Annotated in this window: 99 protein-coding genes, 1 tRNA gene and 1 pseudogene (1 of these 101 running past the window's edge); 41 read left to right on the top strand and 60 right to left on the bottom strand. The window is 62.9% G+C overall.

Annotation, left to right across the window (positions count from 1 at the left end):
• Positions 1-173: the 5' end (the start) of a 3'-5' exonuclease gene (locus tag AC3WJP_RS20455; RefSeq protein ID WP_493722415.1), read on the bottom strand. It extends 535 nt beyond the left edge of the window; 173 of the gene's 708 nt are visible here — the first part of the coding sequence; the start codon lies at positions 171-173; its stop codon lies beyond the left edge, outside the window.
• Positions 170-2110: a DUF294 nucleotidyltransferase-like domain-containing protein gene (locus AC3WJP_RS20450; protein WP_493722414.1), complete on the bottom strand. Its 1941-nt coding sequence runs from the start codon at positions 2108-2110 to the stop codon at positions 170-172. The genes AC3WJP_RS20455 and AC3WJP_RS20450 overlap by 4 nt, the downstream gene beginning before the upstream one ends.
• Positions 2111-2327: 217 nt before the next feature.
• On the opposite strand from AC3WJP_RS20450, the gene AC3WJP_RS20445 reads away from it, so the two are divergent.
• The 5 genes from AC3WJP_RS20445 (at position 2328) to AC3WJP_RS20425 (ending at position 6381) form a co-directional block, all read left to right on the top strand.
• Positions 2328-2771 carry a response regulator gene (locus AC3WJP_RS20445; RefSeq protein ID WP_493722413.1) on the top strand — a complete coding sequence of 148 codons (444 nt, stop codon included), beginning with the start codon at positions 2328-2330 and terminating at the stop codon, positions 2769-2771.
• Positions 2772-2988: 217 nt separating this feature from the next.
• Entirely contained in the window at positions 2989-3687 is a 699-nt protein-coding gene (locus AC3WJP_RS20440) for a GntR family transcriptional regulator (RefSeq protein WP_493722412.1), read from the top strand.
• A 31-nt stretch (positions 3688-3718) separates the two neighbouring features.
• On the top strand, positions 3719-4507 hold the full coding sequence (locus AC3WJP_RS20435) for a phytanoyl-CoA dioxygenase family protein (protein ID WP_493722411.1): 789 nt from the start codon (positions 3719-3721) through the stop codon (positions 4505-4507).
• The gene (locus AC3WJP_RS20430) at positions 4507-5304 is read left to right on the top strand and encodes an SDR family NAD(P)-dependent oxidoreductase (protein WP_493722410.1); all 798 of its coding nucleotides are present in this window, start codon (positions 4507-4509) and stop codon (positions 5302-5304) included. Before AC3WJP_RS20435 ends, AC3WJP_RS20430 begins: the two co-directional genes overlap by 1 nt.
• A gap of 138 nt (positions 5305-5442) precedes the next feature.
• Complete coding sequence (locus tag AC3WJP_RS20425) at positions 5443-6381, top strand: AEC family transporter (protein ID WP_493722409.1); 939 nt, start codon at positions 5443-5445, stop codon at positions 6379-6381.
• Between the two features lie 175 nt (positions 6382-6556).
• Here the strand turns inward: AC3WJP_RS20425 and AC3WJP_RS20420 are convergent, their stop codons facing one another.
• Entirely contained in the window at positions 6557-7684 is a 1128-nt protein-coding gene (locus AC3WJP_RS20420) for a sigma-54-dependent Fis family transcriptional regulator (protein ID WP_493722408.1), read from the bottom strand.
• A gap of 158 nt (positions 7685-7842) precedes the next feature.
• Here AC3WJP_RS20420 and AC3WJP_RS20415 point away from each other — a divergent pair, with 158 nt between their 5' ends.
• Positions 7843-8754 carry a LysR family transcriptional regulator gene (locus AC3WJP_RS20415; protein ID WP_493722407.1) on the top strand — a complete coding sequence of 304 codons (912 nt, stop codon included), beginning with the start codon at positions 7843-7845 and terminating at the stop codon, positions 8752-8754.
• Between the two features lie 161 nt (positions 8755-8915).
• Here the strand turns inward: AC3WJP_RS20415 and AC3WJP_RS20410 are convergent, their stop codons facing one another.
• The 3 genes from AC3WJP_RS20410 to AC3WJP_RS20400 all read right to left on the bottom strand — a co-directional run bounded on the left by AC3WJP_RS20410 (position 8916) and on the right by AC3WJP_RS20400 (position 12784).
• Positions 8916-9704: an SDR family NAD(P)-dependent oxidoreductase gene (locus tag AC3WJP_RS20410; RefSeq protein WP_493722406.1), complete on the bottom strand. Its 789-nt coding sequence runs from the start codon at positions 9702-9704 to the stop codon at positions 8916-8918.
• Positions 9705-9866: 162 nt separating this feature from the next.
• Positions 9867-11747, bottom strand: a complete 1881-nt coding sequence (locus AC3WJP_RS20405; RefSeq protein ID WP_493722405.1) for a TRAP transporter large permease — start codon at positions 11745-11747, stop codon at positions 9867-9869.
• Positions 11744-12784, bottom strand: coding sequence for a TRAP transporter substrate-binding protein (locus AC3WJP_RS20400; RefSeq protein ID WP_493722404.1), 1041 nt, complete (start codon positions 12782-12784; stop codon positions 11744-11746). Before AC3WJP_RS20400 ends, AC3WJP_RS20405 begins: the two co-directional genes overlap by 4 nt.
• Before the next feature lie 390 nt (positions 12785-13174).
• On the opposite strand from AC3WJP_RS20400, the gene AC3WJP_RS20395 reads away from it, so the two are divergent.
• From AC3WJP_RS20395 to AC3WJP_RS20380, 4 genes are read left to right on the top strand one after another with little or no spacing between them, the layout of a single operon-like run.
• Complete coding sequence (locus AC3WJP_RS20395) at positions 13175-14344, top strand: acetyl-CoA acetyltransferase (RefSeq protein WP_493722403.1); 1170 nt, start codon at positions 13175-13177, stop codon at positions 14342-14344.
• A complete protein-coding gene (locus tag AC3WJP_RS20390) occupies positions 14341-15930 on the top strand; it encodes an acyl-CoA synthetase (RefSeq protein WP_493722402.1) in 1590 nt (529 codons plus the stop codon). Before AC3WJP_RS20395 ends, AC3WJP_RS20390 begins: the two co-directional genes overlap by 4 nt.
• Positions 15931-16482 (top strand): PPC domain-containing DNA-binding protein, encoded by a 552-nt coding sequence (locus tag AC3WJP_RS20385; protein ID WP_493722401.1) that lies wholly within the window; start codon positions 15931-15933, stop codon positions 16480-16482.
• A complete protein-coding gene (locus AC3WJP_RS20380) occupies positions 16479-16871 on the top strand; it encodes a PPC domain-containing DNA-binding protein (protein WP_493722400.1) in 393 nt (130 codons plus the stop codon). The genes AC3WJP_RS20385 and AC3WJP_RS20380 overlap by 4 nt, the downstream gene beginning before the upstream one ends.
• Before the next feature lie 239 nt (positions 16872-17110).
• On the opposite strand, the gene AC3WJP_RS20375 is transcribed toward AC3WJP_RS20380, so the two are convergent.
• Entirely contained in the window at positions 17111-19288 is a 2178-nt protein-coding gene (locus tag AC3WJP_RS20375; RefSeq protein WP_493722399.1) for a malate synthase G, read from the bottom strand.
• Between the two features lie 351 nt (positions 19289-19639).
• On the opposite strand from AC3WJP_RS20375, the gene AC3WJP_RS20370 reads away from it, so the two are divergent.
• Positions 19640-20158, top strand: coding sequence for a glycine cleavage system transcriptional repressor (locus AC3WJP_RS20370; protein WP_493722398.1), 519 nt, complete (start codon positions 19640-19642; stop codon positions 20156-20158).
• A gap of 130 nt (positions 20159-20288) precedes the next feature.
• On the opposite strand, the gene AC3WJP_RS20365 is transcribed toward AC3WJP_RS20370, so the two are convergent.
• The 3 genes from AC3WJP_RS20365 to AC3WJP_RS20355 all read right to left on the bottom strand — a co-directional run bounded on the left by AC3WJP_RS20365 (position 20289) and on the right by AC3WJP_RS20355 (position 22951).
• Complete coding sequence (locus AC3WJP_RS20365) at positions 20289-21263, bottom strand: serine/threonine protein kinase (protein WP_493722397.1); 975 nt, start codon at positions 21261-21263, stop codon at positions 20289-20291.
• Between the two features lie 111 nt (positions 21264-21374).
• On the bottom strand, positions 21375-22133 hold the full coding sequence (locus AC3WJP_RS20360) for a TOBE domain-containing protein (protein ID WP_493722396.1): 759 nt from the start codon (positions 22131-22133) through the stop codon (positions 21375-21377).
• 56 nt (positions 22134-22189) lie between these two features.
• Positions 22190-22951 (bottom strand): ComFC family protein, encoded by a 762-nt coding sequence (locus AC3WJP_RS20355; RefSeq protein WP_493722395.1) that lies wholly within the window; start codon positions 22949-22951, stop codon positions 22190-22192.
• Positions 22952-23043: 92 nt separating this feature from the next.
• On the opposite strand from AC3WJP_RS20355, the gene bioB reads away from it, so the two are divergent.
• The 9 genes from bioB to AC3WJP_RS20310 all read left to right on the top strand — a co-directional run bounded on the left by bioB (position 23044) and on the right by AC3WJP_RS20310 (position 33519).
• The gene (gene bioB / locus AC3WJP_RS20350) at positions 23044-24099 is read left to right on the top strand and encodes a biotin synthase BioB (protein ID WP_493722394.1); all 1056 of its coding nucleotides are present in this window, start codon (positions 23044-23046) and stop codon (positions 24097-24099) included.
• 128 nt (positions 24100-24227) lie between these two features.
• Positions 24228-25400, top strand: a complete 1173-nt coding sequence (gene bioF, locus AC3WJP_RS20345) for an 8-amino-7-oxononanoate synthase (protein WP_493722393.1) — start codon at positions 24228-24230, stop codon at positions 25398-25400.
• Positions 25393-26118, top strand: a complete 726-nt coding sequence (locus tag AC3WJP_RS20340) for an alpha/beta fold hydrolase (protein WP_493722392.1) — start codon at positions 25393-25395, stop codon at positions 26116-26118. The genes bioF and AC3WJP_RS20340 overlap by 8 nt, the downstream gene beginning before the upstream one ends.
• Positions 26111-26962 (top strand): malonyl-ACP O-methyltransferase BioC, encoded by an 852-nt coding sequence (gene bioC, locus AC3WJP_RS20335; protein ID WP_493722391.1) that lies wholly within the window; start codon positions 26111-26113, stop codon positions 26960-26962. The genes AC3WJP_RS20340 and bioC overlap by 8 nt, the downstream gene beginning before the upstream one ends.
• On the top strand, positions 26959-27642 hold the full coding sequence (bioD, locus tag AC3WJP_RS20330) for a dethiobiotin synthase (RefSeq protein ID WP_493722390.1): 684 nt from the start codon (positions 26959-26961) through the stop codon (positions 27640-27642). Before bioC ends, bioD begins: the two co-directional genes overlap by 4 nt.
• Positions 27643-27749: 107 nt before the next feature.
• Entirely contained in the window at positions 27750-28034 is a 285-nt protein-coding gene (locus AC3WJP_RS20325; RefSeq protein WP_493722389.1) for a pyrroloquinoline quinone biosynthesis protein PqqE, read from the top strand.
• Between the two features lie 280 nt (positions 28035-28314).
• Positions 28315-30120 (top strand): phenylacyl-CoA dehydrogenase, encoded by a 1806-nt coding sequence (locus AC3WJP_RS20320; RefSeq protein WP_493722388.1) that lies wholly within the window; start codon positions 28315-28317, stop codon positions 30118-30120.
• Positions 30121-30258: 138 nt separating this feature from the next.
• Positions 30259-31545, top strand: coding sequence for a GGDEF domain-containing protein (locus tag AC3WJP_RS20315; RefSeq protein WP_493722387.1), 1287 nt, complete (start codon positions 30259-30261; stop codon positions 31543-31545).
• A 195-nt stretch (positions 31546-31740) separates the two neighbouring features.
• Entirely contained in the window at positions 31741-33519 is a 1779-nt protein-coding gene (locus tag AC3WJP_RS20310; protein ID WP_493722386.1) for an acyl-CoA dehydrogenase C-terminal domain-containing protein, read from the top strand.
• 207 nt (positions 33520-33726) lie between these two features.
• Here AC3WJP_RS20310 and AC3WJP_RS20305 read toward each other — a convergent pair whose 3' ends face one another.
• The 4 genes from AC3WJP_RS20305 to AC3WJP_RS20290 form a co-directional block, all read right to left on the bottom strand.
• Positions 33727-34059, bottom strand: coding sequence for a helix-turn-helix domain-containing protein (locus AC3WJP_RS20305; protein WP_493722385.1), 333 nt, complete (start codon positions 34057-34059; stop codon positions 33727-33729).
• A gap of 3 nt (positions 34060-34062) precedes the next feature.
• Positions 34063-34401, bottom strand: coding sequence for a type II toxin-antitoxin system RelE/ParE family toxin (locus AC3WJP_RS20300; protein WP_493722384.1), 339 nt, complete (start codon positions 34399-34401; stop codon positions 34063-34065).
• A 202-nt stretch (positions 34402-34603) separates the two neighbouring features.
• The gene (locus AC3WJP_RS20295) at positions 34604-34762 is read right to left on the bottom strand and encodes a YqaE/Pmp3 family membrane protein (RefSeq protein WP_493722383.1); all 159 of its coding nucleotides are present in this window, start codon (positions 34760-34762) and stop codon (positions 34604-34606) included.
• Between the two features lie 207 nt (positions 34763-34969).
• Entirely contained in the window at positions 34970-35650 is a 681-nt protein-coding gene (locus AC3WJP_RS20290; RefSeq protein ID WP_493735687.1) for a hypothetical protein, read from the bottom strand.
• Positions 35651-35805: 155 nt separating this feature from the next.
• Here AC3WJP_RS20290 and AC3WJP_RS20285 point away from each other — a divergent pair, with 155 nt between their 5' ends.
• On the top strand, positions 35806-36693 hold the full coding sequence (locus AC3WJP_RS20285) for a LysR family transcriptional regulator (protein WP_493722381.1): 888 nt from the start codon (positions 35806-35808) through the stop codon (positions 36691-36693).
• A 90-nt stretch (positions 36694-36783) separates the two neighbouring features.
• On the opposite strand, the gene AC3WJP_RS20280 is transcribed toward AC3WJP_RS20285, so the two are convergent.
• The 24 genes from AC3WJP_RS20280 to AC3WJP_RS20165 all read right to left on the bottom strand — a co-directional run bounded on the left by AC3WJP_RS20280 (position 36784) and on the right by AC3WJP_RS20165 (position 64770).
• The gene (locus tag AC3WJP_RS20280) at positions 36784-38628 is read right to left on the bottom strand and encodes a S9 family peptidase (protein WP_493722380.1); all 1845 of its coding nucleotides are present in this window, start codon (positions 38626-38628) and stop codon (positions 36784-36786) included.
• A complete protein-coding gene (gene pqqE / locus AC3WJP_RS20275; RefSeq protein WP_493722379.1) occupies positions 38594-39778 on the bottom strand; it encodes a pyrroloquinoline quinone biosynthesis protein PqqE in 1185 nt (394 codons plus the stop codon). Before pqqE ends, AC3WJP_RS20280 begins: the two co-directional genes overlap by 35 nt.
• Positions 39750-40025 carry a pyrroloquinoline quinone biosynthesis peptide chaperone PqqD gene (pqqD, locus tag AC3WJP_RS20270; protein ID WP_493722378.1) on the bottom strand — a complete coding sequence of 92 codons (276 nt, stop codon included), beginning with the start codon at positions 40023-40025 and terminating at the stop codon, positions 39750-39752. The genes pqqE and pqqD overlap by 29 nt, the downstream gene beginning before the upstream one ends.
• Positions 40022-40774 carry a pyrroloquinoline-quinone synthase PqqC gene (pqqC, locus tag AC3WJP_RS20265; protein WP_493722377.1) on the bottom strand — a complete coding sequence of 251 codons (753 nt, stop codon included), beginning with the start codon at positions 40772-40774 and terminating at the stop codon, positions 40022-40024. The genes pqqD and pqqC overlap by 4 nt, the downstream gene beginning before the upstream one ends.
• Before the next feature lie 152 nt (positions 40775-40926).
• Entirely contained in the window at positions 40927-41838 is a 912-nt protein-coding gene (pqqB, locus tag AC3WJP_RS20260; protein ID WP_493722376.1) for a pyrroloquinoline quinone biosynthesis protein PqqB, read from the bottom strand.
• Positions 41839-41908: 70 nt separating this feature from the next.
• Positions 41909-41980 carry a pyrroloquinoline quinone precursor peptide PqqA gene (gene pqqA, locus AC3WJP_RS20255; protein ID WP_008365141.1) on the bottom strand — a complete coding sequence of 24 codons (72 nt, stop codon included), beginning with the start codon at positions 41978-41980 and terminating at the stop codon, positions 41909-41911.
• A gap of 320 nt (positions 41981-42300) precedes the next feature.
• Positions 42301-44802 carry a pyrroloquinoline quinone biosynthesis protein PqqF gene (pqqF, locus tag AC3WJP_RS20250; protein WP_493722375.1) on the bottom strand — a complete coding sequence of 834 codons (2502 nt, stop codon included), beginning with the start codon at positions 44800-44802 and terminating at the stop codon, positions 42301-42303.
• Between the two features lie 118 nt (positions 44803-44920).
• On the bottom strand, positions 44921-46000 hold the full coding sequence (locus AC3WJP_RS20245; RefSeq protein WP_493722374.1) for a polysaccharide biosynthesis/export family protein: 1080 nt from the start codon (positions 45998-46000) through the stop codon (positions 44921-44923).
• A gap of 81 nt (positions 46001-46081) precedes the next feature.
• Positions 46082-47284 (bottom strand): glycosyltransferase family 4 protein, encoded by a 1203-nt coding sequence (locus AC3WJP_RS20240; protein WP_493722373.1) that lies wholly within the window; start codon positions 47282-47284, stop codon positions 46082-46084.
• Positions 47262-48395, bottom strand: coding sequence for a glycosyltransferase family 4 protein (locus AC3WJP_RS20235; RefSeq protein WP_493722372.1), 1134 nt, complete (start codon positions 48393-48395; stop codon positions 47262-47264). Before AC3WJP_RS20235 ends, AC3WJP_RS20240 begins: the two co-directional genes overlap by 23 nt.
• 61 nt (positions 48396-48456) lie before the next feature.
• Complete coding sequence (locus tag AC3WJP_RS20230; protein ID WP_493722371.1) at positions 48457-49761, bottom strand: hypothetical protein; 1305 nt, start codon at positions 49759-49761, stop codon at positions 48457-48459.
• A gap of 321 nt (positions 49762-50082) precedes the next feature.
• Complete coding sequence (locus AC3WJP_RS20225; protein ID WP_493722370.1) at positions 50083-51327, bottom strand: glycosyltransferase family 4 protein; 1245 nt, start codon at positions 51325-51327, stop codon at positions 50083-50085.
• Positions 51324-52328 (bottom strand): glycosyltransferase, encoded by a 1005-nt coding sequence (locus AC3WJP_RS20220; protein ID WP_493722369.1) that lies wholly within the window; start codon positions 52326-52328, stop codon positions 51324-51326. The genes AC3WJP_RS20225 and AC3WJP_RS20220 overlap by 4 nt, the downstream gene beginning before the upstream one ends.
• Positions 52329-52367: 39 nt before the next feature.
• Entirely contained in the window at positions 52368-52883 is a 516-nt protein-coding gene (gene rfaH / locus AC3WJP_RS20215; RefSeq protein WP_493722368.1) for a transcription/translation regulatory transformer protein RfaH, read from the bottom strand.
• The gene (locus AC3WJP_RS20210; protein WP_493722367.1) at positions 52880-53662 is read right to left on the bottom strand and encodes a WbqC family protein; all 783 of its coding nucleotides are present in this window, start codon (positions 53660-53662) and stop codon (positions 52880-52882) included. Before AC3WJP_RS20210 ends, rfaH begins: the two co-directional genes overlap by 4 nt.
• A 34-nt stretch (positions 53663-53696) precedes the next feature.
• Positions 53697-55907, bottom strand: coding sequence for a polysaccharide biosynthesis tyrosine autokinase (locus AC3WJP_RS20205; RefSeq protein WP_493722366.1), 2211 nt, complete (start codon positions 55905-55907; stop codon positions 53697-53699).
• Positions 55904-56347: a low molecular weight protein-tyrosine-phosphatase gene (locus tag AC3WJP_RS20200; protein WP_493722365.1), complete on the bottom strand. Its 444-nt coding sequence runs from the start codon at positions 56345-56347 to the stop codon at positions 55904-55906. Before AC3WJP_RS20200 ends, AC3WJP_RS20205 begins: the two co-directional genes overlap by 4 nt.
• 5 nt (positions 56348-56352) lie before the next feature.
• Positions 56353-57282: a glycosyltransferase family 2 protein gene (locus tag AC3WJP_RS20195; RefSeq protein WP_493722364.1), complete on the bottom strand. Its 930-nt coding sequence runs from the start codon at positions 57280-57282 to the stop codon at positions 56353-56355.
• A complete protein-coding gene (locus AC3WJP_RS20190) occupies positions 57279-58802 on the bottom strand; it encodes a lipopolysaccharide biosynthesis protein (RefSeq protein WP_493722363.1) in 1524 nt (507 codons plus the stop codon). Before AC3WJP_RS20190 ends, AC3WJP_RS20195 begins: the two co-directional genes overlap by 4 nt.
• A 22-nt stretch (positions 58803-58824) precedes the next feature.
• Positions 58825-59937 (bottom strand): DegT/DnrJ/EryC1/StrS family aminotransferase, encoded by a 1113-nt coding sequence (locus AC3WJP_RS20185; protein ID WP_493722362.1) that lies wholly within the window; start codon positions 59935-59937, stop codon positions 58825-58827.
• Positions 59938-60000: 63 nt separating this feature from the next.
• Positions 60001-60771 carry a hypothetical protein gene (locus AC3WJP_RS20180; protein ID WP_493722361.1) on the bottom strand — a complete coding sequence of 257 codons (771 nt, stop codon included), beginning with the start codon at positions 60769-60771 and terminating at the stop codon, positions 60001-60003.
• Between the two features lie 689 nt (positions 60772-61460).
• A complete protein-coding gene (locus AC3WJP_RS20175; RefSeq protein WP_493722360.1) occupies positions 61461-62261 on the bottom strand; it encodes a carbon-nitrogen hydrolase family protein in 801 nt (266 codons plus the stop codon).
• A 138-nt stretch (positions 62262-62399) separates the two neighbouring features.
• Positions 62400-64082 carry a flavin monoamine oxidase family protein gene (locus AC3WJP_RS20170; protein WP_493722359.1) on the bottom strand — a complete coding sequence of 561 codons (1683 nt, stop codon included), beginning with the start codon at positions 64080-64082 and terminating at the stop codon, positions 62400-62402.
• 235 nt (positions 64083-64317) lie between these two features.
• Positions 64318-64770, bottom strand: a complete 453-nt coding sequence (locus tag AC3WJP_RS20165) for an Lrp/AsnC family transcriptional regulator (RefSeq protein WP_493722358.1) — start codon at positions 64768-64770, stop codon at positions 64318-64320.
• A gap of 282 nt (positions 64771-65052) precedes the next feature.
• On the opposite strand from AC3WJP_RS20165, the gene AC3WJP_RS20160 reads away from it, so the two are divergent.
• The 5 genes from AC3WJP_RS20160 to AC3WJP_RS20140 are packed head-to-tail and all read left to right on the top strand — an operon-like array spanning position 65053 to position 70996.
• Positions 65053-66504, top strand: coding sequence for a UbiA family prenyltransferase (locus AC3WJP_RS20160; protein ID WP_493722357.1), 1452 nt, complete (start codon positions 65053-65055; stop codon positions 66502-66504).
• Positions 66501-67817: an FAD-binding oxidoreductase gene (locus tag AC3WJP_RS20155; protein WP_493722356.1), complete on the top strand. Its 1317-nt coding sequence runs from the start codon at positions 66501-66503 to the stop codon at positions 67815-67817. The genes AC3WJP_RS20160 and AC3WJP_RS20155 overlap by 4 nt, the downstream gene beginning before the upstream one ends.
• A complete protein-coding gene (locus AC3WJP_RS20150) occupies positions 67814-68554 on the top strand; it encodes an SDR family oxidoreductase (protein WP_493722355.1) in 741 nt (246 codons plus the stop codon). Before AC3WJP_RS20155 ends, AC3WJP_RS20150 begins: the two co-directional genes overlap by 4 nt.
• On the top strand, positions 68551-69513 hold the full coding sequence (locus AC3WJP_RS20145) for a lysylphosphatidylglycerol synthase transmembrane domain-containing protein (protein ID WP_493722354.1): 963 nt from the start codon (positions 68551-68553) through the stop codon (positions 69511-69513). The genes AC3WJP_RS20150 and AC3WJP_RS20145 overlap by 4 nt, the downstream gene beginning before the upstream one ends.
• A 25-nt stretch (positions 69514-69538) precedes the next feature.
• Positions 69539-70996 carry a DUF2723 domain-containing protein gene (locus AC3WJP_RS20140; RefSeq protein WP_493722353.1) on the top strand — a complete coding sequence of 486 codons (1458 nt, stop codon included), beginning with the start codon at positions 69539-69541 and terminating at the stop codon, positions 70994-70996.
• On the opposite strand, the gene AC3WJP_RS20135 is transcribed toward AC3WJP_RS20140, so the two are convergent.
• From AC3WJP_RS20135 to rpsU, 8 genes and pseudogenes are all read right to left on the bottom strand, one after another.
• Positions 70993-72117, bottom strand: a complete 1125-nt coding sequence (locus AC3WJP_RS20135; RefSeq protein WP_493722352.1) for a Fic family protein — start codon at positions 72115-72117, stop codon at positions 70993-70995. The two genes, AC3WJP_RS20140 and AC3WJP_RS20135, sit on opposite strands and share 4 nt — an antisense overlap.
• Before the next feature lie 208 nt (positions 72118-72325).
• Positions 72326-72619, bottom strand: a complete 294-nt coding sequence (locus AC3WJP_RS20130) for a type II toxin-antitoxin system RelE/ParE family toxin (RefSeq protein ID WP_493722351.1) — start codon at positions 72617-72619, stop codon at positions 72326-72328.
• Positions 72591-72845, bottom strand: coding sequence for a CopG family ribbon-helix-helix protein (locus tag AC3WJP_RS20125; RefSeq protein ID WP_493722350.1), 255 nt, complete (start codon positions 72843-72845; stop codon positions 72591-72593). Before AC3WJP_RS20125 ends, AC3WJP_RS20130 begins: the two co-directional genes overlap by 29 nt.
• Positions 72846-73213: 368 nt before the next feature.
• A tRNA-Ile gene (locus AC3WJP_RS20120) sits at positions 73214-73290 on the bottom strand.
• A gap of 15 nt (positions 73291-73305) precedes the next feature.
• Positions 73306-76272: pseudogene (locus AC3WJP_RS20115) on the bottom strand (sensor domain-containing protein); the annotation flags it as partial.
• A 260-nt stretch (positions 76273-76532) separates the two neighbouring features.
• Positions 76533-78383, bottom strand: coding sequence for an RNA polymerase sigma factor RpoD (gene rpoD / locus AC3WJP_RS20110; protein WP_493722349.1), 1851 nt, complete (start codon positions 78381-78383; stop codon positions 76533-76535).
• Positions 78384-78450: 67 nt separating this feature from the next.
• The gene (gene dnaG / locus AC3WJP_RS20105; protein ID WP_493722348.1) at positions 78451-80475 is read right to left on the bottom strand and encodes a DNA primase; all 2025 of its coding nucleotides are present in this window, start codon (positions 80473-80475) and stop codon (positions 78451-78453) included.
• A gap of 381 nt (positions 80476-80856) precedes the next feature.
• Positions 80857-81072: a 30S ribosomal protein S21 gene (gene rpsU, locus AC3WJP_RS20100; RefSeq protein WP_002551877.1), complete on the bottom strand. Its 216-nt coding sequence runs from the start codon at positions 81070-81072 to the stop codon at positions 80857-80859.
• A 200-nt stretch (positions 81073-81272) separates the two neighbouring features.
• Between rpsU and tsaD the strand changes: the two genes are divergently transcribed.
• Positions 81273-82307, top strand: coding sequence for a tRNA (adenosine(37)-N6)-threonylcarbamoyltransferase complex transferase subunit TsaD (gene tsaD / locus AC3WJP_RS20095; RefSeq protein ID WP_493722347.1), 1035 nt, complete (start codon positions 81273-81275; stop codon positions 82305-82307).
• 113 nt (positions 82308-82420) lie between these two features.
• Here tsaD and plsY read toward each other — a convergent pair whose 3' ends face one another.
• Positions 82421-82990 carry a glycerol-3-phosphate 1-O-acyltransferase PlsY gene (plsY, locus tag AC3WJP_RS20090; protein WP_493722346.1) on the bottom strand — a complete coding sequence of 190 codons (570 nt, stop codon included), beginning with the start codon at positions 82988-82990 and terminating at the stop codon, positions 82421-82423.
• A gap of 74 nt (positions 82991-83064) precedes the next feature.
• Here plsY and folB point away from each other — a divergent pair, with 74 nt between their 5' ends.
• Together folB and folK are read left to right on the top strand one after the other, a co-directional pair.
• On the top strand, positions 83065-83418 hold the full coding sequence (gene folB, locus AC3WJP_RS20085) for a dihydroneopterin aldolase (RefSeq protein ID WP_493722345.1): 354 nt from the start codon (positions 83065-83067) through the stop codon (positions 83416-83418).
• Positions 83409-83918, top strand: a complete 510-nt coding sequence (gene folK, locus AC3WJP_RS20080; RefSeq protein ID WP_493722344.1) for a 2-amino-4-hydroxy-6-hydroxymethyldihydropteridine diphosphokinase — start codon at positions 83409-83411, stop codon at positions 83916-83918. Before folB ends, folK begins: the two co-directional genes overlap by 10 nt.
• Positions 83919-84008: 90 nt before the next feature.
• Here folK and AC3WJP_RS20075 read toward each other — a convergent pair whose 3' ends face one another.
• The 11 genes from AC3WJP_RS20075 to AC3WJP_RS20025 all read right to left on the bottom strand — a co-directional run bounded on the left by AC3WJP_RS20075 (position 84009) and on the right by AC3WJP_RS20025 (position 98033).
• Positions 84009-85157: a multifunctional CCA addition/repair protein gene (locus AC3WJP_RS20075; RefSeq protein WP_493722343.1), complete on the bottom strand. Its 1149-nt coding sequence runs from the start codon at positions 85155-85157 to the stop codon at positions 84009-84011.
• A gap of 75 nt (positions 85158-85232) precedes the next feature.
• A complete protein-coding gene (locus tag AC3WJP_RS20070) occupies positions 85233-86795 on the bottom strand; it encodes a SpoVR family protein (RefSeq protein ID WP_493722342.1) in 1563 nt (520 codons plus the stop codon).
• The gene (locus AC3WJP_RS20065) at positions 86792-88066 is read right to left on the bottom strand and encodes a YeaH/YhbH family protein (RefSeq protein WP_493722341.1); all 1275 of its coding nucleotides are present in this window, start codon (positions 88064-88066) and stop codon (positions 86792-86794) included. Before AC3WJP_RS20065 ends, AC3WJP_RS20070 begins: the two co-directional genes overlap by 4 nt.
• Before the next feature lie 131 nt (positions 88067-88197).
• Entirely contained in the window at positions 88198-90120 is a 1923-nt protein-coding gene (locus AC3WJP_RS20060) for a PrkA family serine protein kinase (protein WP_493722340.1), read from the bottom strand.
• Between the two features lie 294 nt (positions 90121-90414).
• Positions 90415-90732 (bottom strand): thiosulfate sulfurtransferase GlpE, encoded by a 318-nt coding sequence (glpE, locus tag AC3WJP_RS20055; RefSeq protein WP_493722339.1) that lies wholly within the window; start codon positions 90730-90732, stop codon positions 90415-90417.
• Positions 90733-90759: 27 nt separating this feature from the next.
• Positions 90760-91635 carry a symmetrical bis(5'-nucleosyl)-tetraphosphatase gene (locus tag AC3WJP_RS20050; protein WP_493722338.1) on the bottom strand — a complete coding sequence of 292 codons (876 nt, stop codon included), beginning with the start codon at positions 91633-91635 and terminating at the stop codon, positions 90760-90762.
• Complete coding sequence (apaG, locus tag AC3WJP_RS20045; protein WP_493722337.1) at positions 91635-92015, bottom strand: Co2+/Mg2+ efflux facilitator ApaG/CorD; 381 nt, start codon at positions 92013-92015, stop codon at positions 91635-91637. The genes AC3WJP_RS20050 and apaG overlap by 1 nt, the downstream gene beginning before the upstream one ends.
• Positions 92016-92193: 178 nt before the next feature.
• A complete protein-coding gene (gene rsmA / locus AC3WJP_RS20040; protein WP_493722336.1) occupies positions 92194-92997 on the bottom strand; it encodes a 16S rRNA (adenine(1518)-N(6)/adenine(1519)-N(6))-dimethyltransferase RsmA in 804 nt (267 codons plus the stop codon).
• Positions 92994-93983 carry a 4-hydroxythreonine-4-phosphate dehydrogenase PdxA gene (gene pdxA / locus AC3WJP_RS20035; RefSeq protein WP_493722335.1) on the bottom strand — a complete coding sequence of 330 codons (990 nt, stop codon included), beginning with the start codon at positions 93981-93983 and terminating at the stop codon, positions 92994-92996. The genes rsmA and pdxA overlap by 4 nt, the downstream gene beginning before the upstream one ends.
• Complete coding sequence (locus tag AC3WJP_RS20030; RefSeq protein ID WP_493722334.1) at positions 93980-95305, bottom strand: peptidylprolyl isomerase; 1326 nt, start codon at positions 95303-95305, stop codon at positions 93980-93982. Before AC3WJP_RS20030 ends, pdxA begins: the two co-directional genes overlap by 4 nt.
• Positions 95280-98033: an LPS-assembly protein LptD gene (locus AC3WJP_RS20025; RefSeq protein WP_493722333.1), complete on the bottom strand. Its 2754-nt coding sequence runs from the start codon at positions 98031-98033 to the stop codon at positions 95280-95282. The genes AC3WJP_RS20030 and AC3WJP_RS20025 overlap by 26 nt, the downstream gene beginning before the upstream one ends.
• Before the next feature lie 129 nt (positions 98034-98162).
• Between AC3WJP_RS20025 and AC3WJP_RS20020 the strand changes: the two genes are divergently transcribed.
• The 3 genes from AC3WJP_RS20020 to AC3WJP_RS20010 are packed head-to-tail and all read left to right on the top strand — an operon-like array spanning position 98163 to position 100628.
• Entirely contained in the window at positions 98163-99191 is a 1029-nt protein-coding gene (locus AC3WJP_RS20020; RefSeq protein ID WP_493722332.1) for an aminoglycoside phosphotransferase family protein, read from the top strand.
• Positions 99188-99859 carry an N-acetylmuramate alpha-1-phosphate uridylyltransferase MurU gene (gene murU, locus AC3WJP_RS20015; protein WP_493722331.1) on the top strand — a complete coding sequence of 224 codons (672 nt, stop codon included), beginning with the start codon at positions 99188-99190 and terminating at the stop codon, positions 99857-99859. Before AC3WJP_RS20020 ends, murU begins: the two co-directional genes overlap by 4 nt.
• Before the next feature lies 1 nt (position 99860).
• Positions 99861-100628, top strand: coding sequence for a TerB family tellurite resistance protein (locus AC3WJP_RS20010; RefSeq protein WP_493722330.1), 768 nt, complete (start codon positions 99861-99863; stop codon positions 100626-100628).
• A gap of 129 nt (positions 100629-100757) precedes the next feature.
• On the opposite strand, the gene AC3WJP_RS20005 is transcribed toward AC3WJP_RS20010, so the two are convergent.
• Positions 100758-101765, bottom strand: coding sequence for an alpha/beta hydrolase family protein (locus AC3WJP_RS20005; protein ID WP_493722329.1), 1008 nt, complete (start codon positions 101763-101765; stop codon positions 100758-100760).
• 96 nt (positions 101766-101861) lie between these two features.
• On the opposite strand from AC3WJP_RS20005, the gene AC3WJP_RS20000 reads away from it, so the two are divergent.
• Positions 101862-103877, top strand: coding sequence for a PAS domain-containing sensor histidine kinase (locus AC3WJP_RS20000; protein WP_493722328.1), 2016 nt, complete (start codon positions 101862-101864; stop codon positions 103875-103877).
• Positions 103878-104001: 124 nt separating this feature from the next.
• Positions 104002-104631 carry a response regulator gene (locus AC3WJP_RS19995; protein ID WP_493722327.1) on the top strand — a complete coding sequence of 210 codons (630 nt, stop codon included), beginning with the start codon at positions 104002-104004 and terminating at the stop codon, positions 104629-104631.
• A 90-nt stretch (positions 104632-104721) separates the two neighbouring features.
• On the opposite strand, the gene AC3WJP_RS19990 is transcribed toward AC3WJP_RS19995, so the two are convergent.
• Positions 104722-106272: a M28 family metallopeptidase gene (locus AC3WJP_RS19990; protein WP_493722326.1), complete on the bottom strand. Its 1551-nt coding sequence runs from the start codon at positions 106270-106272 to the stop codon at positions 104722-104724.
• A gap of 267 nt (positions 106273-106539) precedes the next feature.
• Between AC3WJP_RS19990 and AC3WJP_RS19985 the strand changes: the two genes are divergently transcribed.
• From AC3WJP_RS19985 to trpE, 7 genes are all read left to right on the top strand, one after another.
• Positions 106540-107664: an ABC transporter ATP-binding protein gene (locus AC3WJP_RS19985; protein ID WP_493722325.1), complete on the top strand. Its 1125-nt coding sequence runs from the start codon at positions 106540-106542 to the stop codon at positions 107662-107664.
• Positions 107665-107734: 70 nt separating this feature from the next.
• Positions 107735-108766 carry an ABC transporter substrate-binding protein gene (locus AC3WJP_RS19980; RefSeq protein ID WP_493722324.1) on the top strand — a complete coding sequence of 344 codons (1032 nt, stop codon included), beginning with the start codon at positions 107735-107737 and terminating at the stop codon, positions 108764-108766.
• A 72-nt stretch (positions 108767-108838) separates the two neighbouring features.
• Complete coding sequence (locus AC3WJP_RS19975) at positions 108839-110086, top strand: ABC transporter permease (protein ID WP_493722323.1); 1248 nt, start codon at positions 108839-108841, stop codon at positions 110084-110086.
• Between the two features lie 10 nt (positions 110087-110096).
• Positions 110097-110918, top strand: a complete 822-nt coding sequence (locus AC3WJP_RS19970; protein ID WP_493722322.1) for an ABC transporter permease — start codon at positions 110097-110099, stop codon at positions 110916-110918.
• A gap of 193 nt (positions 110919-111111) precedes the next feature.
• Positions 111112-111786: a ribulose-phosphate 3-epimerase gene (rpe, locus tag AC3WJP_RS19965; protein ID WP_493722321.1), complete on the top strand. Its 675-nt coding sequence runs from the start codon at positions 111112-111114 to the stop codon at positions 111784-111786.
• Complete coding sequence (locus AC3WJP_RS19960; RefSeq protein ID WP_493722320.1) at positions 111783-112601, top strand: phosphoglycolate phosphatase; 819 nt, start codon at positions 111783-111785, stop codon at positions 112599-112601. Before rpe ends, AC3WJP_RS19960 begins: the two co-directional genes overlap by 4 nt.
• A gap of 69 nt (positions 112602-112670) precedes the next feature.
• The gene (gene trpE, locus AC3WJP_RS19955) at positions 112671-114155 is read left to right on the top strand and encodes an anthranilate synthase component I (protein WP_493722319.1); all 1485 of its coding nucleotides are present in this window, start codon (positions 112671-112673) and stop codon (positions 114153-114155) included.
• Positions 114156-114245 lie beyond the last annotated feature (90 nt).

The raw sequence follows: 114245 nt of genomic DNA, 5'->3' as shown, positions 1-114245 counted from the left end.
AGGCAATCGCGGTTCAGGTCGAGGCCGGTGGTTTCAGTGTCCACCACCACCCAGCGCTGGCGGCGCAGGCTCTGTTCGGCCAGGGGCGCCGGGGCGGGCAGGGCGAGCAGGCGGGCTTGTTGCTCGGTGCTCAACTGCGGCGTGGCGCGGCGCAGCCAGCTCAACAGCCTCACAGCTGATACCTCAGGGCCAGGCTGCTTTGCAGGCGTTTGGCCTGGCGCAGGGATTCACGCAGGATGCGCCGGTCGAGGTCGTTGAGGCTGTCCGGATCCATGCGATTGGAGTACGGGCGGTTCTCCCGGGCCTGACGTTGGTGCTGTTGCATGCGGCTTTGCTGGATGAACTGATAGGCCTCTTCATAGGCCGCGCCGTCCAGCGAATCGATCACCTCCTTGAGCACCAGTTGGCGCAGGCGCTCCATGGTGTTGCTGGCGTCGATGCCGTTGGCCAGCGCCAGCAGGCGGGCACCCTCCACGAAAGGCGTCAGGCCGTCGGCCTTGAGGTCCAGGGTCGGCACCCGATCGGCGCCGCGACGCACCAGCACGAACTCGCGGAAACGCCCCACCGGCGGGCGCAGACGCAGGGCGGTCTCGGCCAGCATGCGCTGAAACAGCTTGTTGTCCGCCACCTGATCGAGCATGCCCTGGCGCAGGCGCGCGCAACCGGCGTCGTCGCCCCATACCGAGCGCAGGTCGAAATAGATGCTCGAGCCCAGCAGATGCTCCGGCGTCGCTTCGCGGATGAACCCGGCAAAGCGCCGCGCCCATTCCACCCGCGACAGGCATAGCTCGGGGTTGCCGGCCATGATGTTGCCGCGGCACAGGCTAAAGCCACACAGCGCCAGACGCTGGTTGATCTGCTGCGCCACCGGCAGCAGCAGGGCGCGCAAGGCCGCCGCCTCGGCATCGTCGCGAGCCTCGAAGAGGATGCCGTTGTCCTGATCGCTGTACAGCGTCTGCTCGCGCCGCGCTTCGCTGCCGAAACACAGCCAGGTAAAGGGCACCCCGGGGTCGCCCATCTCTTCCAGTGTCAGCTCGATGACCCGGCAGGTGGTGTGGTCGTTGAGCTGGGTGATGATGCGAGTGATCTGGGTCGAGGAAGCGCCGAACGCCAGCATGCGCTCGACCAGTTGGCTGATCTCGCTGCGGATCGCTATCAGCGCCTCGATGCGCGTGGCGTTGCGGATGGTGCGTGACAGATGCACCAGGTCGACGCGCTGCAGAGAGAAAAGGTCGCGCTCGGAAATCACCCCGCACAGCACCTGATCGCGCACCAGGCAGATATGCGCGATATGCCGCTCGGTCATGGCCATGGCGGCATCGAAGGCGCTGGCTTCGGGGCTGAGGTAGAACGGCTCGGGGATCATGTAGTCGGCGATCGGTCGGGTGAAGTCGCCGGTGCCATCGGCCACCACCTGGCGCAGGTCGCGCAGGGTGAAGATGCCCCGCGGGTAGCGCAGCTCGTCGACCACGGCGATGCTGCCGACCTGATGCTGGTTCATCAGTGCCACCGCATCGCGCAGCGCCAGCTCCGGGCCGCAGGTGACGGGGTGACGCATGGCCAGATCGCCCAGGCGGGTGTTGAGCGAGTACTGGGTGCCGAGGGTCTCCACGGCCTGACGCTGCACCTGCTGGTTGACCTGATCGAGCAGGCTGCTGACCCCGCGCAGGGCGAAATCGCGAAAGGTGCTGGAGAGCGCGAACAGTTTGACGAACGCCGCCTTGTTGAGCTGCAGGCAGAAGGTGTCCTCGGCGGCCAGATGCTCGGTGCGGGTCGCCCGCTCGCCCAGCAGCGCGGCCAGCGGGAAGCACTCGCCGGTGGTGATCTCGAAGGTGGTCTCGGTGCCGCGCCTGGCCGAATGCGGACGCTCGCCGACCACGCGGCCCTGCTTGACGATATAGAAGTATTCGACCGGGCCGTCGCTGGGCTTGATGATGCTTTCTTCGGCGGCATAGAAGCACAGCCGGCACTGCTCGACCAGGTAGGCGAGGTGCGCGTGTTCCATCTGATTGAAGGGCGCGAAGCGCTGCAGGAATTGCAACGTGCCATGGATGTTCTGCTGCACCGCGGTCTTGCCGGCCTTGCTGAAGGCCTCTTCGTCTTTGGTCATGACAGCGGTCGCCTGTGATGCTGGGGCAAGGGTCGCCAGGTGATGGCGTTTTTATAGTTGTACGACGACAGTCTAAAAAAAAAGCTTCTAGAACGCTACGATCCTCCGCATCATGCACCATCAGCGCGTCGATCCGACGAAAGTTAATAGCGATTCGATATTGCGCTGGTCTGAAACCAATGCAGTTTCCTTTGGCTTTCTGTTTGCCGAGAGATGTATGACCGATCACGACCCAGAGCTGCTGAGCGACGCCGAGCGCGAGGCACTGAGTGAAGCGATGCTCGCCCCGAGCCTGCCGCCGCAGCGCGCACTGGTAGTAGACGATGATGCCGATTCGCGGGAGCTGATGACGCAGATTCTCGAACTGCACGATGTCGCGTGCGTGTCCGCCAGCTGCGCCGAAGAGGCGTTGCGGCTGATCTGCGATCGCTCCATCGGCCTGCTGATCACCGACCTGCGCATGGGGCCCATGAATGGCCTGGAGCTGATCCGCCGGGTGCGCGAATCGGAGCGGGCGGCGTTGCCGATCATCATCATTTCCGGGGACGCCGGGGTAAAGGACGCGATCGCGGCCATGCACTTGAGCGTGGTGGATTTCCTGTTGAAGCCGATCGATGCGTTCAAATTGGTGGCGTTGGCGCGGCGGGAGTTGGGGTTGTAGGCAGTCTGCGAGGGTTGTGGCGATAGCAGCGGCCTCTTCGCGGGCAAGCCCTGCTCCCACAGATGTGTGCCGGGATTCCAGAAATATGTGCCGGATCTTGTGGGAGCCGGGCTTGCCCGCGAAGAGGCCCTGCGCCCCACATAGATCCATTTGACGGAAGCATAATGCCTTTGTAGTCTGTATACAGAACACCGTATCTACTCAGGTGCCCCGGCCCATGCACAAGATCCCTTCCCAAACCCAGTTGGTCGAGCAGGTCTACGAGTCGATCCTCGATGCCATCTGCCAAGGCACCTTGCAGCCCAACGAGCGCGTCACCCAGGAAGGTCTGGCCGAGCAACTGGGCGTGTCGCGCCAGCCGATCCTGCAAGCCTTCCAGCTGCTCAAGCGCCAGGGCTTCATCGAGGAGTCCGGGCGCAAGGGCGTGATCATCACCCCGCTGGACCCGCAGAAGCTGGTGCAGCTCTATCAGGTGCGCGCCGCCCTCGACGCGCTGGCGGCAAGGGGCGCGGCGCGGCGGGTCTACGAGTTCGGCCCGCAAAGCTGCGAGGCCGAGGGCGATGCCTTGATCGCCGCTGGGCGCCAGGCCGCCGCCGGCCATGACCTCAACGCCTTGCTGCGCCTGGACATGGCCTTCCACCAGTGGCTGTACCAGCTCTCGGGCAACCCCATGATCGCCGAGACCACGGCGCTGCACTGGCAGCACATTCGCCGCACCATGAGCTCGGTGCTCAAGCACGAAGTGCGCAGCTTCGACAGCGTCTGGGACGAGCACCAAGCCATTTTGCAAGCCGTGCTGATCGGTGACGAGGACCGTGCCGGGTTCCTTGCCCAGCAGCATGCCGAAAGTGCAGCCGAACACCTGGCGCGGATTCTGGAGGGCTCGGAACACGCGTCCAAACGCAAGCAGGCCTGATGACCTGCGCAACACTCCCCTGGAGACACTCATGAAGCTGACACAAGAACAAATCGAAGCTTATGAAACCGACGGCTACATCCTCCTCGAAGGGCTGTTCAGCCCCGATGAGGCGGCGTTGATGAAGTCCCGTCTGCCACGCTTGTACAAACTCGATCGCGATGAGGTGATCAAGGAAAAGAGCGGCGTGGTACGCACCGTGTTCGCCGCCCACACCTTTGACGATGTGTTCGCCCGCGTGGCCCGCCATCCACGGCTGATCGAGCCGGCGCGGCAACTGCTCGGCACTGACGTGTACATGCACCAGTTCAAGGTCAACGCCAAGGCCGCATTCAATGGCGACGTGTGGCAATGGCATCAGGATTTCGGCACCTGGCACCAGGACGACGGCATGCCCGAGGCACGGGCCATGAACGTTGCGGTGTTCCTCGACGAGGTCAACGAATTCAACGGCCCGCTGATGTTCATTCCGCGCTCGCACAAACGCGGGCGTATCGAGGCCAGCCATGACCGCAGCACCACCAGCTATCCGTTATGGACGCTGGACAACGACAAGGTCGCCGAACTGGTGGCCGAAGGCGGTATCGTCGCGCCCAAGGGCCGTGCCGGTACCGTGCTGATTTTCCAGAGCACCCTGGTGTACGCCTCGTCGCCCAATCTGTCGCCCTGGGACCGCAACACCCTGTACGTGACCACCAACGCGGTGGACAACGCCATCACCCGTTTCAAGCGTCCGGACTTCATCGCCCATCGCGACTTCACGCCGATCGAGATGCTGGACGATCACTGCCTCGACGGCTTCAACCAGGCGGTGGCCTGATGAGCCCGCGCATGCACGGCAAGACCGTGATCGTCACTGGCGCCGGGGCCATTGCCGACGGCATGAGCAATGGTCGCGCCGCTGCGTTGCTGTATGCCCGTGAAGGCGCGCGGGTGCTGGCGGTGGACCGCAACCTGGCCAGCGCCGAGCAGACCTGCGCGATGATCCGCGAGGAGGGCGGGCAGTGCGAGGCCCACGCTACAGATGTCGCGCAAAGCGCCGAAGTGCAGCGCATGGTGGCTGCGGCGATGGATCATTTCGGCCGCATCGATGTACTGCACAACAACGTCGGCATCGCCGAGACCGGCGGCCCGGTGGAGGCCAGCGAGGAGAGCTGGAATCGCCTGGTGGCGGTCAATCAGACCAGCCTGTTCCTGACCTGCAAGTTCGCCTTGCCGATCATGGAGCAACAGCGCAGCGGCGCGATTGTCAATATCGCTTCGGTGGCGGCGCAGCGTTGGCTGGGCTTCCCCTATGTGGCCTATACCGCGACCAAGGCGGCGGTGATCGCCCTGACTCAGAACGTCGCGGCGCAGTACGCCGCGGTGGGCATTCGCGCCAACTGCGTGTCGCCGGGGATGATGGACACGCCGATGGTGCGGGCGTCGCTGACGTCGAGTTACGGCGGCAATATCGAGCAGATGCTCGACACTCGCCATTCGCAGTGCCCGATGGGTTTCATGGGGGATGCCTGGGATGTGGCCAATGCGGCGCTGTTTCTGGCGTCGGATCAGGCGCGGTATATCACCGGGATCAATCTGGTGGTGGATGGAGGGCTGATGCTCAAGTGTGCCTGATGAATCTCCATTGATAGTGCTGGCGCTTTCGCAGGCAAGCCTTGCTCCCACAGGTGTACGACGCTGTGGGAGCAAGGCTTGCCTGCGAAGGCGTCAGTCCAAGCAATATCAAACTCACAGCAGTAAGGAACCCCTTGGATGCTGGCCATCTTCAACGTCGCTTTTCCCGTCTTCGGCCTGATCTTCGTCGGCTTCTTCTGTCGCAAGCGCAACATCCTGGGGCCGAACGCTTCCAGTGAACTGAACCGTTTCGTGATCTTCCTCGGCCTGCCGTCGCTGCTGTTCGAGTCGATGTCACGCCTGGCCTCGGTACAGGCTCTCAACCTGGGTTATGTCGCCGCGTTCGGCCTCGGCATGGCCGGGGTGTTTGTGCTGACCCTATGGACAAGATTGCGTGCCCAGGCGCACTTCATCGACGCCACCATCGATGCCCTGGGCGCTGCCTATCCGAACTCGGGCTTTCTGGGCATCCCGCTGTGCCTGTTGACGTTCGGCGACAAGAGCATGCCGCCAGCGGTGATCGGCACCCTGATGACCGCCTGCCTGCTGTTCGCGGTGGCGATCATCATGATCGAGAGCTATCGCCAGGCCGAGAAACACCTGGGCCGCACGCTGCTCAAGGTGGGTGGCTCGCTGCTGCGTAACCCGGTGATGCTGGCACCGATCTTCGGTGCGCTGGTGGCCGCCAGCGGCTGGCAGATGCCCAGTGGCCTGCGCCAGCTGTTCCAGTTTCTTGGCGCGGCGGCGGGGCCTTGCGCGTTGGTGTCGATCGGCTTGTTTCTGGCGGCGTCGAAACCGCAGCCGGGGGATGCCCGAACGGTGTTCCTGCTGGTGCTGTGCAAGCTCGTCCTGCAACCGCTGCTGACCGCCTGGCTGGCGTTCAAGGTATTCGACATGCCGCCGATGTGGGCGTGGGCCGCACTGCTGCTCAGTGCCCTGCCGATCGGCAATGGGCCCTTCATGCTGGCCGAGCTGTTCGGGCGGGAAGCCAACACCATGTCGCGCTCGATATTGATATCGACACTGCTGTCGCTGGTGACGGTGTCGATTATTCTGGCGATGATTCCTGCGGTGTAGGTGCCTGCGGTGTGCAGGATTGCCGGATCGAGAGTCGAACGCCTGTGGGGCAAGTCCATGTTTTTGGGCAAACCGTGCTGGCCCCTTCGCCAGCAAGCTGTGCTCCCACAGGTGTACGGCACAGGCCCGGTTTGCACTGTGGGAGCATGGCTTGCCCGCGAAGAGGCCCGCAGCTTCAACACAACAACCCTTCACCCTCCGCCAATTGCGAGCGTAGAGGCGCGATCTCCAACCGCCGCAGAATCCGGTACAGCGACGGCCGGCAGATCCCCAGTTCCCGGGCGGCGGCAGTCATGTTCCAGCGGCACAGCTTGAGCACCTGCAGCACGTTGTGGCGTTCCTCGGCGCTTTTGTCCACCGGCACCCGCTGACGCAGCGCAGTGACATTACCGAACCCTGTAGCGAGGGGGCTTGCCCCCGAAAAAGGCACCGCAGCGGCCGGAAGATGGTCGCAGGCAAGCCCCCGCGCCACAGGTTGCAGCAGGGGCGCGCCGACAAACTCCGCCGGCAGATCATGCCGCTGAATCCGCGACCCTTCCATCACCGCGCAGGCATAGCGAATAACCGCGCGCATCTGGCGCAGATTGCCGGGCCACGGATGGTTCAGCAGCAGGCCCCAGACGTCATCGGCAATCGCCTGACGCGGCTCGCAGTCGGGCAACTCGGCCGCCACCATGCTGCAGATCAGGTCGGCACGGTCGGTGCGCTCGCGCAGGGCCGGCAGACGTACCACCCCCGTGGCGATGCGATAAAACAGATCTTCACGAAATTCGCCGGCCTTGATGCGCGCGGACAGGTCCTGGTGAGTAGCGCAGATCAGCGCGAAGTCCACCGGGATCGACTGCTCGGCGCCCAGCGGCGTCACCTCCCGTTCCGCGATCACTCGCAGCAAGCGCGTCTGCTGCTCATAAGGCATGTCGCCGATCTCGTCGAGGAACAGCGTGCCACCGTCGGCCTGCAGCACCTTGCCCTTCTTGCCGCCTGGCAAGGCACCGGAGAATGCGCCGCGGGCATAGCCGAACAGCTCGCTTTCGATCAGGGTTTCGGGGATGGAACCGCAGTTGAGCGATATCAGATTGGCGCGGCGGGTCTGTTGGTTGTGCAGGTGCAGGGCCCGTGCGAGGACTTCCTTGCCGGTGCCGGTCTCGCCCTGAATCAGTACGGCGATGCCGCGCTCCATCAAGCGCAGTGCGCGGCGGAAGGCCTGGCGCACTTGCGGGTCGCGGTCGTTGGCAATATCACAATCGGCTAAAACGGTGTGCGGGGGTAGGGCACGCGTAGGTAGGGCGTGGTTTGCGGACATCAGCGGTCACCTTGTTGTTTTTATATAGCTTGTGACTATCGCGAGTCGACGCGCTTGTGGCGCAGCGGGCTCGGTGGCTTGCGCTTCCTACAATAGGTAGGCACACCGATCTTTTCCAATACATAATCGCGCATCCATTGATACCTTGCGGAGCAATGATGATCGAATTACGCCACCTCGAATACTTCCGCACCTTGGCCGAAACCCTGCATTTCGGCCGCGCGGCGGAGCGACTGCATATCTCCCAACCGCCCTTGTCGCGGCAGATCGCGCTGCTGGAAGAGGAGCTGGGAGTCAAGCTGTTCGATCGCTCCAGCCGCCGGGTCGAGCTGACCGACGCCGGCCAGCGCTTCTATCTGGACACCGGCACGGTGTTTGCGGCGTTCGAGCAGGCCAAGCGCAACGCCCTGGCGGCGGCACGGGGTGAGGCCGGTCAGCTGTCGGTGGGGTTCATGATGTCCACGGCTTACAGCGTCACCCCGGCCATCACCCGGCGTTACGCGGCGTTGTATCCGCAGGTGACCCTCAAGTTGACCGAGACCTTGCCCATGGATCTGGCGGCGGACATCAGCAGTGGGCAAAAGGACGTCGCCATCATGTACCGCCCCCAGGACTGCACCGGGCTGGAGACGGCCAGCGTTTATAGCGAGGAGATGATGCTGGTCCTGCCTCCGGGGCATCCCCTGCTCGCGTTCGAGGTGGTGGAGCCGATGCAGCTGGCTGGCGAGCCGTTCATCATCGTGCCCCGGCACATCGCGCCGGCGCTGCACGACATGATCGTCAACTACTGCCTGCAACATGGCGTAACGCCGACAGTCGCTATGGAAATCAACATGCAGCAGACCATCGTCAACCTGGTGGGCGAGGGCATGGGCGTGGCAATCGTGCCGCGCTCGATGCGCAACATGCGCCTGGCGACCACCACATTCCGGCCGCTGAAAAACGCACCGATGATCGAGGTGGTTGCGGTGTGGAAGCACGACAACCATAACCCTTGCATCAACTCGTTTATCGACAGTGCACTGGTGGCGGGGCGGGAGGCTGAGGTGAATCGGGCGGCTGAGGATTGAATGCGGTGTTGCGGCTTATCCTGTGGTGAGGGGGCTTGCTCCCGATGCGGTGTGTCAGCCAGTTAGCAGGTGGCTGACACCCCGTATCGGCAGCAAGCCCCCTCGCCACAGGGGTTTTGCGGTGCTGCTTGTGCAGGAGCGAAAGGCCCGCCCAGCCGCCATCAAATCTCCAGAATGCCGGAAGCCATGAACCCCCCATCCACCGGAATCACATGCCCGCTGATATAGGACGCATCATCCGAGGCCAGAAACGCTACCGCTCCGGCCATCTCCGCCGGCGTGCCGTAGCGCTTGAGCGGCACTGCGCGGGCATAGGACGCTCGCGTCTCGGGTGAGTGCAGGACTTGTGTCAACGGCGTGTCCACGGGCCCCGGGGCAATGCCGTTGACGGTGATGCCATACTCCGCCAACTCGATCGCCATCTGCTTGGTCAGGCCTATCACCGCTGCCTTCGAAGTGCCATAGGCGGTGCGCCCGGCGCTGGCGCGCATGCCGCTGATGGAGGCGACGTTGACGATCCGCCCCCAGCCGCTGCTGCGCATCAGCCGCGCCGCGTGTTGCCCGCACAGCAGGGTGCCGGTGAGGTTGATGTCGAGCACGCGCTGCCAGTTGTCCAGCGGGTAGTCGATAAAGGGCAGGGTCTTGGCGATGCCGGCGTTGTTGACCAGCACGTCGCAGCGGCCGTGGCTGCGTTCGAGGTCGGCGAAGACGCTGGCGATGGATTCCGGGTTGCCGACGTCGATGGCCATGGCCAGGGCTTCGATGCCGCTGGCGCGCAGGCCGGCGACCATCTCTTCGGCGGCGGCCAGGTTGATATCGGCCACCACCACGGTGTGGCCGTCCTCGCCGAGGCGCTGGGCGATGGCAGCGCCGATGCCCATGGCGGCGCCGGTCACCAAGGCAACGCGGCCAACGGCGGATTGACGATATTGCTGGGCTGCTTGAGTCATGAGGTTGCTCTCTTTTGTATTTATTCAGGGCGTAGCGATGCCGTCGGGGCTCGCGCCGCGATGCGGGAATCGGTATCGAATTCGTCGGGGGCAAGCCCCCTCGCTACAAGGTCAGCGGTTAATCATGTGGCTCGTCTGCGAAAAGAGTCCGGCCATCGCGGGCTACAAAAAGCCGATGGAAATCCATGGGAAGCACGCGACGATGATCAGCGCCACGATCAGCGCCGCCAGGTAACTCCAGACCTTGCGAATGACGTTGTCCGAGCTCACCTTGCTGATCGCGCAGGCAGCATAGAAACCCACCCCCAGCGGCGGCGCGAACAGGCCGATGCCCATGGCCAGGATCACCACCATGGCGTAATGCACCGGATGGATACCGAGCATCTCCGCCAGCGGGAACATCAAGGGCCCGAACAGCACGATGGCCGGGATGCCTTCGAGCACGCTGCCGAGGATCAGGAAGGTGACGATGGTCACCAGCATGAAGGTGATCTTGCCGCCCGGCAGGTCGGCGATGATGTCCACCAGGTTGGCCGAGAAGCCCGACTGGGTCAGCGCCCAGGCCATGGCCGAAGCCATGCCGATGATCAACAGGATCGACCCGGACAGCGCCGCCGCTTCGAGCATCATCGGGTACACGCGCTTGAATTCGATATGGCGCATGAACAGGTGCATCACCAGTCCGACCATCACCACATAGGCCACGCCGATGGTCGACACCTCGGTCGCCGTGGCCGCGCCTTCGAGCACGGCGATGCGGATCAGCAGCGGCAGGGCCAGGGCCGGCAGGGCGATGCAGAAGGTCTTGAACACGGTGCCCATGGGCGCGCGGGCGACGTCCGGCTTGGCCTCCTTGCGCGAGCGCCACCAGCACACCAGGGCGATGACCACGGTGCCGACCACGGCCGGCATCAGCCCGCCGATGAACAGGGCGGTGATCGACACGCTGCACACCGCGCCGATGGTGATCAGCACCAGGCTCGGCGGGATGGTCTCGGTCATCGCGCCGGTCGCCGCCAGCAGCGCGGCCAGCTCTTCAGGTTTGGAGCCGCGCTTTTTCATTTCCGGGAACAGCGCCGGGGCGACGGCGGCCATGTCGGCGACCTTGGAGCCGGAAATCCCCGACACCAGAAACATCGCCCCCAGCAGCACGTACTGCAAACCGCCGCGCACGTGGCCGAGCAGCGAGGCCATGAAATCGATCAGGGTCCTGGCCATGCCCGACAGCTGCAACACCACCCCGAGCATGACGAACAGCGGCACGGCCAGCAGCACCATGTGCGACATGCCTTCGTCCATGCGGCTGACGACGATGGACATCGGCGCATGGGTGACCAGCGCCAGGTAGGCCATGGTCGCGGTGCCGAACGCGAACGCGATAGGGATGCCGCCGAACACGCAAGCGCCCAGCAGCACCATGAAGAACACCACCAGGTTGAAATTGCCGATCTTTCCGAGCAACGGCTGGGCCAGCCACAAAACCCCTGCCACCGCGGCTATCAGCAGCAAACCGCCGGCGAACTGGCGCACCGTGGTGCAGCGCGCCATGCGCGCCACCGCGGCCAGCAGCATCAGCACCGCACCCACCGGCAACGCTGCCGCGCGCAAGCCGTCGGGAATGCCCAGGGCGGGTGTGGTGATGACCATCTGTTCGGTGGCGTGATGCATGGCCGGGGTGATGATCATCGCCACGAAAATGCACACGATCATCGCCGACAGTGTCTCGCTGAAGCCGCGCCAGTTGGCGGGCAGCTTGTTGACGATAGCCGACATGCGCATGTGCTCGCCGCGATCGAGGGCCAGCACCGCGCCGAACATCGCCAGCCAGATGAACAGCGAGGACGCCAGTTCATCCGACCACATCAACGGGCTGTGCAGCAGGTAGCGGGAAATCACGCCGGCCAGCAGCACACCGGTTTCGACCACCATCAGCACCACGGCCAGCAAGCCGACGATGCGCATCGCCCAACGGTTGAGGCAGATCAGCACCCGGGCCGGCAGGCGCGATGAAGCAACGGAGGCCGAAGCGACATGGGTGTTCATGCCAGCTTCCCGGAGTACTTCTCGAGAATGGCCCAGGCCTCGTCACCGAATTTTTCTTTCCATTCGCCGTAGTAGTTGGCCGCCGCCAGCTTGGCGCGGAACGGCTCCGGTGGCGCCTCGACGATTTCCAGGCCCTTGCCCTTGAGGGTGTCGCGGATGCTGCTTTGCAACTTGGCCAGATCGTCACGCTGGGCGAGGATGCCGGCGTTGATGTGCTTGGTGACGATCGCCTGTTGTTCGGCCGAGAGCTTGGAGAACTTCTCCTTGTTGCCGAGCATCCAGAAGCCGTCCCACACGTGATTGGTCAGCGAGCAGTACTTTTGCACCTCGTAGAGCTTGGCCGAGTCCACCAGGGTCAGCGGATTTTCCTGGCCTTCGACGATTTTGGTCTGCAGCGCCGAATAGACCTCGGCGAAGTTGATGGCAGTCGGCGCGGCGTCGAAAGCCTTGAACAGCGACGTGAGAATCGGACTGGGCGGCACGCGCAGCTTCATGTCCTTCAAGGCTTCTGGGGTGGCCACCGGGCGAGTGCTGGTGGTGGTCACGCGGTAGCCGTTGTCCCACATCTTTTCGAAGGCGAACAGCTTGCCGTCATCGACCTTGGCGATTTCACCGCGGACATAGGCGCCCAGGTCGCCGTCCATGGCCTGCCAGACGGTGTCGTAGTCCTTGAAGGCGAAGCCGATGGCGCTGATCTGGACCTTGGGCGCCAGGGTGCCAAGGATCACCGGCGACAACGAGAACAGATCGACTGCGCCGGAGCGGACCTGCGCCAGGGTGTCGGTATCGCTGCCCAGCTGGCTGCTGGGGAACACCTGCAGGATGACCTGACCGTCGGTCTCGTCCTTGATGGCCTTGGCCATCTTGCGCGCCTGCACGTTCATCGGGTGGGTCAGGGGCAGGTTGTTGGCGTACTTGAGGGTGATGACATCGGCGCCAAGGCTGCTCGAGCTGTACAGCCCGAGGCTTCCTGCCGCCGCAGCCGCCGAAGCGAGGGACGCGGTCTTGAGGAAGCTGCGGCGCGAGAAATCTGCCATGTGGGACTCTCCATTGTTTTTGTTGTTGTAGTGATCTGCCGATCGCGGCTGAACGATCCAGGTAATTGGGTATAGCAAATCAGATGCCAGTCGGGGCATGGCCAGTTGCCGGTAAGCGGCGATGCGCCGTCCCGGGGGCTAACTCGCTGTTAATTCAATGCTTTTAGAGTTTGTTGCTGTTTATGTCTGCGCTGTAGCGAAGGCCCGCAAGGCGACAGGTGTCTCCTTGAGTGTCACCGCTCAGGCCCTCAGGGAGACACTTGTCGGTGTCACCCCCAACCGCGGTGACACTGCTGTAACCCCCGTGCCATCGGGCTTCAGGCATAACGTGCGAGCTTGGCACCGCTCTTGCTATCGCCCTTGCAACAACTCTAACAAAGGGGCCACCCCATGCATTCGCCTGTTATCACCGGCTGGTATCACTCGCCGTTCGGCAAGTTCGATCAGATAGACCCCGAGCAGATGATGGCCGACGCCGCCATCGCCGCACTGCAGCATGCCGGCCTCGACGCCGAGCAGATCGACTCGGTACACGTCGGGCATTTCAACGCCGGGTTCCTCTATCAGGATTTTCCTTCGACGCTGCTCGCCAACCATATCCCGGCGCTGCGCTTCACCCCGGCGGTGCGGGTCGAGAACGCCTGTTCCACCGGCTCGGCGGCGATTCACTCGGCGCTGCAGTCGGTGCTCAGCGGCCAGGCCAGGCATGCCTTGGTGGTGGGCTTCGAGAAGATGAACACGCTGCCCACCGCCGAGGTCGGCAGGATCTTGCTCAAATGCTGCTACACCCGTGAAGAGGCCGAGATCGAAGGCGGCTTTGCCGGGGTGTTCGGGGTGATCGCTCAGGATTACTTCGACCGCTACGGCGACCAGTCCGATGCGCTGGCGATGATCGCCGCGAAGAACCACGCCAACGGCGCGCTGAATCCGTTCGCCCACATGCGCCGCGATTTCGGCTACGACTTCTGCCGCACGCCGTCGGAGAAAAACCCCTTCGTGGCCGGCCCGCTCAAGCGCACCGACTGCTCGTTGATCACCGATGGCGCTGCGGCGCTGGTGATCAGCCGTGAAGACCTGGCCGGTGAGCGGCCGCAGGCGATCCGCTTTCGCGCGGCGGTGCAGGTCAACGACTACATGCCGCTGTCGCGCCGCGACCCGACCTGGTTCGAAGGCGCCTCGCGGGCCTGGCAGCAGGCCCTGCAGGAAGCGCAGTTGAGCCTAGCTGACCTGTCGCTGGTCGAGACCCACGACTGCTTCACCATCGCCGAGCTGCTGGAGTACGAGGCCATGGGCCTGGCCGAGCGCGGCCAGGGCGCGCGGGTGATTCAGGAGGGCATCAGCCGCAAGGACGGGCGTCTGCCGATCAACCCCTCGGGCGGGCTCAAGTCCAAGGGCCACCCGATCGGTGCCACCGGGGTATCGATGCACGTCATGGCGGCCATGCAGCTCAGCGGCCAGGCCGGCGACATGCAGCTGCCGGTGGCCGACCGCGCCGGGGTGTTCAACATGGGCGGTGCGGCCGTGACCAACTACGTCAGCATCCTGGAGTCGATCAAGTGAGCCAGCTCAATACCGGTATCGATAACGTCATGAACCTGGGCGAGCTGCTGGCTCAGGTGGCGCGCCGCTACCCCGATGCGCCGGGGTTCATTCGCGGCGAGCAGCAGGTGTCGTGGTCACAGATCGCCGAGCGGGTCGACAGCGTCGCGGCGGCCTTGCGCGCGCGTGGGCTGGTCAAGGGCGACAAGCTGCTGGTGCACTCGCGCAATAACCTGGCGCTGTTCGAGAGCGCCTGGGTGGCGTTCCGCCTGGGCGTGGTGTGGGTGCCGACCAACGTGCGCATCACCCCGCCGGAGGCCGCTTACCTGGGCAGCTCCAGCGGTGCGGTGGCGATGCTCTACGACGACGGCTTCGCGCACTATGTCGAAGCCGTGCAGGCCGCGTCGCCGGCCTTGCAGCAGGTGATCGCCATCGGCCAGCCACGGCCCGGCGAGCTCAGTTACGACGGCTTGCTGGCAGAAGGCGCCAGCTTGCGCGCGGCGTTCCGCCCGGCCGAGGTCACCTATCACGACCCGCTGTGGTTCTTCTACACCTCGGGCACCACCGGCCACCCCAAGGCCGGCATCCTCACCCACGGCCAGATGGCCTTCGTCATCACCAACCACATCGCCGACTTGATGCCCGGGCTCAACCATCGCTCGCGCTCGCTGGTGGTGGCGCCGCTGTCCCATGGCGCTGGGATCCATGCCTTGGTCAACGTCGCCCGCGGCGCCGCCAGCGTGCTGCCGGCCGGCGATCGGCTGGACTGCGACGAGGCCTGGCGGCTGGTGCAGGAGCACCGCATCGACAACCTGTTCACCGTGCCGACCATCGTCAAGATGCTCACCGAATGCCCCGAGGTCGACCATTACGATCACAGCAGCCTCAAGTACGTGATCTACGCCGGGGCGCCGATGTACCGCGCCGACCAGCGCCGCGCCCTCAACAAGCTGGGCAAGGTGCTGGTGCAGTACTACGGGCTGGGTGAGGTCACCGGCAACATCACCGTGCTGCCGCCCGAATTCCACGAGGCCGAGGACGTACCCGGCGCCCGCATCGGCACCTGTGGCTTCCCACGTACCGGCATGCAAGTGGCGATTCTCGATGACGACGGCCAGCAGTTGGACCAGGGCCTCGATGGCGAAATCTGCGTGCGCGGGCCGGCGGTGTTCAGCGGCTACTACAACAACCCGCAGGCCAACGAGAAGACCTTCAAGCACGGCTGGTTCCACACCGGCGACCTGGGCCATCTCGATGAAGAAGGCTTTTTGTACATCACCGGGCGGGCGTCGGATATGTACATCTCGGGCGGCTCCAACGTCTATCCGCGGGAGATCGAGGAGGCCTTGCTGACCCATCCGGCGGTCAACGAGGTGGCGGTGCTCGGATTACCCGACGAGAAGTGGGGCGAGTGTGGCTGCGCGGTGATCGTCACTACCGGTGAGGTCAGCGACGCCGAGTTGCTGGCCCATCTGGAGCCGCGGATCGCCCGCTACAAGTGGCCCAAGCAGTTCGTGCGCTGGACCGAGATGCCCAAGTCGGGCTACGGCAAGATCGTCAAGAAGAACATTCGCGTGCTCCTCGAAGAGCGCAAGGAGCTAGCGTAAATGACCCCGCATTTCACTCAGCGTGGCGATGTCCGGACCTTCCATCACGAGGGCGCCCAGCAACTGCCGCGGGTGCTCGATTGCGAGGTGCCGCACAGCGAGGAACTGCGCATCGTGCTGCCACTGGCGACGGCGGTGGGGCCGGAGCTGATCCGGATTCTCTCCGGTCGGCGCTTCAGCAGCGCGGTCGGGCGCATTCTGTGCGGCGGCGCTTCGCACTTGAGCTATCACCGCATGGTCGAGACCGGCTCGGTGGCGCGGCCGTTCGATTACGGCGCGCCGGTGGTGCTGGACGGCTACATCACGTTCATCAGTGGCGCGCTGACGGTCGGCCGCGATCCGGCGGGCAAGCCGCTGCTGCATTGCCACGCCGGCTTTATCGACCGCGAAGGCAACCAGCATGGCGGGCATCTGGTGCTGGACAAGCTGGTGGTGGGCAGTGAGCCGCTGATCATTCGCCTGTGCCTGTTCGATCAGGTGGCGTACCAGCAGCAGCCTGATGACGAAACCCATTTCAATCTGCTTCACCCAGTGATTCAGGAGGCGTCATGAGTGCAGTGATCGAGGAGTCTTCGGTACAGAGCGGCAAGCTCGGGCGCCTGGTGGTGGCGCGGTTGAAGCCCAACGAGGACCTGGTCGAAAGCGCCGAGGCGCTGTGCGCGGCCCATGGCATTCACACGGCGGTTGTGCGAGGCGGGCTGGGCAGTCTGATCGACGCGCGCTTGCAGTATCTGGGGCGCAGCGGCATGAAGACGATTGAAGTGGCGGGCCCGGGGGTGGAGATCCTGAGCATCAGCGGTGAGGTACGCGCGGGGGAGACGCAGTTGCAGGCGGTGGTGGCGGATGCCGATGGCAAGCTGTATGCCGGGCGAATGGAGCGCGGGCATAACCTGTCGTTCATCACCATCGAACTGACGTTGCAGGAGTGGTTGCCGGATTGAGGTTTGCAGATCCACTGACACCACCCCAAATTGCGGTTCTGCAGGGGGGCGGATGATTTGCTGACTGTGGTGAGGGGGCTTGCTCCCGAGAGGCCGGTTCTGACACACCGCGCCCCGCAGGTTCGACCTATCGGGGGCAAGCCCCCTCACTACAGGGTCAAGCCCCCTCACTACAGGGTCAAGCCCCCTCACCACAGCGGAACAATGCCTGCACCGTATACCAGTGGGACCGAGGCCGGTTACAGCTGGCTACGCGCCTTGAACTCGCGACGCCGACGGTGCAGCACCGGCTCGGTATAGCCGTTAGGCTGCTTGGCGCCTTCGATCACCAGCTCCAGCGCCGCCTGGAAGGCGATGTTGCTGTCGAAATCCGGTGCCAGCGGCTTGTACAGCGGGTCGTCGGCGTTCTGCCGGTCGACCACCGGCGCCATGCGCTTGAGGCTCTCGACGATCTGCGCTTCGCTGGCCACGCCATGGCGCAACCAGTTGGCCAGCAGCTGGCTGGAAATCCGCAGCGTGGCGCGGTCTTCCATCAAGCCGATGTCGTTGATGTCCGGCACCTTGGAGCAGCCCACGCCTTGGTCGATCCAGCGCACCACATAGCCGAGGATGCCTTGCGAGTTGTTGTCCAGTTCGTTCTGGATCTCTTCGGCGCTCCAGTCGGTGTTCGGCGCCAGCGGCAGGGTCAGGATGTCGTCCACCGAGGCCGGGGTACGGCTTTTCAGCTCGGCCTGGCGGGCGAACACATCGACCTTGTGATAGTGCAGCGCATGCAGCGCCGCTGCGGTCGGCGAGGGCACCCAGGCGGTGTTGGCGCCGGACAGCGGGTGAGCGATCTTCTGCTCGAGCATGCCCGCCATCAGGTCCGGCATGGCCCACATGCCCTTGCCGATCTGCGCGCGGCCCTGCAGGCCGGTGGCCAGGCCGACGTCGACGTTGTTGTTCTCGTAGGCGCCGATCCATTTTTCCGCCTTCATGGCCGCCTTGCGCACCACCGCGCCGGCTTCCATGGAGGTGTGGATCTCGTCGCCGGTACGGTCGAGGAAACCGGTGTTGATGAACACCACGCGCTCGCGGGCGGCGCGGATGCAGGCCTTGAGGTTGACCGTGGTGCGGCGCTCCTCGTCCATGATCCCGACCTTCAAGGTGTTGCGCTTGAGGTGCAGCACTTCTTCGATGCGCTCGAACAGGGTGTTGGTGAAGGCGGCTTCTTCAGGGCCGTGCATCTTCGGCTTGACGATGTACACCGAGCCGGTGCGGCTGTTGCCGCGCAGCGATTTGCCGTTGAGGTCGTGGATGGCCGCGAGGCTGGTGATGATGCCGTCGAGGATGCCTTCGGGCACTTCATGGCCCTTGCTGTCGAGGATCGCATCGATGGTCATCAGGTGCCCGACGTTGCGGATGAACAGCAGCGAGCGGCCCGGCAGGATCACTTCGCCGCCGTACACGGTGTTGTAGCGCCGATCAGGGTTCATGGTGCGGGTGAAGGTGCTGCCGCCCTTGGTGACGTCTTCGCTCAGGTCGCCCTTCATCAGGCCCAGCCAGTTGCGGTAGATGATCACCTTGTCGTCGGCGTCGACGGCGGCGACCGAGTCTTCGCAGTCCATGATGGTGGTCAGGGCGGCTTCCATCAGCACGTCCTTGACCCCGGCGGCGTCGGTCTGGCCAATGGGGCTGGCGGCGTCGATCTGGATTTCGAAGTGCAGGCCGTGGTGCTTGAGCAGCACGGCGGTCGGCGCGCTGGCCTCACCATGGAAACCGATGAACTGCTTGTCGTCGGCCAGGCCGGTGTTGGAGCCGCCCTTGAGGCTGATCACCAGCTTGCCGTCGATAATCTTGTAGGCGGTGGAGTCGACGTGGGAGCCCGCCGCCAGTGGCGCGGCTTCGTCGAGGAAGGCGCGGGCGAAGGCGATGACCTTGTCGCCGCGGACCTTGTTGTAGCCCGGGCCCTTGCTGGCGCCGTCGGCCTCGCTGATGGCGTCGGTGCCATAGAGGGCGTCGTACAGCGAGCCCCAGCGGGCGTTGGAGGCGTTGAGCGCGAAGCGCGCGTTCATCACTGGCACCACCAGTTGCGGTCCGGCCAGGCGGGCGATCTCATCGTCGACGTTTTCGGTGGTGGCCTGGAAGTCATCCGCCGGCGGCAGCAGGTAGCCGATTTCCTTGAGGAACACCTTGTAGGCGAAGGCGTCATGGGGCTGGCCCCGACGTGCCTTGTGCCAGGTGTCGATCTGCGCCTGCAGCGTGTCGCGTTTGCCCAGCAGGGTGCGGTTCTTGGGAGCGAGGTCGTTGATGATGCTTTCGACGCCGGACCAGAAGTCGTTGGCGCTGAGGCCGGTGCCGGGGATGGCTTCTTCGTTGACGAAATCCAGCAGGACCTTGGCGACCTTAAGGCCACCGACTTGAACGTGTTCAGTCATTGCTTGCCTCACTCTGCGCGGCGTGCGCCGCTGCTTGTATTGACGTCGATCGATTGATGTAGTGCTCGCGTGGCGATACTACATGAACTTTTTGGCATTGGGAAAAAGGGTCTTTTACAGTCCGGATGTGACCGGTTGGTGCTGCTGATCGGGGGCAAGCCCCCTCGCTACAAGTGCACCGGTTTTCGCAATGTGATACGTAAATCCTGTAGCGAGGGGGCTCGCCCCCGAAAATCCTGAACGTCACCACGCGATCGAAAGATTGTTCCATAGATCAAAATAAACTGTATACAATTTTCTGCCCATCAGCCCTGCCTATACTCACCCTCTTCCAACAAGAGGACTGTGCCCATGGACCATCTAGTGTTGACCGTTCTGGCCGCCGACAAGGCCGGCCTGGTGGAAAAAGTCGCACAGTGCATCAGTGAACACAACGGCAACTGGCTCGAAAGCCGGATGGCGCGCATGGCCGGGCAGTTCGCCGGGATCTTGCGCGTGGCGGTACCGGCGCAGTCCTATGACGAACTGGTCAACGCCCTGCAGGCGCTCAAGAGCGACGAGATTCATGTGCAGATTGCAGGTGCGGGGATCGAGCAGTCGTGCACCTGGAAGCCGATCGCCATGGAGCTGGTGGGCAATGATCGGCCGGGCATCGTCCGGGATATCACTCGCCTGCTCAGCCAGCAGGGGGTGAACCTGGAGCGGCTGGTGACTGACGTGCGCCCGGCACCGATGAGCAGCGAGCCGTTGTTCTACGCCGAAGCGATGCTGGCGGTGCCGCTGACGCTGTCGCTGGATGCCTTGCAGGAGCAGTTGGAGACATTGGCGGATGATTTGATGGTGGAGCTGGTGTTGCGGGCCGAGGTTTGAGGGTGTCAGTACCGGCCCCTTCGCCGCCGAACGCGCAGCCCAGCTCCCACAGTGCCAGCAGGGCCGGAGCGTACATTTGTGGGAGCAAGGCTTGCCTGCGAAGGGGCCGGCCCAGTCAACACACTTCTACCTAGAACAACCGCAACGGCTCTTCCTGCAGCGCCGACAGTTGCTCGCGCAGTGCCAGGATCTGATCGCCCCAGTAACGCTCCTGGCCGAACCACGGGAAGCTGCGCGGGAACGCCGGATCGTCCCAGCGGCGCGCCAGCCAGGCGCTGTGGTGCATCAGGCGCAGGGCGCGCAGGGGCTCGATGAGCGCCAGTTCGCGCGGGTTGAAGTCGTGGAATTCACGGTAGCCGTCCATCAGTTCCGACAGCTGCCCCAGGCATTCCTGACGATCGCCGGCCAGCATCATCCACATGTCCTGGACCGCCGGCCCCATGCGGCAGTCATCGAGGTCGACGATATGGAACACCTCGTCGCGGCACATCATGTTGCCGGGGTGGCAATCGCCGTGCATGCGGATGGCCTGATAGGGCGTGTCGCGGTAGGCCTGTTCGACCCGCTTGAGCAGATCGCGGGCCACGGATTCATAGGCCGGCAGCAGGCTGCGTGGGATGAAATCGCCTTCGAGCAGCGTGGTCAACGAGTCATGGCCGAAGTTCTGCACCCCCAGCGCTTCGCGGTGCTCGAACGGTCGCGCGGCGCCCACGGCATGCAGGCGGCCCATCAACTGCCCGAGGCGGTAGAGCTGATCGAGGTTGCCTGGCTCCGGCGCGCGACCGCCACGGCGGGGGAACAACGTGAAGCGAAAGCCGGCGTGCTCGAACAGGGTCTTGCCGTCGTGGGTCATGGGCGCCACCACCGGCACTTCGCAGTCGGCGAGTTCGGCGGTGAAGCTGTGTTCTTCGAGGATGGCCTCGGTGGTCCAGCGGCCGGGCCGGTAGAACTTGGCGATCAGCGGCTCGCCGTCTTCGATACCGACCTGATAGACACGGTTCTCGTAACTGTTGAGGGCCAGAATGCGGGCGTCGCTGAGGAAACCGATGCTTTCGACGGCATCCAGGACCAGGTCGGGCGTGAGGGTATCGAAGGGGTGGGACATACTGACTCCTGCGCCGCGGGCAGGTGGCCGCGTCCGGCCGGTTATGTTAGCGCAGATGACCGGGTAAAGCTGCCGCTGTCGAGTAAGGGGCTCGGCCTGTCGGCCAGGGAGCTACAACTGCGTACCCAGCAGCACGTAGGAGGGGAGGAAGACCACCTTGAGGGTGACGCCTTGGCGTGCATCGATACTCACCAGATGCTGCGCCTCGCTCAAGGCACACAGCGTCTGGCCGTTGCTCAGGCCGATGCGCACTTCGCTGGGGCCTTGGGGATCATCGATGATCTGCTGGACGATCCCGGTCAGGCTGTTGTGGTCCTCCGGGCTCGGCTGGTCGGCAGCCAACAGTTGCAACCAACCGGCCTTGATCAGCGCGACCACCGGGCTGCCGATTTCCAGCGCCAGGCTCAGGGTGCTGTCGTGGGTGATCTGCGCGTCGAGATGCAGATCGCCGCCCAGCGCCAGGCGCACGATGTCGCTGCGCCCGCGGCAATCGATACGTTCCACTGTGCCCTGCAACTGATTGCGCGCGCTGGTGCGCAACATCAAACGGCCTAGCAGGTCGAGGTCGCTGGCCTCTTCGGCGGCTTCCAGCACCTGGGCCTGCAGGGCTTGCAGCTTCTGATACAGGCGCAGGACCCGTTCGCCGTCTGCCGACAAGCGAGCGCCGCCACCGCCTTTGCCACCGATGCTGCGTTCCACCAGCGGGGCCAGATTGTTCAGCTCGTCGATCGCGTCCCAGGCGCCCTTGTAACTCATGCCGGCGCTCTTCGCGGCGCGGGTGATCGAGCCCTGTTCGGCGATGTGCCGCAACAGCTCGATGCGCTGCGGGCGGCGGGCGAGGTACTGGGAGAGCAGGGTGGGCAGGGGCATGGCAGCGGGTCTTGGCAGCGAGAAAGTGCCGACGGTGCTCGCCCCGCAGTGGCAAGTCAAGGCCGTGGCGTGCCTTGGCTCGGCCGTTCCTCGGGCTTGGCCGTACGCGCCAGGCAATACACGTCGACCCGCACGGCGCCTGCGCGTCTCAACAGCAGCGCCAATGCCTGCGCCGTGGCACCGGTGGTCATCACATCATCGACGATCGCCACGTGCAGCCCGCGTACCAACGCCTTGTCGGCCAAGGCAAAGGCACTGTGCAGATTCTGCCGCCGCGCCGCCGCGTCCAGTTCCTGTTGCGCCCGAGTAGCATGGGGACGCAGCAGCAGGCGGTCGTCACAGCGGATCTGCAGCAACGGCGACAGCCAGTGAGCGAGCATCTGCGCCTGATTGAAACCACGTTTGCGCAGACGCTGGCGAGCCATGGGCACCGGCAACAAGCGCTGGGGACGCGGCAGCCCGTCGGCGAAGCCCTGCAGCAGCCAGCGCGCCAGGCCCTCGGCGAGCATGCGCCCGAGCGGCCACTGGGCGTTGTGCTTGAAGCGGGTGATCAAGGTATCGATCGGAAAGCCGTAAAACCACGGTGCCTCGACCCTGGCGAAGGCCGGAGCCTTGCGTCGGCACGGTCCGCACTCGAGGCCGGACATGGCCAGCGGCAGGGCGCAGATTTCGCAGCGTTCATCGAGCCAGGGCAGTTCTTGCTCGCACTCGCCGCAGAGTGGGTAGGGGTTGCTCGTCGCTTCATCGCAGAGCAAACAGGATTGGTTAATATTTGACCAGGTGTAAACCTTGTTGATCAGAGATGGTTGACAGTCCATGCGTCTTCCTTAACTATGCCGCTTATCCGTGTCATGGCTGTGGGTATTCCCTTCCCGCCGCCGTTCAGCCCAGCATAAACAAGGAATCGCCGATGAGCGCCAGCATCACTGCAACTACTCGTCACGACTGGTCTCTGGCCGAGGTCAAAGCACTGTTCGTCCAGCCCTTCAACGACTTGTTGTTCCAGGCGCAAACCGTTCACCGCGCGCATTTCGACGCCAATCGCGTGCAAGTCTCCACGCTGCTGTCGATCAAGACCGGCGCCTGCCCGGAAGATTGCAAATATTGTCCGCAGTCCGGCCACTACAACACCGGGCTCGAGAAAGAAAAGCTCATGGAAGTGCAGAAGGTCCTCGAAGAGGCCGCTCGTGCCAAGGCCATCGGCTCGACGCGCTTCTGCATGGGCGCCGCCTGGAAGCATCCTTCGGCCAAGGACATGCCCTACGTGCTGAAGATGGTTGCCGGGGTCAAGGCCATGGGCCTGGAAACCTGCATGACCCTGGGCAAGCTCGACCTGGAGCAGACCCAGGCATTGGCCGAGGCCGGGCTGGACTACTACAACCACAACCTCGACACCTCGCCGGAGTTCTACGGCAGCATCATCACCACCCGCACTTACGGTGAGCGCCTGCAGACCCTGGCCTACGTGCGCGACGCCGGCATGAAGATCTGCTCCGGCGGCATCCTCGGCATGGGCGAGTCGCTGGACGACCGCGCTGGCCTGCTGATTCAACTGGCCAACCTGCCAGAGCACCCGGAATCGGTGCCGATCAACATGCTGGTCAAGGTCAAGGGCACGCCGCTGGAAAACGCCGACGACGTCGATCCGTTCGACTTCATCCGCATGCTCGCGGTCGCGCGGATCATGATGCCGCAGTCCCACGTGCGCTTGTCCGCCGGCCGCGAAGCCATGAACGAGCAGATGCAGGCCCTGGCGTTCTTCGCTGGCGCCAATTCGATTTTCTACGGCGACAAGCTGCTGACCACCGCCAACCCGCAGGCAGACAAGGACATGCAACTGTTCGCGCGCCTGGGCATCCAGCCCGAAGCCGGTTATGAGCATGCCGACGAAGTGCACCAGGCGGCCATCGAGCAGGCGCTGGTGGAGCAAAAGAGCAGTGAGCTGTTCTATGACGCAGCGGTCTGAGCCACTACCCCTTACTCTGTAGTGAGGGGGCTTGCCCCCGAAAAGTGAATCAGCACCCTCAATGTGACTGACCCACCGCAGCCGGGGGCAAGCCCCCTCGCTACAGGATTCGATTTCAGAGACTGAACATGTCCTTGGATTTGCGCGCTCGCCTCGACGAGCGCCGCGCCGCCGATCTGTATCGCCAGCGCCCGCTCCTGCAGAGCCCGCAAGGGCCGCAGGTGGTGGTCGACGGCCAGGCGCTGATCGCCTTCTGCAACAACGACTACCTGGGCCTGGCCAATCACCCCGAGGTGATCAAGGCCTGGCAGGCCGGCGCCGAGCGCTGGGGCGTCGGCGGTGGCGCTTCGCATCTGGTGATCGGCCACAGCGGCCCCCATCACGCCCTCGAAGAAGCCCTGGCCGAACTCACCGGCCGGCCCCGCGCACTGCTGTTCACCACCGGCTACATGGCCAACCTGGGCACGGTCACCGCGCTGGTCGGGCAGGGCGACACCGTGCTGCAGGATCGCCTCAACCATGCCTCGTTGCTGGACGCCGGCCTGCTCAGCGGCGCGCGCTTCAGTCGCTATCTGCACAACGATGCACACAGCCTGAGTGCGCGGCTCGACAAAGCCGTGGGCGACACGCTGGTGGTCACCGACGGCGTGTTCAGCATGGATGGCGATGTCGCGGATCTGCCCGCGCTGGCCAAGGTCGCCAAGGCCCGTAGCGCCTGGTTGATGGTCGATGACGCCCATGGCTTCGGCACCCTGGGGGCCAATGGCGGCGGTGTGGTCGAGCATTTCGGTCTGACCCAGGACGATGTGCCGGTGCTGATCGGCACCCTCGGCAAGGGCTTCGGCACTGCGGGGGCCTTTGTGGCCGGCAGTGACGACTTGATCGAAGCGCTGGTGCAGTTCGCCCGTCCCTACATTTACACCACCAGCCAGCCGCCTGCGCTGGCCTGCGCAACGCTCAAGAGCCTCGAACTGCTGCGCACCGAGCATTGGCGCCGTGAGCATCTGGCGCGCTTGATCGCGCAGTTCCGCCAGGGCGCCGAGGCGCTCGGGCTGAGCCTGATGGACAGCTTCACGCCGATCCAGCCGATCATGATCGGCAGCAGCGCCCGCGCCCTGAAGCTGTCGAAGATGCTCCGCGAGCGCGGCCTGCTGGTCACCGCCATTCGCCCGCCGACCGTGCCCAACGGCAGCGCCCGCCTGCGCGTGACGCTGTCGGCGGCCCACAGCCAGGCCCAGGTGCAGCTATTGTTGAACGCATTGGCCGAGTGCTATCCGCTGCTGGAGCCCGACGATGCGTGACCGCTTGATTCTGTTGCCGGGCTGGGGCCTGGGTGTCGCGCCGCTGCAACCGCTGGCGGCGGCCTTGCAGGGGTTGGATGAGCACCTGCGCGTGGACATCGAGCCGTTGCCCAACCTGGAGTGCCATGACGTCGAGGAGTGGCTCGACGAGCTCGACGCGACGTTGCCGCTGGACACCTGGCTGGGTGGCTGGTCGCTGGGCGGCATGCTCGCCACCGAGCTGGCGGCGCGCCGTGGCGAACGCTGCTGCGGGCTGCTGACGCTGGCCAGCAACACCTGCTTCGTGGCGCGTGAGGACTGGCCACACGCCATGAGCCGCGAGCTGTTCGAGGCGTTCCTCGCCGGGTGCCAGGATTCGCCGCGGCAGACGCTCAAGCGCTTCAGCCTGCTGTGTGCGCAAGGCGCCGTGGAGGATCCGCGCGGCCTGTCGCGGCTGCTGAGTGCCGCAGCGCCGTCGACGGCCTTGGAACCGGGCCTGCAAGTCCTCGCCCGGCTGGACACTCGCGCCGCCCTGCAGGCGTATCGCGGGCCGCAATTGCACCTGTTCGCCGGCGCCGATGCGCTGGTGCCGGCCGAAGTCGCCGGCGAGCTGCTGGCCCTGTTGCCCGACGTCGAAATCGGTCTGATCGAACACGCCAGCCACGCCTTCCCGGTGGAAGACCCGCACGGTGTGGCGGGTGCTATTCAAGCTTTTCTACATGAGTCCGGTGATGACTGATTTGAGTGTGAGCGACGTCAATCGCGTGCAATTGCCCGAGCAGGTGAACAGCCTGCCAGACAAGCGCCAGGTGGCGGCGTCGTTTTCCCGTGCGGCGGCGAGCTATGACAGCGTCGCGCAATTGCAACGAGATGTCGGGCAGGCTTTGCTGGCGCGGTTGCCAGCGGATTGCAACCCGCAGCGGTGGGTCGATCTGGGCAGCGGTACCGGACATTTCAGCCGCGTGCTGGCCGAGCGTTTCCCGCAGGCCCAAGGCGTGGCGGTGGACATCGCCGAAGGCATGCTGCGCCATGCGCGCAGTCTCGGCGGTGCGCAGCAGTACATCGTCGGCGATGCCGAGCAATTGCCGTTGGCGGACGCCAGTTGCGACCTGCTGTTTTCGAGCCTGGCGGTGCAGTGGTGCGGTGACTTCGCCGCGGTGCTGGCCGAGGCCGGGCGGGTGCTGCGCCCGGGGGGCATCATGGCCTTCGCCAGCCTGTGCGACGGCACGCTGTTCGAGTTGCGTGACAGTTGGCGCGCGGTGGATTGCGGCGTGCACGTCAATCGCTTCCGACCGCTGGCGCGTTATGAGCAACTGTGTGCCGACAGTGCCCTGCGGGTGCTGGCCTTGGCGGCGGTACCCCACGTCTTGCATTACCCCGACGTGCGCGACCTGACCCACGAGCTCAAGGCCCTGGGCGCGCACAATATCAACCCCGGGCGCCCGGGTGGCCTGACCGGCCGCCAGCGCATCAAAGGGCTGATCGATGCCTATGAAACCCTGCGCCAGCCCGCCGGGCTGCCCGCGACCTATCAAGTGATCTATGGGGTGATGCACAAGCCTGCCTCGGGAGTTCGTACATGAGCGCCGCATTTTTCATCGCCGGTACCGATACCGATGTCGGCAAGACCACAGTCGCGGCCGGCCTGCTGCATGCCGCCAGGCTCAACGGCCACAGCACCCTGGGGGCCAAGCCTGTGGCCTCGGGCTGCGAGGTGACCCCCAAGGGCCTGCGCAACAGTGACGCCTTGGCGTTGATCGCTGAAAGCTCGATCCAATTGCCTTATGCACAGGTCAACCCATTCGCCTTCGAGCCGGCCATCGCCCCCCATCTGGCGGCGCGGGAAGCCGGCGTCGCGCTGAACGTGCAGGGGTTGCTGGCGCCGATGCGGCATATTCTCGCGCAGCAGGCGGACTTCACCTTGATCGAAGGCGCGGGCGGCTGGCGTGTGCCCCTGTCGGATCAGGCCAATCTGTCCGACCTGGCCATGGCGCTCAAGCTGCCGGTGATTCTGGTGGTGGGGGTGCGGCTGGGCTGTATCAGCCACGCGCTGCTGAGCGCCGAGGCCATCGCCCGTGACGGGCTGCAGCTGGCGGGGTGGGTGGCGAACGTCATCGACCCCAAGACCTCCCGGCTGGAGGAGAACCTCGCGACCCTGGCCGAGCGGCTGCCAGCACCGTGTCTGGGCCGGGTGCCGCATTTGAAGGGGGCATCGGCGCAGGCGGTGGCGGACTACATCCAGCTGGACCTTCTTGAGCTTTAATCGGATCTGCGCGCTGCGTCACAGACCGTCAGTCTTGTTGGCGGGATTTTACTGGGCCTAGGTGCTTTACTAGTGTCTATTAGCCATCCACCCAGTGGAGTCGCGCCATGAACATCAGCGCCAGTACTGCCTACAGCTCCGGCCTGTCTGCCATCCAGACGGGTATGACGCGCCTGGACCAGGCCTCCAGCGATATCGCCAACAGTGCGTCCGCCACCAGCCAATCGTCGAATTACCAGGCTGAGCGCCTGCGCGGTGTCGACCGCAGCCAGCTCGACCCTGCCAGCGCGGCGGTGGAAATGCTCCAGGCGCAGATCCAGGTGCAGGCCGGCACCAAGGTCGAAAAGGCCGCCGATCAAGCGCTCGGGTCGCTGATCGATATCTACGCTTGATTACAGCGCCCTTGCTCGGGGGCGTCGTTCATCTGCAAGCCCCTCGCTTCGCTTGCCGTCTGTCTGATCTCTGCCTTTGAATCGCTAACCGATGCTGCCCGCCAGCCGCTCTGCCGCGCCCGCGACAAAGTGCCTCTTGCCATCGGCCGCCGAGCGACGCTTGACAATCGGGGTGGCCGAAACGTATGTTTCAAACACCTGTTTGACCTGCGCGGAAATCCTTCCCCGTTCCGCAGCGGCTATTGACCCTCACCAAGTTCATCAGCAGAGGTTTATCGCTATGCCTGACTACAAGGCCCCCTTGCGTGACATTCGTTTCGTCCGTGACGAACTGCTCGGGTACGAAGCGCACTACCAGAGCCTGCCAGGCTGCGAAGAAGCCACCCCGGACATGGTCTCGGCCATCCTTGAGGAAGGCGCCAAGTTCTGTGAACAGGTGCTGGGCCCGCTGAACCGCGTGGGTGACACCGAAGGCTGCACCTGGAGCGAATCCGGGGTGAAGACGCCGACCGGCTTCAAACAGGCCTATCAACAGTTCGTCGAAGGCGGCTGGCCGAGCCTGGCCCATGACGTCGCCCACGGTGGCCAAGGGCTGCCGGAGTCCCTGGGCCTGGCGGTCAGTGAAATGGTCGGCGGCGCCAACTGGTCGTGGGGCATGTACCCTGGCCTGTCCCATGGCGCGATGAACACCATCTCCGCCCACGGCACCCCTGAACAGCAAGAGGCTTACCTGACCAAGCTGGTCACGGGTGAGTGGACCGGCACCATGTGCCTGACCGAATCCCACTGCGGCACCGACCTGGGCATGTTGCGCACCAAGGCCGAGCCGCAGGCCGATGGTTCCTACAAGATCACCGGTACCAAGATCTTCATCTCCGCCGGCGAACACGACATGGCCGAGAACATCGTCCACATCGTGCTGGCGCGCCTGCCCGATGCCCCGGCAGGCACCAAAGGCATCTCGCTGTTCATCGTGCCGAAATTCCTGCCGAGCATCGAAGGCAGCCTGGGCGAGCGCAACGCGGTCACCTGTGGTTCCATCGAGCACAAGATGGGCATTCACGGCAACGCCACCTGCGTGATGAACTTCGACGCCGCCACCGGCTTTTTGATCGGCCCGGCCAACAAGGGCCTGAACTGCATGTTCACCTTCATGAACACCGCGCGCCTGGGCACTGCGCTGCAAGGTCTGGCACACGCCGAAGTGGCCTTCCAGGGCGGCCTCGAGTACGCCCGCGACCGCCTGCAGATGCGCTCGCTGACCGGCCCCAAGACACCCGACAAGGCCGCCGACCCGATCATCGTGCACCCCGATGTCCGGCGCATGCTGCTGACCATGAAGGCCTTCGCCGAAGGTAACCGGGCGATGGTCTACTTCACCGCCAAGTTGGTGGACATCGTCAAGTTCAGCCAGGACGAAGAAGAGCGCAAGCGCGCCGATGGACTGCTGGCGTTCATGACCCCGATCGCCAAGGCGTTCATGACCGAGGTCGGTTTCGAGTCCGCCAACCACGGCGTGCAGATCTACGGCGGCCATGGCTTCATCGCCGAGTGGGGCATGGAGCAGAACGTGCGCGACAGCCGCATCTCGATGCTCTACGAGGGCACCACCGGCATCCAGGCGCTCGACCTGCTGGGCCGTAAAGTGCTGATGACCCAGGGCGAAGCGCTCAAGGGCTTCACCAAGATCGTCCACAAGTTCTGCCAGGCCAACGAAGGCGTCGAGGCGGTCAACGAGTTCGTCACGCCGCTGGCGCAGCTGAACAAGGAGTGGGGCGAGATCACCATGAAGGTCGGTATGGCGGCCATGAAAGACCGCGAAGAAGTCGGCGCCGCGTCGGTGGATTACCTGATGTATTCGGGTTATGCCTGCCTGGCGTACTTCTGGGCCGACATGGCACGCCTGGCGGCGGAAAAACTCGCCGCGGGTACCACCGAGGAGGCCTTCTACACCGCCAAGCTGCAGACCGCGCGCTTCTACTTCCAGCGCATTCTGCCGCGCACTCGCACACACGTGGCGGCCATGCTGTCCGGTGCGGGCAACCTGATGCAGATGGATGAAGAGGCCTTCGGCCTGTCGTACTGAGTCCACGTTCATGTAGCGAGGGGGCAAGCCCCCTCGCTACATGAGCGGTTTGGCGAAAAATCCTAAACCTTTCTGTTTTCCGGCCGATACACGTGCAGGCACAATGCCATGTATGTTTTGACGGCCGGAGTTTTGCCTTTGCCGCGTTTATCTGCTGCTCGAATCAGCCACTTCCTGCCCTCGCTGCTATTGCTGCTGGCCGGGCTGGCGGCGGCCTATGTGCGCGACCTGAACGTGTTCTTCACATCGCTGTTCAACGTCCTGCCAACCCTGGTGCTGCTGCTGGGTGGCGCCTATTGCGCGGTGTATCGCCGCCAGCGCGAGCTGTTCCTGATGGTCACGGTGTACATCGCCTACTATCTGCTCGATACCCAGACCGACTTCTACCGCGACAACGGCACACTGCGCACGGACGCGGCGGTGGTCTTCCATCTGGTCTGCCTGTTGCTGCCGATGCTCTATGGGCTGTTCGGCGCCTGGGCGGAGCGCACCCATCTGTTCCAGGACATCGTCGCGCGCTGCGCGGTGTTGCTGGCCGTGGGCGCGGTAGCGCTGGGGCTGGAGCAGAGCTTTCCGGTGGCGCTGCTGGACTGGCTCGCGGACATCCGCTGGCCATCGCTGCACGGCCAGTGGATGAGCTTGATCCAGTTGGCCTACCCGATGTTCTTCATCGCCTTCGTGGTGCTCACGGTGCAGTACCTGCGCTTCCCGCGGCCCTTGCATGCCGCGCAACTTGTGGGCCTGGTCGGGCTGTTCTGGGCGCTGCCGAAGACTTTCATCCTGCCCTTCACCCTGAACATTCTGTGCAGTCAGGTGATGCTGATGATCGCCGCCGCAGTGGCCCACGAGGCCTATCAGATGGCCTTCCGCGACGAGCTGACCGGCCTGCCGGGGCGTCGCGCGCTCAACGAACGCATGCAGCGCCTGGGGCGCAATTACGTGCTGGCGATGACCGACGTCGATCACTTCAAGAAATTCAACGACACCCACGGTCACGACGTCGGCGATCAGGTGCTGCGCCTGGTGGCCAGCAAGCTGTCGAAAGTCAGCGGCGGCGGCCGTGCCTACCGTTATGGCGGCGAGGAGTTCGCGCTGGTATTCGCCGGCAAGACCCTGGAGGAATGCCTGCCCCATCTGGAAGTGATACGTGGGGTGATCGCCGCCTACAACATCCAGCTGCGCAACCCCGATCGTCCGCAGGATGACCAGCAGGGTCGCCAGCGTCGGGCCGGATCGGCAGCGACCAGCGTGTCGGTAACGGTGAGTATCGGTGTGTGCGAGCGCATGCCCGAGCAGCGCACCCCCGAGGAAGTCCTCAAGGCCGCCGACCAGGCGCTGTATGCCGCCAAGGGTGCGGGCCGCAACTGCGTGATCAGCTATGGCCAGAATCGCCGTGGCGCGGTGCGTACCCCAGCCACCGCCTGACCGCCGCTCTGTAGCGAGGGGGCTTGCCCCCGATTCGGCCAGTCTTGAACATTGCTGATGCTGCGGCGATTTTCGGGGGCAAGCCCCCCCGCTACAGGTGACTGGGTGGTCACAAGTCGACGCTATGTCTCCGAAAAGTTGTTGGGCTACACTGCCCTGAATCGACTTTTCCAGCTCTGTTCTCTAGAGGTTGCCATGGCTGACTACAAAGCGCCGCTGCGCGATATGCGCTTCATCCTCAACGAAGTTTTCGACGTGTCCAGCCAGTGGGCGCAGTTGCCGGCCCTGGCTGACGTCGTGGATGCCGATACCGTCGAGGCGATTCTCGAGGAGGCGGGCAAGGTCACCAGCAAAGGCATCGCGCCGCTGAGCCGCGCCGCCGACGAGGAAGGCTGCCACTGGCACGAGGGCGCCGTCACCACGCCTGCCGGCTTCCTGCAGGCCTATCGCACCTATGCCGAAGGCGGCTGGGTGGGCGTGGGCGGCGACCCGCAGTTCGGCGGCATGGGCATGCCCAAGGTGGTGTCGGCCCAGGTCGAGGAAATGGTCAACTCCGCCAGCCTGTCGTTCGGCCTGTACCCGATGCTCACCGCCGGTGCCTGCCTGTCGATCCTCGCCCATGCCAGCGAAGCGCTCAAACAGGCTTATCTGCCCAATATGTACGCCGGTGTGTGGGCCGGTTCCATGTGCCTCACCGAGCCCCATGCGGGCACCGACCTGGGCATCATCCGCACCAAGGCCGAGCCCCAGGCCAACGGTACCTACAGGGTCAGCGGCACGAAGATCTTCATCACCGGCGGTGAACATGATCTGACCGAGAACATCATCCACCTGGTACTGGCCAAGCTGCCCGACGCGCCGGCTGGGCCGAAGGGCATCTCGCTGTTCCTGGTGCCCAAGTTCCTGGTCAACGACGACGGCAGCCTGGGCGAGCGCAACACGGTCACCTGTGGCTCCATCGAGCACAAGATGGGCATCCAGGCCTCGGCCACTTGCGTGATGAACTTCGACGGCGCCGAGGGCTATATAGTCGGCGAGCCGAACAGGGGCCTGGCGGCGATGTTCACCATGATGAACTATGAGCGCCTGGGCGTGGGTATTCAGGGCCTGGCCTCGGGCGAGCGCTCGTACCAGAACGCCGTGGAGTACGCCCGCGATCGCCTGCAAAGCCGTTCGCCTGCCGGCCCGCAAGCCAAGGACAAAGTTGCCGACCCGATCATCGTCCACCCCGATGTGCGCCGCATGTTGCTGACCATGAAGGCCAGCAACGAGGGCGGCCGGGCGTTTTCATCCTATGTGGCGCTGCAACTCGACCGGGCCAAGTTCTCCGAGGACGCTACCGAGCGCAAGCGTGCCGAGGACCTGGTGGCCTTGCTGACACCCGTGGCCAAGGCCTTCCTGACCGACCTGGGGCTGGAAACCACCGTGCACGGCCAGCAGATTTTCGGCGGTCACGGCTACATCCGCGAGTGGGGTCAGGAGCAGCTGGTGCGTGATGTGCGCATCACCCAGATCTACGAAGGCACCAATGGCATCCAGGCCCTCGACTTGATGGGCCGCAAGGTGGTGGGCAATGGCGGCGCCTCGTACAAGATCTTCGCCGAAGAGATTCGCTGGTTCGTCGCGCAAACCGGCGGCGAGATGGCCGAATTCACCAAGCCGCTGAGTGCTGCACTGGACAACCTCGACCAGCTCACCACCTGGGTCATCGAGCAGGCGCTGCACAATCCCCAGGAAATCGGCGCGGCCTCGGTGGAGTACCTGCAGGTGTTCGGCTACACCGCCTATGCCTATATGTGGGCCTTGATGGCGCAGGCAGCGCTGGGCAAGGAAGGCCAAGAGGCGTTCTACGCCAGCAAGCTGGGCACCGCACGGTTCTTCTTCGCCCGGTTGCTGCCACGGATCCATTCGCTGACCGCCTCGGTCAAGGCCGGTAGCGGGTCCCTGTACCTTCTGGACGCCGAGCAATTCTGAATGGTGTAAGTCATGGCTTACAACATGTGGTGCTGATCGCCTATTTCCACAATCAAGCCCACTGGGTATCTTTAACTCACGGATGTAGCGCAGGAAGCGCCAAGGAAATAAACGGAATCACCCGCCAGGACGGTGGGACAGAAAAGGATGTCTTGGGACACATACTGCAAAACCCCGCTCAGGCGGGGTTTTTCGTTTGGGCGGGTTTTACCCCACCGCGAGCGTTACCGGTTTGCCTATCCGCGCCAGCATCCCCACCAGCGTATCGAGGGTGAACTTCGCCGTTTTTTTGTTTATCACGTCCGAGACCCTCGGCCGGCTTACACGCAGAGCCAGTGCGGCGTCAGACTGCTTCAGATGATTGACCTGGATCCAGGTAGCCACCTCAGTCATGAGCTGTACCTTCAATCGACGGATATCTTCGATTTCATTCTGGGAAACGGCTTCCAGTTGCGCCGCTTCTTTTGCCGGGAAGCCAAGTTCCAAAAAGATATTGCTACCGATTTCAGTTATGTGACTGATCTTCACCTCATCGTCCATTTTTTATCCTCTGTTCATCCTGGCTACGGCGCCATACCGCCGAGAAATGATCTGCATGTCATGTTTGCACAGCGCTTGGGTCTTTTTTTGAAAGCAGTGAAGTACGTAAATTGCTTCCGGGAATTTGGCTACGAAGACGACCCTGAAAATCCCCTCGGCGCCGCTAAGCCGGATTTCAATGATCCCGGAGCCGATGCCGCTCAGGGCTTTCCAGTCTTCAGGGGATTCGCCCGATTCGACCTTTGCGAGCTGGAAACCAGCCTGCCTGCGAATAGGCGCAGGAAACTGCAGGATGTCTTCGAGGGTGGTATCCAGCCATAGGATACGCTTGGAATTCGTCATGCTGACCGCCGTGCGTATAAAATTTTATACGTTGCAGCGCTGCATGCAAGCGTCATCGCTGGAAAAAATGTAACAAAAGGATGGGGCGCCATCTTCATAGGCCTCTCCTGAGCGGAAAGGCCAAAGACTAAAGATCAAGCCCAGGCGCGAATGTCAGGAGCAGGCTTGATCTTTTGTAGGAAGGGTCTGCTTCTAGCCAGGCTCAACGCTTGGCGATGATATACACCGCATGGATGATGCCGGGGATGTAGCCGCACAGGGTCAGCAGGATGTTGAGCCAGAAGGCGCCGCCGAAGCCGACCTGCAGAAACACGCCGACAGGGGGCAGGATGATTGCGAAGATGATGCGAATAAGGTCCATGGTAGTGCTCCAAAGGTCGTTACTCTAATGACCTTTGGCGCGCGAGAAGATTCCGACGATCACCGGCAACCCGCTATTGCTCAATCACTTGCAGCACACAGCGTAGAAAAAACGCCCGAACCTAACCTGTCCGGCTCGGGACGTTGCGCGATAACGCAAGACGGTATTCGTGGACCTGATAAAGCGCTTAGGGTTTTGCGCCAACGCCTAGGATGATGCGGCAGGGCGTATCGCGGGCAGAGCCCGCTCCCACGGAGTGGGTTGATCTGTGTGGGAGCGGGCTCTGCCCGCGAAGCGCGCCAGGGCTTCAAGGCCATCGGTATGGGTGCGCACGACGAAGGCCGGCTGCCGGAAGCCATGACTGCGGTCCTGGTCGACAATGACGATATCGGCATGGACGTCCCAGCTACGTTCCAGCGCCAGTGGCGGGTGCTGAGGGCTGCCATCGATGATCAACAGAATATGCAGGGTGCGGCACAGGCTGGCTGCCGCGCGGCAATACTCGGCGGTCATCCCCCCGCAGCCAGTATCCAGAACGATGGCCGCGGTGTTGGCGTCCACGGTGGCATTGAGTGCAGGCAGGTCGTCAGCGCGCAGCTGCGACGGCTTATCACCCACATACAGAATCCCGCTATTGCGGCGCTTGCTCTGACCCCAGCGGCGCGCCAGATCGAGCGCTGCCTGGCGGGCCGACGCGAGGCTGGGTCGTGGCCAGATCAGCGTTGCCTGGTGGCCGGCGGTGCTTGCTTCGCGGGCAGAGCCCGCTCCCACAGGGGGGACCAGGTGCATGGGTGGGGTGAATTTGTCGGTGTAGAGGTTGTCAAGTTGGCGGGATGCCGCAGGGACCTCAAGATCCGCTGTAAAACGACGCAAACTGAATAGACTCATTCGCTCAGGCCTATCTAAATGCTAATCGGCAAAGGCGCAGTAAAATCGCTGCGCGGGGCGTTTATGTGTCTCAGCCCCTTTGATTGCCGATAGACTAGGCCGCTGCTGGCAACGGCTCCATTTCGATTTAGCAGTATTTTTGATAAGTGATGCTTATGGATTTCAAGCAGCTGCGGTATTTCGTCGCGGTCTATGAAGAGGGGCACGTTGGCCGCGCGGCCGAGCGTCTGGCGTTGTCGCAGCCGGCGCTCTCGCAACAGATTCGCCAGCTCGAACACAACCTCGATGTGAGCCTGTTCGAGCGCAGCAACAAGCGCCTGTTGCCGACCCTGGCCGCCCACACCCTGTACAACCACGCCGTGCCATTGCTCGATGGGCTGCAGCGAGCGCGCGAGGCGTTGGGCAACTTCAAGGGCCAGGCGGTGCGCACCCTGGCCATCGGCGTATTGCAAACCGTGCATCCGAGCCTGGTGCCGCAATTGCTCGAAGGCGTGCGCAAGGCGCAGCCCCATCTGGTGGTGCAGATCTACGAGCTGTCGGGGCTGGAGATCGAGCGGCGGCTGCTCAGCGGCGTGCTGGATATCGGCATTGGTTACCTGCCGCCGCGCCAGCCGGGTTTGCATGGCGTGCTGCTCTATGAGGACGAGTTGCAGGTGGTGATCCCCGAGGAGCATCCGCTGCGCGAGTTCAAGAAGGTCTCGCTGGCGCAGGCGGTGGACTTGCCGATGCTGCTGTTGGGCGAAGAATTTCAGCTGCGGCAGATCTGGCAGGGGCAACTGGCCAATCTGGGGCGGCGCCCGCAGGTGCAGGCCGAGCTCAACACCATGGCGGCGATCCTCGACAGCCTGCCCGGTACCGCACTGGCGACGGTGCTGCCGGGCCGCGCGCGGGTGGCGCAAGAGGATGCGGGGCTGCTGTGGAAGCCCCTGAGCGAGCCACGCGTGCCGCTCAAGGTCGGGCTGGTGTATCGCGATGCGCAGCGCCAGCAGGCGTCCGTACAGTTATTGCAACAGGTATTGGAATCGCGAGCCCCCCACCTGTAGCGGGGGGGCTTGCCCCCGAAAATTCTCAATCCAGTCGCTGAGTCGGAGTCGGGTTGGATTTTTCGGGGGCAAGCCCCCCCGCTACAGGGATCAAGCCATGATGCGGCAGTAAAACTTCCACTCCTCTTCCAGCGCATGGGCCAGGTTCGCCGCCTGGCGAAAGCCATGGCGCTCCTCGGGATAAAAATGCCCTTCAGCCGGCAAGCCGTTGCGCTGCAAGGCGTCGAGCATGCTGCGAGTCTGCTGGGGCACCACCACGGCATCCAGCTCGCCCTGAAAGAAGATCACCGGCACCTTGATGCGCTCGGCATGCAACAGCGGCGTGCGCGCCTCGTAACGTTCGCTATCAACCTCGGGATCGCCGATCAGCCAGTTCAGATAGTCACTCTCGAACTTGTGCGTATCCCGGGCCAGCGCCGCCGGGTCGCTCACCCCATACAGGCTGGCGCCGCCGCGAAACACATCGCGAAACGCCAGGGCGCATAACGTCGTATAACCGCCCGCACTGCTGCCGCGAATGAACGCCCGCCGCGCGTCGATCAACCCCAGCGCCGCCAGATGCTCGACCGCCGCGCAGGCATCCTCGACATCGCTGACGCCCCAGTTGCCCTGCAACGCCTGGCGATAGGCCCGGCCGTAGCAGGTGCTGCCGCGGTAGTTGATGTCGGCGACGGCAAAACCGCGCTGCGTCCAGTACTGGATACGCGGCTCGAACACCGGGTAGCAACTCGAAGTAGGCCCGCCATGAATGAACACCAGTAAAGGTGGCAGCGCTTGCGGGCTGGCCGGCGGATAGAAAAAACAGTGCGCCTGGCCATCGCCACTGGGATAGGCGTGCGGCTGCGGCACGCTGATGTGCTCGGCGGCCAGCGGCGCTTCGCCACCGGCCAGCACTTGCACCTCATGGCTGCGCCGATCGATGGCGATCACCGCAGAAGGACAGGTCGCCGAGGCAGCGATGGCATAGAAACACGCGTTGTCGGCCGCCAACTGACGGAAGCGGCTGAACTCGCCGGTGTAGTCGAGCGTCGAGCCGTCGGCGTCGTTGCACAGCCCGAGGCGGGCGAAGCCATTCTCGAACCAGCTGGCCAAGTAGGTGTGGTCGGCCAGCGGCAGCCAACTGCTGGCGCCCAGTTGCCAGGGCGCGCCGGCATGATCGGCGGCCTTGGCGGGCAGCGCATGCCAGCCGGCCGGGCTCTCCCGCCAGGGCTGCCAGAAGCCATTACGGTCGGACAGGCACTGCACCCGACCTTGCTCGTCGATGCGCGGCTGTTGCAGGGATTCGGCGTGCGCGCCGTCGCCCGCAAGGCAGTAGGGCTTGTGCCAGCCGCGACCGTCGAGGGTGCGTTCGGCGCACATCAGCCGCGTTGCAGTCCAGGGCTGCTCGGGGTGCGACCACTCGATCCAGGCCAGCCGCGAGCCATCCGGACACAGCACCGGGGCGGCGTAGAAATCGGCGCCCTCGGCCAGCACCTGACGCGCGCCTGCTTCGGCATCGATGGCCACCAGGCGATGGATCGGATAAGGCGCGCCGGGTTCCTCCTCGACCGCCAGCACCTGGCCGTCGGCGAAACTCAGGTCGCCGTAGCGGCGTATGTCATGGGTGAGGGGATGGGGCGCGCTGCCATCGAGGGCCTGGCGATAGAGCTGCTGATCGCGCTCGTTGACGAACACCAAGGCGTCTTCAGCCAGACAGAACGAGCCGCCGCCGTATTCATAGACGCGGCTGCGCACGCTGAAACCCTCGGGTGTCAGGCAGTGCGCCTGGTTGCCTTGCCATTGCCAGATACGGGTGGCGCCGTCGCTGGGGCGGTATTCGCTCCAGAACACCCCGGCCGCGCCGATACGCAGCTCGGCGAAATCGGTGGCGGCGGCGACGGCCTGTGCGGCGCTGAACAGCTCAGCTTTTGGCGATGAGACGGGAGTTTCGTTCATTGCGGAAGGCCAGTTGGTCGATAGTCGCAGTCGCGTGTTCGGCCTCCTCCCGCGCCCGCAGAATGATGCCGTGATCGACTGATTTGCTGCACACCGGGTCTGCATTGCTGGCATCGCCGGTAAGCATGAACGCCTGGCAGCGACAGCCGCCAAAGTCCTTTTCTTTTTCATCACAGGAGCGGCACGGCTCGGGCATCCAGTCATAGCCGCGAAAACGGTTGAAACCGAACGAATCGTACCAAATGTGCTGCATGCTGTGGTCACGCACATTGGGGAACTCGATCGGCATCTGCCGCGCGCTATGGCAAGGCAGGGCGGTGCCGTCGGGCGTCACGGTAAGGAACACGCTGCCCCAGCCGTTCATGCAGGCTTTGGGGCGTTCCTCATAGTAGTCCGGGGTGACGAAAATCAGCTTGCACGGATTGCCCGCCGCCGCCAGACGCTCGCGGTATTCGTTGGTGATGCGTTCGGCGCGCACCAGTTGGTCCTTGGTCGGCAGCAGCCCTACGCGGTTGAGTTCGGCCCAGCCGTAGAACTGGCAGGTGGCGAGCTCGACGAAGTCCGCCTCCAGGGCGATGCACAGCTCGATGATCTGGTCGATCTTGTCGATGTTGTGCCGGTGGGTGACGAAGTTGAGCACCATCGGATAACCGTGGGCCTTGACCGCCCGGGCCATCTCGAGCTTTTGCGCGAAGGCCTTTTTCGAGCCGGCGAGCATGTTGTTGACCTGCTCGTCGCTGGCCTGAAAGCTGATCTGGATGTGGTCCAGGCCGGCTTTCTTGAAGTCGCTGATCTTCTGCTCGGTGAGGCCGATGCCGGAAGTGATCAGGTTGGTGTAGTAGCCCAGCTGCCGGGCTTCGCCGATCAGTTCGGCGAGGTCCTGGCGCACCAGCGGTTCGCCGCCGGAGAAACCCAGCTGCGCGGCGCCCATTTCCCGTGCCTCGCGCATCACCTTGACCCACTGCTCGGTGCTCAGCTCCTTGCCCTGCCTGGCGAAATCCAGCGGGTTGGAGCAATACGGGCACTGCAACGGGCAGCGGTAGGTCAGCTCGGCGAGCAGCCACAGCGGCAGGCCGACGGGCGGGGTCGGTGGAATGTGGGGCTGATGGGGCAAGTGGGACTCAGCGAAGCTCGATCCAGTGCTCTGCACGAGCGACCTCCATGAATTGCTCGATGTCGTCGCCCAGTTCCGGAACATCCGGGAACTGCGCGGCCAACGTCGTGATGATGGCGGCAACGTCGCGCTGGCCGTCGATCAGACCGCCGATCAGGGCTGCGCTTTCGTTGAGTTTGATCATGCCTTCGGGGTAGAGCAGCACATGGCCTTTCTGCGCCGGTTCGTACTGGTAGCGGTAGCCTTGGCGCCAGTGCGGCGTCTTGCTGCGATCGAAGCTCATAGCGGGATTCCTTTGTGCCAGACGCGCTGGTCGGTGACGCTGTGATAGGGCGGGCGGTTCAGCTCGTAGGCCATGCTCATGGCGTCGAGCATGCTCCAGAGTATGTCCAGTTTGAACTGCAGGATTTCCAGCATGCGCTGCTGGCCGGCTGCGGTGGTGTAGTGCTCCAGGGTGATCGCCAGACCGTGCTCGACATCGCGGCGTGCCTGGCCCAGGCGCGTGCGGAAGTATTCGTAGCCGGCCGGGTCGATCCATGGGTAGTGCTGCGGCCAGCTGTCGAGGCGCGATTGGTGGATCTGCGGCGCGAACAGTTCGGTGAGCGAGCTGCTGGCGGCTTCCTGCCAACTGGCGCGGCGGGCGAAGTTGACGTAGGCGTCGACGGCGAAGCGCACGCCGGGCAGCACCAGCTCCTGGGAGCGCAGTTGGTCCGGGTCCAGACCCACGGCCTGGCCCAGACGCAGCCAGGCTTCGATGCCGCCGTCCTCGCCGGGGGCGCCGTCGTGGTCGAGCAGGCGCTGGATCCATTCGCGGCGGATCTCGCGGTCCGGGCAGTTGGCGAGGATGGCCGCGTCCTTCAGGGGGATGTTGACCTGATAGTAGAAGCGATTGGCGACCCAGCCCTGGATCTGTTCGCGGGTCGCGCGGCCTTCGTACATCGCCACGTGATAGGGGTGGTAGATGTGATAGAACGCGCCCTTGGCGCGCAGGGCCTGTTCGAACTCGGCCGGGGTCATGGGTGTGTCGGTCATGCTGTTCTCCCGCAGAAAACTGTCTTGATGGCTGCCCTGTAACCTGTAGCGAGGGGGCTTGCCCCCGATTGCGGTGTATCAGGCTCAACCCTGTCGCTGGCACGATTTTCGGGGGCGAGCCCCCTCGCTACAGTCGGGGGATCGCGATGGCATCAAAGCTCGATACTCATCCCGTCGAAGGCCACTTCCACACCGCGGCGGGTCAGTTCGGCGCGTTCGGCGGAGTCTTCGTCGAGGATCGGGTTGGTGTTGTTGATGTGGATCAGCACCTTGCGCGGTTTGCTCAGGCCGTCCAGCACCTCCAGCATGCCGCCGGGGCCGTTCTGCGCCAAATGGCCCATCTCGCGGCCGGTGCGGGTGCCGACGCCGCGGCGCTGCATTTCGTCGTCTTCCCACAGCGTGCCGTCCACCAGCAGGCAATCAGCGGCGCCCATGCGCTCCAGCAGTGGGCCGTCGACCTTGCCCAGGCCCGGCGCATAGAACAGCGTGCCGCCGGTGTTGAGGTCCTCGACGATCAGGCCGATGTTGTCTCCGGGGTGCGGATCGAAGCGGTGCGGCGAGTAGGGCGGCGCGGCGCTGCGCAGCGGGAAGGGCGTGAAGCGCAAGCCCGGGCAGGCGTCGATGACGAAGCTGCCGTCGAGCTCGATGCGCCGCCGATCCAGACCGCCGTTCCAGTGGGTGAGCATGTTGAACACCGGAAAGCCGGTGGTCAGGTCCTGGTGGACCATGTCGGTGCACCAGACTTGATGCGGGCAGCCTTCGCGCAGGCTCAGCAAGCCGGTGGTGTGGTCGATCTGACTGTCCAGCAGGATGATCGCGTCGATGCCGGTGTCGCGCAGGGCCCGGGCCGGTTGCAGCGCCGGGAAGCTTTGGAGCTGCGCACGGATGTCGGGCGAGGCGTTGCACAGGATCCAGTGCACGCCGTCATCGGACAGGGCAATGGACGACTGCGTGCGGGGCAGGGCGCGCAGGGTGCCATCGCGCAAGCCCTTGCAGTTCACGCAATTGCAGTTCCATTGTGGAAAACCACCGCCGGCGGCGGACCCGAGAATCTGGACGTACATGGCAACTCCATGGCGAAGGCCGAAAATGAAAACGCCCCGGCGAACCGAGGCGTGGTGCAGCGCTTGCTGATCAACGGCTAGCGAAATACATGGTGACTTCGAAGCCGATACGCAGGTCAGTGTATGCAGGTTTGGTCCACATGGGAGTACTCCTTCCGGGTTGTCAGAGCGGTCGCTCGTTACACTTTAGTCTGCCTGGGTGGGCGGACGTTCAGCGGCATAGGGTACATGTTACTGAATTTACCTTCGCGCAGATGCCCCCGATCCTGCGAAAGGCTTTTGCGCGACGTGTAATTATCTGGTCGGTACATTTTATTGGGCAAGTGACAGATGATGAATTCAGCCGGGCGGTGGTGACCTGTAGCGAGGGGGCTTGCCCCCGATCCGGAGTGTCAGTCACCACGGATGACACTGATGTATCTTTCGGGAGCAAGCCCCCTCGCCACAGGAAAGCGGAGAGTCTCACGACATCTGTGCATCCCGTGCCTCGTTCACATCGCGCCACTGCGGCCCGGGCGCGGCCTCGTTGGCCAGGCACAGCCAGCCGCCGGTCGCTTCCTGCAATTGGCGCACGGCATCGAGCAATTGCGCGGGCTGGATAAGCTGCAACGCCTGCTGCAACTGGCGCAGATAGCTGCCTGGGTAACCGCCCAGGTGGGCCTGCCAGAGCGTGTCGGCCAAGGCGCTGCTTTCCATCTCTTCCACACTCAAGCGCGCGCTCAGCGCCTGACACTGATGGTGCAGGCCCTGAGTGCCCTGGCTGGCGATCAGCTTGGGCAGGGTGTCGAGAAAGGCTTCGATGTGCTCCAGCAATTCGACGCAGCCGGTGGCCGGCGACTGTACGCCGAATACCAGCCCGGCGCGGCCGGCGATCTGCCGGAAGCTGCTGAACACCGCATAGCCCAACTGCAACTCGACCCGCAGGCGCTGATAGAACGGCATCTGGCACAGATGGGCGATCAGGCGCCAGAGCGCTTCGTCGGCCACGGTTTGCGTCGGCGTCGGGCAGAACAGCACCAGGGCGTGCTCGCTGGAGTCGGTGGGGACCTGGCTCCACAAGCGCTCGCGCAAGGGCACGATGGGTGTCGAAAGGGTCCGGTCCGGCGCCCCGGGCAGGCGATGCAGTGCGCCATTCAGTGCGCTGCGGGTGGCCTCGCCGATGCCCAGGCCCATGCCGTCCCAGCGCGCCTGGGACCAGAGCTTCTGCAATTTGAGCGGTTTGATGTCTTCATGGGCGAAGCGCACTTGCGTCTGGTAATGCCCAAGGCAGTGTTCGGGCAATCGCTTGAGCAGATGCCGAATGGGCATGGCCTGTGGCGCTGCCGCATCCCGGGGCAACCGCCAGATCTCCGGGGGCGGCGCGGTGAGGCACTCCAGGGCGTGCTCGAGAATCGCCGGCATCGGCTCTTCGACGCCACTCAGGCGCAGCTGCCAGTCATCGCCCAGGCTGCTGAAGTTGACCTTCACCCCGGCCTGCAGCGCCTCATCGGTCAGACGCCGCAGGCTGTGTTCGATCAGTGCCCACAGGCCGGTCTGGCGCGAGGCGTTGAGGCGCCAGCGCAGCGTGAGCACGGCGTCGAAGCCGCTCTGATCGGCGGTGCCGAGGTAGATCATCGAGCGCGGATCGGCGATGGCCTGGTCCGGGCGGCGGCTGGGGCGCAGGAAGCGGTTGCGCTGCGGCAGACGCCAATGCACCACCGGCGCGGCGCTGGTCTTCACCAGCAGGCTGGGCAGGGGATGCAGTTGCCTGTCCGGCTTGAGTTGCTCGAGCAACACGCGCAGGGCCCGCAGGCCGTCGTCCCCCAGGCCGTGAGCTTGACCGTCGGTGCAGGTGCTGTAGTGGCGGGCGAGGTCCAGCGCACCGTGGGACTGGCGCTGGCGTTTGTCCAGCAGCGCGTATTCTTCGCGCAGGCCGTGCCAGTCGTCATGCGCCGCGAAAAACTCCAGCCAGTCGAAGCACAGCTCGCGGATCAGTGCCGTGGCGTGCTGGCCGGCCTCGGTCAGCTTGAATTCGATATTGATCAGGGCCTGCTCGGCATGCCGGTAAAAGGCGCTCAGGCTCAGGCTGTCGACCAGCCCGCGGCGGCGCAGCTCCACCAGCAGGCCGCCCGGTTGACTGCTGGCGAACCAGGTGCCGAGGAAGGCCACGGCCTGGTCCACCTCAGGCGGCAACTGCTCGCAGGCGAACACCAGATTCAGCCGCTCGCCGGGGGGCTGGGCAACGATCGCCTGTTCATCGCCCAAGGCCGCGTCGGCGTCGGCCAGCAGCGCGGGTGGCACCGCCAGCGGCAAGCGACTGCCCCGGTGCAGGCATTGCCCGGCGCGCTGCGCGAGGTTGAGCATCTGCTCCGCGCTTTGTGGGCCGACCAGGCACAGGGTCATCTGTCCGGCGTTGTAATGCTTGCGATGGAAGTCCTGCAGACTTTGCTGAAACTCCGGGCGCGCCACCGGCAGGCTGTAGCGATTACCGGCATGAAAGGCCCGCAACGGGTGCTGCGCCGATAACGGGCTGACCATCCAGAACTCATGCTGCGCTTGCGGATCGCGGGACCAGGCGACGAATTCGGCGTGCAGCACCTCGCGTTCGCGGCGCTGGTTGGCGGGGCTCATGCGCGGCCGCGCGAGCATGTCGCACAGACGCTCTAGGCCACTGGACAGCGCCTGGGGCGGCACCTCGAAAAAATAATCGGTATGGCGTTCCGACGTACGGGCGTTGAGCTGCCCGCCTTGGCGCTGCACGTAAGCCATCAGCGTCTGGTCGTCGGCGAAGCGTTCGGTGCCCAGAAACAGCAAATGCTCGAGAAAATGCGCCAGCCCTGGCCAGGCGTTCGGCACGTCATGACTGCCCGCGTGGACACGCAGGAAGGCCGCGCTGCGCTTGAGCCGCGGGTCGTGCCAGGCGCTCACCGTGAGCCCGTTCTCGAGCACCCGCTGGTCACGGGGTGAAGAGATTGCATCTTCCATGGAGGGTTCCGCAGTGGTGGTCAGGACAAGGCCTAATCCTAGCGGATAAAGATCGACAGGCAAAAAGCAAAAAACCGCGCAGGGCGCGAGCCCTGCACGGTTTGTGTACAACGATCGATCAGTTCTTGAGCGCCGCCGAGGTGGTGACGATCCCCGCCGAGGGCAGCAACTGGCTGATGAAGCGGTTCCACCGGGTGATGTTGGCCGGCCCCACGAACACCACATCCGAGGCCTGCAGGTCGAACTGGCGGGCCAGAATGAACGCGGTGGGCTTCTTCGCATCGAGGTAGAACACCGTCGCGGGCTGCTTGACGGTGTTCTGCGCGCCGCGAATCACGTACACCGCCTCGGCATTGGCGGTGTCCTGATTCAGACCACCGGCATTGCCCAGCGCCTCCATCAGGTTGAAGGTGCTGGTGCCGTAGTTCATCACCTGCGGCGCCGCGACTTCACCCAGCACATAGATGCGATTGGCGCGGTTGTTGCCCAGGTGCAACTGGTCGCCTTCCTTGAGGTAGATCTGGTTGAGCACCGAGTCCTTGCGGTTCAGGCTGTCGATGTCCAGCTGGTATTCCTTGCCGTCGCGCTTGAGCAGCAGCCCGGCCAGGTTGGCGTCACCGGCATCGCCACCGGCACGGCTGATGGCATCGACCAGGGTCACCGGCACGTTGTTGAGCACCTGCGGCCCCGGCGTCTTGAACGCCCCCGAGAGAATCACCCGATGGCTGTTGAAGTCCTGCACCTTGACGTCCACCTGCACGCCGGTCAGGTATCTGGACAGCTTCTCGCGCAGCTCCTCGCGCAACTCGGTGGTGGTCTTGCCGCCCGCCTTGACCGAGTCGATATAGGGGTAATACAGCGTGCCGTCATCGCGCACGATGCGTGAACTGGCGCTGCCTGTGTCCTGATTGGCCGGCGAGTTGAGCTCCATGTGATCCCAGACGGTGATCAGCAGGCCATCCCCGGGCCCGATGCGGTATTCCTCCGGCACATAGTGGGTCAACTCGGCCGGCACCGGTGGCGCCTGGTAGATCACCCGTTGCTGGCTGACGGTCTGGTTGGTGATTTGCACCACGTTGACCGGCCCCACGACGTCATCGTTGCTGGCGTCCGAAGGGGTCATGTGTTGACCGGGGGCGAAAACACAACCCTGCAGTACGGCACTGGCGAGCAGGACAACAAATACATTTCGCTTCATCGCATTTCTTCCTTGGAGAATCGGACTTCTCACACGGCACAGGTTCATGAACAGGTTCTTTAGCGCGACCTTTGCAACCGGCTACAGCGAAGTCGCCGACACGGCGACAGCAACGTTGTCCGCGGCCAGCACCAACCGCGGGGTGGGATGGTTGGGCTCGCCGATATTGGCTTCGGCACAGCGCGCCTCGACGAACAGGCGCATTTGTCGCTCGAAATTCTTTTCCGAGAACTGCTCGGCATTCTCGCGGCAGGCGTGGGGGCTGATGCGATGCCGCTCGGTCTCGAACAACTGCACGGCAGCCACCAGCGCCTCGACGCTTTGCTCGTGATAGAACACCCCGGTCGGCGCGCTGTCATCCAGCCCGCGCACGGTCTCCAGGGTGCCGCCGCGGCCGAAGGCGATCACCGGCGTGCCGCAGGCCTGGGCCTCGACCGGGCTGATGCCGAAGTCCTCCTCGGCGGCGAACACGAAGGCGCGGGCGTTCTGCATGTGGCCGCGCAGCACCTCGAAACTCTGATAGCCCAGCAGCGTCACGTTGGGGCCGGCCAGGGCCTTGGCCTTTTCGAATTCCGGCCCTTCGCCGATGACCACCAGTTGCTTGTCCGGCATGGCGGTGAAGGCCTCGACGATCATCGGCATCTTCTTGTAAGGCACCATGCGCGAGGCGGTCAGGTAGTAGTCCTGCTTCTCGACCTGCAAGTTGAAGCCCTTGGTGTCCACCGGCGGATAGATGACCGTGGAGGGGCGGCGGTAGGCTTTCTCGATGCGCCGGGCAATGAAGTGCGAGTTGGCGACGAACTGATCGACCGCCGCCGCAGTGCGCTGATCCCACATGCGCATGTAGTGCAGGATCATCCGCGCCAATTTGCCCTTGAGGCCGAAGCGCATGCCGCTCTCGTTGAGGTACTGGTGCTGCAGGTCCCAGGCGTAGCGAATCGGTGAATGCACATAGCTGATGTGCAGGGTGTTGGGGCCGGTGAGCACGCCCTTGGCCACCGCGTGGCTGCTGGAGATCACCAGGTCGTAGGCCGACAGGTCCATCTGTTCGATGGCCAGCGGCATCAGCGGCAGGTATTTCTGGTAGCGGGTCCTGGCCTGGGGCAATCGCTGGATAAAGGTGGTCTGCGCTCGCTTGCCGCCCAACTTGGCGCGGTCTTCATCATTGAGGAAGTCGATCACGGAAAACAGGTCCGCCTGGGGCCAGATCTTCAGCAGGGCGGACAGCACGCGTTCGGCACCGGCGTAGGTCACGAGCCAGTCATGGACGATTGCGATTTTCATGGATGCTCCTTGGCGCGAGCGAGCGCGCGTGTGTTGTCGCTGACGTTGGTTTTTGTTGGAGGGTCAACGAATCAATGCGGTCGCTGATCAACTGGGCCGATTCCTCCCAGCTGAAGCGCGACACGTTTTGCAGACCGAGGGTGCGCAGGTGTTGCCGGATCGTCAGGTTGTTGAGGGCCAGAGACATGGCTCTGGAGATGTGTTCGATGTCCAGCGGGTCGAAATACAGCGCGCTGGATTGCAGCACTTCCGGAATCGACGCCGCGTTGGCCGCCAGTACCGGACACCCGCAGGCCTGAGCTTCCAGGGGCGGGATACCGAAGCCTTCATACAGCGAAGGAAACACGAACGCGGCCGCATTCTGGTACTGCTCGATCAATGCCTGATCGCTGAGGCGGCCGAGAAACTTGATGCGCGGATCACTGCTGGCCAGCTGCTCGAGGCTGGGGTCGGAGAAAATCGCGCCGCCGCCGCCGACGATGCGCAGCTCGACCTTGTCATGGCCCTTGAGCGCCAGAAACGCCTGGATCATGCGGCTGAAATTCTTGTGCGCGCTGGGTGACGACACCGCGAGCAGGTACTGGCGCTCGGCACGCAGGGGGGCACCGGGCTGGAACTCATCGCTCACGGCGTTGGGCACCACCAGCACCTGATCCGGGGGGAAGTCGTAAAAACTCGAGATCTCCCGTTTGGAAAACTGGCTGACGGTGATCAGGGTCTTGACGTGCTTGAGCAGCAGCGGGGTCATCACCCGGTAGGCGCTGCGAAACTTCCAGCTGTAGCTGTCGGGGTGGCGCACGTAGGTGATGTCGTGGTGCGTGGCGATCTGATTGTTGTAGAACAGCGGCGCGGTGGCGCCCAGCGACACCAGCAGCGGTTTGCCTTGGCTGCGCAGGTAGCGGGGCAGGTCCAGCTGCTCCCAGAGATGACCGCTGCGCTTGCCAATCGGGATGGCATCGAGCAAGCGCGCGGACTCATGCATCTTGATGTCGGTCGGACACACGAACTGCAGATCATTGCGCAACGTTTTTAGCGCCAGGCAAATCTGCTCGGCGAAGCGTTGTACGCCTCTCAGCTCCTGGGTCAGGAATCGCGCATTGAGGACAATCATCGAAACATCCTTGGCATGGCCTCAGGCGAGTGAATGACGCTGGCGTCATCGGGCGAGAAAATCACCGGATGAACAGCCAGTTGGGTTTGCCGAGCGAAATGATCTGCGGGAATTCGCTCAGGGTGATGACGGCGGTGCAGCGGTGTTCCTGGCAGACCCAATGGCTATCGCTGTCGAAGCGGCCGCGGCGCGGCTGTCGGGTATCGATCAATTGCACCGGGCCCTGCACATCGTTGCGGGTTTCGAGCTTGATCTGCCGCGCCTGGCCGATGGCCCAGGCGGCCAGTACATGGTCGTCGTCCGTGGTGAAGTCCATGAGGTACAGGTTGTTGCGGCCCAGGTCCGGGTTCGAGTCCGGGCTATAGCGGTAGCGGGTCACCAGCGGGGCGATGACCTTGAGCACGTCGTACGCCGGTTTTTCACTGAGGTCGCTGTGCAGCAGGCCCAGATGCTGCGGCCGCTGCGGTGCGCTGCTGTCGACCAGTTCGTACCACCACATGCCCTTGATGTCGGGCCGGGTGCGCGCCAGCAGAAAGCTGCGCGCCAGGAACGCCGCCTGGGTGTTTTCGCTGACGCCGCAGTTGTCCTGGCCACTGGGCCAGCCCATGGCCGTCAGGTACAACGGCACCGGACGGCCCGCCAACGCGGTGATGCGCTTGTCGAACTCGTCCAGCCAGCGTATCCAGCTCTCCGGGGTGGACCCCCCCATCGCCTTGCGGCACGCCACGAATGGTCGCAGCGACAGGCCGTCGATGCCGTCCAGCAAGCCGGCCTTGATCCACTGCTCGGCCGCTCCCTGATCCAGTGCCTCGCTGCCGATCGCGCCGGCCAGTATCTTCGCCAGCGGATCGTTGTGCCGCAGCCGCGCGGCGCTGTCCTTGACCCACCGTACGTAGGCGTCGCTGTTGCTGTCCTGGCGATCCCATTCGTTGCCCAGCTCGTAAAAGCTCACCTGCCCGCGGAATGTCTGGCTCAGGTAATCGATGTAGCGCGTGAAGGCCCGGTGCGCGTCATCGTTGCGGCTGTAGCCAGGGTTGTCGGCTCCCAGCAACAGCAGGCTCTGCAGGGACTTTTCCTGCAGGGCATCGAGGAAGCGCGGCCAGTCGGCGACGATCTGCAGTTCCCCGGGGCGGTCTTCGGCAATGCTCCACAGGGCCTGGTCGCGCACCGACCCGACACCGGCTTCGAGCATCAGGCGCAGCGGCCGTGCCAGCGGGCCGCCATCTTCGAGCACGTGGGTGGTGACGCCGACGATGAAGTCCTCATCCCCACGCGTTTGCGTGGCGCACAACAGGCTCAGCAACAGCACGACAAAACGCGGATAACGCGTGCACGTCAGCACAGCGATAGGCGGAGGAATCGTCAAGGATGATGCTCGCTTTGATCGGTTCAAGAATCTTTCGGGGGCAAGCCCCCTCGCTACAGGGTTAGCGGGGTAGCGGTGGCGGTGTAGCGATACGGACGTGTTACGTGGGCGGTGGCGGTGTGGCGATACGGACGTGTTACGTGGGCGGTGGCGGTGTGGCGATACGGACGTGTTACGTGGGCGGTGGCGGTGTAGCGATACGGACGTGTTACGTGGGCGGTGGCGGTATGGCGATCCGGAGTTGTTACGTGGGCGGCGGTGAGGCGATCCGGACATGTAGCGAGGGGGCTTGCCCCCGATGACGGTACGGCTGCAGAAGATCTAAGGGTGTTGCAGGAGGAAATCGTTGCCGCGTTGCCTGGTCTTCTGCGCCAGCACCTGGCTGAACAGTTGCTGGTAGCTGTCGAGCATGCGCTCCTGGTCCAGCAGGTGTTCGACGCTGACCCGAGTCTGCGCAGCCAGGCGTTCGCGCAGCCCGGTCTCGACATGGATGCGCTGCATGGCGCGGCCCAGCGAGGCAGGGTCGGCAGGGTCGCACAGCAGGCCGTTGACGCCGTCCTCGATGATTTCCGGCAGGCCGCCACGGTTGCTGGCGATCACCGGCACCGAGTGGGCGCAGGCCTCGACGGCGACCATGCCGAAGGGCTCGTTCCAGATGGACGGCACCACTGACACATCGATCTGCTGGTAGAAGCTCTCGGGCGACTGATAACCGACGAACTCGATGCGGGGCGAATTGGCGAACTGCTTGAGTTCGGCCTCATAGTCGGCCTGCCCGCGCCCGGCAATCTGCAACGTGGCCTCGAACGGCAGCGCCTTGAATTGCTCGATCAGCCAGCGCAGGCCCTTCTGATCCGAGAGCGTGCCGATGTAGCCGAAACGCAGCGGCTCGGGGCGCGACCAGGCGGCCTTGAAATAGCGCCCGTTGTTTTCTTCGACGTCCGGGCTGCTGTTGTAGATGACGTGGCTGCTGGCGTTGCGAAAGTATTTGGCCGAGGTCAGCTTGTCCAACAGAAAACGGCTTACGCCCACCACCGCATCGACCTGGGTCGAGCGTTCGGCATGGCCCTGGCGAAAATGCTTGCACAGGGTGCAGGGCGTCTTGCAGGCGGCGCCCTTCTTGAACATGTTGCTGCCGGGGCACAGCAGGTACATGTCGTGCAGCACCTGCACGATAGGGATCCCGGCCTGGGAAATTTCGTCCCATACCGCCGCCGACCAACCGCTGAGGTTGTGGCAGACCACCAGGTCGATTTTCTGCTGCTCGATCACTTCCTTGACGTACTGGCGCATGCCCGTGTTGTAGCGGTCACGCAGGTGCCAGCCCAACCGGGCCAGGGCGCCGGGGCGTTGTTCGCTGAAATGCCAATAGGTGTTGAGCAGCCCCGCGCGGTACACCTTGATGCCGCGTACCAGGCTGAAATTCAGCCCGGGCTGCGGGCCGGTGGTCAGCACGGTGACGTCTTCACCGCGCTGATGCAGGCCTTCGACCGTGCGTTGCAGGACGATCTCGGCGCCGCCACCGATATGGGGCGAGTACAGACTGTTGAGAAAAAGTAATTTCATAGGGGGTACGACTCATGGATGCCCAAGCGCCCGGATTCACCGTCGCGTATGGCCTGTTCGATCAGGCTCAGGCGCTGGCTGGAACCGCTTCGTCTGGCGACGTAGCGCAACAGCAGCAAGAACACCGAGCGATTCAAGTGGTACTGCCAGGCCGATTTGGCCCAGACGAATTTGTCGAACCAGGCCTGGTTGCGCGCCGTGTAATACGCGCGCAAGTCAGAGTTGCCGAGCAAGAAGCTCTCGTAGATGTTGTTGGTGCGTGACTTGATGTTCCAGGAGTCTTCCAGATCATCGAGCAGGGCTTCAGTGACCAGGAAAATCTGCCCGCCGGTAGCGGTGATTCGCCAGGTGTATTCGGTGTCATCGGCATACAGCAACAACTCCCCCAGCGGCAGACCGATACGTTCGTACAGGCTGCGATGGGCGAGCAGGCCGCCATAAGTGGTGAAGGGCAGCTTGACCAGCGGCTGCTTTTTGTTCGAACGCGGGCGCGGCTTGCCCCAAGGCAAGCGTCGCCAGAGTTTGTAGGGCAGTTGGGCGATATGAAAACCGAAGCAGCTGGAGCGCCACTGCACGGCGAAGCGCTCCGGCACACCGGCGGCCAGGTCGGCCTGGTGGCCGGGCCTGAAGCCGATCACCGCAGTCTTGCCGCGGCCCATCCGTTGCTCACACTCGGCCAGGCGCCGGTGCAGGGCATCGATGGCCCCCAGGGTCGGGGCGTTGTCGTCGTCCATGAGCCAGATGTACTCGGCACCACAGTTCAAGGCGGCCTCGATGCCGACCTTGTAACCGTTGGCCGAACCGGTGTTGCTGGGCAGGTCGATCAGTTCGATCTGTTGCGGCCAGGCGGCACGCAACGAATCGAGGTCAGCGGCGGAGGCATTATTGACGATGATTACCCGCTCGATCTGCTCGCTTGCCAGTGAGCGGTTGACCAGCGCCTTGAGGTAGCAGAGGCGATTGCCGTAGGTCAGGGTAACCAGTGTCGTTCTTGTGCTCATCGGACTCCCTCCTGTCATCCTTGAAGCCTGCCCGTGCTATCAGCAGGCGTGTGCGACCTCGCGCATAAGGCTGCTGCGTGGCAGCGTGACGCGTTGTTCGCGTTGCATCATGTTCAGCAGGATCACGGCACGCTCTTCGCCGTCGTTGCTGAGGAAAATCGCTTGCAGGTCGCTGTTGCCGGCCTTCACCAGCACGCGCTCGCCTTGCACGAAGGGGGTCAGGGTCGCGGCCACCGGCACGCGCACGCGCTGCTGGATCTGCTCGATCAGGGCGTCGGGCACCGGGCACGGCGTGTTGCCGAACGAGACGATGCGCGACACGCCGCGGGTCGAGCGAATCGGGTACCAGCTGTGGCTCAGGTCCATGCGAATGAACAGGTAGCCCGGAAACAGCGCCTCGTCGACCAGTCGCCGGGTCTTGCTGGCAGCCGGCTGTGGCTGCACCGGGCGGTAGCATTCGAACTGCTGGCGCAACAGGTGTTCTTCGGCACGCGCTTCTTGCCGCGGTTTGGTCTGAATCAGATACCAGGTGGCGTTGTCGGCGAAATCAGTCATGAGTACATCTCCATAAACGTAGGCTGGGCGGCAATAGGCGTGCTGACAGCTGTAACTGGGGTGACGTGTGGCAATTCACAGGCGAACAGGGGCAGCCACTGGCGCACTTGCTCCACTGGGTTGAACATCAACACGTCGATAATCGACAGGTTGGCCACGAACGGGCCCTTGAACTGCGGGTAGCTCAGTGCCGACATGCGGTGGAACCGCAGTTCGATACCGTTGCGCTTGAATAACGCGTCCTCATACAGATCGAGGCCGCCAATCGGGTTGAGGAAGCGCTCCCCACCCAGCTTTTTCATGGTCTTGATGACCCGGTCCTGTTTGTCCTCGACATCGCTGATGGCGAGGTCCGAAGCGCGCAGGATGGGCGTGTCTATTTTCAGGAAGGCGCACAGCTCGCGAATGGAAAACTCCAGGGCGCGGGCCAGATTGCGCTCCGGATGCAGCAGAATCTTTTCCAGTAGTGGCAACGTGACATCCGAGTGCGGCGCTCTGGAGTAGTTCAGTGCCAATGTCTTAAAAAGTTTACCGTTCGTCTGGGCGAAATCGTCGGCGATCTGGCGCTGATTGATATGCAGGCCATGTGCCGCCTTTTTCAGCGGCAGGCTGACCATACGGGGCTGTCCGGCGACCAGGATGCGATTGCGGTTGATCCAGCCATCCTTGATGTACTGCAGGTCGTCACCGAGCACGAAGGTGTCCGCGGCGGCGATCAGCTGGAAGTACCCCAGGTAGGGGAACCAGTACGGCTGCATCATGGCAATGGTCTTGGTCATCGGTTGCATCCTTGGCGTGCGCCGGTCGGTCGAGTCACTTCTTCGCAGGGCTGTAGTCGTAGCCGTAGGCTGCGCAGTCGTAGTCGGCGGTCGAGGCCTTGCGGATGGTGGCGTTGAAGATCGCGCCCTTGATCAGCACGCCGTTCTGCGCCAGGCGCCGCTTGGAGGTTTCGATCTCCTTGACCGAGCTCTGGCCGAAGCGCGCCACCAGCAGGGTGGTACCGGCCTGGCGACCGACCAGCGAGGCATCGGTCACGGCCATGATCGGCGGCGTGTCGATGATCACCAGGTCGTAGCCGGGTGTGAGTTCGCGCAGCAACTTGTTGAAGTTGTCGTGCATCAACAGCTCCGACGGGTTCGGCGCCGCGAAGCCGCAGGCGATCAGGTCGAGGTTGTCGACGCTGGTGGCGTTGATCACGTCCTGGGTGCTGACGCGGTTGGCCAGGGCATCGGACAGGCCATGGGCAGGCGCCAGGCCGAACGATTTGTGCAGGTAGCCTTTGCGCATGTCGGCGTCGATCAGCAGGACCTTCTTGCCGGTCTGGGCGATGATCACCGCCAGGTTGCCGCACACGAACGACTTGCCCACGCCCGGCGTCGGGCTGGTGATCATCAGGATGTTGTTGCGCGACTCGAGCATGGCGAAGTGCAGGCTGGTGCGCAGGCTGCGCAAGGCTTCGATGGCAAGCTCCGTAGGCGCGGCGACGCTGAGCATCTTCGATTCACCCGGGGCGCTCTTGCGGCCCTTTTTCAGCCGTTCCTGCAGGCGCGACAGTGGCAGCGAGGCGTACACCGGCATGCCCAGGTTCTCGATCACCTCGGGGTTCTCGACGCCGCGGTAGAACGCCTGGCGCAGGAAGATGATGGCGATGGCCAGCAAGCCACCGAGCAGCATGGCGATGGCGACGATCAGCGCGCGCATCGGCTTGACCGGCTCTTCGACGTTGACGTCGGCGTTGTCGATGATGCGCACGTTGCCGATGTTGCCGGCGCGGATGATGTCCTGCTCCTGGCTCTTGTTCAGCACCAGGGTGTAGGTCTGGCTGCTGACCTGCATGTCGCGGGTCAGGCGCAGCAGTTCCTGCTGGGTTTCCGGCAGGGCCTTGATCTTGTTCTGCAGCGCGGCCTTGAGGCTTTCGACCTGGCCGATCTGGTTGGACAGGGCGATCGACGCCGGATGCTGACGGGTGTACAGGCGATCGAGATCGGTACGCTTGAGGCGCAGTTCCGACAGCTGAGTGTCATACGCCACGGACTGGTCGAGCACGGCCTTGGTCTCGAGGCTCACGTCCACCGACTTGGTGCGCATCTGGAAGTCATGCAGAGCGTCTTCGGCCTTTTCCAGCTCCTTGCGCACCAGCGGCAGTTGCGAGCGCAGGAACTCCAGGCGCTGGGCCGCTTCGGCGGAACTGCGCTCGACGTTCTGGCGCACATAGCGGCGGCTGACTTCGTTGAGCACGCGCTTGGCCTGATCGGGGTCGGCGTCCTGGATGGCCAGGTAGATGATGCCCGAGTCCTTGCCGGCCTCGGACACCTTGAGGCGGTCCTGATAGTCCAGCGCGGTGGTCAGCTCGCGGTTGCGCGCCAGGCGGAACTCGGTGCCAGGCCGGGCCTGCAAGGCTGCGATCTGGATGGACACGCCGTTGCCGGTGCTGACCTCGCCGACCTTTCCTTGCAGCAGCTGGGCACCGGTGCTGTCGGCCAGGGTGTAGGCGCCATCGGCGCCGGCGGTCAGCACCAGGCGTTTGCCGAGCAGGGCGTCGGGCACGTCCAGCGAGTAGACATCGAGTTTCTCGCCGCCCCAGGCGAAGGCGCTCAGGCCGAACAGCGGCGCGGCCACGGTAGTGTCGCCGGTCGGTTTGAACTGGCGCGCCAGCCATTGGCCGAACACCGGGAAATACCGCGGACGTTCGATCACGTCGAGCTTGAGGTCGTTGACCACTTTGCCGAGCACGGTGCGCGACTTGATCAGCTCGATCTCGGTGACTGCTTCGGAGACCGACGTCGGTTTGCTGCTGACCTGCGGGGTCGCGTCCAAGCCGACTTTTTTCGGCTCGATCTGGATCATCGCGTTGGCCTGGTAGATCGGCTGCGCCAGCACGGCATACACCAGCCCCAGCACCGTGAACACCCCGACGATCGAGGCGATCATGCCTTTATGGTCGAACAGCGTGCGCAGGATGGTTGCCATGTCGACCTGGGTATCCTGGTAGTAGTCGACGTTCGAGCGGCTCATTGCTGTCATTTTTTATGTTCCTCGTGACTTAGATGCGGCAACCAGTCATCGACGCAGCGCGAGAGATGATCGTAGGTCTGTTGAAACGCCTTCCTGGGTCGCCGGTAGGGGTCGGCGATTTCCAGGCCTTGCCATTTGCCAATCAGAAAACTCTTGCCGCGCACCTCGGGGGCGATCTCGACCACCTTCTGCATTTGCCCCTGATCCATCAGCAGGATCAGTTCGGCCCAATGCAGCATGTCGGCGCTGACCTGGCGCGCGTGGTGCTTGCGGACCTCGACCTTGGCGTCATGCAGCACCGCCTGGGCGTGCGCGTCCATGTCCTGACCGATACAGGCGTGCAGCCCGGCCGACGCCACCTGCACCGTCGAGCGCTGACGCAGCAGCGCCGCCGCCATGGGGCTGCGGCAGATGTTGCCGATGCACAGGACCAAAACCTTGCTGAACATGGCGCTTAACCCCTCGAAGCCGACAAGTTCAGGCGCTTGAACAGATTGGCGCTGACGTTGCGGGCCACCAGCAGCAGCGCGTTGAGCTTCTGCAGGGGCGAGACCGCCGACAGCGACAGGCCGAAGACCTGCACCAGGAAGTACTCGTACAGCGCCTGATCACCCAGGCGCTGGTAGTAGTTGGCCAGACACGCGTAGGTCTGCAGCGACATGTGCAGCTTCTGCTTGCCGGCGCGCATCGAGAACATGCCGCCGTTGTGCACGCGGTAGGCGCCGGGGGCGATGTCGGCCATGTACTTGCCCTTGCCGTGGGCGCCGAGCAGCGACCACCAGCACACGTCCAGCAGCGGCGCCTGTTCCAGCTCGCGGGGCAGTTCGTGCAGGACGTTGCGAAAGCAGGTGGTCAGGGTCGAGATACGCCGACCGCGCAGCAGCTCCGTGCGGCTCGCGTCGCGTTGCCATTCAGCGCTCAGCTGCACGCCATGGGCGCCTGTGTCGTCGGTGATCAACGCGTCGTGGTAGGTGATCACGTAGTCCGGATTGGCCTCGAGAAAGTCCACCTGTTTTTGCAGCTTGAGCGGGTCGGTCCAGTAATCGTCGCCGTCGCAGTAGGCCAGGTACTTGCCCAGTGCACGGTTGAACAGGTCGGGGAAGAACAGCTTGCCCTGCTGGTACTGGTTCTGGGCATGCAGGATCGGGCGGATGATGTTCGGGTAGCGCTGCGCGTAGTCGGCGATGATCGCCGCGGTGCCGTCGGTGGAGGCATCGTCGTTGACCAGGATCTCGAACGCGAAGCGCGTCTGCTGGGCCAGGAAGCTGTCCAGCGTCTGGGCGATGTAGGCTTTCTGGTTGTAGGCCGGGCAGAGGATGCTCAACAGCGGCGTGGGGGTCGGCGCCCAGTGCTGGCGGATCTGTTGTTCGGTTCTGTTGCTCATTGTCCGATGCTCGGTTTGCTCAACATGAGAAGGATCTTGGCGGCCAGCGGCTTGTAGCTGCCGGCCACCAGCATCAGCGTCAGCAGGCCGCTGACGGCAAGGCCGACGAGGATGCTGATGCGGTCGTCGCCGGCGATGGCGTTGAACAGCGGTTGGGTGACGAGTACGCCGATGGCGGTCATCAGGCTGATGCGCAGGATGTCGTGCAGCCAGGTGCCGTGGATGTCGCGCGCCAGGTTGTGGTGAACGATCTGCGGCCAGATGGCGAACGACACCAGACGCAGCACGAACCAGGCGACCGCGGCGCCCAGCGCGCCCTTGGTCTGTACCGCGTAGAACATCACCGGCACGGTGATCACCGCCGAGGCCAGCGAGTACCAGACATGCAGGCGGAACTGGCCATGGGCGTACTGCAGGTGGTACTGGAAGGCACTGACCGACATGATCGCGGTGCCCAGCGCATACCAGAGCAGGATCGGCTGGCACCAGGCGGCGGCCGCGCGGTCACCGCTCCAGGCGTAGATCAGGTCGCCGGCGTGCAGGGCGATGATCGCCGCCAGCGGGAACAGAAAGGTGCAGGCCAGGCGGCTGGCGGCCAGGTACAACAGCTGCATGTCGTGCTCGCGCCCTTCGGCCATCAGCACCGTCATGCGCGGCAGCAGGGTCTGCACCATGGGGTTGATCAGCATCAGGATGCCGGTGGTCATCAGCGCCACCAGCGAGAAATAGCCGTACTCGGTGAGCAGCAGTTGCTCGGACAGCAGCATCTTGTCGAGCTGGGTAAGGATGATCCACAGAATCGAGGTGCCGCTGATGCTCAGTGCGAAGGGCACGATCGGCTTGACCAGTGCCCAGTTGAAGCCACTCAGCCATTGCGGTGCGGGCAGGCGCTGGTAGGCCTTGAAGGCGAAGATCAAGGTTTCGATCACTGCCACCAGCAGCTGGAACTCGAAGAACACCAGCGCGTTCTGCGAGACTTCGGCCACCAGAAACAAGCCACCGAAATAGCGCAGGGTAGCGATCACCACATTGGCGCCGTTGAGCCAGGCGTGCATCTCCAGGCCTTGCAGGCCGCTTTTGTACAGCGTGGCATAAAGGCGCAAGGCGACCATCACGCCCATCAGGGTGATGCATTGCACCAGGGTGGCGGTGTCCAGCGCCTGGGCGTTGAGCCAGTGCTCGGCGAGCCAGGGGCTGATCAACCATACCGCCAGGCAGGTGATCAGGGTCAGCGGCAAGAAGATCACTTCGAACGAGCGCATCAGCCAGCCGCCATCGCGCTGGCCTTCCTGCGCCTGGCTCTGGTGGTGAGCGATCTGGCGTACCAGCGAGGGCGACAGGCCCACATCCAACAGCATCAGCCAGGCTTGCAGCACCGCGTAGAAGCCGATCAGGCCATACACCTCGGCACCCAGATGGACGAGGTAGAAGGGCATGATCAAAATGCCGACCAGCAGCGTGTACGCCTGGCCGGCGTAGCTGAGCAGTGTGTTCTGGACGACTGAAAGCTTCTTGCTCATTGGCACTACCTGAGAACGTCCGTTAAACAACTTTGGCCAGGGTGGCGGTGGTACTGGCAGGCTCGCTTTCACTGAGCAGCGTTTCAACGATCCGGTCCTGGACTTCACGGGGCAGCCCCGGGTAGATCGGCAGGCACAGGATGCGTTGGCTGAGGCTTTGCGAATGGGGCTGCGGGGCTTGCGGTTGCAGGTAGTCGACGGTGTCGAGCGACGGATAGAAGTAGCGCCGCGGGTTGATGTCGTGGGCCTGCAAGGCGGCGCGGGCGCTGAGCATGTGGGCGTTGTCACGCAGCGCCACCGGGAAGTAGCTGTGGTTGACTTCGCTCAGCTCGCTGGCCTGCTGCAGGTCCATGTGGCCGCCCAGCGCCTGGGTGTAGCGGTGGGCAATGTCGGCGCGCTGTTCGAGGATGATGTCCATGTCATCGAGGATGCACAGGCCCATGGCCGCAGAGAATTCGTTGAGCTTGGCGTTGATGCCCAGGCCTTCGATGGTCTCGAAGTCGGCGATGCCGAAGTTGCCCAGCAGCCTGGCCCGCTCGGCCACATCGGCATCGTTGGTGACGATGGCGCCGCCTTCGATGGTGTGGAACAGCTTGGTGGCGTGAAAGCTCAGGGTGGTGGCGTCGCCCCAATTGAGCACCGAGTGCCCGGCGTGGCGGGCAGCGAAGGCATGGGCACCGTCGTAAACGACCTTGAGCTGATGCTGACGGGCGACCTGCTCGATGCGTTCCACCGCGCAGGGGTTGCCGAACACGTGGGTGGCGACGATGGCGCTGGTGTCGGCGCACAGGTTGCGGGCGATCTGCTCGGGGTCGAGGTTCCAGGTCAGCGGATCGATATCAGCGAACACCGGGCGGATGTTCTCCCATTGCAGGGTGCTGCTGGTGGCGATGAAGCTGAACGGCGTGGTGATCGCGCTGCCGCTCAGGCCCAGGGCGCGATAGGCGATCTGCAGTGCCAGGGTGCCGTTGTTGGTAAGGATGATGTGGCGCACGCCCAGGTAATCCTTGAGCCGCTCTTCGAGCTCGCAGCTCAGCGGGCCATGGTTGGTCAGCCACCGCGAGGCATAGATCGAGTCGACGTACGCCTTGAATTTCTTGATGTTGCCCATGTAGGACTTGGTGACGTTGATCATGCAACCTTCCTCGCGCAAGCCGTGCGCTGTGGTGAGCTTCACTGGGGGCCAGGGCCGTTCAGGTCAGGACACAGTGGTTTTGGTTCGGGCCACTGCCTTGCGCGCCCGGTGCTGGTTCAACTTCAAGATCAAACGGGTAGCCAGGCTGCCGGCGTGAGGGTCGCCGAAATGCATGAGGGCGGTAGCGCGGCAGAATTGCGGGCTGCAGGGCTCGTTGGCGTGCAGCGAGCGATAACCCCAGAACAGGTACACGTTGCCCGGCACGATGCGCAGGGTGGTGGGCTTGAGCCATTGATGGCGGATGCCCCAGGCCAGCAGACGGCGGGTGAATTTATTCTGCAGCAGGGCCTTCTCGACGATGTTGAACAGCACGCTGCCGCGCACTCGGCGCAGATTGGGGAACATCACCAGGTCACCGCGCTGCTCGCCTTCGGTTGGGGTAAAGATCGGGATCAGCACCGTGATCAGCGTGGCGTCGTAGTGGAAGGCGTTGGATTCCTTGAGGCCCGAGCCGCCTTGTACGCAGCGCAGCACCGGGAACACCTGGCGGCTGGCCGGGGCATGGCCGGTGGCCAACTGGTGCAGGCGGCCGAGGCTGGCGACGAAGTCCGGGGATTTGCCCAGGGCCGCCAAGGCGCTGCCTTCGAGTGCCTGGTAGCCGTGGTAGGCGAAATACTGGTTGTTGTGGCGGGCCGCCTGGGCGTCGACGTAGGCGCGCAACTCGGCCAGCGCCTCGCTGCTCAGGGCGCGTTCGATCATGCCGTGCCCTTGGGTGTTCATGTCGGCGACCAGGCGTTTGGCAGTAGCGTCGTCAATGTTCAACAAGTGCGACATGGCGGTAGAACTCTAGAGGTTAATTGAAGGATGTGACTCAGGTATTCCGTGACGCCAAGTTCAACTTTTCAATTGGCAAAGCTACCGCCCATTCCCAACTTTCTCGGGCTTGGAAAGTTGCCAGTTTTGGCAACTCTTTCGTACTTTGTATTACAACCACGCTACCGCCAGATTGCGCATTGATTATGGCAATCCGAATAACGGACATGACTCTCCCACACGCCCTGAATAACCGGGAATCGAATCGAGGGACGAGCAGTTCGCTACAAATGTTCTGTGTTGAGTACGACTTCAGCGATGCGCCGGATTCTGATGACTCGGCTGCAGCCACGTCGATTCCTCATCAAGGGTCGCCGTGGATGGGAGATATATCGTCCTCGCGGGGGTGGACTGTCAATCGCTTTCGTCAAAAAAAGTTTCAGGTGGGGGTGTTTGTGGCTGTTTTTTATATAACTCATTGATTTATATAGTGATTAAAACTTGACGCTGGCATTGTGCTGGTTTTTTGCAAGGGGTGGTGGCGTTTTAGTCGCTTTTTGCCTTCATTACGTCCTAAGCCCCAGTATTCAATGGGTTTAGCCCATTTTGGCGGGTTGCACGCGTGGATTTATCGCAGATCTGGTACGAAATTTACGTCGCCAAAAAAACGGCAGTGTCATTTTTAGAGGCGTTTCGTGGCGAAATATTGACTATTTCTCGACGGGAAGGCGGTAGGTCTCCGGCCGCAGATCGGCCAGATAGCGGTTGAATTGCCGTGCCGTGTCAAAAGCCGGACGCTCTACGTCGACCATCAGTACCGATTGCTGAGTGCCAGCTGCGCCCAAGACGCTGCCGTCTGCGGCGGCGACACTGCTGAGCCCGCAGTACTCGATGGTACCCTCGTTGCCAGCGTAGTTGGCGTACGCCACCACGCACTGATTTTCGAAGGCGCGGCTGCGCACGGTCACCTCGGCGACGAACTGGTAGGGCAGCATGTTGGCGGTAGGCACCAGAATCAGCTCGGCCCCGGCCTGCGCCAGCTGGCGGGCGTTTTCCGGGAATTCCAGGTCGTAGCAGATCAGCAGGCCGAGGCTCCAGCCGTCGAGGGAGATCAAGGCGCTGGGGGCCTGGCCGGGGCTGAACATGGCCTGGTCCAGCGCGCCGAACAGGTGGGTCTTGCGGTAGTTGCCCAGGCGCTGGCCGTGGCGGTCGATGAGCTGCACGGCGTTGAACAGCTGGCCGTCGGCGGCGCGCTCCGGGTAGCCATAGAGGATGGCGATATTGTGCTGGCGGGCCATGGCGGCGATCTGGCGGGCGCTGCGGCCGTCGGCGGGCTCGGCCAGGCGGGCGACCGCGTCAGCGCCGATGTTGTAGCCGCTGAGGAACATCTCCGGGGTGATCAGCAGGTCTGCGCCTGCGGCGGCGCAGGCGCTGGCTTGTTGTTCAAGGCGCAGGAGGTTGGCCGCAGTGTCCAGTGGCAGGGGGTGGCATTGGTAGAGGGCCAGGCGCATGGTGGAATCCTCGAATAAGTCAGAGCGAACACTGTAGCGGGGGGGCTTGCCCCCGAAAATGGTCTCAGCTTCCTTGATATGGCTGACCCAGCGAATCGGGGGCAAGCCCCCTCGCTGCAGGTGCTGAGGCTTGCTTGTTCAATCCGGCAAGGCAATCGGCCCGATCTCGTCGAACACATCCCCCGGGCCGGGATTGCTTGGCAACGAGTGGCCGCCGAAGTGCTTCATGATGCCCCATACCGCGTTCAGCGAGGTCTGCACCGCGCCTTCGACCCAGGCCGGCGTCCAGGACACGTCGTCGCCGGCGATAAAGATGCCGCGGTGTTCATCGGCCATGTTCTGCTGCATGAAGTGCGCGTACATCCGCTGGTTGTAGCGGTAATGGCCGGGCAGAGCGCCCTTGAAGGCGCCGAGGAAATGCGGGTCGGCCTCCCAGGAAACGGTGATCGGGTCGCCAATGACGTGGCCGGCGATGTCCACTTTGGGGTAGATCTTCTTCAGCGCGTCGAGGGCCAGCTTGACGCGCTTTTCTACTGGATGGGGCAGCATTTTCAGGGCATCGCTCATCCATGAATAGGACAGGCAGATGACCCCCGGCTTGTCGTCGCCGTTGTCGAACAGGTAGGTGCCACGGGTCAGGCGGTCGGTCAGGGTCATGCTCATCAGGTCGCGCCCGGTCTCTGGGTCCTTGTCCTTCCAGAACGGCCGATCGACCATGACGAAGGTCTTCGACGACTGCATGTAGCGGGTGCGGTCCAGGGCCATCCACATCTTTTGCGAGAACAGCGATTCCTCGACATCGATCTGCGTGGTCAGCAGCCAGCTCTGGCAGGTGACCAGTACGGCGGCATACTGGCGCTCGTCGCCCCAGTTGTCGGTGAGGGTGAAGCGCCCGTCGCCGGCCCGGGCGATCTTCTTCACGCCGCTGCGCGGCGCGCCATGGTGCAGGCCGCTGAGGCTGGTGCCCGCCGGCCAGTGCACGCAGCGCTCGGGCACGTGGCGCCAGATGCCTAGCGGCACCTGAGACACGCCGCCGACCACCAGGTGCTGGTGGTCATCGCAGTTGGTCATGACCACGCGAAAGATCTCGAGCATCGAGTTGGGGAAGTCCGAGTCCCAGCCGCCGGTGCCGAAGCCCACCTGACCGAATATCTCGCGGTGCTGGAACGACAGTTTGGCGAAGGCCTTGGAGGTGGCCACGAAGTCATAGAAGGTGCGGTCGTCCCACAGCGGCACCAAGGTGTTCCACAGGGCCTTGAGGCGCGGCACGTCGCGGTCGCGGATGGCCTGCTGGATGTCGCCGAAGCGCGCGCCGTCCTCCAGGGCGTCGGCCCAGGCGTCGGCTACTTCCTGGAACAGCGCGGGCAGGTCCGCCAGCTTTTCGGCGTAGTAGGTCTGGCCTTCGAGGTCGATCACCGTGCTGCCGGAAGCGCCGGTCAGCGGGTTGGGGAAGGGCTGGGTCTCGAGGCCGAGTTTGTCGACGTAGTGGTAGAACGCCGTGGACGACACCGGGAAACGCATGCCGCCCAGCTCGGCGATGATCCCGTCGGTGCCCTCGAATGCCTGAGAGCGCAGGCGGCCGCCCATTTTCGAGGCTTCGTAGATGACCGGCTTGAGGCCCAGCTTCATCAGTTCGTAGGCCGCCACCAGCCCGGCGATGCCGGCCCCGACGATCGCCACTTCGGCGCCATGGCTCTCGGTGGGCAGCACGCCCAAGCCGTCCGGATGCTCGATCCAGTCATCGAAGGCAAAGGGGAAGTCCGGACCGTAGACCGTGATGGGCTTCTTGCCGTCGGCGGGGTGGCGGTTCGGTGTGCGCATGATGGCCTCGCAGGGAAGGGCTGGACGTGAGGAGTATAGAAGTCCGTCATTCTAGAGAGGGTGGGGCACGGTATTAAGATGCAGAGTGGTGTCGTTTTACCTTATTTATGGTCATTGTGATGCACCTGGATAGCACTTTGTAGCGAGGGGGCTTGCCCCCGATCGCGGTGTATCTGATGGATAGCAGTGTCTGGTTGATTTTCGCAGGCAAGCCTGCTCGCTACAGGGGAGGGGGTTAGACAGGCATGCCGCGGTCGATCTTGCTGCTGAGGATGATCGACGTGGTGGTCTTCTCCACCCCGTCGACGCTGCCGATCTGGTCCAGCAGTTCATCCAGCTGCTCCGGCGAGTCGCTGCGCAGCCAGGCTACATAGTCGAACTCGCCACTTACCGCGCACAATTGCTGCACCTGGGCCATGGCGGTCAGGCGCCTGACCACGTCCTTGCCGGAGCGCGGTTGTACGGTAATCCCCACGTACGCCTGCAGGCCGCCGTCCACCAGACGCTGACTCAGGCGAACGCCGTAGCCGGTAATGGCACCGCTGCTCTCCAGGCGGGCCAGGCGCGCGGTCACCGTGGTGCGGGCGATGCCCAGCTTACGGGCCAGCACGGCGATACTTTCCCGGGCGTTGACCTGCAGGGCAGCGATGAGTTGACGGTCGATCCCGTCGAGATTGGCGGTGGACATGGACAGGCGGACTCAGGATTAAAAAGCGAATACGGGAAGCGTGGGCCTGCCCAAGGTACCTTTTTGCGCCGGGATATCAACACCAGGGCGTTTTTTGTCAGCGCTTTGTTGGCGAAACGCCAATAACGCTATTTTTTGACGCCGCGCTATGGCAACTGGCTATCTAACTTTCTTTTTTGGCGTCAAACCGTCGCCGAGCACGCAGGCTCGAATTAATTTAATTGAAGTTGTTTTTTTAAAATACTGGTTATAGTCGCGAGCAAGTCGCAGGAGTAAATAGACATGGCCAGTGTTCATGGAAAAGTTATAGAAGTACTGCCGCCGTTAGTTGTCGATCTGGACGGCACCTTGTTACGTTCCGATTTACTTCTGGAAACCGCCATGGCGTATGTTCGCTCGCGGCCGACGCAAGTTTTCAATTTGCTGCTGTGGTTGCTCAAGGGTAAAGCGGCGCTCAAGGAGGGCTTGGCCCTGTCCACCGATGTGGACGTCACCGTGCTGCCTTACGATCCGGTGGTGCTGGAGCGGATCGCCGCCGCTCGCGCCGCCGGACGCATGGTGGTGCTGGCCACCGCCAGCCACCACAGCCTGGCCGAGCGCATCGCCGATCACCTCGCAGTGTTCGACGAGGTCTATGCCAGCGACGCCAAGCGCAACCTCAGCGCCCATCGCAAGCGCGACCTGCTGGTGGCCAGCTATGGCGAGGGCGGTTTCGACTACATGGGCAACTCCCAGGACGACCTGTCGATCTGGCAGGCTTCGCGCCAGGCCATCGTGGTAAACCCCGAGACCGGTGTCGAAAGCCGCGCCAAGGCCTACGGCAACGTTGAAGAAGTGATCCGCTCCAACCCGAGCGGGGTCAAGGTCTGGCTCAAGGCGCTGCGCATTCATCAATGGATGAAAAACGCGCTGATCTTCGTGCCGCTGCTGGCCGCGCATCAGATCAACCGCCCCGATCAACTGCTCAACGGCGTGCTGGCGTTCCTGTTTTTCGGTCTATGCGCTTCCAGCGTCTACCTGCTCAACGACCTGCTCGACCTGGCCGACGACCGTCACCACAAGAGCAAATGCCGGCGCCCGTTCGCCAGTGGTCGGCTGTCGATTCAGACTGGCCTGACCGCAGTGCCGTTGCTACTCATCGGGGCCTTTACTGGCGCGGCGCTCTGGCTGCCCTGGCAGTTCAGCGGCGTGCTGGCGGCCTACTACGTGCTGACGCTGGGGTATTCGCTTTACCTCAAACGGCAGATGACCTTCGACGTGATCGCCCTGGCGATGCTCTACACGGCGCGCATTCTGGCCGGTGTCGCCGCGTTCAGCGTGCCGCTGACGTTCTGGATCCTGGCGTTCTCGATGTTCATGTTTCTCAGCCTGGCGCTGGTCAAGCGCTATGCCGAACTGCGCGACGCCCGCTCCCGCGATGCCCTCGGCCAGACCCGCGGGCGAGGCTACTTTCCGGGCGACCTGGACATGATCGCCTCGCTCGGCGCGGCGTCCGGCTATCTCGCGGTGATGGTGCTGGCGCTGTACATCCACGACACCACCACGGCGGCGCAATACACCTTGCCCCATGTGATCTGGCTGGCGTGCCCGATGCTGCTGTTCTGGATCACCCGAGTGTGGATGCTCACCCACCGCGGCCTGATGAACGACGACCCGGTGGTATTCGCCATTCGTGATCGCATCAGCCAAGTGATCGGCGCCATGCTGTGCCTGGTCTTCTGGATCGCGGCATGAGCGCCGATCTGTATTCCTGGGGGCGCTTCCCGCTGCTGCCGCAACGTGGCCATAGCGTCAGCTGGCGTGACGAACTGCCGGCGCAGCTTGAGCGCGTAGTCGCCCAGCACCGCATGACCCTGCCCTATGGCAATGGCCGCAGCTATGGCGACAGCTGCCTGGCGGCCAGCGACGAGGTGCTGCAGATGCGCTCCCTCGATCGCTTGATCGAGGCTGACTGGGGCCAGGGCATGGTCCTGGTGGAGGCGGGCATGACCCTCGCCGAACTGCTGGCGCTGGCGATTCCGCGCGGCTGGTTTTTGCCCGTGACCCCAGGCACCCAGTTCGCTACCGTCGGAGGCGCCATCGCCAACGACGTGCACGGCAAGAACCACCATCGCCGCGGCACCTTTGCCCATCACGTGGCGAGCTTCGGTCTGTTGCGTCACGGCGAAGCGCCGCTGCAGTGTTCGCTGGAGGAAAACCCCGAGCTGTTCGCTGCGACCCTCGGCGGCCTCGGCCTGACCGGGCTGGTGAGCTGGGCGCGGCTGCGGCTGATGCCGATCCAGGCCAGCCAGATCGACACCACGGTGATGCGCTTCGCCAACCTCGACGAATTTTTCGCGCTGTCCCATGAGCTCGATGAGGCCCACGAATACAGCGTCGCCTGGATCGACTGCCTGGCCAAGGGCAAGGACACCGGCCGTGGCGTGTTCATCGTCGGCGACCATGCCCGTTATGGCTCGCTGGAGGTCAACAGCCGGCCGCGCTTGCAGATGCCGCTGACGCCGCCGGTGTCGCTGATCAACAACCTGTCGCTGCGGGCGTTCAACTCGCTGTACTGGCGCGTGCACCCGCAGCAGCGCACGCAACGGCGCAGCGCTTACGAGCCGTTCTTCTATCCGCTGGACCGACTGCTGAACTGGAACCGCATCTACGGGCGCAAGGGCTTTCAGCAGTATCAATGCGTGATTCCCGACGCCAACGCCCGCGATGGCATGGCCGAGTTGCTGGCGGCCATCGCGGCGGCGGGGCAGGGCTCGTTCCTGGCGGTGCTCAAGCGCTGCGGCGACATGCCCTCGCCCGGCCTGCTGTCGTTCCCCATGGCCGGTACCTCGCTGGCGCTGGATTTTCCCCAGTCCGATGCCCTTGAGCAGCGGCTGTTTCCGCGCCTTGACGCGATCGTCCGACAAGCTGGCGGGCGCTTGTATCCGGCCAAGGACGCGCACATGAGCGGCAGCGATTTTCGTCATGCCTACCCCGCGTGGGAGCGCCTCGAAGCGCTGCGCGACCCCACTTTGATGTCCCGTTTCTGGAAGAGAGTCATCTTATGAAAAAGGTCCTGATCATCGGCGCGACCTCTGCCATTGCGGCGTCCTGCGCACGTCTGTGGGCGGGCGAGGGCAGTGAGTTTTTCCTCGTCGCGCGCAGTGCCGACAAGCTGCAGCAGACTGCTGCCGACCTCACCGCGCGTGGCGCCGGGACCATCCACCAGCACCTGATGGACGCCACCGATTACCACGCCCATGCGCAGATGCTGGCGGACTGCATGGCTGCGCTGGGGCAGATCGACATCGCCCTGGTCGCCCACGGCACCTTGCCCGATCAGCAGGCCTGCGAGCGTGACGTTCAGGTGGCGTTGCAGGAGTTCGCCAACAACGGCACTTCGGTGATCGCCCTGCTGACGATTCTTGCCAACCAGCTGGAAATCCAACGCTGCGGCACTTTGGCGGTGATTTCCTCGGTGGCCGGTGATCGCGGACGGCCGTCGAACTATCTGTACGGCACCGCCAAGGCCGCCGTCTCGACCTTCTGCGAGGGCCTGCGCGCGCGGCTGTACAAGGTCGGCGTGCACGTGATCACCATCAAGCCCGGCTTTGTCGACACACCGATGACTCAAGGCCTGGCGTTGCCGGCGTTGCTGGTGGCGCGCCCGGCCGAGGTCGCCAAGCGCATCGTCGCCGGCATCACCGGCAAGGTCGCGACCCTGTACACCCCCGGTTTCTGGGCGCTGATCATGATGATCATCCGCGCCATCCCGCAACCCGTGTTCAAGAGGCTCAAGCTATGACCCAGGCCCTGTACCTGTCGGGTTGGCGCTACCGGGCGGTGCTGCTGTCGGTGGTCGGCTCGGCGATCGGTTATCTGGCGTTCTCCCTGTGGGGCGGCTGGGCGGCGGTGAGCGCGGCGGTGGGCAAGGTCGGGCTCGGCGGTATTTTCATTGCGCTGCTGATGTCGTCGATCAACTACCTGCTGCGCTTCGGCCGCTGGCAGATCTACCTGGGTGCCATGGGCCACAGGATTCCCTGGCGCCCCAGCCTGCGCATTTACTTGGCCGGGTTCGCCCTCACCACCACGCCGGGCAAGGCCGGTGAAGCGCTGCGCGGGGTGTTGCTGAAAAGCTGGGGCGTGCCCTATCCGAAGAGCTTCGCGGCGTTCTTCAGCGAGCGCCTGTCGGACCTGTTCGCGGTGGTGCTGCTGACCCTGTTCGGATTGACCCTGTACCCGGATGCGCGGCCGATGATCTTCATCGGCGTCGGCTTGGTGCTGCTGGGCTTCGCGGTGTTGTCGCAGCGGCGCTTGCTGGAGTCGGTCAAGCCGCTGCTGGCGATGAGCGCGGGCAAGTTGGCGACCACCTTGCAGCATCTGCTGGAGATCCTGCTGGAGGCGCAACGCTGTCATCGTCTGAGCATTCTGCTGGGGGTGACCTGCCTCAGTGTGGTGGCCTGGAGCGCTGAGGCACTGGCCTTTCACTGGGTGCTGCAGTGGATGGGTGCGGACGTGCCGCTGGCCTTCGCAGTGTTCGTGTACGCCCTGGCGATGCTAGCAGGGGCGATCAGCTTCATGCCCGGCGGCCTGGGCGGCGCCGAGGCGGTGATGGTGGCGCTACTGATGTGGAAGGGCATGACCGGCGCCGACGCGGTGGCCGCCACCGTGCTGATCCGCCTGGCGACGCTATGGTTCGCGGTGGCGATCGGGGCGTTGATGCTGCTCAAGTTCAAGGCTGCGGCGCAGTTGCAGCAGTCTTGATCATCAATTGTTGGAGGAGGCCGTGATGGTCGCAGATAAAGGCAGGTATTTTTCGGGGCCAGTGCCCTTGTTATTGCTGGTGGCGGTAATCCTCGCGAGCTTCCTGGCATCCAGCGGGCCGATCCAGTGGATGGACAACGGCATGTTCCTGGCCGATGCCACCACCGGTCAGTACTTCGCGCAGTCCCTGGGCCCGCTGGATCATCCGCTGTACCAGTTTTTCAATACGGGCTTCTACAAGGTCTTCGGCTCTTCACTGTTGCTCAGCCTGCTCAATTCGATCCTGCTGATTCCGGTGGCGGCGTCGATCTTCTGGCTGAGCCGTAGCCTGGGTGCCTCGCGCAACCTGGCCTTGCTGGCCGGGGCGGTGACCGTGACCGCCCACGGCGTGTTCTGGATCTCGACCAAGGCCGAGGTCTACATCTTCCATCTGCTGTTCGTGCTGCTCGCCTATGGCGTGGCGTTCGACCTGCGCCTCAAGGTCAGCGATTACACGCGATTGGGCATCATCGGCGTGCTCACCGGCATGGCCGGCAGCATTCATCAGTTGACCTTTATCGTCCTGCTGCCGCTGTACGTGCACCTGCTGATGCAGTATCGCGGCCGCACCCTGATGACCGTGCCGGGCTTCGCCATCGGCTTTTTCAGTGCCTATCCGGGCGTGCTCCACGACCTCGGCGCGGGCATGAGCCTGATCGAGATCGTGCGTCATTACCTGACCGGCGCGGCGCCCAGCAACGTCGACGTCAACTGGGAAGGCAGCATGTTTCGCTTCGACAAGATGTGGCACGAGAAGAACTCGGTGATGATCCTGCTGCTGTCGCTGATGGGCCCGCAACTGCTGGGGCTGGTGATGATGCCCAAGGACCGGCGCCAGCGCGTGCTGTGGGCGGCGGTGCTGCTGAACTTCATCTTTGCGGCGCCCTACAACGTGACCGACCGCTTCACCTTCTTCCTGCCGGGTATCGCACTGGCGGCGATTCTCGGGGTGATGCGCTTGAAGGAGTTGCTGCCTGAACGTCGCGTCAGTGCCACCGTGCTCAACCTGTCGGTGTTCACCTGCCCGGCGGCGCTGTTGTTCGCCTGGGTGCTGTATGACGGCGGCCTGATCAAATTGCCGGTGCACACCGAAGCGCTGCCGTACCGCAACGACATTCACTACTTCATGGTGCCCTACCTGCGTGATCGCTCGGCGCAGCAGTTCGTCGAGCAGTACGAAGTGACGGCGCCGAGCGGAGCGCTGATCGTGGCCGACTGGACGCCCATGGGCGCGCTGCGCTCGGCCCAGGCGGCCGGCCAGTTGCAGGGCCGCAGCTTGACCTCCTGCGAAACCGACGAGGACATGAGCCGCTACGTGAACGGCGCCGGGGCGTTCTTGCCGCGTACCAGCTACTGCGAGAAGGTGCTGGCCAAGTACGCGCTCGACAAGCGCGAGGTGGGCTATCGGTTGCAAGAGAAGACTGTGCTGGTGCAAAACCCCTAAGCCGGCGCCAGTCCGTACCGGGTGCTGCGCCCGCCGCCGGGCAGGCGCAGCAGGCAGCCTTTTTCCAGCAGGTCGGTTAGGTGGCGAGTGGCGGTGGCCTTCGACACCTTGGCCACGGCCTGGTATTGGCTGGCATTGATGCCGTCCTCGAAGCCTTTCGGGCCACCGTCCAGCAGGCGATTGAGGACTTTGGTCTGTTCGGCGCTCAGCGCGTGTGCGCGGTTCCGTTGCCAGAATCGCGTCTTGGCCAGCAGCCGATCGATCCGTGTGCGAGCCTGTTCCAGGCTGTCCAGCAGCGTGCGCAAAAACCACTCCAGCCAGGCGCTGATATCCGGCGTGGCCTTCTGGCTGCTTTCCAGTATCCGGTAATAGCCCTGGCGATCCGCGAAAATGCTGGCCGACATGGCGTAAAAGCGGATTGCCAGCGGATCGGCCTGGGTCAGTGCCAGGTCGGTGATCGCCCGGGTCAGGCGGCCGTTGCCGTCGTCGAACGGGTGCAAGGTGACGAACCAGAAGTGCGCGATACCGGCTCTGAGCAGCGGATCGAGGCCGGCATCGTTGCGGCTGAGCGCGAACCAGTCGAGGAAGTCCTCCAGCTGGCGATCCAGGCCCTCGCGTGGCGGAGCCTGGAAGTGCACCCGCGGGCGGTCCAGGCGTCCCGACACCACCTGCATCGGTTCGCTGCCCCTCAGTTGCCCGATGTGGAGGGCATGGCGGCTCAGGCTGCTATCGGCGGCAAACAGCAACTCGTGCCAGTGCAGCAGCCGGTCCAGAGTCAACTGCAAATCGGGCTGGCGGGTCGCTTCGAGCATCAGCTCGGCCATGCTTTCGCTGCGCAGGCTGACCGCGCCGCTATCGTCCAGGCCCAGGCGTCGCGCCAGGGAGGAGCGCACCGAACTGACGTTCAGGGTTTCGCCTTCTATGGCCGAGGTGGTGAGAATGTTCTGCAGCAGTGCGTCGAGGGCTTCCTGATTGGAGCTGTCCGAATCGAAGGTCCCGGCCAGGCCCAGGAGTTGCCCTTGGGCCTTGGCACAGGCGCGCAACAGCGGCGCCAAGGTCTCTGCCTGCCAGCTGAAGGAGGGCCAGTCGGGGTGTTGCCAGATCCAGTCGGGGAACAGCATCGCGCGTTGCTCTGGGATGAATGAGCCGATTATAGAGTCTATTCGGCTCATTTTGTGAGCCGAATAGGTTTTTTAATCGGCTCACGGTGAGCTCCAGTGCTTCTCGCATGCGTTGATCATATGAATATCAAGGAGCCTGTGGCGGGTCGGCGCAGCGCCGTTCAAGATGGGCGGCGGGAGTCGTTTTCGCGCCGCGCGCCACGACCTGTCACCAATCACCAGCCTGCTCAGTGTGCTGATGGATCACTCGCAATACCTGAATCGAATTTCCAATCACTCGGTAGGGAACCAGGAACGGGATTTTGGTGAGAATGAGCTCTCGGATATCAGGTACCTGTGACTGCCTGCCTAACGACGGATGTGCGCCCAACCTCGCTATGGTTTCGATAGTGCGCTGAATCAGCTCGGCCGCTTTCTCATCGCCCACTGTCGCAGCGTAATGCTCGAAGACTCCTTCCAGGTCGCTCTCGGCTTTATTCGTCAGGACGATCTTTTTTGGCACGGCTCACCCATTTGGCTTTAACGGTATCGAGATCTGTAAGGTTGCCTGCGTCGGCATCTGCTATGCCTTCAGCTATTGCTTCGACGTGCCATGCCTCGGCCTCGATGTACCGGGCTAGCGCACGCTTCAAGTGATACTGACGGTCACGATCTGTCGCTTGCGCCAAATGGTCGAGTTGACGAACAAGGTCATCTTCTACACGGAAAGACAGGACAGGCGAAGCCACGGGAGAGTCCTCGTTTACGTTGTATACGGTGTTTACGGTTGGGTGCAATGTACATGGCTACGCCTGCTCTGATCAAGTGGTATGAGGGTTTTGAGCGTGGAGCGGCGTGCTTCAGGGTATACGGCCGACGGCAATGATCGGTGTTAGGAAGGCGAGTTGCTAGAGGAAAGCATTTCCCTGGGTAAGGTAGCGAATCCGTCAATGACTCAGTATTGAAACCATACTGAAGCACGGAACATCGAACCTGTAGGACAACCCTGAAAATTGCGGCCGGTTTGTGGACGATTTACGGGAGGCGCTTGCGAGCAGAGCTCCGCGATGGCTGCGTCAAAAACAAAAAAACCGCGTCAGCGCGCGGTTTTCGGAGATGGTGGGCCCAGTAGGACTCGAACCTACGACCAAGGGATTATGAGTCCCCTGCTCTAACCAACTGAGCTATAGGCCCCCAGTAGGCCGCGGATTATAACGATGGTTTGCCAACTGCGCCATCCGAAAAGTCCGAAACCAGCGCGCGCAGGAAGGTAGCGGCGAATTCGTCGGCCGATAGTGGCAGGCTGACGATGTAGCCCTGGATCTGCTCACACCCCTCGCGGGCGAGGAATTGCTGCTGATCCTGATTCTCCACACCTTCTGCAATAACGGTCAGCTGCATGCTGCGGCCTAAGGCGATGATCGCGCGCACGATGGCGGCGTCGTGGGGGTCGTCGGGCAGGCCGCGGACGAAGGACTGGTCGATCTTCAGGGTGTGCAGCGGCAGGCGCTTGAGGTAGCTCAGGGACGAGTAACCGGTGCCGAAGTCGTCGATGGCCAGTTGCACGCCCAGGCCCTTGAGTTGATGCAGCACCAAGAGGGCTTCTTCGGCCTGACTCATGATGAAGTTTTCGGTGATTTCCAGTTGCAGGCAATCGGGCTGCAGGTGGTGGTCTTCGAGCAGGCGCTGGATGCGGGCGAAGAGGCCGGGCTGGCGCAGTTGGGCGCCGGCGAGGTTGACCGACAGCGGGCCGAACGCCTGGTATTGCAGCTGCCAGGTACGCAGTTGCTGGCAGGCGTGTTCGAGTACCCATTCGCCCAGCGGCAGGATCATGCCGTTCTCTTCGGCCAGGGCGATGAAGCGCTCGGGCGGGACTTCGCCGAAGGTCGGGTGACTCCAGCGGATCAGCGCCTCGGCACCGACCAGGCGCTGGCTCTTGAGGCTGAACTTGGGCTGGTAGCACAGGCTCAGTTCGTTGCGCTCGATGGCGCGGCGCAGTTCGTGCTCCAGCGCCACGCGAGCGCTGGCCTGGGTGGTGAGGTCGCGGGTGTAGGACTCGACGCGGTTGCGGCCCTTGGCCTTGGAGCGGTACATGGCGGCGTCGGCGTTCTTCACCAGGGTGGCGACGTCGGCGCCGTCCTGCGGGTACAGGCTGGCACCGATACTGGCGCTGGTGAAGAACTCGTGCTCGCCGGCCTGGAACGGTGCCGCGAAGCAGGCCAGCACCTTATTGGCGATGATCTCGGCATCGGTGCTGGTTTGCAGGCCCGGCAGCAGGATGATGAACTCGTCGCCGCCCAGGCGCGCCACGGTGTCGATATCGCGAACCTGCTCGCGCAGGCGATTGGCGATGCCCTTGAGCAGCAGGTCGCCGACCGGGTGGCCGAGGCTGTCGTTGATGTGCTTGAAGCGGTCCAGGTCGAGGAACAATACCGCGCCTTGGCCGGCGTCGTCCGTATGGCTGTTGAGCGAGGCTTGCAGGCGGCTTTCGAACAGCGTGCGGTTGGGCAGGCCGGTCAGGGGGTCGTGGTGGGCCTGGTAGTCGAGACGCGCTTCGGCTTGCTTGAGGCTGGAGATGTCGGCGAATACCGCGACGAAGTGGGTGATGACGTCTTCCTGGTTGCGCACCGAGCTGATGGTCAGCCAGCTCGGGTAGGCCTCGCCGTTCTTGCGGCGGTTGTAGATTTCACCCTGCCAGTGACCATTGGCGGCCAGTTGATGCCACATGTCGATGAAAAACCCGTGATCGTGGCGCCCGGACGCCAACAAGCGTGGCGTCTGCCCCAGGGCTTCGGTTTCGCTATAGCCGGTGATTTCGCTGAAGGCGCGATTGACCGCGCTGATGCGCTGGCGGGTGTCGGTGATCAATACGCCCTCGGCGGTGCTCTCGAATACCGTGGCGGCGAGCAGTAGTTTTTCCTGCATCAGGTGCCGTTCGGTGATGTCCCGCGCCATGATCAGCATGCAGGCATCGCCGTCGAACAGCATCGGGCTGGCGCCCAGTTCGCACAGACGGATTTCGCCGTCGGCGCGGCGGATCAGGCAGGTGAAATCCTTGACCAGGCCGTCACGATGGAGAATCTCCAGCATGCGCACGCGATCGTTGAGGTCAACCCAGATCCCGAGATCGAGGGTCGAGCGATCCACCACTTCGTACAGGGGATAGCCGGTCAGGCGGCTGAAGCCTTCGTTGACCTCCAGCATCATGCCGTCCAGCTGGCGCGTCAGCAGCAGGCCGTCGGGGGAGGCATGGAAGGCCTTGGCGAACTTCTCTTCGGATATCTGCAGGCGTTGCTGGGTTTCTTTCAGCGGGCTGATGTCGCGGACCACCACGACCAGCGCTGGCGTGGTGTCGAGGTCGAAGGGTTCGGCCGACATCAAGCCGGTGAACACTTGACCATTGCTGCGTTTGAAGGGCATTTCCAGATTGCGGATGCGGCTGCTCTTGACCCGCTCCAGCAGCCCCGGCCCCACGCCTTCGATGCCCCAGATGTCCAGCTTGGTGGCGTTCTTGCCAATGACGTCGCTGGCCTTGAGGCCCATCTGTGTTTCGAAGGCAGAGTTCACTTCCAGCAGGCAGCCATCGCTCAGGCGGGCGATCACCAGGATATCCGGGCACTGCTGGAACACCGAGGCGAATTTCTGTTCGGACAGGCGCAGGGCCTCTTCGGTGTTTTTGGTTTCGCTGATGTCGATCATCAGGCCGCGCATGATGGTTTCGTTGCCCTGATCGATCAGGCTGACGATGTCGCGCACCCAGACACTGCGCCCATCGGCAGCGATGACCCGGTAATCGAGGCTGTGATCGCGGCCGGCGGCGGTCTCTGCATCGCAATAGGCATGAGCCCACAGGGCGTCCACCGGATGCAGCACGCTGCGCCAGAATCCGGGCTTGCGCCAGTGTGCCAGCGGGTAACCCAGCAGATCTTCGGCGTGAGGGGAAACGTAGCTGTAGCTGTAGTCCTGGGTGTTGGCTTCCCAGGCGATGGCGGACTGGCTTTCGACCAGGCCGCGGTAGTGGTATTCACTGGTGCGCAGCTCTTGCTCGAGGGCCACGCGGCGAGCGATTTCCGAGCTCAGGCGCCGATTGGTGCGCATCAGCACGGCAGCGACGGCCATCAGAAAGAGAATGGTCGGCAGGCCGTACACCATCAGGTCTGACCAGAGATGATCGACGTGTACAGCCGGACCGGACGTATTAGCGTCGGTCGCGGTCATGGCATCAGCCGTTGCCCAATCCGAGAACAGAAAGAGCAAGACAAGGGCCGATAGTCTTGGCATAGCGGCCTCTTTTCTCTCGCGCACAAAGACTTGAGTGTAGACGGGCAAAGGGCGCGAAAGGAAGCGGGGGAAGCGGGCTAAATGACCGAAAAGCAAAACCCCCAGACAGGCTGGGGGTTTTGGCGTTGCAGCGATGCGTCAGGCGCGGGCCTGAATCACTCGTCGAGGAACGAGCGCAGGTGCTCGCTACGGGTCGGGTGACGCAGTTTGCGCAAGGCCTTGGCCTCTATCTGACGGATACGCTCACGGGTAACATCGAACTGCTTGCCGACTTCCTCGAGGGTGTGGTCGGTATTCATGTCGATGCCGAAGCGCATGCGCAGCACCTTGGCTTCCCGCGCGGTCAGGCCGGAGAGGACTTCACGCGTGGCTTCCTTGAGGCTTTCTACCGTAGCGACATCGATCGGCGACTGCATGGTGGAGTCTTCGATGAAGTCACCCAGATGGGAGTCTTCGTCGTCACCGATCGGTGTTTCCATGGAGATCGGCTCTTTGGCGATCTTGAGAACCTTGCGGATCTTGTCCTCAGGCATCTCCATGCGCTCGCCTAGCTCTTCCGGCGTCGGTTCACGACCCATTTCCTGCAGCATCTGCCGGGAAATGCGGTTGAGCTTGTTGATCGTCTCGATCATGTGCACCGGAATACGGATGGTGCGCGCCTGGTCGGCGATCGAGCGGGTAATGGCCTGACGGATCCACCAGGTGGCGTACGTCGAGAACTTGTACCCGCGACGGTATTCGAACTTGTCGACCGCTTTCATCAAACCGATGTTGCCTTCCTGGATCAGATCGAGGAATTGCAGGCCACGGTTGGTGTACTTCTTGGCGATCGAGATCACCAGACGCAGGTTGGCTTCGACCATCTCTTTCTTCGCGCGGCGGGCCTTGGCCTCGCCGATCGACATGCGACGGTTGATGTCCTTGATTTCCGCGACGGTCAGGCCGGTTTCAGCTTCGAGCGCGACCAGTTTCTTCTGGCACTTGACGATGTCGTCCTGCACACGACCAATGGCTTCGGCGTATTTGCTCTTGCCTTTGGCCAGGGCGTCGGTCCAGCTCTGGTCGATTTCGTTGCCCGGGAACTGGCGCAGGAAATCGGCACGCGGCATACGGGCATCACGCACGCACAGCTGCATGATGGCGCGCTCTTGCTGACGCAGGCGGTCGAGGGCGCCACGGACGCGCTCCACCAGGCCTTCGAACTGCTTGGGCACCAGCTTGATCGGCATGAACAGCTCGGCCAGGACGAGCATCTCGTCGATGCCTTGCTGGCTGTGGCGACCGTGCTTTTTCAGTGCCTTGAGGGTAACCGCGAGTTGATCCTGGACGGCACCGAAGCGCTGGGCGGCGATGACTGGGTCCGGACCGCTCTCGGCCTCTTCCTCGTCGTCGCTGCTTTCTGCGTTTTCTTCGTCGTCATCGTCCTTGGCTTCCGCCGCCTTGTCGGTTTTCTCGACAGGTGGTGGTACCTCGGCCGGCGGCGCAATGCCGTCGTCCGGATCGATGTAGCCGCTCAGTACGTCGGACAGGCGACCGCCTTCCGTCGTGACGCGCTCGTATTCGCTGAGGATGTGATCGACCGTGCCAGGAAAGTGCGAAATCGCACTCATCACTTCACGGATGCCCTCTTCGATACGCTTGGCGATCTCGATCTCGCCTTCGCGAGTGAGCAGCTCGACGGTCCCCATTTCACGCATGTACATGCGCACTGGGTCCGTGGTGCGGCCAATGTCGGTTTCCACGGCCGCCAACGCAGCGGCGGCTTCTTCGGCGGCGGCTTCGTCGGTATCGGCTTCGGCCAACAAAAGGGCATCCGCATCCGGAGCACTCTCGAATACGTTGATCCCCATGTCGTTGATCATGCGGATGATGTCTTCCACCTGCTCCGGATCTGAAATATCCTCAGGCAGGTGGTCGTTGACCTCCGCGTAAGTCAGGTAGCCCTGCTCACGACCGCGGGTGATCAACTCTTTGATGCGAGACTGCTGTTGCGCTTTTCCGGACATAACACCCTATCCACTGAAGGTCTTGGCGGGCAAAAAACAAGCCGAGGATTATACCCGAGCTGTGACCTCACGCGCCAGTTGAGGTCGGGGTTTGAGCGTGAAGATTGCGACTTAAAAGCTCGCGCAGCTGATTTTTCTCGTCTGCGCTGAGTTCTTCCTGCCGTGCTTTGCGGAGCAAATGCTCCAGGGTTCGCTCGCGTTGGCGGGCGGATAAACTAGTAATGGTGTCGAAAAACTGTTGTTCAAGGTTATCGGCATCGATCAGCCACTCCTTTTCGGCCAGAGCCTGCAGCAAGCGACCTTGATCGGTACCGTGCCAGCGGGCGATCAACTGTAATGAGCGTAGCCCAGGATTCTTTTGCAGGGCGCCCAGCAGGGCGACCAGCAATTGTGTATAGACATGACCTTCATCGGCAAAGTGACTGACATCTTCAACTTTTTCCGCCAGATGGGGGTGATGCAGCAAAGTCCGCAATGCACTCAGGGTCGGTGGTTCGACGCTGGTCGGCACGCGCGGGGCACGTTGTTCGAATTCCTGGCGTTTGCCATTGCGATCCCACGGCTTGCCTTTCTTGTCCCAGGGCTTGTCCTGCCACTTTTTCTGCCCGCCCTGCTTGGGTGTCCACGCCTGTTGTGGCGGCTGCTGGGGCTGAGCGTAAGCGTCGCCCTGATGGCCTGGGTGAAAGTCGCCGTAGTCATGCTGGCTGTAATCGGCGCTGTAGTCGGGCAGTTGATCGTAGTCGATGCCCGGGTCGTATTCGGGTGTTGCCTGGGCGGGCGCAGGCGTGCTGCGGGCCATCTGGTTCATGGCTTCGCCGCTGAGGCCGGTGATTTCGGTCAGGCGGTTGCGCATCAGGGCGCGTAGGTTGTTGCCGGGCACCTTGTCGATCAGCGGCGCGGCCAGGGTCACCATGTGGGCCTTGCCTTCGAGCGAGCGCGGGTCGGCCTCTTCGGTCAGTTGCTGGAAGAAGTAATCGGCCAGCGGCTGGGCCATCTGGTGAATGCGGGCCTGGAAAGCGTCGGTGCCTTCGGCGCGAACCAGGCTGTCCGGGTCTTCGCCCTCGGGCAAAAACAGAAAGCGCGCACGTCGACCGTCCTGCAGGCAAGGCAGCGCCGCCTCCAGAGCTCGCCAGGCGGCTTTGCGGCCGGCCTGGTCGCCGTCGAAGCAGAACAGCACGCTGGGTACTACCCGAAACAGGCGCTTGAGGTGCTCTTCGCTGGTGGCGGTACCCAGCGTCGCGACGGCGTTGCGCAGGCCTTGCTGGGCCAGCGCGATGACGTCCATATAGCCCTCGACCACGATGATCTCGTCGAGGTTGCGGTTGTTCTTGCGTGCTTCGAACAGCCCGTAGAGTTCCTGGCCCTTGTGAAATACCGGCGTCTCGGGGGAGTTCAGGTACTTGGGTTTGTCGTCGCCCAGCACCCGGCCACCGAAGGCGATGATGCGGCCGCGGCTGTCGCGGATCGGGAACATCACGCGGTCGCGAAAGCGGTCGTAGCGCTTGCCGGTTTCGGCGTTTTCGATCAGCAGGCCGGCGTCGATCATCGCCTTTTGCCCGAGAGTGTCGGTGCCCAGATGCTTGAGCAGGTTGTCCCAGCCCGGCGGCGCGAAGCCCAGACCGAAGTCGCGAGCGATCTCCCCAGACAGGCCGCGGCCCTTGAGGTAGTCGACCGCTGCACGGCGCGACGGGTGGGCCTTGAGCGACTGGCGGAAAAAATCGGCGGCGGCGGTCAGCAGCGGATAGAGCGGCGAGTCCGTGGGCTGGCGCGGCTTGTTCTGGCGTCCGCCTTCTTCGCGCGGCACTTCCATGCCGGCGGACTTGGCCAGGTCCTCGATGGCCTGGGGGAAGTCCAGGTTGTCGTGGTCCATGAGGAAGCCCAGGGCGTTACCGCCAGCGCCGCAACCGAAGCAGTAATAGAACTGCTTGTCGGGGCTGACGGTGAACGACGGGGTCTTTTCCTTGTGGAACGGGCAGCACGCCGAGTAGTTCTTGCCGGTCTTTTTGAGCGACACGCGCGAGCTCACCACGTCGACGATGTCGGTGCGGTTCAGGAGGTCGTCAATGAAGCTCTGGGGGATCAGCCCGGCCATGGGGTTCTCGTCATCAAACAGGGAAACACTGCAGGAGTGTATCTACTGAGCGCAGAATCGGGGTGCCTTTGCGGTACTGATTTTGTATCGGCAACAGTTACAACTTCGACAGTGCCACAGGGCATCGAAGCGCGGAAGAATGTGCGGAAGGGTGTGCTCGTCTGCAGCCTTGCAAGGCTCGTCAGGGTGACGTGCACAGCTGGCGTTTAAGGCCAGTTCTGACGTTCTAGGCAGCCGCTCTTGGCGTGAGCCAGGAGTGGAGTTGCGGTACAGCACCAACGGTGTAGCGATGCATCGGCATAGCAACTGCGTGAAGCCACCACTGCCGGCAGCCCGGCAGTGAGCCGGGCGAGGCAGAAGCTTGCAGCGAACGTCTGTGTATTAGTACAGACGAACGGCGCGGCGCTGTTCGCGCTGAACTTTCTTAGCGTGACGTTTGACAGCGGCTGCTGCCTTGCGCTTACGCTCGGAAGTTGGCTTCTCGTAAAATTCGCGGCTACGAACTTCAGCCAGTACACCGGCTTTTTCGCAGGAGCGCTTGAAACGACGCAGAGCTACGTCGAAGGGTTCGTTCTCTTTTACTTTGACGGCTGGCATCCAGAGCTACCTTCATTCATTACCGGGGTCAACGTACTCCTGCGGAAAATCGCGCTCGGGATACGTCGGTTTTTAAGGGTTGCGGATGTTAACCCTATGACGACAGGAATGCAAAGCCTCTGATCGAAAACCGCTGGTCGGAGCGCTGAGCGGCGACTATCATGCGCGCCTTTGAAGCCAGCCTCAACAAGGCGAGACCCATGTTAGTACTGGGATTGGAAACCTCTTGCGACGAAACCGGCGTCGCATTATACGACAGCGAGCTAGGCTTGCTGGGCGACGCGCTGTTCAGCCAGATCGACCTGCACCGTGCCTATGGCGGCGTAGTCCCCGAACTGGCCTCGCGCGATCACGTCAAGCGCATGCTGCCGTTGATCCGTGAAGTGCTGGCCCAGGCCGAGCGTGCCCCGGCCGATATCGACGCCATCGCCTACACCGCCGGCCCCGGCCTGGTGGGAGCGCTGCTGGTGGGCGCCGCCTGTGCGCAGGCCTTGGCGTTCGCCTGGGACGTGCCGGCGTTGGGCGTGCACCACATGGAAGGCCATTTGCTGGCGCCGATGCTTGAAGAGCAGCCGCCGGAATTTCCGTTCGTCGCTTTGTTGGTGTCGGGCGGGCATACGCAGCTGGTAAGAGTGGATGGCATCGGCCAATACGAGCTGCTGGGCGAGACCCTCGACGATGCGGCTGGCGAAGCCTTCGACAAGACCGCCAAGATGATGGGGCTCAATTATCCGGGCGGCCCGGAGATCGCCAAGCTCGCAGGGCAGGGCGCCCCAGGACGCTTTACCTTCCCGCGGCCGATGACCGACCGGCCCGGGCTGACGTTCAGCTTCAGCGGCCTGAAAACCTCCGCCCTGAATACCTGGCAGCAGTGCCAGAGCGCTGGGGACGACAGCGAGCAAACCCGTTGCGACATCGCGCTGGCCTTCCAACAGGCGGTGGTGGAGACTCTGACCATCAAGTGCAAGCGTGCCCTCAAGCAAACTCACCTCAAGCGTCTGGTGATCGCTGGCGGCGTCAGCGCCAACCGCGCGCTGCGCGAGTCCCTGGAGAAGATGCTCGGCGAGATCAACGGCCATGTATTTTACGCCCGGCCGCAGTTCTGCACCGACAACGGCGCGATGATCGCCTACGCGGGCTGTCAGCGCCTGATGGCGGGGCAGCGTAACGATCTGGCGATCAACGTGCAGGCTCGCTGGCCGATGGAGCAGTTGACCGCTCCTGTGGTTGCGTAGGGCTTGAGGGCCCTTTCGCGGGCAAGCCCTGCTTCCACAGTCGTGGGAGCAGGGCTTGCTCGCGACAAGGGCGGTACAACTTGCACAAGATGAGCGGATTTCACCGCAGGCAATCAGAAATGCCGTTCGCGTCCCGCCAGCAGGTCGCGTAGATTGCCGCGATGACGCCAGACGATCAGCAAGGTCAGCACGCACATCGGCAGCAATGCTTGTGGCGCCTGCCACGCCAGCAGCGGCAGCGTCAGGGGGGTGGCGATCAAGGAGGCCAGCGAGCTGGTACGGGTGAGGGCGAAGACTACCGCCCAGGCGACCACCGCCAGCAGCGCTGCGGGCACGTATAGCCCCAGCAATACTCCTGCGGCGGTGGCGACACCCTTGCCACCCTTGAAGCGGAAATACAGCGGGAACAGATGGCCGAGTACCGCGCACAGCCCGATCCAGGCCTGTTGTTGCAGCCCGAGGCCGAACGCCAGGCCGACCAGCACTGGCAACAGGCCTTTGCAAAGGTCGCCGAGCAGGGTCAGGATGGCAAGCTTGCGCCCGGCCAGGCGCAGCATGTTAGTGGCGCCGGCGTTGCCCGAGCCGCTCATGCGCGGGTCCGGCAGGCCGGTGCCGCGGCTGATGAGGATGGCGAAGGACAGCGAACCCAGCAGGTAGGCGAGTAACGCCAGTAACCAAAACATGCGAACTATTCCGGGCGAGGACGTCCTGATTCTAACGGCGCATCGCGCCCTTGTCGTGCAGTGGAGAAAAGTGCTTGGACAGAGTGTTTATCGAGGGGCTGGAAGTCGACACCGTGATCGGTGCCTACGACTGGGAGCGGGACATTCGCCAATGCCTGCGCCTGGACCTGCGCTTCGCCTGGGATAACCGCCCGGCAGCCGCAGGCGACGACCTGAGCCTGGCCCTCGACTATGCCAGCGTTTCGGCACGCATTCAGGCCTTCGCGCAGGAGGCGCGCTTCGAGTTGGTGGAAACCTTCGCCGAGCGCCTGGCCGAAGTGCTCATGGGCGAATTCCAGATTCCCTGGCTGCACCTCAAATTGACCAAGCCGGGTGCTGTCGCGGCCGCCAAGGGCGTGGGCGTGGAGATCGAGCGCGGATGCCTCTGACCCGTATCTACCTAGGCCTCGGTAGCAATATCGAGCGCGAGTCGCACCTGTGCGCCGGCCTCGATGCGTTGGCGCTGTTTGTCGAGGATATGCAGTGTTCGCCGGTATTCGAGAGCGCGGCGGTGGGCATCAAGAGCGGGCCGTTCTTCAATCTGGTGGTGACCGGCCTGACTGACTTGCCGCTGATGGAGCTGGATCGCCGCCTCAAGTTCATCGAAGCGGATAACGGCCGTTACGCCCCGGAGCGCAAGGGCCTGCCGCTGGATATCGACGTGCTGCTGTATGGCCAGCAGGCAGGCAATTTCGATGGCTTGATTCTGCCCCGCGCAGAAATCCTCAAGAACGCTTTCGTGTTATGGCCGTTGGCGTTGCTGGCACCCACCGAGCAGCATCCGGGTGTGCAGCGCTCGTTTGCTCAGCTGTGGGATGAGGCGCAGATCGACCAGCTATTGGCCCCGGTGCCGTTCACTTGGCGCGACCAGCAGCTCACGGTCTGCTAAACCCGTGTAGCGGGGGGGCTTGCCCCCGATGATATTTCCGTCAGCCGCGTCTTTGTGGGCATTGAGTTTTTTCGGGGGCAAGCCCCCCCGCTACAGGGAGGCGCGGTGTTCAGCCTGGTATTGGCTCAATACCGCCAGCCGCTCGCGCTTGATCGCTTCCCCTAGCGCCTGGCCCTGGTAGCCATGAGCGACCAGCGGCTGCACCGCTACCGAGCGGGCGGCATCGGCTGCGCCGCGCAGGTACTGCGCTTGTGGATAACTGCCCTGCGCGCTCGCCTTGGCATCCAGCTCGCAGACCGCCAGGAACTCGTCGAAACGCTGGGGACGACGGTACACGTCGAAACTTTGCAGCAGTTCCAGCAGTGCCGTGGGCTCGATCTCCAGTGCTCGATGGCCCTGGTCCCGGTATTGCCCCACCAGCACCGCCAATTCCAGGCAATCGCGCGGTACCTTGAAGCGCTCACTGACCGCCTTGATCTGCTTCGCCGGCAGCTGCTGGAGCAAGCACGCCCAGCGTACGGTCAGTGGCTGACCGAGCTGTGCCGAGTGGCGCAGGGCACGCAAGCTATGCTCGCCGGTATTGGGGTGCGGTGTGCCGAACAGCGCATCGACTTCCGGCAGCAGGCGTTCCAGGGCGCCGCATTCGCGCAGGACCTGTATGAACACCTGAGGCTGATCTTCCATCAGCGCGCGGGAGATCTCTTTCCAGCAGCGTTCCGGCGTCAACGCCGCCAACTCGCCAGATTCGCTGAGTTGGCGCATCAAGGCCAGGGTCTCGTCGGCAACGCCGAAACCCAGGGATGCAAAGCGCGCGGCAAATCGTGCCACACGCAAGACTCGTAACGGATCTTCGGCGAATGCCGGAGAAACATGGCGCAAAATCCGATTCTGCAAGTCTCTCCCGCCACCATAGGGATCGGTCAATTGCCCGTGATCATCCTCGGCCATGGCGTTGATGGTCAGGTCGCGGCGGATCAGATCCTGCTCCAGCGTGACGTCCGGGCTGGCGTAGAAGGTAAAGCCGCCATAGCCATGGCCGCTCTTGCGCTCGGTACGCGCCAGTGCATATTCCTCACCCGTGTGCGGATGCAGGAATACCGGGAAATCGGCGCCTACTGGCCGATAGCCCAGATCCAGCATCTGCTCGGCGCTGGCGCCCACCACCACATAGTCGACATCAGTGACGTCTCGTCCGAGAAGGCGATCGCGCACTGCGCCACCCACTTTGTAGATCTGCATGAAAAAGCCTCCGTCTGCGGCCCACAGGATACCTGCTGTGGACCGCGGAGGGAGGCTTGCATGCCGCTCGGTGGGTCAGAGATGAACCACGGCGAGGTCCAGGCGCCCGTAATCGCCTTCGGCATGTTCGTGCCGGGGCGGTACGTGATGGGTTTTCATGATCTGGTCGCCTTGCAGGGTTTCGAGCTTGATATCGAAGCCCCACAGCCGATGCAGATGCTTGAGGACTTCGTCGGTGGACTCTCCTAGCGGTTTGCGATTGTGTTGTTGATGGCGCAGGGTCAGCGAGCGATCGCCACGGCGGTCGATGCTGTAGATCTGCACATTGGGTTCGCGGTTGCCGAGGTTGTACTGCGCGGCCAGGGTTTCGCGGATGATCCGATAGCCCGCGTCGTCATGGATGGCCGGCACCAGCAGGTCGTCGCGCTGGTCGTCGTCCATGATGCTGAACAGCTTCAGGTCGCGGATGACCTTGGGCGACAGGTACTGCAGGATGAAGCTCTCGTCCTTGAAGCTGGTCATGGCGAACTTGATGGTCGACAGCCAGTCGCTGCCGGCTATCTCGGGGAACCACTTGCGGTCCTCGTCATCCGGGTTTTCACACATGCGGCGGATGTCGCGGTACATGGCGAACCCAAGGGCATATGGGTTGATGCCGCTGTAGTAGGGGCTGTCGAAGCTGGGCTGGAACACCACGCTGGTGTGGGAGGTAAGGAACTCCATCATGAAGCCGTCGGTGACCAGGCCTTCGTCGTACAGGTCGTTCATCAACGTGTAGTGCCAGAAGGTCGCCCAGCCCTCGTTCATGACCTGAGTCTGACGTTGTGGGTAGAAGTACTGCGCGATCTTGCGCACGATTCGTACGATCTCGCGCTGCCAGGGCTCCAGCAGGGGGGCGTGCTTCTCGATGAAGTAGAGGATGTTTTCCTGAGGCTCCGACGGGAAGCGGACGTTGTCCTCTTCGCGGTTCTTGTCGGCGCTTTTCGGAATGGTCCGCCATAGGTCGTTGATCTGGCGCTGCAGGTGCTCCTCGCGGTCCTTCTGGCGTCGACGCTCTTCTTCGGCGGAAATCGGGTAAGGACGCTTGTAGCGGTCGACACCGTAGTTCATCAGCGCGTGGCATGAATCGAGCAAGTCCTCGACCGCGTCGATGCCATGACGCTCTTCGCATTGCATGATGTACTGCTTGGCGAACACCAGGTAGTCGATGATCGAGCTGGCGTCGGTCCAGGTGCGGAACAGGTAGTTGCCCTTGAAAAAGCTGTTGTGCCCATAGCAGGCATGAGCTACCACCAGTGCCTGCATGCAGATGGTGTTTTCTTCCATCAGATAGGCGATGCACGGGTCCGAGTTGATCACGATCTCGTACGCCAGCCCCATCTGCCCGCGGGTGTAGGACTTTTCGGTGCTGAGAAAGTGTTTGCCGTAGGACCAGTGGTGATAGCCCAATGGCATGCCGACGGAGGCGTAGGCGTCCATCATCTGCTCGGCGGTGATCACTTCGATCTGGTTGGGGTAGGTGTCCAGCGCATAGCGCTCGGCGATACGACTGATCTCTCGGTCGTAGGCCTGGATCAGCTCGAAGGTCCATTCCGAGCCAGTGGAGAGGGGTTGGCGTTTCTGCTCTCTAGCGGTCATGTCACTAACCTGCGCTGGAAGAGTTCACGAAAGACCGGATAGATATCACCGGCCGTCACCAGCTGTTGCTGGGCGAACGTATCGGCGAAGCTCTCGCTGATGCGTTCATATTCATACCACAGCGCCTGATGTTCGCGCGGGGTGATCTCGACATAGGTGTAGTACTGGACGAACGGCATGATCTGCTTGGTCAGAATCTCGCGGCAGATCGGCGAGTCGTCGTTCCAGTTGTCACCGTCCGAGGCCTGGGCTGCGTAAATGTTCCACTCGCTTGTGGGGTAGCGCGCGGCCATGATCTCCTGCATCAGCTTCAGGGCGCTGGAGACGATGGTGCCGCCGGTTTCCCGGGAATAGAAAAACTCCTCTTCGTCGACTTCGCGGGCACTGGTGTGATGGCGAATGAACACCACTTCGATCTTGTCGTAGTTGCGCTTGAGGAACAGGTACAAGAGGATGAAGAAGCGCTTGGCGATGTCCTTGGTGGCCTGAGTCATGGAGCCGGAGACGTCCATCAGGCAGAACATCACGGCCTTGGAGCTGGGGTTCGGGTGCTTGACCAACAAGTTGTACTTGAGATCGAAGGTATCGAGGAATGGCACGCGGTGAATGCGTGCGCTCAAGCGTTCGATTTCACCCTCTATTTCCTGGATATCGCCGAAATTGTCCGGCTCTTCACGCTTGAGGCGGGCGAGTTCCTCCTTGGCTTCCTTGAGCTTCGCGCGGCTGCTGCCGGACAGCGCGATGCGTCGCGCGTGGGCCGAGCGCAGCGTGCGGACGATATTGATGCGTGACGGGTTGCCCTCGTTGGACACGCCAGCGCGTACGGTCTTGAAGGTATCGGTGCCGGTCAGGTTGCGCTTGACCAGGTTGGGGAGTTCGAGGTCTTCGAACATGAACTCTAGAAATTCTTCCTGAGTGATCTGGAAAGTGAACTCGTCCATGCCTTCGCCGGAGTTGCCGGCCTTGCCTGCGCCCTTGCCGCCACCACCGCCTCCTTGGGGTCGGGCAATATGTTCGCCTGCGGTGAATTCCTTGTTGCCGGGATGGACCACGGTCTGTTTACCGCCGCGGCCATGGTGAAGCACTGGCTCATCGATATCGCGGCCAGGGATGCTGATCTGTTCGCCGTGCTCCATATCGGTAATGGAGCGCCGACCCACGGCCTCTTCGACCGCTTTCTTGATGTGATCACGGTAGCGTCGCAAAAAGCGCTGACGGTTCACCGTGCTCTTGTTCTTGCCGTTCAGACGTCGGTCGATCACATAGCTCATAGGCCCTCCAGGCAGCTGCATGCACCAAGCTGCTAGCCGCAAGTCAAAAAGCCACAGGCCGCAGGCCTGCGCAGTCGGTTGAGGCCTGATGCCGACTGCGAGTGCCCTGCAGCTTGAAGCTTACCGCTGCTTCACTGCGACTTTCTGACCCGCAGGTACCACTCGGAAAGCAGTCGTACCTGTTTGTCGGTGTATCCGCGTTCGACCATGCGTGTGACGAAGTCGTTGTGCTTGAGTTGGTCCTCTTTGCTGGCTTTGGCATTGAAGCTGATGACCGGTAGCAGATCCTCGGTGTTGGAGAACATTTTCTTCTCGATCACCACCCGCAGCTTCTCGTAACTGAGCCAGGTCGGATTCTTGCCGTTGTTGTTGGCGCGGGCGCGCAGCACGAAGTTGACGATCTCGTTACGGAAATCCTTCGGATTGCTGATGCCTGCCGGTTTCTCGATCTTTTCCAGTTCCTCGTTGAGCGCGACGCGGTTGAGGATTTCCCCGGTTTCAGGATCGCGGTATTCCTGGTCTTGAATCCAGAAGTCGGCGTACAACACGTAGCGATCGAAAATGTTCTGGCCGTACTCGCTGTAGGATTCGAGGTAGGCGGTCTGGATTTCCTTGCCGATGAACTCGATATAGCGTGGTGCCAGGTACTCCTTCAAATAGCGCAGATAGCGTTCGCGCACCTCGGCCGGGAATTGTTCCTGCTCGATCTGTTGCTCCAACACGTAGAGCAGATGCACCGGATTGGCGGCGATCTCGTGTGGATCGAAGTTGAAGACCTTGGAGAGGATCTTGAACGCGAACCGAGTCGACAGGCCGTTCATGCCTTCGTCTACCCCAGCGCTGTCGCGGTACTCCTGGATCGACTTGGCCTTGGGATCGGTATCCTTGAGGTTTTCGCCGTCGTAAACCCTCATCTTCGAATAGATGTTGGAGTTTTCTGGCTCCTTGAGTCGCGACAAGGTGGTGAACTGGGCCAGCATTTTCAGCGTATCCGGCGCGCAATGGGCCTTGGCCAGCGAGCTGTTGAACAAGAGCTTGTCGTAGATCTTGATTTCGTCGCTGACCCGCAGGCAGTAGGGGACTTTGACGATATAGATCCGGTCGATGAACGCTTCGTTGTTCTTGTTGTTACGGAAGCTGTGCCATTCCGATTCGTTGGAGTGAGCCAGCAGGATCCCGGAGTAGGGGATGGCCCCCAGGCCTTCGGTACTGTTGTAGTTGCCTTCCTGAGTGGCGGTGAGCAAGGGGTGCAGGACCTTGATGGGCGCCTTGAACATCTCGACGAATTCCATCAGGCCTTGGTTGGCCCGGCACAGCGCGCCCGAGTAGCTGTAAGCGTCGGCGTCGTTCTGTGGGTATTCTTCCAGCTTGCGGATGTCGACCTTGCCCACCAGTGCGGAAATGTCCTGGTTGTTGTCGTCCCCGGGCTCGGTCTTGGCGACGGCGATCTGGTTGAGAATCGATGGGTAGAGTTTGACCACGCGGAACTGGCTGATGTCGCCGCCGAATTCTGACAGGCGCTTGGTGGCCCAGGGCGACATGATGGTATTGAGGTAGCGTCGAGGGATACCGAAGTCTTCCTCAAGGATCGCGCCGTCTTCAGTGGCGTTGAACAGCCCCAGAGGCGATTCGAACACCGGTGAGCCTTTGATGGCGTAGAAGGGCTCCTTTTCGATCAGCTGTTTGAGCTTTTCGGCCAGGGACGATTTACCGCCACCTACCGGGCCCAGCAGATACAGGATCTGTTTCTTCTCCTCCAGCCCTTGGGCCGCGTGGCGGAAATAGGAAACGATCTGGTCGATGCATTCCTCCATCCCGTGGAAATCCTTGAACGCCGGATAGCGTCGGATCACCTTGTTGGAAAAGATGCGCGAAAGCCTCGAGTTGGTCGACGTGTCGGTCAACTCGGGCTCGCCGATAGCAGTCAGAATCCGCTCGGGCGCAGACGCGTAGGCGCTGCGGTCAGCTTTGCAGAGCTCGAGATACTCCTGTAATGAGAGCTCTTCCTGACGAGTGGATTCGAAACGTTGCTGGAAGTGGCTAAAAATACTCATGACGTCACCTCGCTCGATACGTGGAGCCGACGTCGGATCAGTCAGTTTGATGCTGGAAAACAACCGATATCCGGCTGCCTTTACCCCCCAGAACACCTCTAAGTCGCTACCGATGACCCGCGCGCCGGTGTACCGGCTCTCCCCTGTTTTGGATGGCCTGCACTTAAGGATAGTTGGTTATCGCAGACTTCAAGGCGAGATGAGCAATTAGTTGTGCCTGGCCAACTGGCAGCCAGGCCACAGCCCGCGTGGCACGGGCGATAGACGGTAATTAAATTTTTTTTGATGCGCGGCTCAGACTGCAATCTGTTCAGGGTAGGTGGCGCGCCACAATTCAAAGCCGCCGTCGAGGCTGTAGACGTCGGAAAAGCCCTGACTGACCAGATAGGCCGCCGCGCTCTGGCTGGAATTGCCGTGATAGCAGACCACTACGACCGGGGCATCCAGATCGGCGGCGCGGATGAAGTCGGCGATCGAGTGGTTGTCCAGGTGCTGGGCGTCGGGAATGTGGCTGGCGGCAAAAGTCTGCGGGTCACGTACATCGACGACCACCGCGCCTTTTTCACGCAGGGTTTGCGCCTCGGCAGGCGGTATGCGTTTGAATTCGGTCATGGCAACGGGCTCCATTCAACAGGGTAATTAGCGGTGTGAAGACAGCGCGTCGACCACCTGGGACGGTGTGCCCCGTTCCAGGCGGCCGTGCTCGTCGCAGCTGCATTCATGGCGAGTGCCATGGTCGATATTGTACAGGGTCATGGCGCCGCCCCAGACGCAGCCGGTGTCCAGCGCGACGATGTTGGGCTCGTTGACCTTGCCTTCGAGCGCCGCCCAGTGGCCGAAGATGATCTTCACTGCCTTGGTGCGCCGCTCCTTGTGCTTGAACCACGGGGCGTAGCCGGGTGGCGCTTTGTCGGCGCCTTCCTTGCCCTTGAGATCGAGCTTGCCTTCGCGGGTGCAGAAGCGCATCCGCGTGAAGTAATTGGTGATGACCCGCAGCCGCGTCACACCGTGCAGGTCCTTGTCCCACTTGTTCGGCTCGTTGCCGTACATGCCGTCGAGAAACGGCAGCAGCAGGTTGTCATCCTTTAGGACGGCCTCGACCTCGGCGGCATGTTGCAGCGCCTTGCCCAGCGTCCATTGCGGCGGGATGCCGGCATGGACCATGGCGACACCCCGGGGCTCGTCGTAATGCAGCAGCTTTTGCTGACGCAGCCACCCCAGCAACTGCGGGGCATCGGGCGCTTCGAGGATTTCGCGCAGGGTATCGCCCTTTTTCAGGCGCTCGATGTTGTAGCGCGCGGCCAGCAGGTGCAGGTCGTGATTGCCGAGCACGCAGACCACCGCCTGACGAATGCTGTAGAGGAAACGCAGGGTTTCGAGCGATTCCGGGCCACGGTTGACCAGATCGCCCACCAGCCACAGTTGATCGTGGGCAGGGTCGAAGGCCACGCGGTCGAGCAGGCATTTGAGCGGTTCGAGACAGCCTTGCAGGTCACCGACCGCGTATGCCGTCATCAGTGCAAGGCCCCGGGCACGGCCAGGCGGAAAGGCGCGATCACGGCGTCGAAGCGTTTGCCGTCCTCGGCCTGCATCTGATAGGAACCTTGCATGTTGCCGACCTTGGTAGTCATCACCGTGCCGCTGCTGTAGGTGTGGCTGCCACCGGCTTCGATGCGCGGTTGCTGACCGACGACGCCTGCGCCGCGGACTTCTTCGACATGGCCGTCACCGTCGGTGATCACCCAGTGCCGAGACAGCAAGGTGGCAGGCACCTCGCCGTTGTTGCGCACGGTGACGGTGTAGGCGAACGCATAGCGTTGCTGTTCGGGTTGCGACTGTTCTGCCAGGAAGCGAGTAACTACGCTGACGTCGATCTGGTAGCGGGAGTCGGACATGCAAATACGCCTTTGAACAAAAACCAGTAAACCTCAGGGGTCGGTGCGACTCAGTCTAGGCCATCTAACCCACGATAGGCCAGATACGTCGGATCGTGTAGCGAGGGGGCTGCCGCCGATTCGGTAGCTCAGGTACATCGAGGTGGTCGGGGGCAAGCCCCCTCGCTACAAGGTGGGATCAGGCCGCCGTCAGTTCATGCAGCTTGTCGGCCAGGCGCACGAACTGTTCCAGGCTCAACTGCTCGGGCCGCAGGCTGCCATCGACCCCGGCGGCTTCGATGGCTTCGTTGGGCATCAGCGCCTTGAGAGTGTTGCGCAAGGTCTTGCGACGCTGGTTGAAGGCTTCGCGCACCACTCGTTCGAGCAGGCGATGGTCCTTGGCCGGGAAGGGCGGGGTGTCATAGGGCACCAGGCGCACGATCGCCGAATCGACCTTGGGCGGTGGATTGAACGCACCTGGGCCGACGTTGAACAGGTGTTCGACCCGGCAGTGGTACTGGACCATGATCGACAAGCGGCCCCAGTCACCGCCGCCAGGCCCGGCCGCCATGCGCTCGACCACTTCCTTCTGCAGCATGAAGTGCATGTCCTTGATCAGCCGCGCGTTGTGCAGCAGATGAAAGATCAGCGGTGTGGAAATGTTGTACGGCAGATTGCCGACCACGCGCAGAGTGCCGGGGGCGGCGCCCAGGGTGTTGAAGTCGAATTTGAGCGCATCGCCCTGATGCAGGCTGAAGTTGTCGCGCCCGGCGAATTGCTGGGTAAGAATCACCGCCAGGTCCTTGTCGATCTCGACCACATCCACCTGTGCGCCGCTATCGAGGATGCCTTCGGTCAATGCGCCCTGGCCTGGACCGATTTCCAGCACGCGGTCGTCCGGGCGCGCATGAATGGAACGCAGAATGCGGTCGATCACGCCGGCGTCATGCAGGAAGTTCTGGCCGAAGCGCTTGCGCGCCCGGTGTTGGTATTGCTCGGTCATAGTCGGGTCTCGGCCATCTGGTAGGCGGTGGCCAGGGCAACCTGCAGGCTGCCGGTGTCGACGCGCCCGGTGCCGGCCAGATCAAGCGCCGTGCCGTGGTCGACGGAGGTGCGGATGATCGGCAGGCCCAAGGTCACATTGACGGCGGCGCCGAAGCCCTTGTACTTGAGTACGGGCAGGCCCTGGTCATGGTACATCGCCAGCACCGCGTCGCAGTGCTCCAGATATTTGGGGGTAAATAAAGTGTCGGCGGGCAAGGGACCGCGCAGGTCCATGCCTTCGCTGCGCAGTTGTTCCAGCGCAGGCTCGATGATGTCGATTTCTTCTCGGCCCAGGTGTCCGCTTTCACCGGCATGGGGATTGAGCCCGCAGACCAGGATGCGCGGCGCCGGGATGCCGAACTTGTGCTTGAGGTCGGCGTGCAGAATGCGCGTGACGCGCTGCAGCCGCTCGCTGGTAATGGCGTCGGCGACCTCACGCAGTGGCAGGTGCGTGGTCACCAAGGCGACGCGCAGGTCGCCGGTGGCCAGCATCATCACCACTTGCTCGGTGTGAGTCAGCTCGGCGAGGAATTCGGTATGCCCAGAGAACGCGATGCCGCCGTCGTTGATCACGCCCTTGTGCACCGGTGCGGTGATCATCCCGGCGAACTGGCCGTTGAGGCAGCCGACACCGGCACGGGTCAGGGTTTCAAGGACGAAGCCAGCGTTGGCCTTGTCGAGCTGGCCAGTACGTACCGAGGCCGCCAACGGCGTGTCCCAGACGTACAGGCTGCCGGCCTCCGCAGGAACATCCGGAAAGGCATCAGGGCTGACCGGCACCAACTTGACGGCCACGCCCAGTTGCACGGCCCGCTCGCGGAGCAGGTCGTGGCTGGTAATGGCAATCAGGGGGTGGGGCTGGCGCTGCGCGGCGAGCAACAGGCACAGGTCTGGACCTATGCCCGCCGGCTCGCCGGGTGTCACCGCAAAACGCGTGGGTTTCACGGGGCTGCCTGATCGACGCCAGGGAGCTTGATTTCAACGTAGGCTTCGTCGCGGATCTGACGCAGCCAGGTTTGCAGCTCTTCATCGTACTTGCGGTTGCGCAGGACGTTGAGGGCCTGCTGCTCCCGAGCCTGTTCGGTGCTGTCGGTGGCACGACGACCCAGCACTTCAAGGATGTGCCAGCCGTACTGGCTCTTGAATGGCTTGGACACCACGCCTTGGGCGGTCTGGTTCATCACGTCACGGAACGCCGGCACCAGCGAGGCAGGATCGACCCAGCCAAGGTCGCCGCCATTGAGTGCGGAGCCCGGGTCTTCCGAGAAGTTCTTCGCCAGTGCGGCGAAGTCTTCGCCGTTGTTCACGCGGTCGTAGACGGTATTGATCAGGCGCTGGGTTTCCGCCTCGCTGCGGATCTCGCTTGGCTTGATCAGGATGTGCCGTACATGCACTTCGTCACGCATCTGTGCCTGTTCGCCACCACGGGTTTCCAGGATTTTCAGAATGATGAAGCCACCGGGCGTACGGATCGGCTGAGTGATATCACCCACCGACATCTTGCCCAGCATGGTGTCGAACGGTGGTGGCAGTTGGGCCGACTTGCGCCAGCCCATGTCGCCGCCTTCCAGGGCGTTATCGCTGGACGACCTGGCAATGGCGGTCTGGGCGAAATCAGCGCCCGACTTCAATTGCTGGTAAACGGCCATGGCCTGGCTGCCGGCTTTCTGGATGGCCTCGGAATCGGCGCTTTCCGGCGTCGGGATGAGGATGTTGGCCAGGTGGAATTCCTGGGACAGCTGCATCTTGCCCAGGTCGGAAGCGAGGAAGTTCTTCACTTCCTGCTCCGAGACCTGAATGCGCTCGGCCACACGGCGTTGACGCACGCGGCTGATGATCATCTCGCGACGGACCTGGTCGCGGGCGTCTTCGAACGAGACGCCATCGCGAGCCAGGGCACCCTTGAACTGCGTCAGGCTCATGTTATTGCGCTGGGCAATGGTTTCCATGGCCTGGTTGAGTTCTTCGTCGGTGATGCGGATGCCGGAACGATCGCCGATCTGCAGTTGCAGGTTCTCGACGATCAGGCGTTCGAGCACTTGCTGCTGCAGGACGTTGGCGGGCGGCGTACCGCCCCCACGTTTGGCGATGGTCTGCTCGACGTCACGCACCCGTGCGTCGAGCTGGCTTTTCATGATGACATCGTTGTCGACGATGGCGGCGACGCTATCCAGTGGCTGGACATCGGCGTGCACCACGCCACTCAGTAACACCGCGCCCAACATCATGGGGCGCAGTCGATCAATTAGCTTGGTCTTCACGTTCACGATAACCTTGAATGCCCTTGTCGAGGAAACCCTCGACCTTGTTGCCTGTCACGCCACCGAGCCCTTTGAGCACGAATTGCAGGAACAGACCATGGTCGCCTTTCTCGTTTTCAGGTGCGGCCTGGCTGAATTCGTCGTAGTCGACCCAGTACCGGCTGATGAAGCGCAACTTCCAGCAGCAGTTGTCGTATTCGAAGCCACCAAAGGCATCGAGGGTACGGTTGCGGTTGTAGTCGTACTGCCAGCGGCTGATCAGGCTCCATTGTGGAACGAGCGGCCAGATGATCGAGAAGTCATGCTGCTCGATCTTGTAGTAGTCCTTCACGTAACCAGGCGTGCCAGGGGTGCCGTAGTCGCCACCGCCCACTTTCCAGGTACCAGTCGCGGTGTCGTAACGCACCAGGTCGTTGCGATAGCGATAACCGAAGTTGACCACCTTGTTGGGGTTGTCTTCAGGCTGGTAGTGGAACATCGCGCTGCCGGAACGCGGGCTGTGGCTGTCCGGATCCCAGTTGTATTCGGAGTTGAAGCGCCAGTCGCGGTTGAAGCGCAGGACGTACTGTAGCGCGTAAGGGGAGACCTTGGCGGTAGCGTCGTCGCGGGTACGGTAGTCGATGCCAGGCAGTTGGGCCTTGCGATCTTCCATGTAATACGCCTGGCCGACGCTGATGCGTTGGCGTTCGAAGCCGTTGTCTTCGATCCAGCGACTGGTCAGGCCCAGGGAAATCTTGTTTTCGTCGCCGATCCGGTCCGAGCCGCTGAAGCGGTTGTCGCGGAACAATGCGTCGTAGTTGAAGGTGTACTCCGAGGTGTCGAAAACCGGGATGTCATCCTGGTTCTTGTATGGCACATAGAGGTAGTACAGGCGCGGCTCGAGGGTCTGGCGGTAGTTGGTACCGAACAGACTGGTGTTGCGGTCGAAGTACAGGCCGCTGTCGATGCTGCTGACCGGGACGCCACGGCTTGGCGATTTGTCGTAGTCACCGTTGGTGAGTTGCGACTTGCCGGTACCGTCGAGATCCAGATCATACTGGGTGTAAGCGTACTTGAGCGTTGGCCTGATGTAGCCATAGCTGGCAGACAACGGCAGGCTGATCGATGGCGCGAAGTTCAAACGGTTGCCGTTGGCGCGGGCCAGGCCGGTCACGTTCTTGTCCAGACGAGGCGTAGGGTTGCCGTTCTCATCGTAGAACGTGCCATTGTCCAGATCACGCTCGAAACGCACCGCTTCGGCCGAGTAGTTGAAATCCAGGCCTTCCGGGTGGTACGGCAGCGAGCCGTTGAAGGTGATCTGTGGCAGGCGGTTGTACGGCGTGATGTCCGAAACGGTCGCCAACTTGTAGGCCTGGACGTTCAAGCCGGCGGTGTAAGTGTCCCCCCTCCAGGTCAGGCTGCCCTGCTGGTTGATGTAGTCACGCTTCTCGACGCCGATCTGGTCGCTTTCCAGGTCCTGGAAGTAGTACGGATCGCTGATGTCGGTGAAGTCGACATGGCTGGTCAGGCGCGAGCCGAGGCCACCCTGATGCTGCCAGTTGATCATCCAGCGATCACGTTGGTAATCCGACTGCTTCGAGCGCTCGTCATCGCTGTCATTCAAGAACGCGCCGCCGAACTGACCTTCACTGGTGTTGGTCAGGTAGCGGAATTCGCCTTCCATCATGGTGCCGCGTTCGGCCATGAAGCGTGGGTACAACGTGGCGTCATAGTTGGGCGCCAGGTTGAAGTAGTACGGGGTGACCAGCATGAAGCCGGTCTTGCTGCTGCTCGAGAAGCTCGGCGGCAGGAAGCCCGATTGACGGCGATCGTCGATCGGGAAATAGATGTACGGGGTATACAGGACTGGAATGTCCTTGACCCGCAGCGTCACGTTGGTCGCGGTACCGAAGCCGGTCGCCGGGTTCAAGGTGATGTTGTTGCCCTTGAGCTGCCAGGCGTTGCTGCTCGGTTCGCACGTGGTGTACGTACCATCCTTGAGGCGGATGATGGCGTTTTCGGCGCGCTTGGCGTACAGCGCACTGCCGCGAATGCGCGACTTGTGCATCACGTACTCGGCGTTGTCGACCTGCGCGGCACCGGTGTCGAGTTGAACCTCGCCATGGTCGCCGACGATCAGCGCGCCGTTGTCGCGCAGCTTGACGTTGCCGGTCAGTTCGCCGCGGTTCTCGGCTTGATGGAGGCTGGCTTCATCCGCTTCGATCTGCATGCTGCCCTGGCGCATGACCACGTCCCCTGCGAGCGTCGCGACTTGCGTCTGCTGCTCGTAGCGCGAAGCCTTGGCACCCAGGAAAGTGGGCGCGTCCTTCTTCGAGGTCTTGTCGTTCATGCCGGGGCGTATCGGCTCGATGTAGGCGCCGGAGCAATAAGGGCCGGTCTCCGCCAACTGCGCAGCCGTGAGCTTTTCCCGCGGGACCCAGTCGAGGTGACTGTAGTCGGCGCTGCGGGATTCAAGTCCACGACCTTTGCTGTCGATAACCTTCTTGCCCTCTGCCTTGTCGCCGGCAGCGGACGCACCGCGGCCATCCGCCAGCGCGCCGTCCTGAACGGGACGCGGTGGCAGGTTGGCTGCACTCGTCTGGGGCTTGCAGTCCCAGGTGCCGGCAGCAGAAACTGAACAGTCGAACTGTTCCGCTGCTATTGCATGCGGGAGAATCAGGGGTTGCATCGCCAGCAGACTGCCGGTTACCAGCAACGGAAACTTTCTACGAAACGCGGGGGATTTCAATGCCATCTTATTAGTCCGGGCTTCCTGCGTGCCATCTGCCCGCGGTGGGGCCGCACGCCTCTCGATGGTCTGAAAAAGATGCTGGATAATAAAGCATGACCCGCTTGACGGCTAGCGCCGTCGGAGACCCTTGTAATGCCTGAGCAAGATGTACGCCTGCAACACCTCGAAGTCTGGCTTTCCGAGCAGCTGACAAACCTCTTCAATGCCCAGGGCTGGGGTGCGGTACCCCCGGTTTCATTGGTCGCCGCCAGCAGTGATGCGAGCTTTCGGCGGTATTTCCGCTGGGCCGCGGAGGGGAGAAGTTTCATCGTCATGGACGCTCCTCCCCCCCAGGAAAACTGCGAACCGTTCGTAAAAATCGCTGAGTTGTTGAAAAAAAGCGGGATAAATGTCCCGCAAATTCACGCTCAAGACCTCGAACGCGGCTTTCTTTTGCTCAGCGACCTGGGCAAACAGACCTATCTGGACGTCATCGACAGCGAAAACGCCGCGCAAAAGTTCGCCGCTGCCATTGATGCGTTGATCGCCTTGCAGCAACTGCCCATGGACACACCGCTGCCCAGCTATGACGTGCCGCTGTTGCGCCGCGAGCTGGAACTGTTCCCCGAGTGGTACGTGCGTCGGCATCTGGGCGTGGAGTTCGATGGGCAGCAGTTGCAGCGTTGGCAGCGCGTCAGCCAGCTGCTGATCGACAGCGCGCTGGCGCAGCCCAAGGTGCTGGTGCACCGCGACTATATGCCGCGCAACCTGATGGACAGCGAGCCGAACCCCGGGGTGCTGGATTTCCAGGATGCGGTCTACGGGCCGGTGACCTATGACGTGACATGCCTGTTCAAGGATGCCTTCCTGAGCTGGCCCGAAGAGCGGGTGCAGGGCTGGTTGCATGACTACTGGCGCCAGGCCGCGGCCAAGGGCATTCCCGTACAGGCGGATTTCGCCGAGTTTCAGCGCGCCAGTGATCTGATGGGGGTGCAGCGTCATCTCAAGGTCATCGGTATCTTCGCGCGGATCTGCCATCGCGATGGCAAGCCCCGTTACCTCGCCGACGTGCCGCGCTTCTTCTCTTATATAGAGACGGTGCTGGCGCGGCGCCCGGAACTGGCCGATCTGGCCGAATTGCTGCGCTCGTTGCCCGATGGCGCCAAAGGCGAGCACTCATGAAGGCCATGATTCTTGCCGCGGGCAAGGGCGAGCGCATGCGCCCGCTGACGTTGCACACGCCCAAGCCGCTGGTGCGCGCTGGCGGTGTGCCGTTGATCGAGTACCACATCAAGGCGCTTGCCACCGCTGGCTTCGAGCAGATTGTCATCAACCATGCCTGGCTGGGGCAGCAGATCGAGGATCATCTGGGGGACGGTCAGCGTTTCGGCGTGCAGCTGAGCTATTCGCCGGAGGGCGAGCCGCTGGAGACTGGTGGCGGAATCCTGCGGGCATTGCCGCTGCTGGGCGATGAGCCGTTCGTGATCGTCAACGGCGACGTGTGGACCGACTATGACTTCGCCGCGCTGCGCCGCCCGATCGCGGGACTGGCCCATCTGGTGCTGGTGGACAACCCGGCCCAACATCCGCTGGGCGATTTTGTCTTGAATGAAGGGAAGGTCCGTGACGGCCTGCCAGGGGAGGCGCAATTGACCTATAGCGGTATTTCCATTCTGCATCCGGCGTTGTTCGCAAACTGCCAGCCCGGGGCGTTCAAGCTGGCGCCGCTGTTTCGTCAGGCCATGAGCCAGGCGCAAGTCAGTGGCGAGCACTTCACTGGTCAGTGGATCGATGTCGGCACCCATGAGCGGCTGGCCGACGTCGAACGCTTGCTGGCCGGGCGCCAATAGCATGCTGTGGCCGACGACCTTGATAGGCGCGGGCGTGGGGTACGCCGTCGCCAGTATCCCCGGTGCCTTGCTCGGCGCCTTGCTGGGGCAGGCGCTGGATCGGCGCCTGCAATTGCATGGCTGGGCCAACGTGCGCGAATTGCTGGGTGGTCGCCCGGCATTGCGCGACGACGAGCTGCTGTTCGTGTTGTTGGGGCGAGTGGCGAAAGCCGACGGGGTGGTTACCGACAGTCACATCCGTCAGGCACGCCATGAGATGACGCAGTTGCATCTGGGTCCAGGCGCGCAACAGGCGGCGATCGCCTCGTTCGGCCGCGGCAAGACCGGGCGCGACAATGTGCGCGGGCATCTGCGTCGGCTGGGGCGTCAGCCTTATACGGGGGAGGGCATTCTCAGGGCGTGCTGGCGCATGGCTTGGGCGGATGGCCAGGTGGGAGTGACCGAGCGCGAGCTGATTCTGCAATGGAGTGCATGGCTGGGCTGGACTCGTCAGCAAAGCCTGGCGGTGGCGGCGGACTATGAGCCGCGGCGCAACAAACCGCCGGTCAACAGCGGCGGCGAGTACCAGGATGCCATGCGGTTGTTGGGCGTGAACGCGGCCACCGAACCGGACCAGATCAAGCGTGCTTATCGTCGCCTGCTCAGCAAGCACCACCCGGACAAGCTAGAAGGCAGCGGTGCGAACGAAGCGCAGGTGCGGGCAGCGACCGAGCGCACGCGCAATCTGCACAATGCCTATACGTTGATCAGGCAGCGGCGCAATTTTTGATATGACGTCGGCTGGGCCGGCCCATTCGCGGGCAAGCCCTGCTTCCACAGAGTTGACCGACCTTGAGGCGTACACCTGTGGGAGCAGGGCTTGCGCGCGAAGAGGCCCTCGATAACGACACAAATTTGCTTACAGATCCTTGTCCGGACTCAACCAACCCCGCACCCGCCGATACAGTTGCTCCTGCTCGGCCTGGGGATCGCCCGGCAGTACTGTCAGATTGATCTGGCGATACTGGCTGCCGGTCACACGCTTGCTGGCCTCAAGCCGTGCCTTGGCGGTTTTGCTGGCCGCCCCCTCATCGCCATAAAAGATATCCACCGCCGGCACCTTGAGCTGCGGCGTCAGTTGCTCCAGCGGCTGCGGTGCGCCTTGCGGTGCGCGGGCTGCCACCATCACCAGCTTCTGCGCCCGTGACGGCTGGCGCTCGGTCAGATAACGCGTAGCCCAGTAGGCGCCGGTGCCATGCCCGAGCAAGACGATGCTGCGGGCTTTCTGGGTTTGCGCATAGGCGATACCGGCATCGATGCGGGCGAAGATCCGCTGAGCATCGGCGTCGGCCTGTTCATCGGCCGAATCGGCAGCCGCGCTTTTGTCACCCGGGTCGGCGTCGGCGGCGGTGGCTTGCTCCACCGGCGCATTGGCATCGGCCGGGGTCGACTGGCTTTTCGACTCGGTGGGTGTCGGCGTTGCGGCAACGGCGCGCGGTTGCGGGGACTCGCTCAGCAGGTCCGGTACGGTCAGGCTCAGGCTGGCCCACTGCCCATCCGGCAATTTGCGCCGCAGCGGGCCGACGGCTTGCGGCCAGTCGGCGGTCTCGCCGGTGCCCGGCACGATGATCACCACGCCTTTGCCGTCCGCAGTATTGGCCGGGCGCCACAGGGCCAGGAAGTTATCGCTGCCCGCTTGCAGTTGCACTTGCTCGGCGGCCGGCAGGCTGCGCGCCAGGGCCAGCGCGTCTTCCTCGCTGCGCTCCATGATCGGTGCGCGGGGCGCGGCCGGTGCCGCAGCCGGTGCGGGAGCTGGCGTCGGGTCGGCGGCCAGCGCCCAAGGCGCCACCAGTGCCAGGCACAAAAAGGCGCTGCGGGAAATTGAAAAGCACGGAACAGCGAGCGATGTGCGGTAGATTGGAGACATCGGGTATTCCAGTCCAGTGTAGTAGCCGGCAGCCTAAAGCCATTTGGTTGCAGCAGCCAAGTGCCAGGCGGGTTCTTCTTGTTCATGAGACAGCAAATGATTCGATTGTGCAGCCTGTGGCTGATGGGCGTACTGATCCTCGGTGCTGTGGTCGCGGGCCCGGTGCGCGCCGACGAGCCTGCCGTCGCCTCGCTCGACCCCGCACACGCGCAGTGGCTGGCGGCCCATCGGCAGTGGCGGGTGGGGCTGATTCTGCAAACGCCATACGCCTCCTATGATCGCCGCTCGCAGCAGCTGTCCGGGCTCAACGTCGACTTGCTCAATGGCCTGGCCAAGGCCCTTGCCGTGGAGTTGATCTGGCGTCATTACCCCGACCAGGCGGCCCTCGAGGCTGGCCTGCGCAAGGGCGATGTCGATTTTGCCCCCGGCCTCACCCAGACGCCCTCGGGTTTGCGCCTGTGGATGTTTTCCGATCCTTATATGCGCATTGCCCAGCGCATCGTCGGTGAGCGCAACGGCGGCGCGGCGGTCGACCTGGAAAAACTCGGCGAGAACGACCGGGTGGCGGTGCGCATGCCCAGCCCGGTGGCCGACTATCTGCGCGACAGCTACAGCAATCTCAATCTGCAAGGCGTCACGCTGGAGCGTCAGGCCCTGCAGGCTGTGCTCAGCCAGCAGGCCAGTTACGCGGTGGTCGACGAAGCGCAACTGAGCCGCTTGTCCAGGGAGCCGGAATTCGCCAACCTGGCGGTGGTGGGTGATATTGGCCGTCCGCAGTTGTTGCGCATCGGCTCGCGCCGCGACTGGCCCGAGATGGCCGGGGTAATCGAAGCCGGCCTGCACGATATCCCCGTCAAGGACGTCGAGCAGTGGCGAAGCCGCTGGTTGCAGCCCAAATACCCGACACCCGGTGAATCCAGCGGCTTCTGGCTGAACCTGTGCCTGTTGCTGTCGGCCATGGTGTTGGCAAGCATCGCCATTCTCAGCTGGCAGCGCCGCCAGGTTCACCATCTGGAAGCCGACCTTTGGCGCTCGCGGGAGGCCATTGCCCGGCATCAGGCCGCCGAGCAGGCGCTGCAGCTCACGCAGTTTTCCATCGACCAGAGCACGGTCGGCATCCTCTGGGTGAATTGGGACAGCCACGTGCGCTACGCCAACCGCGCCGCCGAAAGCATGCTCGGTTATCCGCCAGGTGCGGTGGTCGACCGGCCCTTGATCGACTTCGAGCCCGGCCTGCACATGGATCGCTGGCTCAACCTGTGGAAACGCGCCCGCCAGGGCGAGGACAGTTCGCAGAGTTTCGAGACCGAGTGCGTGCGCGCCGATGGCAGCGTTCTGCCGGCGGATGTGTCCCTGAGTTTTCTGCGCTTCCACGACGGTGAGTACCTGGTGGTGTATATCCAGGACGTCACCGAGCGCCGCCGCGCCTCCGCGGCCTTGATGGAAAGCGAAGCGCGGCTTGCGGGGCTGGCGGACCAGCTACGGGATCTGACCGCGCACCTGGAGAGCGTGCGTGAAGAAGAGAAGGCCCGTATCGCCCGCGAAGTGCACGACGAATTGGGACAGATGCTCACCGTGCTCAAGCTCGAAACCTCGATGTGCGAGCTGGCCTATGCGCAGCTCGACCCCGGTCTGCAGGAACGCCTCAACAGCATGAAGAAGCTGATCGCGCAGTTGTTCCAGCTGGTGCGCGACGTGGCCACGGCCTTGCGTCCGCCGATCCTCGATGCTGGCATCGGCTCGGCCATCGAGTGGCAGGCGCGGCGTTTCGAGGCGCGCACGCAGATCCCGTGCCTGGTGCAGGTGCCCGAGCAGCTGCCGGTGCTTGGCGATGGCAAGGCGATTGGCCTGTTCCGCATCCTTCAGGAGGCGCTGACCAATGTCATGCGCCATGCGCAGGCGCATACTGTGGAGATAGTGCTCGAGGATGACGGGGCGTTGCTGAGCCTGGTCATTATCGACGACGGCATCGGTTTCGACCCGAGCCAGCCCAGTACGTCGTTCGGCCTGGTGGGGATGCGCGAGCGGGTATTGATGCTCGGCGGCGAGTTGCAGCTCGACAGCGCGCCGGGGGAGGGGACGCAGCTCAAGGTGGCGATTCCGTGGGTCTGAATGAATCCCTTGGCGAGGAGGTTGGCCGGCGAAAAATCCGTCGGCCACGCGAGTGTGTCAGGTACATTGCGATCGGCGGCCAGCCCCCTCGCTACAGATATTGTGTTTTTCCGGGAGAGACCGAGTGATCCGTGTATTCGTGGCCGAAGACCACACCATCGTGCGCGAGGGCATCAAGCAATTGATCGGCCTGGCCAAAGACCTGCTGGTGTGCGGTGAAGCCAGCAATGGCGAGCAGTTGCTCGAAGCGTTGCGGCATACGCCCTGCGAGGTGGTGCTGCTGGATATCTCCATGCCCGGGGTCAACGGCCTGGAGGCGATTGCGCGGATTCGCGCGCTCAACCAGCCGCCGGCGATTCTGGTGCTGTCGATGCACGACGAAGCGCAAATGGCGGCCCGTGCCCTGAAGGTCGGCGCGGCGGGATATGCCACCAAGGACAGTGATCCGGCATTGCTGTTGACGGCCATTCGTCGGGTCGCGGGCGGTGGCCGCTATATCGACCCGGACCTGGCCGATCGCATGGTCTTCGAGGTCGGCCTCACCGATTCCCGGCCATTGCACACGCTGCTGTCGGAGCGCGAGTTTTCGGTGTTCGAGCGTCTGGCGCAAGGCGCCAACGTCAACGACATTGCTCAGCAACTGGCCTTGAGCAGCAAGACCATCAGCACCCACAAGGCGCGCCTGATGCAAAAACTCAAGGTGGCATCGCTGGCCGAGCTGGTGAAATATGCGATGGAGCACAAGCTGGTGTAGGAAAGCGGCATGCCCATGAGCGACAGCTTTTGCTGGTTCTCATGGGCAATGGAGGCACCTGTTGAAGCAGCGCAATGATGCGCAGGCTATTTAGCTCAGAAACTTGGCAATAGCGACTTTCATCATCTTCGTGAATGCATTGGTGTTGCCCGAGTGGAACAGGCTTTCCTGGTCGTTGCTGTTATGCAAGCGTTGGTAGGTGGTATCAGCATCAGTTGCCTGGGCAAATAAGGACTGGGCGTTTGTAAGGTTCTGCCGTATGGCTTTGGCCTCTGGGGCGTAGGCATTATATTGAGGAGTGCCTTTAGGTAATTTGACGATTTTATCAAAAGCCTCCTTCCACGCAGATTCGGCGTTGGCCAAGTTGGAAAAAGCCTTCACGAACTTTTCCGTTTTTGCGGCCTCGCCTGTGTTGACCACACTGAGTCCCACTGCAGGAAAACCTTTATATTGAAAGGACAAATGGTCGCTCATGGGAGTGGCTTCATTTTGTACAACATTGAAGCCATGTATGTCTTCTTTGAGGAGGTTGAGGAAATCCACTTCAGCAGCGGTTGAAGGTCTGGGAACCTTGGCAGCTTCAAGGTCATCAGAATGAAACCATGCGTTATGAGAGCTGTTGGAAGCACCTGCATATACTTCTTTGCCGGCACCGCCCATCAGGTCGATGTTAATGACCAGATCGGGCGTTATATTTTTTTCAGCCAATGATTCCACGAACGCCTTGGAGCCCAGTAATCCCTGTTCTTCTGCATCCATAAAGACAATTTGCAATCGGGTACCTTCGGGCAGATTACCTTTGAAGTGTTTCGCCATATCGACAAGCGCCGCGCAGCTGACCGCATTGTCGTAGAAGCCTTCGGAGCCATCTCCAATTTTGTCGAAATGCGCGGTGACTATCACGTGCTTGCCAGGCTGGTGGGCCGCTGGCCCCGAGAGATTTACCACCATATTTTTACCTTTGATGGTGACCTCGTCCCTTCGCTGCTGCTGGAATGTCTGCTTTTCAAAAGGTATTTTATTGTTTATCAGCAGTCTTTTGATGGCATGTCGGCGCTGCCGGTTGAGCTCCTTGCTGGAGATGGTAATGGCGTCGGCGTGAATATGGTGGTCGCCGCTGGCTATGTCGAGACCGTCCTGTATGAAGTTTGTAATGGTGCCAAGGACGGTAGGCCCCTGCACCGGAAGCGGTGAGGCGACGGCGCTGGGCAATCGGAACGGATCAACATCACGCCAGTCACCTGCGTTGATTCCTGCTTCAGACGCTCCGGGCGTAAGGGCAAGTGTGCCCGACTGGCGAGGGCCGTCATCGATAAAGTGCGGGACTTGTTTATGCGGCTGCTGCGGGTTGAAAATGGAGGTTGCGTTCAAGAGCAAACAAGCAGCTTGAAGGGCATTATTAACCCTGAGTTTTGGCAGTGCGGCTGTATTATCTGAAACACCACGCTGAGCGGCGAATAATGTCGCTAAGTAGAAATCGTCACTTTTGTAGCCAGTCAGCCGATGTTGCTCCGAGCTGCTATTTGCAGTACGTTTCAGCGCTTTTTCAATGATGGAGCTATTTTCCTCTATTGTCTTATGAAACTTTCCGATCTCATTTCTATGTTGCGCCGCGATGGTAGTATAGGCTCCTACTGTCATTTTACCTCTCCATTTGAACCAAAATTGAGTCTCACATTCTCAATCGCCAACCAATCACGTCGCAACTCGATTTACGAATGAGAGTGTTACTTATTAATTGCGTAACAAAAAAACACCTCATGCCTATCCGCGTCATATCTGTAGGGCAATCCCTACACGCGAACTTCCAGAGCGCTGACCGCAATCTCTCCCAACCCCCGATTTGCGTGGCCTGCAGCCTTCACTAGGCTGTATGCAGGCAGTCACCAATCATCATAGGTACGGGTTATGAGCGTGGTTCAATCAAGCGCAGAGGCGAGCGAAGTGCTGGTCAGCTTTCGGGGCGTGCAGAAAAGCTACGACGGCGAAGCGCTGATCGTCAAAGACCTCAACCTGGATATCCGCAAAGGCGAATTCCTCACCTTGCTCGGCCCCTCGGGTTCCGGCAAGACCACCAGCCTGATGATGCTGGCCGGTTTCGAAACGCCCACCGCCGGGGAAATCCAGCTGGCCGGCCGCTCGATCAACAACGTGCCGCCGCACAAGCGCGACATCGGTATGGTGTTCCAGAACTACGCGCTGTTCCCGCACATGACCGTCGCGGAAAACCTGGCCTTCCCGCTGTCCGTGCGTGGCTTGAGCAAGACCGACATCGCCGAGCGGGTCAAGCGCGTGCTGGGCATGGTCCAGCTCGACAGTTTCGCCTCGCGTTACCCGGCGCAGTTGTCCGGCGGCCAGCAGCAGCGTGTGGCCTTGGCCCGGGCGCTGGTGTTCGAACCGCAACTGGTGCTGATGGACGAACCCCTCGGCGCCCTAGACAAGCAGCTGCGTGAACACATGCAGATGGAGATCAAGCACATCCATCAGCGCCTGGGTGTGACTGTGGTCTACGTGACCCACGACCAGGGCGAAGCGCTGACCATGTCCGATCGCGTGGCGGTGTTCCATCAGGGCGAGATCCAGCAGATCGCCGACCCGCGCACGCTTTACGAGTCGCCGAAAAACACCTTCGTCGCCAACTTCATCGGCGAGAACAACCGCCTCACCGGGCGCCTGCTCAGCCGTGCCGGTGATCAATGCGTGGTGGAGTTGGCCCGTGGCGAGAAGGTCACGGCGCTGGCGGTCAACGTCGGCCAGATTGGCGACGACGTGACCCTGTCGATCCGCCCCGAGCGTATCCGCCTCAATGGCCACAGCAGCGAATGCGCCAACCGCTTTTCCGGGCGGGTGGCCGAGTTCATCTACCTGGGCGATCACGTGCGCGTGCGCCTGGAGGTGTGTGGCAAGACCGATTTCTTCGTCAAGCAGCCGATCGCCGAGCTCGACCCGAGCCTGGCCGTGGGCGACGTGGTGCCGCTGGGCTGGCAGGTCGAGCACGGCCGCGCCCTCGATCCGCTGCCTGTCGCACAGTAACCATTACCTCTGCCGTTGTTAGAAAAACCATAAGAGTTACACCCAACCTGCACTCTGGAGAATCGATTAAATGCTCAAGCATCTGAAGTTCACCGCCCTCACCATGGGCATGCTGTGTGCGGCGCAGGCCATGGCCGCCGACTTGACCGTGGTGTCGTTCGGTGGCGCCAACAAGGCCGCACAAGTCAAAGCGTTCTACGAGCCGTGGGAAGCGGCCGGCAACGGCAAGATCATCGCGGGTGAATACAACGGCGAAATGGCGAAGGTCAAAGCCATGGTCGACACCAAGAGCGTTGACTGGGACCTGGTCGAGGTCGAATCCCCCGAGCTGTCCCGCGGCTGCGATGAAGACATGTTCGAAACCCTCGATCCGAAACTGTTCGGCAACGCCAGCGACTATGTGAAGGGCGCGATCCAGACCTGCGGCGTGGGCTTCTTCGTCTGGTCCACCGTGCTGGCCTACAACGCCGACAAGCTCAAGACCGCACCCACCAGCTGGGCCGATTTCTGGGACACGAAGAAATTTCCCGGCAAACGTGGCCTGCGCAAAGGCGCCAAGTACACCCTCGAATTCGCCTTGATGGCCGATGGCGTGGCGCCCAAGGATGTCTACAAGGTGCTGGCCAGCAAAGACGGGCAGAACCGCGCATTCAAGAAGCTCGACGAACTCAAGCCGAACATCCAGTGGTGGGAAGCCGGCGCCCAGCCGCCGCAGTACCTGGCCTCGGGTGACGTGGTCATGAGCTCGGCCTACAACGGTCGCATCGCTGCCGTGCAAAAAGACAGCAACCTCAAGGTGGTCTGGAACGGCGGCATCTACGACTTCGACGCGTGGGCCATCCCTAAAGGCGCCAAGCACATCGAAGAGGCGAAGAAGTTCATCGCCTACACGGTTTCGCCCGAGCAGCAGAAGGTCTACTCCTCAAACATCGCCTACGGCCCGGCCAACAGCCAGGCGGTTGCGCTGCTCGATAAGGGCATCCTCAAGGACATGCCGACCACGCCGGAGAACATCGCCAACCAGGTGCAGATCGATGTCGCTTTCTGGGCCGACAACGGCGAGCAACTGGAGCAACGCTTCAACGCCTGGGCCGCCAAGTAACGCCAGCCGGTAGTAAAGCCGACGCCTGCGCATTGGAGGCGTCGTTCTCGTCAAAGTCTCGCGGAGTACGTTATGGCCCTCTCAGTGCCCCTGGCCTCGGTCACCGGCCCCACCTTGAAGCAACGGCTGGCCCGTGCCGAGCGGCTCAACCGCTGGAAGGCGCAGGCGCTGATCGCACCCTTGGTGCTGTTTTTGCTGCTGGTGTTTCTGGTGCCTATCGTGGCCTTGCTCTACAAAAGCGTCGGCAACCCGGAAGTGGTCGGTAGCCTGCCGCGCACGGTCGCGGCCATGGCCAGTTGGGATGGCAAGGGCCTGCCGGCGGAGCCGACCTTCAGGGCACTGAGCGAGGACCTGGCCGATGCCCGCAAGAATCAGCAATTGGGCGATCTGTCCAAGCGCTTGAACATGGAATCGGCCGGCTATCGCAGCCTGCTGATGAAAACCGCCAAGGCGCTGCCCTTCGAGGCCGAGCCTGGCTCCTATAAGGAAGCGCTGGAAGGTCTCGACGAACGTTGGGGCGATCCGGCGTACTGGCAAGTGATTCGCCGTAACACCAGCAGCGTCACGCCGTATTACCTGCTGGCGGCGGTGGATCATCGGATCGACGATCTCGGCGAGCTGGCCCCGGCCACCCCGGATCAGTCGATCTACCTGGATATCTTCGCCCGCACCTTCTGGATGGGCCTGGTGATCACCGCCATCTGCCTGGCGCTGGCTTACCCGCTGGCTTACCTGCTGGCCAATCTGCCGACCCGGCAGAGCAACCTGTTGATGATCATGGTGCTGCTGCCATTCTGGACCTCGATCCTGGTACGGGTGGCGGCGTGGATCGTGCTGCTGCAATCGGGCGGGCTGATCAACAGCGCGCTGATGGCCATGGGCATCATCGACAGACCGTTGGAACTGGTCTTCAACCGGGTGGGCGTGTACATCTCCATGGTGCACATTCTGCTGCCGTTCATGATCCTGCCGATCTACAGCGTGATGAAGGGCATTTCGCCTACCTATATGCGCGCGGCCATCTCCCTGGGCTGCCACCCGTTCGCGAGTTTCTGGCGGGTTTACTTCCCGCAGACTTACGCAGGCGTCGGCGCGGGTTGCCTGTTGGTTTTCATCCTGGCGATCGGCTACTACATCACCCCGGCGTTGCTGGGCAGTCCCAACGATCAGATGGTCAGCTACTTCGTGGCCTTCTATACCAACACCAGCATCAACTGGGGCATGGCCACGGCACTGGGCGGCTTGCTGCTGCTGGCCACGGTGGTGCTGTACCTGATCTATAGCCGTCTGGTCGGCGCCAGCCGCCTGCGCCTGAGCTGAGGATATGAAAATGCTGAGCCCTTATATGTCGCCCGTCGAGCGGGTGTGGTTCTACGGTTTGCGCATCCTCTGTGGATTGGTGCTGTTGTTTCTGATCCTGCCGGTGCTGGTGATCATCCCGTTGTCGTTCAACTCCGGCAGCTTTCTGGTCTATCCGCTGCAAGGCTTGTCGCTGCACTGGTATCAGGACTTCTTCGCCTCGGCGGAGTGGATGCGCGCCCTGCGCAACAGCGTGATCGTCGCTCCGGCGGCGACGGTGCTGGCGATGATCTTCGGGACCCTGGCGGCGATCGGCCTGACCCGTGGCGATTTCCCCGGCAAGTCGCTGGTGATGGCACTGGTGATTTCGCCGATGGTGGTGCCGGTGGTGATCATCGGCGTGGCCAGCTATCTGTTTTTCGCTCCCTTGGGCCTGGGCAACAGTTTCTTTTCGCTGATCATCGTTCATGCGGTGCTGGGCGTGCCCTTTGTGATCATCACCGTGTCGGCAACGCTGCAGGGCTTCAATCACAATCTGGTGCGGGCGGCGGCCAGCCTCGGCGCCTCGCCGCTGACCGCTTTCCGGCGGGTGACCTTGCCGATGATCGCGCCTGGGGTGATCTCCGGGGCCTTGTTCGCGTTTGCTACGTCCTTCGACGAGGTGGTGGTGACGCTGTTCCTGGCTGGGCCAGAGCAGGCGACTTTGCCACGGCAGATGTTCAGCGGCATCCGCGAGAACCTCAGCCCGACCATTGCGGCGGCGGCGACCTTGCTGATCGTGTTCTCGGTGATTCTGCTGCTGACGCTGGAATGGCTGCGTGGGCGTGGGGAGAGGATGCGTACCGCGGCATGACCCAGTAGCGGGGGGGCTTGCCCCCGAAAAAGGTGCCAGCGACCGGTGCGTTGCCAGACCCATTATCGGGGGCAAGCCCCCTCGCTACAGGACGAAGAGGCCGGCACTGAAAGCTGAATATCCGCACCTGCCCGTCACCTGCCTTCCTGGGCTACAATGCGCGCCACCGTGATTCCAGACCAACAGGTGCGCCATGCAGCCCTACGCAATTGCTCCCTCCATTCTCTCCGCGGATTTCGCTCGTCTGGGCGAAGAAGTCGACAATGTCATCGCCGCCGGCGGTGATTTCGTCCACTTCGATGTGATGGACAACCACTATGTGCCCAACCTCACCATCGGCCCGATGGTCTGTGCGGCGCTGCGCAAATATGGCATCAAGGCGCCTATCGACGTGCACCTGATGGTCAGCCCGGTCGATCGCATCATCGGCGACTTCATCGAGGCCGGCGCGACCTACATCACCTTCCACCCTGAAGCCACCCAGCACATCGACCGCTCCCTGCAGTTGATCCGCGAGGGCGGTTGCAAGGCCGGCCTGGTGTTCAACCCGGCCACGCCGCTCAATCTGCTCGAGTACGTCATGGACAAGGTCGACATGATCTTGCTGATGAGCGTCAACCCGGGTTTCGGCGGCCAGAAATTCATCCCCGGCACCCTGCAGAAGCTGCGCGAAGCCCGCGCCTTGATCGATGGCAGTGGCCGTGACATCCGCCTCGAAATCGACGGCGGCGTCAATCTGCACAACATCCGTGAAATCGCCGAGGCCGGTGCCGACACCTTTGTCGCCGGCTCGGCGATCTTCAATTCCCCCGATTACCAAGACACCATCGCCAAAATGCATGCCGAGCTCGCGCTGGCGCGCTCATGAGCAACCTCGCCAAGCTGTTCCCCGAGCATCTGCCGCGAGTGGTGATGTTCGACCTCGACGGCACCCTGGTCGACTCGGTGCCGGACCTCGCGGTCGCGGTGGACAAGATGCTGGTCGAACTGGGCCGCGAGCCGGTGGGCATCGACGCGGTGCGCATCTGGATCGGCAACGGCGCCAAGGTGCTGGTGCGCCGCGCGCTGGCTGGCGGCCTGGAGCATGAGCATGTGGATGATGCCCAGGCGGCACAGGCGCTCGAGCTATTCATGGGCCATTACGGCGACAGCCATGCGCTGACCACGCTCTACCCGGGTGTGGTCGAGACCCTCAAGTGGCTGCACAAGAAGCGCGTGAAAATGGCCCTGATCACCAACAAGCCGGAGCAGTTCGTCGCGCCGTTGCTGGATGAGCTGGGGCTGGGGCGTTTTTTCAAGTGGATCATCGGCGGCGATACCCTGCCGCAGCAAAAACCTGATCCGGCGGCGCTGCTGTTCGTCATGAAAATGGCCAACGCTCGACCTCGACATGCGTTGTTCGTCGGCGATTCGCGCAGCGACGTGCTGGCGGCCAAGGCCGCTGGCGTGGCCTGTGTGGCCATGAGCTACGGCTACAATCACGGTCGACCGATCAGCGAAGAATCGCCGACGCTGGTCATCGATGATCTGCGCGCGTTGATCCCCGGTTGCTTAGCGCCAAGCGGTGCGCTAACGTTGGTGGCAATCGACTCCTCCCCGCAAAGAGATTCCATCGTGGTGGTCACTCGCAAACTCTGGATGAAAGTCATCAAGGCCCTGGCCCGCTGGCGTTGGCGCGCCTGACTGATTCCGCCGGCGCTGCCGGTACGTTTGCCTACCTGACCGTTTTCCCCTCATGCCACGAGGCTGCTCATGATCCGCGAAGAATTCCTGCGCTTGGCTGATGCCGGCTATAACCGTATCCCGCTCGCCCGCGAAACCCTGGCCGACTTCGATACGCCGCTGTCGATCTACCTGAAACTCGCCGACGCACCCAACTCCTACCTGCTCGAATCCGTGCAAGGCGGCGAGAAATGGGGCCGTTACTCGATCATCGGCTTGCCGTGCCGTACCGTGTTGCGCGTGCATGACCACACGGTGCACATCACGCTGGACGGCGAAGAGATCGAGCGTCACGAGGTCGAGGATCCGCTGGCCTTCGTCGAAGCCTTCAAGGCTCGTTACCGGGTGCCGACCATCGCCGGCCTGCCGCGCTTCAACGGCGGCCTGGTGGGGTACTTCGGCTATGACTGCGTGCGTTATGTCGAAAAACGCCTGGGCAAGTGCCCCAACCCCGATCCGTTGGGGGTGCCGGATATCCTGTTGATGGTTTCCGATGCGGTGGTGGTGTTCGACAACCTGGCTGGCAAGATGCACGCCATCGTCTTGGCCGATCCGCAACAGGCCGATGCCTTCGCGGCCGGTCAGGCTCAGCTCGATGCGTTGATGGCCAAGCTGCGCGAGCCGATCACGCCCCGTCGCGGTCTGGATTTCACCCGCGAGCAGGGCGCCGAGCCGGTGTTCCGCTCAAGCTTCATCCAGGCTGACTATGAGCGTGCCGTCGACACCATCAAGGAATACATCCTGGCGGGCGACTGCATGCAGGTGGTGCCGTCGCAGCGCATGACCATCGATTTCAAATCGGCGCCGATCGACTTGTACCGTGCGCTGCGCTGCTTCAATCCGACGCCTTACATGTTCTTTTTCAACTTCGGCGATTTCCACGTGGTCGGCAGTTCGCCCGAAGTGCTGGTGCGCGTCGAGGACAATCTGATCACCGTTCGCCCGATTGCCGGGACTCGTCCACGAGGCGCTACCGAGGAAGCGGATGAAGCGCTGGCCGTCGATTTGCTCAGCGACGACAAAGAGATTGCCGAGCACTTGATGTTGATCGACCTGGGGCGTAACGACACCGGTCGGGTTTCGGAAGTGGGCTCGGTGAAGCTGACCGAGAAGATGGTCATCGAGCGCTATTCCAACGTGATGCATATTGTTTCCAACGTCACCGGGCACTTGAAGGAAGGCCTGACGGCGATGGATGCACTGCGGGCGATTCTGCCGGCGGGCACCCTGTCCGGTGCACCGAAGATCCGTGCGATGGAAATCATCGACGAGCTCGAGCCGGTCAAGCGTGGCGTGTATGGTGGGGCGGTGGGGTATTTCGCCTGGAACGGCAATATGGACACGGCCATTGCCATCCGCACCGCCGTGATCAAGAACGGCGAGCTGCATGTGCAGGCCGGCGGCGGCATCGTGGCTGACTCGGTGCCCGCGCTGGAGTGGGAAGAGACGATCAACAAGCGTCGCGCGATGTTCAAGGCGGTGGCGCTGGCGGAGCAGCCTGTCCCGATGGATTGAGGCATGGCTCTCTCCTGTGGTGAGGGGGGGGGGGGGGGGGGGGGGGGGGGGGGGGGGGGGGGGGGGGGGGGGGGGGGGGGGGGGGGGGGG

The organism is Pseudomonas sp. GW821-FHT01A09, assembly GCF_058986725.1.
This window is presented reverse-complemented; position numbering and strand designations above follow the sequence as displayed.

Coding starts and splice junctions, on each gene's coding strand:
- AC3WJP_RS20450 (WP_493722414.1), bottom strand. CDS start 2,110: ATGACCAAAGACGAAGAGGCCTTCAGCAAGGCCGGCAAGACCGCGGTG.
- AC3WJP_RS20445 (WP_493722413.1), top strand. CDS start 2,328: ATGACCGATCACGACCCAGAGCTGCTGAGCGACGCCGAGCGCGAGGCA.
- AC3WJP_RS20440 (WP_493722412.1), top strand. CDS start 2,989: ATGCACAAGATCCCTTCCCAAACCCAGTTGGTCGAGCAGGTCTACGAG.
- AC3WJP_RS20435 (WP_493722411.1), top strand. CDS start 3,719: ATGAAGCTGACACAAGAACAAATCGAAGCTTATGAAACCGACGGCTAC.
- AC3WJP_RS20430 (WP_493722410.1), top strand. CDS start 4,507: ATGAGCCCGCGCATGCACGGCAAGACCGTGATCGTCACTGGCGCCGGG.
- AC3WJP_RS20425 (WP_493722409.1), top strand. CDS start 5,443: ATGCTGGCCATCTTCAACGTCGCTTTTCCCGTCTTCGGCCTGATCTTC.
- AC3WJP_RS20420 (WP_493722408.1), bottom strand. CDS start 7,684: ATGTCCGCAAACCACGCCCTACCTACGCGTGCCCTACCCCCGCACACC.
- AC3WJP_RS20415 (WP_493722407.1), top strand. CDS start 7,843: ATGATCGAATTACGCCACCTCGAATACTTCCGCACCTTGGCCGAAACC.
- AC3WJP_RS20410 (WP_493722406.1), bottom strand. CDS start 9,704: ATGACTCAAGCAGCCCAGCAATATCGTCAATCCGCCGTTGGCCGCGTT.
- AC3WJP_RS20405 (WP_493722405.1), bottom strand. CDS start 11,747: ATGAACACCCATGTCGCTTCGGCCTCCGTTGCTTCATCGCGCCTGCCG.
- AC3WJP_RS20400 (WP_493722404.1), bottom strand. CDS start 12,784: ATGGCAGATTTCTCGCGCCGCAGCTTCCTCAAGACCGCGTCCCTCGCT.
- AC3WJP_RS20395 (WP_493722403.1), top strand. CDS start 13,175: ATGCATTCGCCTGTTATCACCGGCTGGTATCACTCGCCGTTCGGCAAG.
- AC3WJP_RS20385 (WP_493722401.1), top strand. CDS start 15,931: ATGACCCCGCATTTCACTCAGCGTGGCGATGTCCGGACCTTCCATCAC.
- AC3WJP_RS20380 (WP_493722400.1), top strand. CDS start 16,479: ATGAGTGCAGTGATCGAGGAGTCTTCGGTACAGAGCGGCAAGCTCGGG.
- AC3WJP_RS20375 (WP_493722399.1), bottom strand. CDS start 19,288: ATGACTGAACACGTTCAAGTCGGTGGCCTTAAGGTCGCCAAGGTCCTG.
- AC3WJP_RS20370 (WP_493722398.1), top strand. CDS start 19,640: ATGGACCATCTAGTGTTGACCGTTCTGGCCGCCGACAAGGCCGGCCTG.
- AC3WJP_RS20365 (WP_493722397.1), bottom strand. CDS start 21,263: ATGTCCCACCCCTTCGATACCCTCACGCCCGACCTGGTCCTGGATGCC.
- AC3WJP_RS20360 (WP_493722396.1), bottom strand. CDS start 22,133: ATGCCCCTGCCCACCCTGCTCTCCCAGTACCTCGCCCGCCGCCCGCAG.
- AC3WJP_RS20355 (WP_493722395.1), bottom strand. CDS start 22,951: ATGGACTGTCAACCATCTCTGATCAACAAGGTTTACACCTGGTCAAAT.
- bioB (WP_493722394.1), top strand. CDS start 23,044: ATGAGCGCCAGCATCACTGCAACTACTCGTCACGACTGGTCTCTGGCC.
- bioF (WP_493722393.1), top strand. CDS start 24,228: ATGTCCTTGGATTTGCGCGCTCGCCTCGACGAGCGCCGCGCCGCCGAT.
- AC3WJP_RS20340 (WP_493722392.1), top strand. CDS start 25,393: ATGCGTGACCGCTTGATTCTGTTGCCGGGCTGGGGCCTGGGTGTCGCG.
- bioC (WP_493722391.1), top strand. CDS start 26,111: ATGACTGATTTGAGTGTGAGCGACGTCAATCGCGTGCAATTGCCCGAG.
- bioD (WP_493722390.1), top strand. CDS start 26,959: ATGAGCGCCGCATTTTTCATCGCCGGTACCGATACCGATGTCGGCAAG.
- AC3WJP_RS20325 (WP_493722389.1), top strand. CDS start 27,750: ATGAACATCAGCGCCAGTACTGCCTACAGCTCCGGCCTGTCTGCCATC.
- AC3WJP_RS20320 (WP_493722388.1), top strand. CDS start 28,315: ATGCCTGACTACAAGGCCCCCTTGCGTGACATTCGTTTCGTCCGTGAC.
- AC3WJP_RS20310 (WP_493722386.1), top strand. CDS start 31,741: ATGGCTGACTACAAAGCGCCGCTGCGCGATATGCGCTTCATCCTCAAC.
- AC3WJP_RS20305 (WP_493722385.1), bottom strand. CDS start 34,059: ATGGACGATGAGGTGAAGATCAGTCACATAACTGAAATCGGTAGCAAT.
- AC3WJP_RS20300 (WP_493722384.1), bottom strand. CDS start 34,401: ATGACGAATTCCAAGCGTATCCTATGGCTGGATACCACCCTCGAAGAC.
- AC3WJP_RS20295 (WP_493722383.1), bottom strand. CDS start 34,762: ATGGACCTTATTCGCATCATCTTCGCAATCATCCTGCCCCCTGTCGGC.
- AC3WJP_RS20290 (WP_493735687.1), bottom strand. CDS start 35,650: ATGAGTCTATTCAGTTTGCGTCGTTTTACAGCGGATCTTGAGGTCCCT.
- AC3WJP_RS20285 (WP_493722381.1), top strand. CDS start 35,806: ATGGATTTCAAGCAGCTGCGGTATTTCGTCGCGGTCTATGAAGAGGGG.
- AC3WJP_RS20280 (WP_493722380.1), bottom strand. CDS start 38,628: ATGAACGAAACTCCCGTCTCATCGCCAAAAGCTGAGCTGTTCAGCGCC.
- pqqD (WP_493722378.1), bottom strand. CDS start 40,025: ATGAGCTTCGATCGCAGCAAGACGCCGCACTGGCGCCAAGGCTACCGC.
- pqqC (WP_493722377.1), bottom strand. CDS start 40,774: ATGACCGACACACCCATGACCCCGGCCGAGTTCGAACAGGCCCTGCGC.
- pqqB (WP_493722376.1), bottom strand. CDS start 41,838: ATGTACGTCCAGATTCTCGGGTCCGCCGCCGGCGGTGGTTTTCCACAA.
- pqqF (WP_493722375.1), bottom strand. CDS start 44,802: ATGGAAGATGCAATCTCTTCACCCCGTGACCAGCGGGTGCTCGAGAAC.
- AC3WJP_RS20245 (WP_493722374.1), bottom strand. CDS start 46,000: ATGAAGCGAAATGTATTTGTTGTCCTGCTCGCCAGTGCCGTACTGCAG.
- AC3WJP_RS20240 (WP_493722373.1), bottom strand. CDS start 47,284: ATGAAAATCGCAATCGTCCATGACTGGCTCGTGACCTACGCCGGTGCC.
- AC3WJP_RS20235 (WP_493722372.1), bottom strand. CDS start 48,395: ATGATTGTCCTCAATGCGCGATTCCTGACCCAGGAGCTGAGAGGCGTA.
- AC3WJP_RS20225 (WP_493722370.1), bottom strand. CDS start 51,327: ATGAAATTACTTTTTCTCAACAGTCTGTACTCGCCCCATATCGGTGGC.
- AC3WJP_RS20220 (WP_493722369.1), bottom strand. CDS start 52,328: ATGAGCACAAGAACGACACTGGTTACCCTGACCTACGGCAATCGCCTC.
- rfaH (WP_493722368.1), bottom strand. CDS start 52,883: ATGACTGATTTCGCCGACAACGCCACCTGGTATCTGATTCAGACCAAA.
- AC3WJP_RS20210 (WP_493722367.1), bottom strand. CDS start 53,662: ATGACCAAGACCATTGCCATGATGCAGCCGTACTGGTTCCCCTACCTG.
- AC3WJP_RS20205 (WP_493722366.1), bottom strand. CDS start 55,907: ATGACAGCAATGAGCCGCTCGAACGTCGACTACTACCAGGATACCCAG.
- AC3WJP_RS20200 (WP_493722365.1), bottom strand. CDS start 56,347: ATGTTCAGCAAGGTTTTGGTCCTGTGCATCGGCAACATCTGCCGCAGC.
- AC3WJP_RS20195 (WP_493722364.1), bottom strand. CDS start 57,282: ATGAGCAACAGAACCGAACAACAGATCCGCCAGCACTGGGCGCCGACC.
- AC3WJP_RS20190 (WP_493722363.1), bottom strand. CDS start 58,802: ATGAGCAAGAAGCTTTCAGTCGTCCAGAACACACTGCTCAGCTACGCC.
- AC3WJP_RS20185 (WP_493722362.1), bottom strand. CDS start 59,937: ATGATCAACGTCACCAAGTCCTACATGGGCAACATCAAGAAATTCAAG.
- AC3WJP_RS20180 (WP_493722361.1), bottom strand. CDS start 60,771: ATGTCGCACTTGTTGAACATTGACGACGCTACTGCCAAACGCCTGGTC.
- AC3WJP_RS20175 (WP_493722360.1), bottom strand. CDS start 62,261: ATGCGCCTGGCCCTCTACCAATGCCACCCCCTGCCACTGGACACTGCG.
- AC3WJP_RS20170 (WP_493722359.1), bottom strand. CDS start 64,082: ATGCGCACACCGAACCGCCACCCCGCCGACGGCAAGAAGCCCATCACG.
- AC3WJP_RS20165 (WP_493722358.1), bottom strand. CDS start 64,770: ATGTCCACCGCCAATCTCGACGGGATCGACCGTCAACTCATCGCTGCC.
- AC3WJP_RS20160 (WP_493722357.1), top strand. CDS start 65,053: ATGGCCAGTGTTCATGGAAAAGTTATAGAAGTACTGCCGCCGTTAGTT.
- AC3WJP_RS20155 (WP_493722356.1), top strand. CDS start 66,501: ATGAGCGCCGATCTGTATTCCTGGGGGCGCTTCCCGCTGCTGCCGCAA.
- AC3WJP_RS20150 (WP_493722355.1), top strand. CDS start 67,814: ATGAAAAAGGTCCTGATCATCGGCGCGACCTCTGCCATTGCGGCGTCC.
- AC3WJP_RS20145 (WP_493722354.1), top strand. CDS start 68,551: ATGACCCAGGCCCTGTACCTGTCGGGTTGGCGCTACCGGGCGGTGCTG.
- AC3WJP_RS20140 (WP_493722353.1), top strand. CDS start 69,539: ATGGTCGCAGATAAAGGCAGGTATTTTTCGGGGCCAGTGCCCTTGTTA.
- AC3WJP_RS20135 (WP_493722352.1), bottom strand. CDS start 72,117: ATGCTGTTCCCCGACTGGATCTGGCAACACCCCGACTGGCCCTCCTTC.
- rpoD (WP_493722349.1), bottom strand. CDS start 78,383: ATGTCCGGAAAAGCGCAACAGCAGTCTCGCATCAAAGAGTTGATCACC.
- dnaG (WP_493722348.1), bottom strand. CDS start 80,475: ATGGCCGGGCTGATCCCCCAGAGCTTCATTGACGACCTCCTGAACCGC.
- rpsU (WP_002551877.1), bottom strand. CDS start 81,072: ATGCCAGCCGTCAAAGTAAAAGAGAACGAACCCTTCGACGTAGCTCTG.
- tsaD (WP_493722347.1), top strand. CDS start 81,273: ATGTTAGTACTGGGATTGGAAACCTCTTGCGACGAAACCGGCGTCGCA.
- plsY (WP_493722346.1), bottom strand. CDS start 82,990: ATGTTTTGGTTACTGGCGTTACTCGCCTACCTGCTGGGTTCGCTGTCC.
- folK (WP_493722344.1), top strand. CDS start 83,409: ATGCCTCTGACCCGTATCTACCTAGGCCTCGGTAGCAATATCGAGCGC.
- AC3WJP_RS20075 (WP_493722343.1), bottom strand. CDS start 85,157: ATGCAGATCTACAAAGTGGGTGGCGCAGTGCGCGATCGCCTTCTCGGA.
- AC3WJP_RS20070 (WP_493722342.1), bottom strand. CDS start 86,795: ATGACCGCTAGAGAGCAGAAACGCCAACCCCTCTCCACTGGCTCGGAA.
- AC3WJP_RS20065 (WP_493722341.1), bottom strand. CDS start 88,066: ATGAGCTATGTGATCGACCGACGTCTGAACGGCAAGAACAAGAGCACG.
- AC3WJP_RS20060 (WP_493722340.1), bottom strand. CDS start 90,120: ATGAGTATTTTTAGCCACTTCCAGCAACGTTTCGAATCCACTCGTCAG.
- glpE (WP_493722339.1), bottom strand. CDS start 90,732: ATGACCGAATTCAAACGCATACCGCCTGCCGAGGCGCAAACCCTGCGT.
- AC3WJP_RS20050 (WP_493722338.1), bottom strand. CDS start 91,635: ATGACGGCATACGCGGTCGGTGACCTGCAAGGCTGTCTCGAACCGCTC.
- apaG (WP_493722337.1), bottom strand. CDS start 92,015: ATGTCCGACTCCCGCTACCAGATCGACGTCAGCGTAGTTACTCGCTTC.
- rsmA (WP_493722336.1), bottom strand. CDS start 92,997: ATGACCGAGCAATACCAACACCGGGCGCGCAAGCGCTTCGGCCAGAAC.
- AC3WJP_RS20025 (WP_493722333.1), bottom strand. CDS start 98,033: ATGGCATTGAAATCCCCCGCGTTTCGTAGAAAGTTTCCGTTGCTGGTA.
- AC3WJP_RS20020 (WP_493722332.1), top strand. CDS start 98,163: ATGCCTGAGCAAGATGTACGCCTGCAACACCTCGAAGTCTGGCTTTCC.
- murU (WP_493722331.1), top strand. CDS start 99,188: ATGAAGGCCATGATTCTTGCCGCGGGCAAGGGCGAGCGCATGCGCCCG.
- AC3WJP_RS20010 (WP_493722330.1), top strand. CDS start 99,861: ATGCTGTGGCCGACGACCTTGATAGGCGCGGGCGTGGGGTACGCCGTC.
- AC3WJP_RS20005 (WP_493722329.1), bottom strand. CDS start 101,765: ATGTCTCCAATCTACCGCACATCGCTCGCTGTTCCGTGCTTTTCAATT.
- AC3WJP_RS20000 (WP_493722328.1), top strand. CDS start 101,862: ATGATTCGATTGTGCAGCCTGTGGCTGATGGGCGTACTGATCCTCGGT.
- AC3WJP_RS19990 (WP_493722326.1), bottom strand. CDS start 106,272: ATGACAGTAGGAGCCTATACTACCATCGCGGCGCAACATAGAAATGAG.
- AC3WJP_RS19985 (WP_493722325.1), top strand. CDS start 106,540: ATGAGCGTGGTTCAATCAAGCGCAGAGGCGAGCGAAGTGCTGGTCAGC.
- AC3WJP_RS19980 (WP_493722324.1), top strand. CDS start 107,735: ATGCTCAAGCATCTGAAGTTCACCGCCCTCACCATGGGCATGCTGTGT.
- AC3WJP_RS19975 (WP_493722323.1), top strand. CDS start 108,839: ATGGCCCTCTCAGTGCCCCTGGCCTCGGTCACCGGCCCCACCTTGAAG.
- AC3WJP_RS19970 (WP_493722322.1), top strand. CDS start 110,097: ATGCTGAGCCCTTATATGTCGCCCGTCGAGCGGGTGTGGTTCTACGGT.
- rpe (WP_493722321.1), top strand. CDS start 111,112: ATGCAGCCCTACGCAATTGCTCCCTCCATTCTCTCCGCGGATTTCGCT.
- AC3WJP_RS19960 (WP_493722320.1), top strand. CDS start 111,783: ATGAGCAACCTCGCCAAGCTGTTCCCCGAGCATCTGCCGCGAGTGGTG.
- trpE (WP_493722319.1), top strand. CDS start 112,671: ATGATCCGCGAAGAATTCCTGCGCTTGGCTGATGCCGGCTATAACCGT.